Below are 115,343 nucleotides of genomic sequence, written 5' to 3'. Positions count from 1 at the left end.
AGCTCGCACGTATCGACCGTGCCCTGCAGCGCGTTGATGAGGGAACCTATGGCCTGTGCCTGCGCCGCGGGGAACCGATCGGCCGCGCACGCCTGGACGCCCAGCCCGCAACGGAGCTCTGCATTGATTGCGCACGCGAGCTTGAGGCCGAACGTCGGCGCTGACCGCGCACGGGCGGAACGGGCGGCTAACAGACCCCGATGAGGGACCGAAGTGCGAATTCCGACACCATGGGGATCCCGTAGTCCCGTGCTTTTCCGGCCTTGGGCGTAATCGCACTCGGGTTGGCGACGACGAGAAGCCGGGTGCGCATCGTGACGGCCGACGCCACGGTGAAGCCGCGCGCGCATAGCTCACGCTTCCAGTCGGACCGCGACCGGGCCAGGTCGCCACTGAGCACGACAATGTCGCCCCGATGCAACGGTGCCGCTCCGGGCCACGGCGGGTCGCACGGTTCCGCCTCTTCCGCCGGTGACGGCGGGTCGATCACTGCGGTGACGCGTTCCGCGGCAACGCCGAGCATGGCGGCGACGCCGAGCAGTTCTGCGCGCTCGCGTGCGCCGACGGTGCCCGCGAGCCGGGCGACGCGGGTCAGGTCGTCCACGTAGGCGTCGTTGAGCTCGGTGCACACGGTGCCGCTGATCCCGGTCATTTCGGCAATCTGCATGAGCACGCGCAGGTCCGGCTCGAGCTGATCGTTTCGCAGGCAGAGGTCCAGCAGGGCCAGGTAGTCGAGGTGGGCGTCCGGACCGGAATAGTCGGGCAGCCGGGCGGCCATTCGCTCAAGAAATCCGGGGGCCTCGGTCGCAGTTCCCGGCGGGCGGGGAACCCACTCGACCCCCGTCGGGACGAGCGGCGCCCAGGGTGTGTCGGCCGCGCGGTCCAGGGCCATCTGCCAGGCGGGGAGCCCCGGATCACTCTGAATGTAGGCGGCGAGGAGCTGCGCGGTCGCGAGGGCTTGAGGGAGGGCGCCGTGTCCCGATGCCACCTCGATGTCGAAAGCGGCGCAGCAGTCCGCGAGGGAACGCCCGGCGCCGGGCAGCAGGATTCGGGCGAGTTGCATGGTGCATACCGCTTCCATGCCCCGCCGGGGACGATACGCCATTCGTTCCAACTCGCTCATGAGAAAACTCGTGGCGTACTGGGCGTTGTGGCAGACGAGCACCCGGCCGGAGAGGAGCTCCACCAGCCGCGGCGCGATCTGCTCGAACGAGGGATGGTCCGGGGCGCCCACCATGCTGTGCCACCGTCCGGTGATGTTGCCGGCCGCATCGGCGTGCACCACAGCGACCTCAATGACGCGGTCTGTTCGGTACGGAAAGAGACCCGTCGTTTCGACATTCACGACGGCAAATCCACGCTGCGGCATCCTGTTCCTCACCTGTACCTGTTCTCAGGTGAAGGTATCCGCAATGCTCAACCGGCCGCGAGTTCCACTTCGGGTGGCCTTCGTTTGGGGGCGTCGGCACTCGCCGCTGCGTCACCGGCGCTCCAGAACATAAGTGAGCCACGTCGGGCGACGCAACCATGAAAATTCTTGCTATCTGTCGAAAAGTATATTTTACTGTTTGATATTCCTCACGAGAATTGTTTGAAACACAAAGGAGCTGGCACATGGCGGAGTCTTCCACCCGCACGGTCGAACGGGCGCTCAACCTGCTGGCGGTCATCTGCGACCAGAGCAAGCTGAACCTGTCCGAGGCCTCCCGGGCCGTTGACCTCTCCCCCAGCACCGCGCTGCGGCTGCTGCGCACGCTGGAGGCCAGCGGCTTTGTGCACAAGGACCCCGACGGCACGTATGGGCCCGGCAGTCGGCTCATCCAACTGGGCGCACAGTCGCTCAGCAACGAGTCGCTCATCACGCTCTGCCGCACCGAGATGGAAGAACTCGTCGAACAGACCGGAGAATCCGTGTACCTGAGCGTGCAGGCGCACCGCGCGACGGCGCTCTACATCGCCATCGTCGAGGGCACCCACTCGGTGCGCCACTCCAGCTGGGTCGGACGGGTCATCCCGATGGACAGCTCCGCATCCGGCCGCGTGCTCGCCGGCCAGACTCCTGCGGAAGGCTACGTCGCCCTCGAGCACGGCATCGAAGCCGATGTCACGGCGATCGCCGCGCCCATCTACTCGGAACACCGCGTTGTCGCGTCGATGAGCATCGTCGTACCCAGCTACCGAGTCCACGCCACCGATGTCGCGCGGTTCGGTGCGGCCCTGGTCGCCGCAACGAGCCGAGTGTCCGCCGGGCTCGGCCGACAGACAGACGTCACAATTGCAGGAGGATTCGCATGATCAGCTTTGACAAGGTCTCCACGACGCACCCGGACGGCACTGTTGCCGTCAAGGAACTCAGCCTGGTGGCGCCCAACTCCGTCGCCGGCCTCATCTAGTCCACCCTCCCCCCTCTCCCGCACAACACGAAGGATCACCGATGCAAGGCTCACGCCCCGTTCGCGCCGCCCGCGGCACCACCCTGACCGCGAAGAGCTGGCAGACCGAAGGCCCGCTGCGGATGCTCATGAACAACCTCGACCCCGAGGTCGCCGAGCATCCCGAGGACCTCGTCGTGTACGGCGGCACCGGAAAAGCCGCCCGCAACTGGGAGGCCTACGACGCGATCGTGCGCACGCTCACCACGCTGGAGAAGGACGAAACGCTGCTCGTGCAGTCCGGCAAGCCGGTGGGCGTCTTCCGAACCAACGAGTGGGCGCCGCGGGTGCTCATCGCCAACTCGAACCTCGTGGGCGATTGGGCCACCTGGCCCGAGTTCCGCAGGCTCGAGGCGCTCGGCCTGACCATGTACGGACAGATGACCGCTGGCTCCTGGATCTACATTGGAACCCAGGGCATCCTGCAAGGCACCTACGAAACCTTCGCGGCCGTGGCCGCGAAACGGTTTGAGGGCACCCTGGCCGGCACGCTGACCCTCACCGGCGGGGCCGGCGGCATGGGCGGCGCCCAGCCGCTCGCCGTCACCATGAACGACGGCGTCGTGCTGATCGTCGACGTCGACGAGACGCGTCTGCAGCGCCGCGTCGACCACGGTTACCTCGACCAACTCACGACCGACCTGGACGACGCGATCGCCCGCGTCCTCGCGGCGAAAGACGAGAAGCGCCCGCTGTCTGTCGGTCTCGTCGGCAACGCCGCGACGGTGTTCGCCGAGTTGCTGGCGCGCAAGGTGCCCATTGACATCGTCACCGACCAGACAAGCGCGCACGACCCGCTGGCGTATCTGCCCGAGGGCGTCACCGTGGCGGAATGGCACACGTACGCGGCCGAGAAGCCGGAAGAGTTCACCGAGCGCTCTCGCGCCGCGATGGCCAAGCAGGTCAAGGCCATGGTCGAATTCCAGGATGCCGGCGCCGAGGTCTTCGACTACGGCAACTCGATCCGCGCCGAAGCCGAACTCGGCGGTTACGACCGGGCATTCGAGTTTCCCGGTTTCGTGCCCGCGTACATCCGCCCGCTCTTCGCCGAGGGCAAGGGCCCGTTCCGCTGGGTGGCCCTCTCCGGCGACCCGGCCGACATCGCGGCCACCGACAAGGCCATCGTCGCACTGTTCCCGGAAGACGATCACCTGCGCCGGTGGATCACCAAGGCCCAGGACCTCGTGCACTTCGAAGGCCTGCCCGCCCGGATCTGCTGGCTCGGCTACAAGGAACGCCACCTCGCCGGGCTCAAATTCAACGAGATGGTCGCCTCGGGCGAGCTTTCCGCCCCGATCGTGATCGGCCGAGACCACCTCGACTCCGGCTCGGTCGCGTCGCCCTACCGGGAGACCGAGGATATGAAGGACGGCTCCGATGCGATCGCAGACTGGCCGCTCCTCAACGCCCTGCTGAACACGGCATCCGGTGCCACCTGGGTGTCGATCCACCACGGCGGCGGTGTCGGCATCGGACGCAGCATCCACGCCGGCCAGGTGATCGTCGCCGACGGCACCCCGCTCGCCGCTGAGAAAATCGAGCGTGTGCTCACGAACGACCCGGGCACCGGCGTGATGCGTCACGTCGACGCCGGCTACGAGCGGGCCGAAGAGGTGGCCAGGGAACGCGGCCTGCGCGTGCCGATGATGGAATCGGAGTGAGCGAACTCCTCGCCCACGGTGTTCTGGCCGGTCTCGACGAAATCGCGAGCATCGGCCGTGACTCCCAGCGCGGCGGATACTCCCGGCACGTCTGGCAGAGCGCCGACCATGAGTTGCGGGACTGGTTCGTCGAACGCGCAGAGCGCCTCGGGCTGGCCGTGGAAACCGATCGCAACGGCAACATCTGGGCCTGGTGGGGAACGCCGGGACCGAACGCCGTCGTCACCGGCAGCCACCTCGATTCCGTGCCCGGCGGCGGCGCCTACGACGGCCCGCTCGGCGTCGTCTCGGCGCTGGACGCCATTGCGCGGCTGCAGGCCAGTGGCGTCACACCGTCGCGCCCCTGCGCCATCCTCGTCTTCGCGGAGGAGGAAGGCTCCCGGTTCGGTATCGCCTGCCTCGGCTCGAGGCTGATGACCGGGGCGCTGGACGCCGACCAAGCCAGGGCCCTCGTCGACCCCGACGGCGTCACGCTGGCCGAGGCCGCGGCGCACGCCGGACTCGACCCGGCGCACCTCGGCAGCGACGGGGACGCACTGGCGCGGATCGGGCTGTTCATCGAGCTGCACGTCGAGCAGGGCCGCGGCCTGATCGACCTCGGGCACCCGGTGGCCGTCGCCTCCTCGATCCTGGCCCACGGGCGCTGGCGCCTCACCGTGGCGGGTCAGGGCAACCACGCCGGCGCCACCCTGATGACCGACCGCCGCGACCCGATGGTCGCGGCCGCACGTGCCGTGCTCGCCGTGCAGCAGGCGGCCTCGGCCAGGCCGGGGACCCGGGCCACCATCGGGCGGATGAACATCGTCCCCGGCGGCACGAATGTGATCCCCTCGCGCGTCGAGGCGTGGCTCGACGCCAGGGCGGAGACCGACGAGGAGACTCGCGCCCTGCTGGGCGAGATCACCGCCCAGGTCGACGAGGCCGTGGCCGAGAACGGATGCTCCGTCTCCGTCGCCCGGGAATCCTGGGCCACTGCCGTGCACTTCGACCCGGAGCTGCGAGACCGGTTCAGCGCGGCCCTCGACGGGGTTCCGGCCTTGCCGACGGGCGCCGGCCATGACGCGGGGGTGCTCGCGGCGAGCGTGCCGAGCGCGATGCTCTTCGTGCGCAACCCGACCGGCATCTCGCACTCGCCCGAGGAATTCGCCTCGGCCGATGACTGCGTGGCCGGCGTCGAGGCGCTGGAGAAGCTGCTGAGGACGCTGCTGTGAGCGCGAGACCAGGTGCCTACTGGTGCGAGACCCTGCTCATCGAAGGCGTGCCGACGCCCGGCGTTCGCGTCGAGGTGGGCGCGGACGGGCGGATCGCCCAGGTGACCCCCGCCAGCGAGCCGGCACCGACCGATGTACGTCTGGGCACGGTGCTTCCGGGCATGGCCAATGCGCACTCGCACGCGTTTCATCGGGCACTGCGCGGCCGCACCCACGCGGCGGGCGGCGACTTCTGGCAGTGGCGCGAGGCGATGTACCTCGCGGCGGGCCGGCTCGACCCCGACCGGTACTACGCCCTGGCCCGCGCCGTGTTCGCGGAGATGCTGGTCAGTGGCTGGACCGCCGTCGGCGAGTTCCACTACGTGCATCACCGCCCGGACGGCTCCCGGTACCCGCGCGAGCACGCCATGGAGCTCGCGCTGGCCGCGGCGGCACGCGATGTGGGCATCCGTCTCGTGCTGCTCGACACCGTCTATCTGGCCGGCGGCATCGGGCGCCCGCTCGCGCCGGAGCAGCGCGCCTTCAACGACGGCTCTGCCGCGGGCTGGCTGGAACGCTGGCAATCGCTGAACGAGACCCTCGGCGTGGATCCGGATGCCCTGGTCAGCCTCGGCGCCGCGATCCACTCGGTGCGCGCCGTGCCCCCCGCCGCCATGCGGGAGGTGCTCGCGGGACTGCCGACGGAAGCGCCCGTGCACATCCACCTTTCCGAGCAGCCGCAGGAGAACGCGGACTGCCTGGCCGAATACGGGGTGACGCCGACCGGCGTGCTCGCCGGCCTCGGCGCCCTCTCGCCGCGCCTGAGCCTCGTGCACGCCACCCACCTCACCGACGACGACATCGCGCTGATCGGAAACAGCGGCGCCGCCGTCGTGATGTGCCCGACGACGGAGGCCGACCTCGGCGACGGGATCGGCCCGGCCCGGCGTCTTGCCGCCGCCGGCGCCCGGATCGCGCTCGGCTCCGACCAGAACGCCGTCGTCGACCCGCTGCTCGAAATGCGCGGCCTCGAGGCCGGCGAACGCCTGACCTCCGGCGAGCGCGGACGGTTCGACCCGGCCCAGCTCCTGACCGCCGCGACGACCAACGGCTACGCCTCCCTCGGCCTCGGCGACAACCGGCTGCGCCGCGGCGGTCTCTGCGACCTCATCGAGGTGTCGGCGGAGAGCGTGCGCACGGTCGGGTCGGCACCGGCCCAGCTGCCGCTCACCGCAACGGCATCCGACGTGCTCCGGGTGATCGTGCACGGCGTGATTGTCGCCGACTCCGGACGGCTCGTCTCGCCCGGCGGCGCAAACCGGCTGCCCGGGGTGTTGCTGCGGGACGCCCTGGCCGCGCTCGACAACGCCCCGCCCACCCACGACGATACGTCCGGAGAAGACGCATGACCACCGCACGGAACACCGAACTCGTCACCGGCATCGGCGAACTGACCACGCAGGCCGACGACGGAGAGCGCCTGGTCGACGCCGCCCTCGTAATCGAGGACGGCCGAATCGCCTGGATCGGCGCTGCGGCCGATGCCCCGGCCGCCGATGTGCGCACGGACGTCGGCGGCCGCGCGGCGCTCCCCGGCTGGGTCGACACGCACACCCACCTCATCTTCGCGGGCGACCGCGCGGCCGAGTTCGAGGCCCGGATGGCCGGGCAGCGCTACGAGGCCGGCGGAATCAACACGACGGTGCGGGCGACGCGGGCGGCGACCGACGAGCAGCTCATCGGCAACGCAGCGCGGCTGCGCCGGGAGGCGGAGGCGCAGGGCACCACGTTCCTCGAAACCAAGACCGGCTACGGCCTCGACCTGGAGAGCGAGGTGCGCTCAGCCAGGGCGGCGGCGGCCGTCGCCGACGTCGTCACCTACCTCGGCGCCCACCTGGTGCCGCAGGGCATCGACCGGCGTGACTATCTCGACCTCGTCACCGGGCACATGCTCGCGGCCGTGGCGCCCTACGTGCAGTACATCGACGCCTTCTGCGAGGTGGGCGCCTTCGACGTGGAGGAGACCCGCGAGGTTCTGCTCGCCGGCCGCGCCGTCGGCCTCGGCCTGCGCCTGCACGGCAACCAGCTCGGCTTCAGCGGCGGGGTGCGGCTCGCCGTCGAGCTGGATGCAGCGAGCGTCGACCACTGCAACCACCTCGAGCCGGCGGACATCGACGCGCTCGCGTCCTCATCGACCGTCGCGACACTGCTGCCAGCCTGCGACCTGTCCACGCGTGAACCCTTCCCGCCGGCCCGGCGGCTGCTCGACGCCGGCGCGAGCATCGCCCTCGCCACCAACTGCAACCCCGGAACCTCGTACACGACGTCGATGCCCTACTGCGTGGCCACCGCGGTGCTGCAGATGGGCCTGACGATCGAGGAGGCCGTCTGGGCCGCGACGCGCGGTGCCGCCCGGGCCGTGGGCCGCGAGCAGGGACCGGATGCGGTCGGATCGCTCCGCGTGGGCGGCCTGGCCGACCTCCAGGTGCTCGACGCGCCATCCGTCGCCCACCTCGCATACCGCCCCGGCGTTCCGCTGGCGGCCATGGTGTGGCGCCGCGGAGTGCGGCACGCGCCCCCTTCTCCCCCATTCCAGGCATCGATCGCCACCTGATGGCCCTCTCGGCGCACGTTCTCATTGCGCGCGTCGCCATCGTCCGGGTGCTCCCCGCGTAGTAGCATGGCGTCCATGATGAACTTGATCGTTTTTCTCCTCGTCGTCTGGCTGGTTTTCGCGGTGCTCGGGTTCGTGATCAAGGGGCTGTTCTGGCTCGCCGTCCTCGGAATCGTGCTGTTCCTGGCAACCGCCGTTTTCGGCTGGGTGAAGCGCAAAACCGCGACGTAGCGACGATCAGCGCGGGCCGACCTGCGCTCTGCGGGCGTTCCTCGCGGCATTTTTCGGCGGCAGCAGTGTGTCCGCCTGCTCGAGCGACATGCCGTTGGTTTCCGGGATCTTCACAAGTACGAACCAGAACGACAGCCCGGCGAAGAGCGCGTACATTGCGTAGGTGAGGGGCAGCGACGCGTTCGCCATCGGGGGGAAGCTCACGGTGATCACGAAGTTCGCAATCCACTGCGCGGCGGCCGCGAGACCGAGCGCCTTGGCGCGAATCGAGTTCGGGAAGATTTCGCCGAGCAGCACCCAGACGACGGGACCCCAGGAAGCGCCGAACGAGATCACGAAGAGGTTCGCGGCCACGAGAGCGATCGGCGCCCAGGCCCCCGGCAGGCTCAGCACCCCGTCGACGGTCTGGGACCGGCTGAATGCCACGGCCATGGTGGCCAGTGACACGGTCATGCCGATCGAACCGGCCAGAAGGATGGGGCGCCGGCCGATCCGGTCCACGAGGGCGATCGCCACGAGGGTCACGAGGATGTTGGTCACCGACGTGATGACCGAAATGGTCAGTGAACTGCTCTCTTCGAAGCCCACGGCTTCCCACAGGGTGGTGGAGTAGTAGAAGATCACGTTGATGCCCACGAACTGCTGGAACACCGACAGGATGATGCCGACCCAGACGATGGGTTTGAGCCCGAACCTTTTGCCGCGCAGGGAGCCCGATCGCTGGGACAGGCGGTCGTTGCTGATGGAGTCGTTCATGTCGCGTAGTTCACGGTCGACGTCGCCGGTGGGCCACAGACGCAGGAACACGGCGCGAGCCTCGCTTTCTCGGCTCTTGAGTACCAGGAATCTCGGCGACTCCGGCAGCAGGTACGCGACGGCGCCGTAGACGATGGCCGGTGCGGCACCGGCCAGGAACATCCAGCGCCAGGCCTCGAGTCCGAGCCAGTACGTGCCACTCGCCCCGCCGGCGGCGTTGGCGAATACGGCGTCCGACAGAAGCGCCGTGAATATTCCCAGGGTGATGGCGAGCTGCTGCAACGATCCCAGGCGTCCGCGCAGGTGCCGTGGTGAGATTTCCGCGATGTAGGCGGGCGCCACGACCGATGCGAGTCCGATCCCGAGGCCACCGACAACCCGCCACACGATGAGGTCGACGACACCGAATGCGAAACCCGACCCGATGGAACTGGCGAGGAAGACGATGCCGCCGACGATCATCATCGGGATGCGCCCGTAGCGGTCGGCGAAGCGTCCACCGAAGAAGGCACCGGCCGCTGCCCCGAGGAGCGCGCACGCCACGGCGAAGCCGGTGAGGACCCCGCTCAGGGCGAATTCGTTCTGCACAGCGTTGACGGCACCGTTGATGACCGAGGAGTCGAAACCGAAGAGAAACCCGCCGAGCGCCCCGGCTGTGGCCAGGAGGATGACTTTTCGGTTGGTTCCCCGCTGGTCCGTACTGCTCAGCGTGTTCGTATCGGTCAAAGTGCCACTCTCCTACGTTCTTGACTCAGCGATGTGTTCAGAAAACATCGCCATTTTCGTGCAACTTAGCGAGACTACGCTGGGTTTCTCCCATCCGGTGTATCGACGGCCGGTCCACGCGCGGGAATGAGAAAGAGTCGGCTGCCTTCCAGCCGGCGCGGGTTAGGGTCTGCTCATGAGCAGGTTTGCGGACACGTGGCGTGCACGGTTGTTGACCACCTTGTCCGGCAATGACCATGGCCGACCCGCGTGGGTCGAGAAGATGGAACTCGGCGACGACATTGGCTTCTTCGGCCCGGGCTCGGCATCCTGGGCGGTGCACGGCGGCATGGCCACGATGGTGGCGGGCATCCGCGCCCTGCTCATGCAGACCCTGCATCCGGGAGCGATGGCGGGCGTGCACGACTGGTCTCGCTACAAAGAAGACCCGCTCGGCAGGCTCTCAGGCACGATTCAATGGCTGTTGACCGTGACCTTCGCCGGAACGGAGCAGGCCGTGCGCGAGTCAGGCCGGGTGGCCCACTTTCACGACCGCGTCGCCGGCACGTATCTCGACGCGCAGGAGGTGGAACGCCCCTACCGCGCGGTTGACCCCGAGCTGCTGTCGTGGGTTCACGTGGTTTTCACGGATGCCTTCCTCGCGACCGAAACGATGTGGGGCGGCCCCATACCCGGTGGCGCCGACCAGTATGTGCGCGAGTGGTCGAAGGCCGGCGAACTCGTGGGGGTCATCGATCCGCCGCTCTCGGAGAGCGAGCTGCGCGGTCGACTCGAGGCCTTTCGCGCCGCTGGAACACTCAAGAGCGACGAGCGGGTGGCCGAGGCGGTGCGCTTCATTCGCCACCCCCCGTTGCGGCCCTCCATGCTGCCGTTCTACCGCATCATGTTCGCAGGGGCTGTGGCCTCACTGCCGGTGGAATACCGGGAGATGCTCGGGCTGAAGCGGTCACGGCTGCCGGTGATCTGGGCAACCGGCGTGGTGCTCGGTCTCGTGCGCTCCCTGCTCGGCGCCTCGTCCTCGTCGGAGGACGCCGCCCGGGCGCGCATCGCCCGCCTCGACGCCGCGGCTGCGCACGAGCACGAGCACGATTGATGCCGCGGCACTGGCATACAGCGCGACCGAGACACCCACCGTCAGCGAGCCGGGCCGCACGATCGACTGGCCGGCGAGGGCCTGCACGGTGAGCACCACCACAACCCCGGCATACAGGACGACGACGATCCCCAGGATCTGGGCGCGCACGACCGCGGAGCGCAGCCGGGGAATCCGGCGCATGCCCGCCTCAAGCAGCAGGGCCGCGAGCGGGATGAGTTGCAGGGCATGCATGCCGACGAAGTGCGGAATGCGCAGGTCGCCGGCCACCGTGCTCCATCCGAGCACCGGCAGGCCGGGTCCGCCGTCGGCCAGTCCTACCGTGTGGGCGCCCGCCATGCCGTGGAAATCGTCGAGCTGGCTCGCCGTGGGCCCGGTCATCAGAAACGCCAGTCCCATGCCCACCACGGCGATGAGGACACCCGAACGGATGGCGAGGGTGCGCGCGGGGTCGCCCAGGTCGGCGCGGAACAGCAGCACGCCGATGAGCATCGCGGCGACCCAGACGATAACGATCGAAACGGCCATGATCGACCAGAGGGTGGTTGCCAGCGGGGTCGACACGTTGAAGTGGCTGGTGGTGCCGGTTGCGGCAGCGCCGACGATGACGAGCATTTCGACGAAAAGCAGCACGGCGCTGATCGTGCCGGCCCACCACGCGAGGCGGCGGCCGCGTTGCAGAAGGCCGACCAGCCACGACAGGGTCAGGGTGTAAATCACGATCGACAGCGCGAATTTGAGCGGTTTGGCCCAGACCGGCAGGTCGGTGACCTGGCGCGGGTCTATCAGGAGGCCGATGAGGCAGACCACGGCCAGGAGGGCCATGGCGGCGCCGAGCCAGAGCAGAGGGCGGTGCCAGCTGATGCGCCTGAGTACGGCGCCGGCCGGGGTGGGTGTAACGGTGCGGGTAGACGGGACTGACATGGTGACTCCTTCGGTCACGAGTTTGAGGTGCGGGAGGGCGATGTTCCAGGTGCGGCGGGGACTGCGGGAAGCGCCGGCGCCATCGCGGTAAAACGCAGCGCGGAGACGTGTTCTTGGGCGGCACGGCGCAGGCCCGAGAACAGGGCGTCGCCGAGCACGGTGCCCACGACCACGGTTTCGGCCTGGCTGGCACGGTCGGGCAGGGCGGCGATCTCGTCGAGGTCTGCCTCGGCGACCAGCAGCGCGGCGGCCGCATAGCGTTCCACCCAGCCGTGTCGGTCGAGGTGCTCCACGGCCTGCAAAGACTCCAGCACCCGCGCGGCGGCGAGGCGACCCGGGTTGAGGGGCGAGACACACCATCCGTCGGTAACCGTGTCGATCCGGTCGAGGGCCCGCGCTGTGAGCATCGCGGGATCGATGTGCTCCGAGACCGAGCGCTGCGCGAGGTCAAAGGTCTCTGGCAGCGGCAGGTCGGAATCGATGGCGTCGAGCACCCGGCGGGCGTCGGCGACCGCGAGCCCCCCGACGTCGATAAGACTGCGGATGAGCCGCAGCCGGCGCAGGTGCTCGTCGCCATAGTCGGCCTGGTTCGGGCCGCGCCGCTCCCCCGCGGGCAGCAGGCCTTCGCGCAGGTAGAATTTCACGGTGGCGACCGGAATGCCACTCGCCGCGCTCAACTTGGCCATCTTCATATGGATAGTGTAACTATCCGATAATCTTACTGTCTATAGCCGGGGCGCATTGGGCCACACGTTACCCGGGTCAGTGCTCGGGAGCGAAGAAGGCGCCGATCGCCAGCGAGAGCGCGGCCGGATCGTTCACGTGGCACAATTCCCGGGCCGAGTGCATCGACAGGAGCGGAACGCCCACGTCGACGGTGCGAATCCCGAGGCGGGTGGCGGTGAGCGGGCCGATGGTCGAGCCGCACGGCACGGTGTTGCTCGATACGAACTCCTGGTACTCGACGCCGGCCTGCGCGCAGGTGCGCGCCCACAGGGCAGCACCGACCGCATCCGTTGCGTAGCGTTGGTTCGCGTTGACTTTGAGCAGCGGACCGCCGCCGACGATGGGCGTGTTGGCCGGGTCATGCCGTTCGGGGTAGTTGGGGTGCACGGCGTGGCCCGTGTCGGCCGAGAGGCACCACGACTCGGCGTAGGCCTGCAACCGTTCGGAAACGGATGCGCCGAGACCCGACGCGATTCGGGTGAGGACGTCGTCGAGCAGAGGCCCGCTCGCACCCGACCGGGACATGGAGCCGAGTTCCTCGTGATCGAAGGCGGCGAGCACAGTGATGGACCCGTCGACGGGGTCGGCCGCCGCCTCGATGAGGGCGCGCAGGCCGGCGTGCACCGAGGAGAGGTTGTCCATTCGCCCCGCAGCGAAGAGCGAACCGTCCTGGCCGAACACCGCAGGGGCCTGCGTGTCGGCCGTGAGGATGTCATACCCGGCGACATCGGCGGCCGGAATCCCGGCGAGCGCAGCGAGGTGCGCCACGAGGTCGGAATCGGCCAGCTCTCCCACTCCGAAGATCGGCGTCATGTGACGCTGTCGGTCGAGCACGAGGCCGTTGTTCACCTCACGGTCGAGGTGCACGGCGAGCTGCGGGATCCGCAGGAAGGCGCCGGTGCGCACGAGATGCTCGGTACCGGCCGTGGTGACGAGGCGGCCGGCAAGTTCCAGTTCGCGGTCGAGCCACGAGTTGAGCAGCGGGCCGCCGTACACCTCGACACCGGCCTGAAGCCACCCGTGAGAGCCGATCGTCGGTTTGGGTTTGAGCTTGAACCCGGGAGAATCGGTGTGGGCGCCGAGCACCCGGAACGGGGTTGTCGGCAGCGCACCCACGGGTTGCACCCAGGCGATGATCGCGCCGTCGCGCAGCACGAAGCGGCCGCCAGCCGTTCCGGACCAGGCGTCGGATTCACTCAGCCGCGTGAAACCTGCGCCCTCCAGGCGTCGCGCCGCCTCGGCCGCCGCGTGGTACGACGACGGCGAAGCGGTGATGAAGCGAGCGAAGTCGTCGATGTAAGCGGGGGTGGCGTCCATCTGTCCATCCAACCACCCCTGGTCCGCGGTCCTAGACTGGCCGGAATCGTATCGGTGACTCGCGCCGGTGATGAGAGGGCCCCCGATGACGGATTTGAACGGCAACACAGCGCAACAGAAGGGGTGGTACCCGGATCCGTCCGGCGCGCCGGTGCAACGTTTCTGGAACGGAACCCAATGGACCGAGGATCGGTATGACCCTTCGCTCGCCGTCTATGGCACGACTCCCCCGCTCGTGCCCGGTCTGGGCACGGCGGTCAAGAACAGACTCCTCTGGGGCATCGTTCTGCTCCCTCTCGTCTCCGTCATCGGAACGGCGCAGTTCGACCTGACGGCCTATGTACGGGCATCCCTGTCGGCGACGGGCCCGGTCATGAGCCCCGGGTACGCGCTGCTGCAGTTCCTTGGTTTCGTCGTCTATGCGGCCACGATTGTGTTGGCCCTCCTGGACTACCGCGGCCTGTCCCGGCTCGGTGTGCCCCGGCCCTTCCACTGGGCGTGGACATTCCTCACGGGGGGCATCTACATCATCGGTCGCACGGTCATCGTGCGCCGACGCGTCGGCGGAAGCCTGGCTCCGATCTGGACGTGGGTTGCCATCTGGGCGTTGGCCGGGGTCGTGGCCTTCGTCAAGACGGCGGCGGCTCTCACCGTGCTGGCCCCGCTGCTCGAAAACACCATCGCGAGCTAGCGTCGGTTCAGCCGCGTGCCGGCGCCTCCGTCTGCAGTGCGGCCCGGGCGAAAGCGGCGCCGCCCACGCTCGGTGTCCACGAGTCGCCGAACCAGTCCGCGCTCGGCTCGAAGACGCCGAGCCGGTTGAGCAGCCGCCATTTCTCCATCAGGAGGCGGTGCACGCGTGAGGTGGTGACCCGGTCGCCGGTCGGTTCCGCCCAGCCGATGGTTTCCATGCCGCGGGCCACCGCCACGAGGTATTCGGCGGACTGGACGAGGGTGCGTGTCGCGACGAAGAGCAGGAGCAGACGCGTCGCGTCGCTCACTTCAGGGACCCGGCTCTTGTGCACCGTCGCCGCGAGATGCCACCAGAGCGTACGCGGCGAGTCCGTGAGCCTGCGGCCCCTGACCGTGCGCCGCAGAGTTCCGTTGCTGAGCCGGAGCAGGCCGACATTGCGCATGTGCAGGCGCATTTCCAGCAGTGGGCTGATGTGACTTTCCCGGTTCACGCTGACGGGCCATCCAAAGTCCAGCTCGGTGGTGGCTTCGATCACCACTGCGGGCGGCAAGTGCCCGGCCTTCGTCAGGCGGATGCCGTCGTCGCCGACGCGTCGCAGCATCCAGTTGATCTGCTCCACCATGCGCGTCATCGCTCGCGGGTTGAGCAGGACGGTGTCACTCACCCGAGCCTGCGCGATGAGCCGCCGAAAACCCGGCACGGAGTCTGCGTGCATTCGCGGCTCGAATTGCTGAATGACGTTCATACTTTGAGCCTAGCCACGCCCACCCCAACCGTTGGTCCCTGCGCCGGTGCGAGCGAAAGATGTCGCGTAGCCTTGGAAGTATGGCTCGAAGCATTGCAACCAATACCGTCGCTGAACTGGACGACCTCCTTGATTGGGTGCGCCCCCGGCATCACATGCTGCTCGCGACCACGCGCAGGGACGGCCGACCGCAGATTTCCCCGGTGTCCGGCGGTGTCGACGCTGCGGGCCGCATCGTGATCGCCACCTATCCGGGCCGCGCAAAGACCCGCAACGCCGAGCGGGACGCGCGTGCCTCCGTCGTCGTGTTGTCAAACGACTGGGACGGCGCGTGGGTACAGATCGACGGTGACGCCGAGGTACTGCACATGCCGGAGGCCGCCGACGGACTTGTCGACTATTTTCGGTGCATCGCCGGCGAGCATTCCGACTGGGACGAATTCCGCGCGGCCATGGCGCTGCAGGACAAGTCGCTCATCCGGGTGACGCCCACTCGGTGGGGCCCGATCGCGACGGGAGGCTTCCCCGCCGACGTCGCCACCCGCCTTGAGGCACGCTGACCGGTGTCTCCCACTGTCGGGCGGGTCTGACACGCTTGAGACATGACTGATACCCGGGCATCCGCTCTCGAAATTCTTCGCACCCTCGTGGGGCGGTCCGACGCGGATTTTCATGAGGGCCAGTACGAGGCCATCGAGACCCTCGTCGATCAGCGGCGCCGAGCCTTGGTGGTGCAGCGCACCGGTTGGGGCAAGTCGGCCGTGTACTTCGTCGCCACCCTGCTGCTGCGCCGGCAGGGAGCAGGGCCGACCATTCTGGTCTCCCCGTTGCTCGCGCTTATGCGCGATCAGGTCGCCGCGGCCGCCCGCGCCGGTGTTCGCGCGGTGTCGATCAATTCCTCGAACGCCCACGAGTGGGGCGAGGTGCTGCAGAAGCTGCAGCGCGACGAGGTGGATGTGCTCCTCGTGTCTCCGGAACGGTTGAACAATCCGTCGTTCCGTGACGAACAACTCCCGGCGTTGATTGCGCGGGTCGGCCTGCTTGTGGTCGACGAAGCGCACTGCATTTCCGACTGGGGCCACGACTTTCGTCCCGATTACCGGCGTCTGCGCGATCTCATTGCCCAAATGCCGGTCGGTGTTCCTGTGCTCGCCACGACGGCCACCGCCAACAGCAGGGTGGTGACGGACGTCGCGGAGCAGATTGCCCAGGCGACCACCGGCCTGGCTCCCGGCTCTGCTGTCAGCCCGGTGGTCACCATTCGTGGGCCGCTCGCCCGCACCTCGTTGCGCCTCGGGGTGCTGCGGCTGCCGGATTCCCGGGCCCGGTTGGCCTGGCTACTAAGCCACCTCGGCGAACTTCCCGGTAGCGGCATCATTTACACCCTCACGGTCTCCGCGGCCGAAGACACCGCCCGGTTGCTGCGGGACGCCGGCCATGTGGTGCGCTCGTACACCGGCCAGACGGACACCATGGAGCGGGAGGAGTCGGAGGGACTGCTCAAAAACAACGAGGTCAAGGCCCTCGTCGCCACGAGCGCCCTCGGTATGGGTTTTGACAAGCCGGACCTCGGGTTCGTGCTGCACCTCGGGGCGCCGTCGTCGCCGGTCGCGTACTACCAGCAGGTGGGCCGTGCGGGCCGTGCCACAGCAAACGCCGACGTTCTGCTGCTGCCCGGCACCGAAGACGAAGCCATCTGGCACTACTTCGCCACCGCATCGATGCCCAACCAGGCGAAGGCGGAAGCCGTGCTCGGCGCCCTCGTCGAGAACGGCCCGTCCCCTCTCTCGACGCCGGCGCTTGAGGCGCGCGTCGATCTGCGTCGCACTCCGCTGGAACTGCTGCTCAAGGTGCTCGATGTCGACGGTGCCGTGCGCCGCGTGAAGGGCGGCTGGGTGGCGACGGGCGAACCGTGGGTGTACGACCGGGATCGGTACGAGCGCATCGCCGCCGCGCGGCTCACCGAGCAACGCGCCATGCTCGAATTCGAAAGCACGACGGGTTGCCGCATGGAGTTCTTGCAGCGCGCACTCGACGATGTCACCGCGGTGCCCTGCGGGCGCTGCGACAACTGCGCCGCACCGTGGTATCCGCTGGATGTGCGCGAGGAAGCGGCGAGCACCGCGGCGGCGTCCCTCGACCGCGTTGGCGTCACCCTCGACGCCCGTGCCCAGTGGCCCACGGGAATGGCGAGCCTCGGCGTCACGGCCTCCGGCAAGATCGCTGTCGGTGAGCGTTTGTCGGAAGGCCGGGCGCTCGCGCGCCTCACCGACCTCGGTTGGGGCGGCGCCCTCCGCGAGATCTTCGAAGGCACCGGTGCGGATGCCCCGGCGACGACCGCAATGACGGCCGCATGCATCCGGGTGCTCGCCGAGTGGAACTGGCAGGAACGCCCCGTTGCCGTGGTGAGCATGCCGTCCCGGCGGCGGCCCCTGCTCATTGATTCGGTCGCGCGCACGTTGTCTGAGGTGGGCCGGTTGCCGTGGTTGGGCCGACTGGACGTGGCCAACGGCGGCCCGACCGGAACGCCCGGCGGCAACAGCGCGTATCGGCTGTCCAACGTGTGGGACCGTTTCGTGGTGGGTCCGGACCTGGCGGCGGCGCTCGAGCCGTTTGCCGGCCGTCCGATTCTGTTGGTCGATGATGTCGCCGACAGCCGCTGGACGTTGACGGTGGCGGGCCGCCGGTTGCGGCGAGCGGGGGCCTCCGCGGTGCTGCCGTTCACCCTCGCCCTGCGTTCGTAGCCGGGCGCGTCCGTTTCGCCGCCACACAAGGTAACCGGAATATTTCACGCTCCCGGTCGCTTGTTACGCTACGGATGCCGCCATTGCGGCTCAGCACACCCCTTGATTCCCGAAGGCCAGTACTTATGAAGCTCACGCTCCCCACTGCGGCACTCCTCACAGCGGTCGCCCTTACGCTCACCGGTTGCGCCGCATCGGGCGGCGATGCGACCTCCGAGTCCGGCGCGGACACGTCGCTCAGCGCCGTGCAGGACGCCGGCGTGCTGACCGTGGGCACCGAGGGAACGTACCGCCCGTTCTCGTTCCATGAAGACGGTTCGGGGCAGCTCACGGGTTACGACGTCGAGGTCGTCACGGCCGTCGCCGACGAACTCGGGGTGTCGGTCGCCTTCGAGGAGACCCAGTGGGACGCCATCTTCGCCGGCCTCACCGCCGGCCGGTTCGACGTGATCGCCAACCAGGTGTCCATCACGCCGGAACGCACGGAGGCCTACACGTTCTCGACGCCGTACACCTACTCGACCGGCGTGATCGTGGTCCCCAGCGACAACACCTCCATCACCTCCTTCGAGAGCCTGTCGGGTAAGAAGACGGCCCAGTCGCTCACCAGCAACTGGAACACTCTCGCAACCGAGAGCGGTGCCATCGTTGAAGGTGTTGAAGGGTGGGCGCAGTCCGTCGCGCTCGTCGAGCAGGGTCGGGTGGATGCCACGATCAACGACAAGCTCACGTTCCTCGATTACAAGAAGCAGAGCGGTGCAGACGGTCTGAAGATCGCCGCCGAGACGAGCGACCGTTCGGAGAGCGCGTTTGCAGTCGCCCAGGGCGGTACGGCGCTCGCGAGCGCCATTGACACCGCGCTGGCCACGTTGCAGGAGAATGGAACCCTGGCCACGATCTCCGACAAGTACTTCGGCGCGGACGTCAGCCAGTAACTCGCCCGCAGCCCTCGCGCTGCGAACCCCAACGCTGACCTACCTGCAGGAGCGGACCCCATGATCCAGCCCAATTGGGAGTTGTTCGCCAGCTCCTTCCTTCCTCTGCTGGACGGGGCGATTCGGGGAACGATTCCACTTGCCCTGATGTCCTTCGCGATCGGGTTGGTGCTTGCCCTTGCCCTCGCCCTGATGCGCCTCTCGACGCGACTGTGGGTCTCCGGGATCGCCCGGGTCTACATCTCCCTGGTGCGGGGGACTCCGCTGCTGGTACAGCTTTTCGTCATCTTCTACGGTCTTCCGTCGGTCGGCGTGCTCATCGATCCGTGGCCCAGCGCCGTTGTCGCCTTCTCCATCAACGTGGGCGGCTACGCCGCCGAAGTTATTCGAGCGGCGATCCTGTCGGTGCCGAAGGGGCAATGGGAGGCCGCATACATGATCGGCATGTCCCGTGCCCGTGCCCTGACCCGCATCATCCTCCCGCAGGCCGCACGCGTGTCGGTGCCCCCACTCTCCAACACGTTCATCAGCCTCGTGAAGGACACTTCCCTCGCCTCCCTGATTCTGGTCACCGAGCTGTTCCGGGAGGCGCAGCAGGTCGCCGCGTTCAGCCAGGAATTCATGCTCCTGTATCTGGAGGCCGCACTCATCTACTGGGTCATCTGCCTTGTGCTCTCCACTGGCCAGGGTTTCCTGGAAAAGCGATTGGACCGTTATGTCGCCCGTTGAACCGCCTCCGGCGCTGCTGACCGTGCGCGGCCTGCAAAAAAGCTTCGGCACGAACCACGTGTTGTCCTCGATCGACCTCGAGGTGCACCGCGGCCGTGTGCTGGCACTGATCGGGCCGTCGGGTTCGGGCAAGACCACCATTCTGCGCTGCCTCAATGGGCTCGAACTCGCCGACGGCGGCAGCATCGACGTTGCCGGGGAGCTCGCTCTCGACTTCGCCACGACGCCGTCGAAGAAGGCGCTCACCGCTCTCCGCGACCGGTCGGCGATGGTCTTTCAACATTACAACCTGTTCCCGCACAAGACGGTGCTGGAAAACGTGATGGAAGGACCGGTCGTCGTTCAACGGCGTCCCGTCGCCGAGGCACGAGATGAGGCTCTCGCACTCCTGGCCCGTGTCGGGCTCACGGACAAGCGGGACAGCTACCCCTTTGAACTTTCGGGTGGTCAACAGCAGCGGGTCGGAATCGTTCGTGCCCTCGCGCTGCGGCCCCAGCTTCTGCTCTTTGACGAGCCCACCTCCGCCCTGGATCCGGAGCTCGTCGGCGACGTGCTCCGTCTCATCAAGGAGCTCGCGGGTGAGGGCTGGACCATGGTCATTGTGACGCACGAACTCGAATTCGCCCGTGAGGTCGCTCACGAGGTCGCCTTCGTAGACGGCGGGCACATCGTGGAACGCGGCGACCCGAAGGAACTGCTGCGAAATCCGAAGAACGAGCGAACACAGCAGTTCCTGCACCGCCTGCTACATCCCTTCTAGACTCGCGTCGCTCCCCCGGCGACGCTCGTTTCCAGAGTTTCGCATTCATCTTCTCGGCCCCCGCCCTGCGAATTCACCCTCCAGCGGCCCCGTGCGGCGATGGCGCCCTTTCCCGGTGGCAACGCACCCCGCTTGCCGGCCGTCGCTCGTGCCCCGACAATGCCACGGGACCCCGCTCCTCCACACCGGCTCGCTTGCGCCCGGGTTACGCTGGCTCGGTGATCCCGCAATTGTCGACCGAAACCGTTCAGGCTCAGGAACAACAACCGAAGCGCGAAGGACCGACCGCGATGCGGCGCGGGAGCGGCGTGCTCCGGCTTTCGATGGGCCTGCTCCTGCTGGCCGCCGTCGCGACCCAGGTGATCGATGAGACGGTCCACAACGCCTTCGTTCCCGGTGAGTATTTCAGCTATTTCACCATCATCTCAGCGCTCGTGACGGGTGTCGTTTTGCTTCTTGCGGGCATGGCCGCGCTGGTTCGCGGCACGGATTCGACGACGTTCACCACGGTGCGCCTCGGGGTTCTCTCCTACATGGTGGTCACGGGCGTCGTCTACGCGGCACTGCTGCGGGGTGTGGCGACCGAGGGGTATGCCGGCATCTCCTGGCCCAATGAGGCTCTGCACGTGTGGGCGCCCATTTTCATCGTGATCGATTGGTTCTTCGCCCCCGGGCGCGTAGCGCTGGACTGGAGGGCCCTCGGGTTCGTGCTCCTGTACCCCGTTGCGTGGCTGGTGTTCACCCTCGCCCGCGGCGGTCTCACGGGCTGGTACCCGTACCCGTTTCTGGATCCCGCGCTGCCGTCCGGCTGGTTCGGGGTGGTCGCGTACATTGCGGGGATCGCGGTATTCATCGCGGCCGTGGCCGCGGGCGGGCTGGCTGCCGGCCGTCTGGCGGCCCGATTCACCCCTCACGCGTGATTCGGCCCTGAATGCACCGTCAGCGGCCGTCGGTGCACGATGAGGTGCTTAAAGCAGGGATCAGTCTGGCCGGTAGGGCGGCATCAGACTGATCCGAGAAAGACACGTTAGGCGTGTATGTCGGCCTTCCTGTCTCTCATCACCTGAAACCTACTGCGCTAAACCGCGCGGATCAAGGGCCTACCGTCATATTCATGAATATTCCTCAGAGCGAGCGCTGGTTGGTTTGTGCAATGACACTGGGGCCGGCGTCGGTCACCAGCACGTTCAGGGATGCCGGTATCTGTTCCTTCATCGATTCCACGTGGCTGATGAGACCGACGGTTCGCCCGCCGGCACGCAGCGCGTCGAGGGTGCCCATCGCCGTTTCCAGCGTTTCGGCATCCAGGGAGCCGAAGCCTTCGTCAACGAACAGCGTGTCCAGGCTGACTCCGCCGGCCTGGCCGGTCACAACTTCCGCGAGCCCGAGGGCGAGCGACAGCGACGCCAGGAACGTCTCTCCGCCGGAGAGCGAGTGAGTGGCGCGCGCCCGTCCGGTGTGCTCGTCGCGAATGGCCAGCCCCAGACCGGACTGCCCACCCCGGTATTCCGCGGAGTCGTCGTGCTCGAGTGTGTAACGGCCGCTCGTCATGGTGCGCAGCCGAGTGTTGGCGGCGGCCACGATCTGCTCGAGTTCGGCCGCGAGCACATAGGTTTCCAGCCGGATTCGCTTGGTGTTCGGCTCATCGCCGTGCACGACATCGGCCAGTTGCCGCACCTGGGCGTGGCGACTGATCAGATCGGCGGATGTCGCGAATTGAGCTGTGACCTCGGCCACGAGCCGACCCAGCTGTCCGACACGTTCGGCGAGGGAACTGTGCAGCGTGAACGCGGTGTCGCGGGCGGCATTGGCCCGGCTCAGCGCCAGCGTGAAGGACTCCCGGTCGACGGGCACTTTCGGCAGCCCCATGAGTTCGGGGTCGGTGGAGGCCCCCCGCGCGGCAGCCAGCGCATCGTCGAAGTCACGCACATGCGCTTCGGCCGCGCGAATTCCGGCGTCGTCGAGTCGCGCGTCAACGACATCGGCTTCGTCGGCGAACCCCTCCCGGTCGATCTCGGAACGGAGGGCCCAGAGCGCGGCATCGCGGTTGGTGTGTCGCTCCCGGGTCAGCGCGAGTGCATCGTGCAGCGCGCGAGCGGCATCGAGCTCCCGTTGGAGGTCATTCATTTGCGCGCCGATGCTGGCAAAACCGTCGTGGTGCGCCACCACCCGCGCCCGAAGAACATCTCGATTCGCGCTCCGTTCGCCGTGCTTTGTGGCCATGGTGTCTCGTGTGGCGCGGATTGCGACGAGCCCGGCCTGCTCGCTCGCGAGTTCCTCCCGATGCTGCGCGAGTTCGACCTCCAGGTGCCCCAGTTGCGCTGAGGCACCGCGGATGGCGCGGAGTCCCTCGTCCGCACGTTCGGCCTCGAGCCGCAGTTCCGTCGCGCCGCGGTTGGAGGCAAGGCCCTTCAGTTGAGCGAGCCGTACGGCGGCGGCGTTGACGATCTCCTGGGCCGCGCTCAGAGATTCCTGGCGCTTCCGCATCACCATGCGGGAGAGTTCGAGATCGGTTTCCGTCACGGGCTCCGTTGGGGCCGTCGCCGGCTGGGGATGTTCCGGTGAACCACAGACCGAGCACGGCGCCCCGTCGAGAAGCTGACCGGCCAGTTCCTGGGCATGGCCGGCGAAGCGACGGGTCAGGAGAGACTCGTAGGCGAGCGCGGCGGCGGCATTCTCTCGGCTGCGATCCAGGAGGTCGTCATTTGCGCGCTCCGCCGCGAGCTCGCATGCGACGACGTCTTCTGCCGCCTGGAGCGCCGCGCGAACACGGGTGCGGTCCGCAGCGGCTTCCGTCTCGCCGGCCGCGGCCACGGCGACCATCGAGTGGTCTGCGGCCAGCTGCTCGATCTTCGCCGGGAGCAGATCCAGGCGCGCCTGGGCGTTCGCGAGGGCGGTTGTGCTGTGTGCGAGCGACACGGCCAGGGCGCCGACCTCACTGTCGAGCCCGGGGAGTTGCTCCTCGTCGAGCAGCGCGGCACCGAGCGCCCCCAAGCGCCCCAGCAGGTGGTCAATCGACGTCTGCAGGATCACGCTTTCAGCGGCCCCAGACCCGTCGGCGCCCAAAGCGATCCCGTGCTCGCCCGTCGACCGACGGAGCTCCAGCCAGCGAGCACGCGCATCCGTTTCGCCCGCGAGCGCGGCGGCGGAATCGGTGTCGGCCGCCCGGAGGCTGCGCAGCTGCGGCCACACTCGGGCGGCCCGCACGGCTCGGGTCAGCTCGGCTCGACGCTGCGTCACCTGACCATGCTGTTCGTCAAGACTCCGGAGCTTCTCTGCCGCCGCGGCTCGTCGCTCCTGACGGCGAGCAGTCTCGGCGGCGTCGTGCTCATCTCTCGCCGCGCGGGTGAGCGCCTGAGTTAAGCCCTCGACGTCGGCCGCGGCCTGGTCCAGTTCTTCGCGAAGCCCGGAGTGGGCCGTGGTGAACCAGGCAAGATCGGGAGTGCTCACGTCGTGAGTCAGCCGCAGCTGGTGCGCGGCGGCCGCGGCGTGCTCCGTGATGGCGCGTTGCACCGCTCCCAACTCGTCGTCGAGGCCCTTGCGCCTGAGGATAAGTGCCGTCTCGAGCTGCGCGAACCGGCTGGAACCGCACAGGGTGCGCAGCACCTCGCGGCGCTCCTCGGTTTTGGCGAGCAGAAAGCGCTGGAATCGGTTCTGCGCGAGCAGGATCACCTGCAGGAACTGGTCCTGCTTGAGCGGAAGAATGGTGGCCAGCTCCACGCCGACCGCCCCCGGCTTGGCGGCGATTCCCCGCCACCCGTCACGGTCCCTGACCTGCAGCACCGCCGTGGGCGCGGCAGTGGTCATTCCGGAGCCGTTCTTCTTGGCCCGTTCATACTGGGGGCTGCGCAGCAGTCGATAGTCGGTGTCGTTGATGGCGAAGTCGAGCTCCACGTAGGTGGGGTCGGCCGCCGCACAATGATCGCTGCGCAGTTGCTGTTCACTGCCGGAGAAGCGGGGAACCTGGCCGTAGAGCGCAAAGCAGATCGCGTCGAGAATGCTGGACTTGCCGGCGCCGGTCTTGCCCGTGATCAGGAAGATCCCGTCGGAGTCGAAGGCCTCGAAGTCCACGCTCTGCTCGGTCTTGAACGGGCCGAAGCCGGCGAGCCTGAGCCTTTTGATTTTCATGAGTTGGCCTCTCGGGCGCCCTGTTCGGCGAGGAGCTCGGCAATCAACGCGCTTTCGAAGTCGCTGGGGCCCACCCCGTTGCGCACGAAGGACAGAAAGCCCGCGACGATGTCGGTGTCGGTGGGTGCCGAGCGTAACCGTTCGGCGTAGCTCGCGTGCTCGGTCGTTTCCATCAGGACCGGTCGGTGCTCGAGAGTGATGCAGTGCGGAAAGCGTTCCTGCAGGCTGCGCATGGCATCGAGGGGGCGTACCTGATCGGTGAGAATGGTCTTCACCCAGTCCGACTGCCTCGGCGTGTACTGCTCGTCGGTGAGCAACTCCTGCAGCGTGCCCTCAAGGATGGTGAGCCGGCGTGGGACGGGGAGATCGATCCACTCGACCGTCGACTGCGCCTCGTCTCCGGTGTTCTCCGCACCTGACAGTTCGACGAGCCAGGCGCCCCGGGGCTTGGCGGCCTCGGCGAAGGAATAGTGCAGGGGCGCACCGGAATACCGCACCCGATCGCTGAGCCGTGCCCGGCCGTGAATATGACCAAGGGCCACGTAGCTCGGACCGTCGAACACCTCGAGCGGCACGACATCGAGTCCGCCCACCGTGATATCCCGCTCCACCGTGCTCGCCTCCGCCGCGGCCGCGACCCCCGCCACGAAGCAGTGCGACAGCACAACGCTGCGCCCTCCCCTGGCCTGCAGGTCCAGCCGGATCCGGTCCATCGCGAAGCGGAGCGTCTGCTCGTGGGTTCGCAGTTCGACGTCGGGGTACACGTGCCGAATGAGCGCCGGTTCGAGATACGGAATGCCGTAGAAGTGCACGGGCCCAGTGTCGTCGTGAATGGTCACCGGCGAGAGGTATTCGTCGTGGCGCGTGACAACGTGGATGCCGGCCAGTCCGGCCCACTCCGATTGGAAGCCCAGGCGAGCGGCGGAATCGTGGTTTCCGCTGGTCATCACGACCGCGGCCCCGGCCTCCTTGATGTCGCGGAGCACTCCCGTGAGCACGGCATAGCTCTCTTTGGAGGGCATGGCGTTGTCGAAAATGTCCCCCGCGACGGCCACCACGTCGATTCCTCGGTCGCGCACCACCGCGACGAGGGCCGACAGCACGGTGGTGAGGTGATCGAGGGTGGAATGAGTATGAAAGGTTCGGCCGATGTGCCAGTCGGAGGTGTGCAGAATCTTCATGTTTCCCACGGTACCGGTGGCCGCCGACAGTGCCCGCCGCGGCCCGCGCCGGGCGTACACCCTAATTCTTCATTTCTCTGTGTTTCTCTTGACAACCAAATCAAACCACAGCTAAAGTCAGTGAAAACAACTTCCCGTGGCATCCGTCACTCATTGTCGAGGAGGCATCGTGTTCGCCGAAGAACGTCAGCTCCTGATCGCTGACCTGGTCACCGAGCGTGGTCGCGTCACCGTGAGCGACCTCGCCAACCGCTTCAACATCACGTCCGAAACGGTTCGTCGCGACCTGGACGCATTGGAGAAGGCCCGCCAGCTGCGTCGCGTCCACGGCGGCGCCGTCGCCATCGACCGGATGAGCCTGTCCGAGCCGAGTCTCCAGGAACGCCAGACTCAGCGACTCGACGAGAAAGCGCGCATCGCCCAGGCCGCCCTCGCGCTCATCCCGATCAGCCGCACCGGGTCGGTCATCCTCGACTCTGGAACCACGACGGAGCACCTCGCCGACCTGCTGGCGCAGTGGTCCCCACCGGCCGCCGGCGACCAGCTCCTCGTCATCACCAATGCCTTGCCGATTGCCTGGAAACTCTCCAACAACCTGGCGATTCACCTGCACGTGCTCGGCGGCCGTGTGCGCGGCCTCACGAGCGCCATCGTGGGCAGCGGCACGATTGAGCAGCTCGGCGCTCTGCGCCCCGACATCGCATTTGTCGGAGCCAACGGCGTCAATGCCACGTTCGGCCTGAGCACGCCCGACTCGGTCGAGGCGTCGGTGAAAGCGGCCATGGTGCGCTCGGCGCGCCGCGTGGTGGCGTTGGCCGATTCGTCCAAGCTCGACGAGGAAACTCTGGTCTGCTTCGCCGGGTTGGGCGACATCGACACCCTGATTACGGATGCCCCGCCATCCGCTGAACTCGCGGCCGCCCTGGCCGCCGCCGACGTAGAGGTTGTGATCGCATGATAGTGACTCTGACACCCAATCCGAGCCTGGATCGCACGATAGAACTGGCCGGGCCGCTGGCTCGGGGCGAGGTGCAGCGCGCCGTTCTGGCTCACCACGAACCAGGCGGAAAGGGCGTGAACATCTGCCGCGCCCTCGAGACGTCCGGGCTGAAGAGCCTCGCAATTCTCCCCGGAGACGAAGACGACCCTGTACTCGTCGCCCTGCGCAGTCAGGGCATTCCGCACGTCGGGCTGCCGATCGGTGCCGCGCTGCGCAGCAACGTCGCCATCACCGAACCCGACGGCACGACCACGAAGGTCAACGAGCCGGGACCGGTCCTCACCGAGGCGCAGCAGAGCGCTCTCATCGACCTGGTTCTCGACCGGGCCGAGGGAGCCAGCTGGCTGGTCCTCGCCGGGTCGCTCCCCCGCGGCGTGCCGGCCGATTTCTACGCGACACTCATCAGAAGGGTACGTGACCGCTTCGGCGCTGCGGCCCCCCGCGTGGCCGTGGATTCCTCGGGGGCGCCCCTGGCGGCCGCCGCGACAGAAGCACCTGACCTGCTCAAGCCCAACGCCGAGGAACTCGCCGAGCTCACCGGGCGTTTCGACGCCGACACCCTCGAAGCCGACCCGCAGCTCACCATCGAGGCCGCACGCACCCTCATCGCGGGCGGTACCGGCGCTGTACTGGCGACGCTCGGCTCGCAGGGCGCCGTGCTCGTCACCGCCGAGGGCAGCTGGCTCGCCCAGACTCCCCCCATGACCGCCGTCAGCACGGTCGGGGCCGGCGACTCCGCCCTGGCCGGCTTTCTCCTGAGCCGCGACGCCGGGGCAAGCCCCGCCGACTGTCTCCGCCAGGCCGCAGCGCACGGCGCCGCCGCAGCTTCACTTCCGGGTTCCACCGTTCCCGCCCTTGACCAGACCGACCCCGACGCCGTGCGTGTAACGGCATTCGACAACCACAGCAAGACCCTGAATCCAAAGGAGGATGACCAGTGAGTGCACTGATTACGCCGGAGCTTGTTGCTCTGGACACCAACCTCGGCACCGCGCCGGCGACTGTCATTCGGCACCTTGCCGAACTCATCGTCGCGGCAGGCCGAGCCACCGAAGTCGAGGGCCTGTACGCCGATGCCCTGGCCCGCGAGGAAAAAACGGCGACCGGAATTCCCGGCGGACTCGCCATCCCCCACTGCCGTTCCGCGGCCGTGCTCGAGCCGACACTGGCCCTGGCCCGCCTGTCGACACCCGTGGACTTCGGATCAAAGGACGGCCCCGCCGACCTCGTGTTCTTCATCGCCGCCCCGGACGGCGCCGATCAGGAGCACCTGAAGATCCTCGCGAAGCTCGCCCGTTCTCTGATGAAGAAGGACTTCACCACGGCTCTGCGCGCCGCATCGTCGGCACCGGCGATCGTGGAACTCGTGACCAACGTCGTCGCGCCCGCGACGGTACCCGCCGGAGCAGCGCACGCAGCCGAAAGCTCCAGCACCGGCACGTCATCGGCATCCGCCGCCTCGGGAACGAAACGCCTCGTCGCCGTCACCGCCTGCCCGACCGGGATCGCCCACACCTACATGGCAGCCGATGCCCTCGTCGCCGCCGCGAAGGATGCCGGGGTCGACCTGCAGGTCGAAACCCAGGGCTCGGCCGGACTCACCCCGCTCGACCCGGCCGTGATTGCAGGCGCATCCGCGGTGATCTTCGCCGTGGACGTTGATGTGCGCGGCCGAGAGCGTTTCTCCGGTCTTCCCGTGGTCAACGCTCCCGTCAAACGTGGAATCGACGAACCCGAGAAGCTGATTGCGGAGGCTTTGGCGGCCGCAGACAACCCCAACGCCCGACGGGTCACCGGCGGCCTCGCGGCGTCGGAGACGACGGAGGCGAACGAGCACCTGGGCCAGAAGGTCAAACGCGCCCTTCTCACCGGCGTGAGCTACATGATTCCGTTCGTGGCGGGCGGAGGACTGCTCATCGCCCTCGGGTTCCTGCTCGGCGGCTATGACGTCACGGATGTCGCCGACAACGTGGTGATCAACAACAGCCTGCTGAACCTCCCGGAGGGCGGCCTCGCCATCTATCTTGGTGCGGTGTTCTTCAAGATCGGCGCACTGTCGATGGGCTTCCTCGTACCGGCCCTCGCCGGGTACATCTCGTACGGCATCGCGGATCGCCCGGGTATCGCACCAGGCTTCGTCGCCGGTGCCGTTGCCGGATTCATGGGCGCCGGGTTCCTCGGCGGTATCGTCGGTGGTCTTCTCGCTGGTGTCGTTGCCGCGGGCATCGGTCGCATCGACGTGCCCCGCTGGCTCCGCAGCCTCATGCCCGTCGTGATCATCCCGCTCGTCGCGTCGATCGCCGCCTCCGGCATCATGTTCATCCTTCTGGGCGGCCCGATCGCCGCTCTGACCGAGGCTCTGAACAGCTGGCTCGGCGGTATGACCGGTGCGTCCGCGATCATCCTCGGCATGATCCTCGGCCTCATGATGGCGTTCGACCTCGGCGGCCCGGTCAACAAGGTGGCCTACGCCTTTGCTGTGGCCGGTCTCGGCGCGGCGACCGTCGCCAACCAGGCACCGTGGCAGGTCATGGCCGCGGTCATGGCCGCCGGCATGGTGCCCCCGCTCGCGATGGCCCTGGCCACCGTGCTGGACCGCAAGCTGTTCAGCCTCGCTGAGCGCGAGAACGGCAAGGCGGCCTGGCTGCTCGGGGCATCGTTCATCTCCGAAGGCGCCATCCCGTTCGCCGCCGCCGACGTGTTCCGCGTCATCCCGGCCAGCATGCTCGGTGCGGCCGTCACCGGCGCCCTCTCCATGGCATGGGGCGTGACCAGCAAGGCACCGCACGGTGGAATCTTCGTCTTCTTCGCGATCGACAACTTCCTGCTGTTCGTGGTGGCCATCCTGATCGGTACCGTCATTGCCGCCTTCGCGGTCGTCGGCCTGAAGCGCTACGCCGTGCGCAAGCCCGCGGCCGAGGACGCCGCCATGGCAGCGGTGTGAGTCAGTCGCAGTAGACTCACCAACACTGATTCACCAGTTTCCAATTCGACCCGCACCCCCGCACGCGGGGTGCGGGTCGAACGCCACCATAACCAAGGGAGTCTCGTGGAGACGCTGTCAGACAACACCTTCAACGGGGTAGGGGTCAGCCCAGGCCGGATCATCGGATCCGTACGACAGATGCCCAAACCCGTGTCCGAGCCCCCCGTCGGGGAACGGCTCACCCACGACACCCCCGAGGCGGCGGTCGAAGCCCTCCGGGCGGCAGCGAAGTCCGTGCAGGCGTCACTCAACGATCGAGCGGCCGGCGCCAGCGGCGCGGGCCGTGAGGTGCTCGAAGCCACCGCGCTGATGGCCGCAGACCCCATGCTCATCAAGGCCGCGGTGAAGCTGATCAACGGCGGAGCCTCGGCCGAGCGGGCGATCTGGGACGCCGCGGCATCCGTCGCCGAAATGCTGTTCAACCTCGGCGGGTACATGGCCGAACGCGCCACGGATATCTTCGACGTTCGATCTCGAGTCGTCGCCGAGTTGCGGGGAGTGCCGGCACCCGGAATTCCCCTCAGCGACACCCCGTTCGTGCTGGTGGCGGAGGACCTCGCGCCGGCCGACACGGCCACTCTCGATCCGGCCAGCGTCATCGCCCTCGTCACCTCAAGCGGTGGGCCGCAGTCGCACACCGCGATCATCGCCCGGGCTCTGGGGCTTCCCGCGGTCGTCGCCGCGGTGGGCGTGACCGAGCTCGAGGAAGGGACACTCGTCTACGTCGACGGCGCCGCCGGAACCATCACGGTCGATCCCGGTGCGGCCGAGACCGAGGCCGCAGAGGCCTGGCTTCGGACCGCTGCCGCACTGGCCGATTTCGACGGCAACGGCCGTACCCTTGACGGTCACCTCGTGCCGCTGCTCTCCAACGTGGGCGGCGCGGCCGACGCGGTGAAGGCCGCAGCGGCCGGCGCGCAGGGCGTCGGGCTGCTCCGCACCGAATTCTGCTTTCTTGACCGCGACGCCGAACCCACGGTCGACGAGCAGGTTGCCGCGTACCGGGGCGTCTTCGACGCTTTCCCGGGCAAGAAGGTTGTGTTGCGCACCCTCGACGCGGGTGCCGACAAGCCCCTCCCCTTCCTCACGGACGCCTCCGAGCCCAACCCCGCTCTCGGCGTGCGCGGCTATCGCACGGACTTCACCTCACCCGGAGTGTTGGAACGCCAACTGAGCGCCGTCGCTCTCGCGGCGGAAGGATCGGAGGCCGACGTCTGGGTGATGGCCCCGATGATCGCCACGGCCGAGGAGGCCGGTGACTTCGCGGCGCTCTGTGCGACCGCCGGCCTGAAAACGCCGGGCGTCATGGTGGAGGTCCCCTCCGCCGCACTCACGAGCGCGGCGATCCTCAGGCGCGTCGCCTTCGTCAGCCTCGGAACAAACGACCTGACCCAGTACGCGATGGCCGCCGACCGCCAGCTCGGCCCGCTCGCCGCCCTCAACACCCCCTGGCAGCCGGCCGTTCTGCAGTTGGTGCGGATCACCGTCGCCGGATCTGTTGCGGAGGGAAACAACAAGCCGGTCGGCGTCTGCGGCGAAGCCGCGGCCGATCCGGCTCTCGCCGTGGTGCTCGTCGGCCTCGGAGTGTCAACGCTGTCCATGACCGCGCGGGCGCTGTCCGCCGTGGGCGCCGTGCTCGCGAGCGTCACCCTGGAGCAGGCGCAGGACCTCGCCGCCGTGGCTCTCTCCGCCTCAAGCGCCACGGAGGCCCGTGCCGCCGTGCGCGCGGGGCTGCCCATCCTCGACGAACTGGGCCTGTAACATTTTCATCCACCGCACCTACTCCGACAACCCCGTTTCCCAGGAGGAACAATATGTCTGAACGCACCGCCGTCATCGCCAGCCGCGTTGGCCTGCACGCTCGTCCCGCGGGGATTTTCGTCGCCGCCGTGAGCGCGCTTCCGATCGAGGTGACCATTGCCATGCAGGGCGAGCCCGCCGACGATGCCATGGACGCCTCGAGCATCCTGTCGATCATGAGCCTCGGCGCCGGCAACGGAGACACCGTCGTGTTGCGAGCCGAGGGCGACGGCGCGGACGATGCCCTCGACGCACTCGTCACCCTGCTCGAAACGGACCTCGACGCCGAGTAGCAGGGCACGCCAAAACCGGTGAACTCGCGACACACCGTCCCGGATGTCCGTCTGGCCCGGCGTGTCGCCATTTCTCCGGTTTTGTGTGGATCTGAGGGTGACTGCGCGATCACTCCCCGCTGATCGCCAGATCATCCTGCCGGGGCTCCACGAGAGTGATGAATGCACTCAACTGGGCCAGCGCCGCCGCGTTTCTGGGCAGGTAGTCGGTCAGGGTCGGCGAATACACCAGGTAGGCCGCCCATTGCGCCCGGGAGATGGCCACATTGAGCCGGTTGGCCAGCAGCAGGAATTCCAGCCCCCGCGGCACTTCCTCCGCCGAGGACGCCGCAAGGGACACGATCGCGACCGCGGCCTCCCGCCCCTGAAATTTGTCGACCGTGCCGACGGCCACGGAGTCGAAGCCGGCGTCGGACAGCGAGACGCGCAAGAGTTCGACCTGCGCGTTGTACGGCGCGACGACGATGATGTTCGGCTGCTCGAGCGGACCGGTGTGCCCACCGGATGACCAGGCGCGACCGAGCACCTTCCTCACGAGTCCCACGACAACGGCGACCTCCTCCGGTGAGGAAGTGGAGTTGGATCGGTGGTCGACGGGCACCGGATGCAGTCCGGGCGCGACCCCGGAAAGGGTGCGATCCGAGCCGTGCGACCGAAGCTTGCCCTCGTAGGACAGCACCGAAACGGGCGCGCACACTGCCGGGTGCATCCGCCAACTCGTCGCCAGGAAGTAGCCGAACGGACTTGGCAGCACGTTGTGCCCGTCCGACAGCCAGCCCAGCGCAGACGTGTCGACCGGTTCCGGGTGGGTTCCCTGGCTCACCTGCGGCAGCTGCTGAGGATCACCGAGCAGCAGCAGGCGCTGCGCCGACACCGCTGCGGCGATGGTGCTCGCCAGCGAGTACTGACCGGCCTCGTCGATCACGAGCAGGTCGAGCGAGCCGCGCGGAATGCGGCCGGCGTTGCTGAAGTCCCACGCCGTACCCCCGACGACGAATCCTCCGTGCTGCCCGGTGAAGCGGGCGAAGGAGCCGGCGTCGAGCGCTGTCCACGGCACGGGAAGTTTTTCCTCGCCCTTGCGGGATTTCTTGCCGACGCGGTCCGCTCCGAGCCCCGCGGCGAGAACGGCCCGCAGCATGTTCTCGACCGTGGCGTGCGACTGGGCGACGACGCCCACCGTCCAGCCGTGGTTGAGCACGAGGTCGGCGACCACCCGCGAACCCACGTAGGTCTTTCCGGTTCCGGGGGGTCCCTGCACGGCCAGGTACGAGCGATCGAGGGACAGCAGACTGTCCCGGATGGCGGTTCGCACGTCGCCGTCGATGACCGGCGCAAGACCGGTCCCACCCGTTCGGCGGGGCTCCGACCGACGAAGTATGTCGAAGGCGGCGTCGGCGACGGGCTCGGGGTGGGCCTCCAAAACCGTGCGGCCCCAGTCCGCGATGGCATCCACCTGGGTGCCCGCCGGCGGTGGGGTTCCGGGGGTCAGCGCAAGCGGCAGCTCGTCGTGATGCGGGGCATCCGCCTGCAGGATCTCTTCGATGACGTACTCGACGGTGTCGGCGACCTCCACGATGGTGGTCTTGTTGTGCGCGGCGCGTGCGCCAGGGTCTGTGCCGCGATTGATCGGTGGGTACGGCGGGCCGTACACCAGAAACGGCTGGTCGCCGGGTTTGAGCGAGCTGCCGGGGGCGAGCGTTCCGGAGACGCGAAGCAGCCGGCGGTCAAGTTTCTGCCGCCCCCCGCGGTGCCAGTCGACGTCGACGGACGCCGCCTCGATCACGAGCACGCCCCGGGTGTCTGCCCAGTCGTCGACGGGCGTGCTCAACCGGGCGTAGTGATCCCACCAGAACGACTTCTGCTCCCGGCGGTGATAGTCAATGGCCGCGGACGCCAGGGCCAGGGCAGTCTGATCGGCCGTGCGTTCGTGGGGTGGCACGTCCGCGAGCAGCGCCACGAGTTCCAGGTACACCGGGTCGGGTTCGCGCAGGACGACGTCGAGGGTGAGGTCGAGGGCCGTCGCCAGCGGCACCTGGTTCTCGCGAGCTCGCTCCAGCAACCAGTCGCGCAACCGCAGGGTCGATCGGCAGTCGTAGGCGTTGTACCGCGCGATGTCCGCGAGGACGGAGGCCGCGACGGCTGTTTCGCCCGCGGCCAGCAGCGCTCGAAAGCGCACGTATTCGGCGATCGAGTCGGCGGCGTTGGCGACGCCCTCGCGTTCGTCGTCACCCATGTACAGGGGCTCCAGCTTTTTGAGCGAGTAGCTGCGACTGCCGATGCGCAATCCCTGGCGTACCACGGGGTACAGATCGATGAGCACCCGGCTGCGCAGTAGATCGTCGACGATCTGCTCGCCGACCCCGTGACGAGCGGCGAGGGTGAGCAGGTGTGTGCGTTCGTAGGGCGCGTAGTGGTAGATGTGCATGTTCGGGTGCCGCGTGCGTCGCTCCTGCACCCAGTCGAGGAAGTCGATGAGCGCCGTGCGCTCCTCGGCGTAGGAATGCGCCCAGAAGGCGTGGAAGGTGTCGTCGGGTTCGACGAGTCCGAACAGGTAATCGAGGCCCCAGACCGTCGTCTCCGCCGCGGCCGCCGCGGTCTCGCTGCTCGGGGCGCCAGGCTCCGAGTACAGCGGGTCCCCCTCGAAATCGAAGAAGACGTCCCCGGCATCGGGTTCTGGCAGCGCCGCGAGGGCCACGGGGTTCACGACCTCCCAGGTGATCGGCTGCCCGCCGGCGGGGCTCGTGGTCTGTACCCGGGCCTGCTCGCGCAGCGTGGTCAGCGCCGCGTCGGACAGCCCGTCGACGGGGCCCGTGCGGAGGGCCAGCTGCTCGATGCTGGTGACACCGGCCGCGCGAAGGTGCGCGCGTTGACCGAGCCGCAGGTTGGCAACGAGCAACACGTCGCGGTGCTCCTGCACCTGCTCATCGCAGGCCGCACAGCGTCCGCACGCGGCGTACCTCGGGTCGTTCCATTCGGTGGGTGCCCCGGCGGCGACGCGCTCATCGATCAGGCGTTCGAGCCGGGCGCGGCGTTGTCGATACACCGGGAGGATGTCCTGCAGGCGATGCGAGCTTGTGCGCCCGTCACCGAGCACGACGTGCACCAGGTCGCCTACCGGTATTCCCTCACGCATCAGCTGGTCGCTGTACGCGGCAAGCTGCAGCAGCGCTGTGACCTTCGCGGTTCGGGCAAGCTTGGTGTCGTAGACCTCGTACGTTGACGTGTTGGTATCCCGGATGATGAAGTCCGCGTAGCCGAGAAACCGCCCATCGAAGAAGGCGGCCTGGTACACGACCTCGGCACCGGCGCGGAGTGCCGACTCGCTCTGCTGCACCGCGAGCAGTGGGTCATCACCATAGGAGGGCCGCGCGATTTCAACGATCGTGTGCGTGGCGCGCAGCCGCTCCAACATCCGCAGCTCGTGCTCGTCGCCGAGCACCGCCGTGCGGCGGAGCATCGCGTCTTCGCGTTCGATGACCCGATTGATGCGCCCCAATCTGCCGTCCAACGTACGCATGAGCGCCCACTCGCACTGCGCGGCGGCGCTCAGATCACTTGCCGAGTAGATGACCGTCGTCGAATCGAGCACGTACACGCAAACTCCTCGCTCACGCGAGGGAGGGAACCTCGCGTGCTTTGAGGCTACCGAACGCCACCGACATGCGGTTATCTCAAGGACCGTCGTTGCCGAAAACTAGCATCCGCGGAACGCTGAGCTCGGCCAGGACCGGTCAGGCGTTCGTCGTCTCCGCGAGAATATCGCGGCTGAGCAGGGCAGCCCCGGCGACCGCCGCGGGCATCACGATGACGGCCGCCCCCGGGATCAGGAACAGCACGTACGTGAGCACGCCGAATCCGAGGCTGCGCGCTCGTCGAGAGCCCAGCATCCGTCGCCGCTCGGTGAGGGTGAAGCCGCGCGCGTCGAAGGCGAAGCCGGTGAGTTCGAGGGTGAGGATCCATCCGCCGAAGAGCGCCCCGAGCACGAGCGCGCCCAGCTGCCCAAGCACGGGAACGAGCCCGCAGAGCAGCAGCACGACAGCGACCAGAACGGCGAGGGTGATCAACCGCAGGGCGTCGGTCACGGAACGCAGAATGCTGCGCAGCAGTCCGCGCTTCGGTTCGACCGGCTCGTCGCCGAGGGTGGTTTCAACCGCGCGCCAGATGCGCGCATAGAAGGGGTCGCCGACCAGCAGCGCCACCGCCACAAAGGTGTACGCCACCAGCAGGATGCCGGCGGCCGCGATCGCCGCGCCGACGACGACTCGCACGACCGTGCGCCAGGGCTCGTCCCAGCCACTGGCGAACGGACTGATGGCGGCTGCACTGGTCTCGAGGTTGACGAGCAGCACCACGAAACCGGCGACGTACACAATGCCGACGATGAGGGCGGGCAGGGCGCCGAGCAGCATGAGGCGCGGCGACGTGATCCACATTCTGAGGCCGCGGACCAGGAACCCGGCCCCGGCGAAGAACTCGCGGGCGGGAGTGGGTCGGGCGGGAGTCGAGTCGGGCGGCACCCCAACACCCTAGCTCGGCGGCTGAAACTCGAACGCAGGCCCTGCGCCATTCGGAGACCCGCGTCGGTGCGGCCCGGGCCCTCTGCGAGTGAACCGACATCGACCTCGGAGGCGGCGGGGTCGGGCGAAGCTGAAACGGCCGGGCATGTGGTTGACGGCGCTGTTCTCGGCCGGCGATATTGCAGCTATTGGCGGTCGGCTCGAGCCACTATGATTCCACTACAAACCCCACACCCCTGCCCGCAATCGAGTAAGGACAAACCGTGACCGAACGCCAGAATTACCTGGGAAATGTCGAAAGCACCGATGAACCACGTGAGCACACGATTTCGGACTGGACCGATCTCGGCGAGGAGATGTGGTCCTATCTCACCGGCAAGGGAGCGGCGATCAATTACACCTTCGTCGACATGACGGTCGAGGTTCCCCGCGATATCGGCCCGGATGCCCCGCGCGCCATCTGGAAGGTCGACGGGACGCTTCGAGTCACCACGAGCGATGCCCTCACTCCGGGCTCCGACCCGCACCGCAAATAGTCGTGAACGCCCCCGTGCACTTGCACGTCGACCTCACGTTCTCCCTCGCGGAGGAGGACGATGGCGCATCCGTTGACCGGCTGCACGGCACGATCACGGCCGACGGCGAAGAGGTGACGGTCTATGCGAGCGATCCGTCGGTTCTCGTGCAGGGACGCACCCTGAACCTGAGCAGTATTCGGGAACTCGCCGCACAATTGGCTGCACGGGGACTCACCGTGTCCCTCGCCGGACCGGACGGGATCATCGCCCGAATCGGTGATGTCGACGCGCCGTTGGTTCAGCGACTGGTCACCAAGTCGCCCCACATCACCCTCGGAAGCCGCGTCGCCCTGGCGCCGCTGCTGCACAGCGGAGCCAAAAGCGCGCTGACCTCTGCCCCAGCGATGGTGCCGCTGCCCCCGTCGACGCTCTTCCCCCTCGTGCCGACATTCGAGCGCAAGCTGCGTCGACGCGTCACGACGACGCATTATGCGAGCGGCGGCGGTCGGCCGCGCCTGATATTCGTCGTGGGTTCGCAGAATTGGAACGGACAGAAGCCGCGGGAATTCGACCTCCTGCCCACGACGACGAGGATCGGATCGTCGCCGGAATCCGACCTGGTCCTGGCCGACTTGGACCCCGTACATGCCGAGATCCGCCACGACGAGAATGATGAGTACGTTCTTTACCCGCTTGGGGAGGTGAGTGGCAGTGTCCGCCCGGTGGATGATGTCGCCTCCACTCGAGGTGGCGGCATCATCCTGCGCACGGGTTCACGGGTAGAGATGGGCAAGTGGCGCATGGCGTTCTTCCGCGAGGAATTCGCCGATCATGGGCGCCCCTTCGGCGGTCGGGTCGGCGGCGAGTTCGCGGTGCAGAAGCCGCAGGCGCCGCGGCCACGCCCCGCCCGTCAATAGGTCTTCACGACCGGCCGAACGGATGCCTCCTCGATGGTCGGCTGGTCGGCATCCGCTGCCGAGCAGCGGTCCGGGCGACTACGGTCGCGGCGACGATCGCCACCACGCACACGACGGCGGTGATCCCGGCCGGCACGGAGAGAGGTTCGCCGCCCAGCCTGGCGATGGCCACCCACGCAAATCCCCAGCCGAGCGCGAGGGTGGGCGCCCAACGCCCACGGTCGTACAGGGCGAGGAGTACACCGACGAGCCCCGCCACGCCGATCACGCCGACGGCCCACACGTCCGGGGACAGACCGAACCCGGTGAAGCCGGCGGCCACGAGCACCGCGGCCACGTTCGCGGCGGTGGCCACGCAGACCCAGCCGAGATAGAGGCCCATGGTTGCGTCCACGAGCAGCAGCTCAAGCGTGCTCTGGGGTCGGGTGTCCAGCATCGTGCGCATCGTCCAGACGAGCACGACCAGCAGCAGCACGATGATGGGGACGCTGAGCGGAAGCAGATCAAACTGGACGCTCAGGATCCACGCGGCGTTGAGCAGCAGCGACAGCGCAATCGGGTAGCCGAGGCGCCGTTGACGAGGGTCGCCTTTCTGGGCCGGGAACAACTGCCACACGGCGTAGGCGAGGAGGCCGGCGTAGATCGGAGTCCAGATCGCGAAGGCCGGGCCACCGGGGGCGATGAGTGTGGCGTCCGCGGCGAGAGCGCCGCCGGAGACCTCCGGCATGGGCGTCCCGCCGGCGGCACCCGAACCGATGAAGGCCCCGACGATACCGAGAACGGCGCTGGTGAGCACCGTTCCCTGCCGTAGTGCATCACGGTGTTCCATGAGACCTCCCCTGGCCATACGTCACAACCGCCGACACCGACCGAGGGCCGGGGTGTAAGAAGGGCACCGTAGCACTGCGAGCGGCGCTGCGCTATCCCCCTAGAGGGACGAGCCGTTGCGACCGGCACCGTCGTAGGGTGGAATGGTCGATCCGATACAGAAAATCGGCGACGGGAAGGATTCTTGTGAAGATGCTACAGATTGAGTGCCCTGAGTGCAATCAATTGGTCTGGATCACCTCCGATACGCGCTTCGCGACGTATCACTCAAAGGAGAACTCCACCGAGGATTGCCCCGGTTCCCGCACCATCATTCCGTTGCCCCCGAAGACGTCCGCGCGGCGCAGAAGTGTCACCACAACGAGGTAGCGACACCGCCCAACCGGACACGAGCCGGCATCCACCGTCGACACGGGGTGCCGGCTCCTTGCATGTCCGGTCGGGGTGCTGCGGCAGACCCGAACTGGGCGCGGAGGCGCCACCGACGTACCCTTGATTATGAGCACTCCTCCCCTGGCGGCGCAGAAGCCGCAGCAGCGAATTCATCACAGCGACGTGTACGTGGACAACTACGAGTGGCTGCGCGACAAGGAGAGCCCGGAGGTGATCGGCCATCTCGAGGCCGAGAACGCGTATACACAGGCCCGCACGGGTCACCTGGAATTGCTGCAGGAGCAGCTCTTCGAGGAGATCAAGGGCCGCACCCAGGAGACCGATCTGAGCGTACCGGTGCGCCGCGGCGATTGGTGGTACTACACCCGCACCAGTGAAGGCCGGGAATACGGCATCCACTGCCGCGCGCCGATAGCCGCCCCGGACGACTGGGTACCCCCCATCGTGACCGTCGTGGACGGAGTCGGGCTGCCCGGCGAGCAGATCCTGCTCGACGACAATGTCGAGGCGGCCGACCATGATTTCTACTCCCTCGGCAGCTTCGACGTCAGCACGGACGGCAGCATGCTTCTCTACGCAACGGATGTGGAGGGCGACGAACGATACACGGTTCGAGTGCGTGTCCTCGCCACCGGTGAAAACCTCCCCGACGAAATCTCGAACACGAGCGCGGGTGCGGTCTTCGACCCGAGCGGCCGCTACCTCTTCTACACGACCGTTGACGAGGCCTGGCGCCCCGACACGGTGTGGCGTCACCTGCTCGGCACCGCGGCATCCGCCGACGCCAGCATCTTCACCGAGCCCGATGAACGGTTCTGGGTGGGTGTCGGCCTCACCCGCAGCCACCAGTACCTGATGATCGAGGCCGGCTCGAGCATTACGACCGAGACACACCTGCTCGACGCTTCCGACCCGACCGGCGATTTCACGGTGGTCTGGCCTCGCCGCGAGGGGGTGGAATACGACGTGGAGCATGCGGTCATCGATGGAGAGGACTGCCTCCTGATCGTGCACAACCACCACGCGATCAACTTCGAACTCGTGAGCGTCGCGGCCGCCGACCCCCACGGCGAGAGCCGGGTATTGCTTGCGCACAACCCGGAAATCCGACTGGAGAGCGTGGATGCGTTCCGTGACTTCATCGTCGTCGAGTACCGCAAGGACGGCCTCACCCGGATCGCCGTCGATCGTCCGGGCGGCGTGCTCACGGAGATCGCCTTCGACGAGAAACTCTTCACCGTGGGAACCTCAGGCAACCCGGACTGGACCCAGCCCACCGTTCGCCTGGGGTACACGAGCTTTGTCACGCCCAGCACGGTCTATGACTATGTCGTGGCCACCGGCGAGCTGCGCATGCTCAAGCAGCAGCCGGTACTCGGCGGGTACGACCCGACGCTCTTCGAGCAACGGCGCGAGTGGGCCACGGCGGCGGACGGCACCCGGATTCCCATTTCGCTCGTCTTTCGGCGCGACCTGGTCACCCCGGGACAACCCGCGCCGACGGTGCTTTACGGCTACGGTTCCTACGAGCACAGCGTCGACCCCGGATTCGGTATCTCTCGGCTCAGCCTGCTCGATCGCGGCATGATCTTCGCCATCGCGCACGTGCGCGGCGGCGGGGAGCTCGGCCGTTCCTGGTACGAGCAGGGCAAGACACACCAGAAACGCAACACGTTCACCGATTTCATCGCCTGTGCCGAGCATCTCATCGACGAGGACTACACCGCGCCGGACCGGCTGGTCGCCGAGGGCGGCAGCGCCGGCGGCCTGCTCGTGGGCGCGGTGGCGAATATGGCGCCGCAGCTCTTCTCCGGCATCCTCGCGGTCGTGCCGTTCGTGGATGCGCTCACCTCGATTCTCGACCCTTCCCTCCCACTCACCGTCATCGAATGGGACGAATGGGGAGACCCCCTGCACAATCCGGAGGTGTACGCCTACATGAAGTCCTACTCCCCCGTGGAAAACGTGCACGACACGCACTACCCCCGCATCCTCGCGGTCACGAGCCTCAACGACACGAGGGTGCTTTATGTCGAGTCGGCCAAGTGGGTGGCCCGACTGCGTGAGGTGGGAGCGGATGTGCTGCTCAAGACCGAGATGTCTGCCGGTCACGGCGGCGTCTCCGGCCGGTACAGCGCGTGGCGGGAGCGCGCGTTCAACTATGCGTGGGTGGTGGACGCGGCGCGGGCTCATCCCTCGGGCGAGGAACCTCCCGTGATGGACTGACTGGGCCAAGCACCGGAATCATCATTTCCTTCCCGTCGACCGCGCACGGTCGTATCCTGTAGGTGCGCCGTCAACGCAGGCCAGGAGGGCCGGTCGATCATGCGAAAGCGGGGCGTTCTATCGAACGCAGGTTCCGACGGTGCGGTGTGCGCGGACTTTGTCGCGGCGCTGCCGATCACCGGCGCCGCCGTGTCCGCGTTCGGAAGTTCGGTCCCCGAAACCTTCGTCTGTGCCACGGATGGTCTCGCCGCGCACCTCGACGAACTTCAGTTCGATCTGGGGGAAGGCCCCCGCTGGGAGGCCGTGCGAACGCGACGGCCCGTTCTGCTGCCCTTCGTGCGCAGCCAAACGCATACGAAATGGCCCGTCTATGGGAAGGCCCTTCTGCTGCTCGACGTGCAGGCGGTGTTCGTGTTTCCGCTCACGATCGGGGCCATTGACGTTGGCGTCGTGGAGCTGTACAGCACGGCTCCCGATCCGCTGCAACCGAGCGATCTCCACCAGGCAATAGCCCTGGCCGATCGGTCGGCGTGGACGCTGTTGCACAACGTCCTCACCTGGAACGAGCAGCCTGATACGGCACCCCCGGCCCCCTCACCGCTCAGCCGACGCGAGATCCACCAGGCCACCGGCATGGTGCTCGTACAGCTTGAAACGACCGCCACGGATGCCCTCCAGCGACTGCGCGCACACGCGTTTCTCCATGACCAGTCGGTGCGGGACGTTGCCAGGGAGGTGGTGGACCGCACTCTGGTATTCACACCGGATTAAGTGTTTCCCGATGACGGCTTTGGTTTTACACTGAAGGGATGAGCACGGTGACTCGCGCGTGGCAGGTGAGCAGCGCCTTCGTCAAGCTGGCGGACGCGCTGGTGGGCGAGTACGACGTGCTGGATGTTTTGCACACGCTCGTGGAGGAATCGGTCGCCCTGCTCGACGCGCAGGCGGCGGGACTGCTGCTGGCTGATGCGACCGGCCAGCTGCAGGTGCTCGCGTCCACGAGCGAGGAGAGCCAGCTGGTGGAGATCCTGCAGAGCGAGGCCGGCATCGGGCCGTGTGTCGACGCGTTCCGCACGGGTCAGGTCGTCACGCTCAACGACATCGCGGCGGACGGCGGCAAGTATCCGGCATTCCAGAAAGCCGCCCTCTCCCAGGGCTTCCTGTCTGTACATGCGATCCCGATGCGTTTTCGTCCCAAGACCATCGGGGCGCTCAATCTGTTCCGCAGCGAGACGGGCAGCCTCACCGAAGAGGATGCGGCGATCGGTCAGGCCCTTGCGGACGTGGCGACAATCAGCATCCTGCAGGAGCGCACCGTACGAGAAAACACGGCCGTGAACGAACAGCTTCAACGGGCGCTCAACAGCCGCATTCTCATTGAGCAGGCCAAGGGAGTGATCGCCCAACGCAGTCAGGTGAACATGACTGAGGCGTTCAACCGCCTTCGCGCCCATGCTCGCTCACACAACGAGCTCATGCACGAGAGCGCGGAAAAGGTGATCAGCAGCGCCGTACAGCTGTGACCAGGGCGTTTGGCACGATCCGGTGCTACCCGACCAGACCCTCCCGCTCCGCGACGGAACGAGCGGGCCTCGGCTCGAACACGTCGAGGAGGAAATCCTTTTCACGATGTTGAACCGTGCGTTGCAGCCCGGACAGCCGGGCCAGTTCGGTGTGCACGTGCTCCGCGCTCAACGGGTAATCGCGGACGGGATGCCGCCAGTGGCAGGCGAGGAGAACGCCGTCCGGGGTGAGACGCGACCGGCATTTCGCCAGTAATCGCCCCAGTTCCACGGCCGAATAACAGTACGCCACCTCAGACAGCACGATGAGGTCGAAGGCCCCGTCGGGCCATTCCGTGGGCAGATACCGCCTCTCGGCGCTCACCGGCGATTCCCCGGCCGGTCCCGGCCGCACGCTCTCGGGTGCACTCCCACCACCGCGGAGGGCAAGCACACGGGTGCAGCGCCCCGCCAACGCCGAGGTGAGCCCGCTGGCACTGCCGATTTCGAGCGCGGCGGCGAAGTGCGCGCGCGGCAGCACCGCCAGCATGAGGGCGCTCTTGCGCCGCTCGTACCAGCCCGTGTCACCGCCGAAGGGGCCGCCGCCGGGCTGCTCCCGTCGCTCCGTGCCACGACCCGGCCGATTCTCGACCAGTCCCGCCTCGATGAAGGTCTCAAACCCGCGCGTGAAGTGTTCGGTGAACTGCGGCTTCACAATCGGTTCGTCACCGGGCGCTTCGTCCCACTCGTGCCCCGGGGTGCGACGCCGGCCCAGTGCCTTCGCCTTCGCCTCGCGCTCGGCCGCGGTGAGATCCAGCGCACACATGGCATCATGCGGCCATACGTCGTCGGTCGGGGCCGACCAATGCCACGCCCAGATCGGGTATTCGAACAACCGGGCACCGGTGGCCTGCACCGCGCCGGCCGCGGCCTCACCGGCTGCCGTATGGTCCGGGTGCCCGTCGGCACGCCACGGAGCGACAACCCAGGTTCCGGTTCCAGTCCCCTCGAGCCCCTCGATCTCGGCGGCGATGGCGCGCGAGACCTCCTCGATGTGGGCGGAGAGCAGTCCGTCCGGCAACTCCAGCAATCGCAGCGTCGCCTCCGGCGCTAGCGCCGCGACGGTGTCCATGACATCGATCCGCCGGATCGCGGCGAGCCGCTCGGGCGTCACGGTGGACGATCGCCTCCGCGAAACGTCGCCGTTGCTGAGCACCAACACCGAAATGGGCAGCCCGAGAGACGCCGCCCGGGCGATCAGCCCGCCGGCGCCGAGTGCTTCATCGTCGGGATGCGCCGCCACGACGACAAGGCGTCGCAGGTCGGGCAGGGAGATATCGGGGAGGGCGGCGCGCCACTCGGGGGCGGCCCATACCCGCTCGAAGGTGCCGTCGTCTCCGTGGCCGAAGGTCAGCATGGCGGGGTTCCCGTCGGCGGAGCTGTCGCTGGGGGCATGGTGTCCTTCCCGTTCGTCGTCGCGAGCGTCGAGACCCTATCACCGCCTGCTCCGTTGGGCCACTGCTGTCCGGGGAGCGTGAGATTATTGACGCATGGCCCTCTTCGCTGCATCCCTCGTGGGCATGTCGTGGTGACCGGGCCGGTGTCGTCCGCGTCGGGCTCATCCGAGAAGATCCCCGCGTGGCGGGCGCTGCTGGCCGCGCCGATCGAAGCGGCCGAGGCCTCCGTTCAACGTCACTCCGGTCGCATCGGCGAGCGGTCCCGGGCCGCCGATCGACCCGTAACCCGCATGGGCCTGCAGTTCGAACTGCGCGAGCAGACGCCGCGCACGAGCGAACGCTGGCGCGGTCCCACAGCACAGCCGGTGAAGACCCTCCGGCCCGGCCACGGCGACTTTCGCCTCGGAGTTCGACCCGTCGTACAGAACGACAACGGCAACTGGGTGCGCGCGAACCTGGCCTGGAACAACCTCACCTTTCAGGTGCGGGAACTCAACCTCGATCCCCGGCAACATCGATGGTTCTCCGAGCTCATTGCGCTGTACCGGGCTGTCCGCATGGTCTATTCCAGTCAGGAGGCCGACTGGATCTACCTGGACGATTTCAGCAGCCCGCTACTCTGGCACTATTTCGAGCAGGCGAGCGCGCTCGAAATCGCCCTCGTGGGAACGAAGAAGAACGCTGTCGTGGCGGTGGCGGCCGCCGCCCGCGTGAGCCTCGACGTTCGGCGGGTCGACGGCACGCTGCGACTCGACACAGTGCTGACCCTCGACGACAGCCCGCACCCGGCCGAGCAGGCCGGCGTCATCGGCACCCACGGCATCTACACGTATTCGCTGGACCCGCACACCGTCTTCACTCTCGCTCCGACGCCCGAGCCGCTCACGACCGCGCAGCGGGCACTCATCGGCAAGCCGGCCGCGGCGGTCGTGCCGGAGGCCGACGTGGCCGAATTCCTCACCGAGTATTACCCGGCCCTGCGCCGCACCCTGCCCACGACGAGCACGGATGCCTCGGTGCTGTTTGCCGCGCCGGATCCACCGACGCTCGTGGTCACCGCGCGGTTCGAGGCCGGGCCGGTCCTGCGCCTCGACGGCGAATTCGAATACCGGGAGGGCAGCGTCGTGGCTCGACTGCCGCTCGAACCGCGGTACGGCGAAGCCGATGCCCGCGACGCCGACACGGAGGCCGAGCTGCGTGAACGCGCCACCCGGGTGCTGTCCCCCGGTGCGGTGGTCTGCGCGCCCTCCGACGCGACTCCAGACCCGGCACCGGGAGCATCGGGACCGATCATGGCGTTCGGCGACACTCTCCGTGGCGTTGATGCGGCGGAATTCGCCGACAAGGTGCTGCGCAGGCTGCGCGCCCTGGTCGGCGTGCGAGTGGACGTGATCGGCGAAGAGCCGGACTATCGCGAGCTGACCGCCCCGCCCCGGCTCACGTTCACCACCGTGGAGAGCACCCAGCGCGACTGGTTCGACCTCGGCGTTCTCGTGCGGGTCGACGGTCGCAGTGTTCCCTTCGCCCCGCTGTTCACGGCACTCTCGAAGGGTCACACCCGCCTGCTGCTCGTCGACAACAGTTACCTTTCGCTGCGGCAGCCCGTGTTCGATCGTCTGCGCGAGCTGATCGAGGAGGCCGGCGAGCTGTCCGAATGGGAGACGGGCCTGCGCATCAGCCGGCACCAGGCGAGCCTCTGGGCCGATTTCGAAGACCTCGCCGACGAGACCGAGCAGGCGGTGACCTGGCGGGCCGCCGTCGCCGGGCTGCTGGATCTGACCGCGATCGACCCCGCTCCGCTCCCCTCCGGCGTGCACGCGACATTGCGCCCGTATCAACGTCAGGGGTTTCACTGGCTCGCTTTCCTGTGGCAACACGGTCTGGGCGGAATCCTCGCGGACGACATGGGACTCGGCAAGACTCTGCAGGCCCTCGCGCTCATCGAGCATGCCACCCGGTCAGGAGAAGGCGGCACCGGCCCCGTGAGCGACCGGCGGCCGTTCCTGGTCGTGGCGCCGACATCCGTCGTGTCGAACTGGGTGAGCGAAGCCGCACGGTTCACCCCGGGGCTGCGGGTGCGTGCCGTCACCAGCACCGAGGGATCCGGCCGCACATCCGTGGCGGATGCCGCAGCCGGCGTCGACGTGATCGTCACGTCGTACGCGCTGTTCCGCCTCGACTTCGACGCCTACCAGGCGCACGGCTGGGCGGGACTCCTGCTCGACGAGGCGCAGTTCGTGAAGAACCGAACCTCGCAAGCGTATGTGTGCGCGAAAGAGCTGCGTACCCCGTTCAAGCTCGCCATCACGGGAACGCCGATGGAGAACAACCTGCTCGATCTGTGGTCGCTGCTCAGTATCGTGGCACCCGGGCTCTTCGCCTCGGCGCGGCAGTTCACCGAGACGTACGTGCGCCCGTTGGAGCTGGCGGCCGACACGGCCCTGTACGCGAAGCTGCGCCGACGCATCCGCCCGGTCTTGATGCGGCGCACCAAGGAGGTCGTGGCGCCGGAGTTGCCGGCCAAGCAGGAGCAGGTGCTGACGGTCGAGCTGGGCCCGCAGCACCGCACCATTTACGACACGTTCCTGCAACGCGAGCGACAGAAGTTGCTCGGGCTCATCGACGACATGGACAAGAACCGGTTCATCATCTTCCGTTCGATCACCCTGCTGCGCATGCTCAGCCTCGACGCCTCACTCGTCGACGAGGCGTACCGGGGCGTGCCGTCGAGCAAGCTCGACGTGCTCTTCGAACAGTTGGAGGGCGTGGTCGCCGAGGGGCACCGGGCGCTGATCTTCAGCCAGTTCACGTCCTTCCTGAAGCTTGCCGCCGCCCGGCTCGACGCGCTCGGCACACCGTACTGCTACCTCGACGGGTCGACCCTCGCCCGCTCGGAGGTGGTCGACCGGTTCAAGACGGGTCTCGCGCCCGTGTTCCTGATCAGCCTCAAGGCGGGTGGTTTCGGGCTCAATCTCACCGAGGCGGACTACGTGTTCCTGCTCGACCCGTGGTGGAATCCGGCGAGCGAGGCGCAGGCGATTGACCGTACGCACCGCATCGGCCAGACCCGCAACGTGATGGTCTACCGCCTGGTGGCGACCGGCACGATCGAAGACAAGGTGATGGCGCTCAAACAGCGCAAGGCCGCGCTCTTTGAGGCGATGCTCGGCGACGAGGCGGGGTTCAGCGCGTCGCTCACCGCCGAGGACGTCCGATCCCTCTTCGAGTGACAGGCCGGCCGTCCCCGTCGGCGGCGCGTTCTTCGGGTCTCGGTCAGATCGCGCTCGATCCCGCCCACAGGTTGATGCCCATGTCGGTCGCGTGCTCGTCGATTGCGGCGAGCTCGTCGACGCCGAACGAGAGATTGTCGAGTGCGGCAACGTTCGTCTCCAGCTGCGCGACCGAGGAGGCGCCGACGAGCGCCGACGTGACCGCCGTGTTGCGCAGCACCCACGCGAGAGCCATTTGGGCGAGCGACTGGCCGCGGCCCTCGGCAATGTCGGTGAGCGCGCGGATGCTCGCGAGCGTCGCCTCATTCACCATGCCCTTGTTCGCGGAGCCGTCCCTCGCCACGCGTGAATCCGAGGGGATCCCGCCAAGATAGCGGTCGGTGAGCAGTCCCTGCGCGAGCGGCGAGAACGCGATGCAGCCGGCGCCGATGTCGTCCAGGGTGTCGAGCAGGTCGTCTTCGACCCAACGGTTGAACATCGAGTACGAGGGCTGGTGGATGAGCAGGGGGGTGCCCATCTCGGCGAGAATCGCGGCCGCCTCACGGGTGCGGGTCGGCGAGTACGAGGAAATCCCGGCGTAGAGCGCCCGGCCGCTCGTGACGGCGGTGTGCAGGGCGCCCATGGTCTCCTCGAGCGGGGTGTCGGGGTCGGCGCGGTGCGAGTAGAACACGTCGACATAGTCGACACCCATGCGGCCGAGGGACTGGTCCAGGCTTGCAAGCAGGTACTTGCGCGACCCGAAGTTCCCGTACGGTCCCGGCCACATGTCATAGCCGGCCTTGCTGGAGATGACCATTTCGGCGCGGTGCGCCACGAAGTCCTCACGGAAGACCTTGCCGAAGTTTGTCTCGGCGCTGCCGTACGGCGGACCGTAGTTGTTGGCGAGGTCGAAGTGCGTGATGCCGAGGTCGAACGCCCGGCGCAGGATGGCGCGTTGGGTGTCAATCGGCGTGTCGTCGCCGAAGTTCTGCCAGAGTCCGAGCGAGATTGCGGGCAGTTTGAGACCGCTCCGACCCGTGCGTCGGTACGGCATGGATTCATAACGGTCTTCTGCGGGAATGTAGGTCACCTGATGATGATGCCACGGCATCCGCCCGTCTCGCAGTTGATCCGGCCAGACGAGTCACCGGAGCGCACCGCATACCCATCATCGCGCCCGACCATGAGTGTCCACGCGCGACACCGACGGCCTGCCGCTCGAAATCCACGAACACTGATGCGCGTGGATGGCACAATGGCCCCATGAATACCGTCCTTGCGCCGGCCACCGTCGTCTCGGTCAGCCGTGACGACCGGCACCGCTTCAGCAAACCCACCGTGCCGGAGATCGTGCTGCTCGCCGGTTTCGGCATCGAGGGCGACGCCCACGCCGGCGTGACCACGCAGCACCGGTACCTGCTGAAGAAGGACCCGACCCGGCCGAACCTCACGCAGGTGCACCTGATCCCGTCGGAGCTGTTCGGCGAGCTGGCGCGCGACGGCTTCAGCGTGGCGCCCGGCGAGCTCGGCGAGAACGTCGCGACGGCGGGGCTTGATCTACTGAGCCTGCCCGACGGCGCGCTGCTGCATCTCGGCGCCACGGCGACCGTGCGCGTCACGGGATTGCGCAGCCCCTGCTCGCTCATCAATGGGTACCGGAGCGGGCTCCTGAAGGCACTCATCAGCACGGATGCCGCGGGCCGGCCGGTGCGCCGGTCCGGTGTGATGGGTGTGGTGGCGCACGGCGGCACGGTCCGGCCGGGCGACAGCATCCGAGTGCAGCTGCCCGAGGGCGAACAGCTCCCTCTCGGCGTCGTCTGACCGACGCGCCTTGATGCCCTAGTCGGCCGACTGAACCTCTTCGGTAGGCTGGAACCACGGCGGGTACACGGCGACCTTGGGGCGGTACGACGACTGCTTGAGAATGTCGCGCACCGTGTCGCGCACCCGGTCGTTCGCGACGCCGAGCAGGGTGACCAGCTCAAGCGGAAAAGAGTCCATCACGAGCAGTTCCGCGCGCAGCAGAACATCGGCGTCGGGATCGGAACGCAGACGAACGAGCATCCGCTCGACGCCGTCGGCCGTGGCCACGATGCGGGAGCCGGCCAACGCCGCATCTCCATCGGCGAGAGCCACCCCGGCGGGGAAGTCGTCGTTGGTGGCCTCATGCGCCTCGACGACCGTCTTCACGGTGCTGACCAGGATCACGAAGTCGTAGGCATCGGAGCCGTGGGCGTTGAGCTCGAGCCGCGGGTCACCATTGTTGGCCCGAATCCCATCCCACACCGTGGCGTGCGGCGAGAGGAAGAACGGCACGTAGTTCGCCACGGTGAGGTCGTCCTCGCCGGGGAGAAGCGCCGCGCGGCGCGCGTCGCGCACGGCGGTCGCGGAAACATCGACGGTGGGTCGGGTCTCGAGCGACTCGCTCGCGTCGGCCAGCAGGCACCCGCTCTCGAGGATGGCAGCGAGGTTGCTGATGTGGGTCACGTGGTAGAGCCGCTGCTCACCCACATTGTCGACGGCGCGCTTCGCCGCAGCCGTCCTGCGGGGCGCCGCCACCGGGGCCACCCGACGTGGGCCGGTAAGGGACGGCGGCTTCGCGGCGCTGGACCTCTTGCGTACGGTGGCCACGGGTACGACCTCCGGTGCAGCCTTGGGAAAGCAGATGGCGCACAGTTCGCCGTCTAGCCCGTGAATGCATTCGTCGCTCAAGTCAAAACCTTTCGTGGGTGTGGAGAAAACCACCACCAATCAACGTTACGTTCATTTGGCGCGACGCGCTGACATTCGTCGTGATTGTTTGCCGCCCAATGCCGACGGCCCACCGCGACGCGTGCCCGGTCAGGGGCGCAGGCCGAAGATCACGCCGTCGGCGGTGACGGTCACCTTCAATCGGTCGAGGCTCGGCACGACCAGATCGGCCTCGAGCTCGGCGGCCGTATGCGTTCCGACGACGGCGATGGTCGCGCATCCGGCCGCACGCGCGGCAGTGAGGCCGGCCGGCGCGTCTTCGAACACGACGCACTCGCGCGGGTCGACGCCGAGCCGGGCGGCCCCCTCGTGAAACGGTTCCGGGTTGGGTTTACCCCGGCCGGTGTCGTCGATGGTCACGATGACGCTCGGCGCCGCGAGTCCCGACGCGGCAATGCGGGCGGCGGCCAGCGTGCGCGCGCAGGACGTGACGATGGCGCGTCGGGCGTCGGGAATGCCGAGCAGCAGCTCGGCCGCGCCCGGCAGCACGGTGATGTCCTGGGTGTCATCGGTTTCCAGGGCCAGTACGCGAGCGAGGGCCACGTCCACGTCGCAGGCCGGCACAAGGGATTCGACGATTTGTCGAGCGGGCATGCCGTGGTTGCCCGGGCGGAAGGCGTCATTCAGACCACGTTCGCTCGCCCAGCTCAGCCACGACCGGTTGACGGCCGGCGTCGAGTCGATGAGCGTGCCGTCCATGTCGAACAACACGCCCCGAAAGGCCCGTCCGAGCACGGATTCGGTGGCGGGTGGCATGGTGGACGTGGCATCGGTGATGAGCATCAGGTTCCCTTCGAGCTGTCCTTTCAGGTTAGGGGACAGATGCGGAGCGCCCATGGCTCACACACACGGGGCTCGGGTACCGTGAGGTATGCAGACTTCTGAAACGAACCCCGTGACCCCCGACGACGCCGCGACTCCCAGCGCACACCGGTTGATCGCCGTCATCCGGCAGCTGGCCGAATTCGACGTGGCCCGGTCCACGGAGGAAGACCAGCTTGCCGTACAGGAGGCCGTCGCCCTCACCTCGCCCGAGCACCAGCGTGCCCTGCTGATCGCTCTTCTGCTCGAACGCGTTCGCACCGAGCAGTAGCTCGGTCTGCTCGCCTTTCCGCGAGCGCGCTGCCGCCCCGGGGCGGATTGTCACCGGGCCGGCAGCGTCACGCTCAGATCGTGAAATCCGTTTCCGGGATGGCGACCGCGGAATCCAGCGGGCGCATCGCCTTGTGGACGCTGTACGACGACGTCACGAGGATGGGCATGTGATCTGAGGTGCCACTCGGGAGGGTCTCGACGTTGTCGATGCTCAGTCCCACCGATGTGGCGAGGTCGAAGTGGCCCTGGAAGAACTTGTACCGCGTGTACGTGATGGTGTCGCTGAGGGTCAGATCGTAACCCGACTCGTTGACGCGGGCGCTCAGCTTCCGCTTGAAGATCGGATAGTTGTAGTCGCCGACCATGAGCGTGGGCAGGCCTGGACCGAGTTCGTGGAGCTCATCGTGCGCTGTCCGAATCTGGTTGCGGCGGAGAGAATTCCGCGCCGTGAGCGGTGCGGCGTGGAACGACGCCACGACAATCTCCCGCTGCTCGGCGAGATCGACCAGTCGCGTGCCGATCAGGCGCTCGTGAGCGGGCGTCAGCAACTTGTCGTGCAGGGACTTCTTCAGCGCGAACGCCTGCGTCTTCACCGCGGTGAAGCGGTCACGGCGGTAGTAAATGGCCAGACCCAGCCGGTTGCGTATGGTCGAGTCCGCGAGGTGCAGCAGGCCGACCTCGGCGGGCAACTCGACCGTGTCGCACTCCTGCAGACACAGGATGTCGGGGTCGTATCGCTCCGCCAAGGCGATGAGTTCACCGCTGGCCCGATTCTTGCGGAGATTGTAACTAATGACCTTCATGGAAGACCTGCCTCAAACTCAATAGGGATGCTCCCAGCCTACGGTTCTCCAGCCGTGAGTTTGCACTGTAGGAGACTTATCCGGCGCCGACGATCAGCAACGTGGCACAAAAGACCAGTCCCGCCGCGAGGAAGGTGATCGTCGTGTACCCGAGAATGTCCCGCATCTTGAGCCCTGCGATGGCCAGCAGCGGCAGCGCCCAGAACGGTTGAATCATGTTCGTCCACTGGTCCCCGTAGGTGACGGCCATGATCGCCACCGACGGGTCGACGCCAAGTCGTTCGGCGGCATCGAGCATGATCGGGCCCTGCACGGCGAACTGACCGCCGCCGGAGGGAACGAAGAAGTTCACGAGCCCGGCCGACAGCAGGGCCATGATTCCGAACGTCTGGGGGGTGGCGATATTCACGAAGAAGTCCGAGAACACCCCGATGAGTCCCGAGGCCACCATCATGCCCAGGATCCCGGCGTAGAGCGGGAACTGCAGCAGGATGTCACCCACGTTGGACGCGGCGTTGCGCACGAGGCGAATAAGTTCGAACGGGTTGCGCACGAGCAGGAAGATGAGCGCCAGAAAGGACCAGTTGACGATGTCAAGGGTGAGCGTTCCGCCCTCGATGAAGTGCACGGCAAGGTAGGCCACGAGGGCCAGCCCCACGAGAAGGGTGAGGATACGGCTCGCATCCAGACGGTCCGCGGGAGTGACGACCGGCTCCTCGGCGACCTGCGTGTCCCGGGCATCGAACTCAAGCTCGAAGATCGGCGCGTTGCGCTTGGGCGCCACCACAGCGAGGGCGAGCGCCACCACAACGATCGTCGCACCGGCGGCGGCGATGTTCCACGGGGAGAACATGGTGTCGCCGAGCGGAATCGTGCGGCCGAGCTGTTCCGTCAGGAAGGAGCCCTCGGTTGCGGCGGCGAGCGGTCCGGAACCGGAATAGCCCATATGCCAGACGACGAACCCGCTGTAGCCGGCGGCCACGAGCAGTGGGAAATGCAGCTTCACACCCCGGGCGCGGGCCTGAGCCGCAACCTCCTTGGCGAGCAGGCCGCCGACCACGAGGCCGAGGCCCCAGGTGATGAGGCAGGCGAGGGCGGCAACCACGAACACGAACGAGTACGCCTGCACGGGTGTACGGGGAATGCCGCCGAGCGTCGTGAGGAGGCGGTGAACCGGGCTCGTATTGGCAAGAGCGTGCCCGAGCAGCAGCACGAGTGCCATCTGCGTCATGAAGGCGAGCAGACCGCCGAGGCCGTCGCCCCAGCTGCGTATCACGTCTACCGGTCCGGAATCCGTGAGGACGAGCGCCAGAATGGCGACAACAACCGTGAGCACGATCACGAACACGAGCGCGCTCGGAATGTACCGCTCGACGAGCGAATTGATGGGCCTCATGAACGCGGCGACCGGTCCGGTGGCTCGCTTGTCATTCGCTATGGACATGGGACATCCCCCTGATTGGCAACGATGCTGGTGGTTCAGGGCGTCTGCACTGACCTGATCACCATACAGGTGATCCTTTTCGGGTCGTTGCCCGGCTCGTAGACTGGGGCGGACGTGTGTTCACCGTCACGACGCAGGGATACGACTATGAGGCAGAACGACATCGTTTTGATCCGGCACGGACAAACCGAATGGAGCATCACCGGCCAGCACACAGGCCGTACCGATGTGCCGCTCACGGATTTCGGACGCCAGCAGGCTGATGCCCTGGGGAGCATGCTGGACGGCGAACACTTCGACCTGGTGCTCGCCAGCCCGCTCGTTCGAGCCTGGGAAACGATGGAACGTGCCGGGTACCGCGGGCAGGGCGTCGAGACCGACAATGCACTGGAATGGGACTACGGCGTGTACGAGGGACGACGCACCGACGACGTCCGCACGGAGATACCGGGCTGGTCGGTGTGGACGCATCCCATTCCCGGTGGCGAGTCCGCCGAAGAGGTGGGCGCCCGCGCCGATCTCGCGATCGAACAGTGCCTCGCCGCGGAGGGCCGGGTCGCGCTGTTCGCGCACGGTCATTTCCTGCGCATCATGACGGCCCGGTGGATGGGGTTGCCGGCCGTCGCCGGCAAGAACCTGAGCCTCGGTACCGCGACGGTGTCAACGCTCGGCTGGGAGCGGGAGAACCGCGTCTTGCAGGGCTGGAACGATGCGTGCCATCTCAGCTCGATGGACCCGTTCCTCTAGACCGGCCGTCTTCCCCCGCAAAACCGGTGTTTGTGCGACACGCCGCGCCGAGGCGCCACCGTGCCCGCCGTGTCGGGATATTCCCCGGTTTTGCGGCACTCAGGGTCGGCGGATGTTCCGCCTCTACTGTTGACAGATGACAGACTCCGCAGCACCCACCGTCCAGAGCCCGCGCATCACGATGTTCGGGGCTCAGTGGTGCGGCGACTGCCGTCGATCCAAGAAGCTGCTCGACGTTCTCAACATCGACTACGACTACGTCGACCTGGAGACCGTCGAAGACGGCGCCGACCGGGCCAAGGCCATCAGCGGCCTTTCCAAGATCCCGGTCATCGTCTTCCCTGACGACACGCACGTCGTCGAGCCCACGGATTCGGCCCTGCACGCCAAGCTCACCGCGCTCGGCGCGATCTCCTAACCCCGGCATCCGCAAGAACGGTCCGCAAAACCGGTGCTCGCGCGACACGCCGTGGTGAGGCGCCGCCCCACCCGGCGTGTCCGAGATTTCACCGGTTTTCGTGCACCCCTCATGCCCTGACGGAACGCAGCGATTCCTGCAGGGCCTCGGCCGAGCGGTGCAGCAGGGCCAGTTCTACGTCATCCATCGGCACGTCGACGACACGCTGTACCCCACCGGCGCCCACGATTGACGGCACGCTCAGCGCGATCCCGTCGATGCCGCGATAGCCGCGCAGCACACTGGACACCGGCAGGATGGCGCGTTCATTGCGCAGAACGGCCTCCACGATGCGCGCCGCGCTCAGCCCGATCGCGTAGTTCGTCGCGCCCTTGCCCGCGATGATGCGGTAGGCCGAGCGCACGACGTCCCGGGTGAGGGCCGCCAGCCGGTCCCGCGGAAAAAGCCGGGCCCCCGCGTCATCATTCCAGTCGGACAGCGGCGTCTGGCCGATCGAGGCGTCCGACCACAGGGCGAACTCACTGTCGCCGTGCTCGCCGACGATCAACGCGTGCACGTTCTGCGCCGCGATGCCGGCTGCCTCCGCGATCAGCCAGCGCAGCCGGGCCGAGTCGAGCAGCGTTCCCGAGGAGAACAACCGCCCCGGCGGCAGATCCACGCAGTCTGCGGCCACCACCGTGAGCACGTCGCACGGGTTTGTCACCAAAACGAAGACCGCGTTCGGGGCCAGGGCCACGAGCTGAGGCATCAGCTGCGCCAGGATGCCGGCGTTCACCCCGGCGAGTTCGAGTCGCGTCTGGCCGGGTGCCTGCTTCGCGCCCGCTGTCACGACGATGACGTCCGAATCGGCCACGACGGCCAGGTCGCTGCCGCCGCTGATCCGCGACGCGCCGGTGAACGGCGTACCGTGTGCCAGATCGAGCACCTCCGCGTCGACCTTGGCCCGGTTGATGTCATAGAGCACCACCTGCAGCGCGGAGTTGCGGATCAGGGCGGCATAGGCGACGGATGTCCCCACACTGCCGGCTCCGATGATCGACAATGTGCTTTCCCTGGCCGGATTCATGCCTCCCAGTGTGGCGTGTTCTCGAGAAACTCGAAAGGACCGGCACGCGCGCCCGTGCCTGTCACCGGACCTCAGCAACTCGGCACCGGCCGTTGGGTAGGGTGAAGGGACCGCCCGCCACTCTCCGAGGAGCTTCATGCCCATCACCGTTCACGGCGTCATCGTTCGTTCGAAGGGCGCACCGGTGGAACTCACCGATATTGTCATTCCCGACCCGGGCCCCGGCGAAGTCGTCGTCGACATCGACACCTGCGGCGTCTGTCACACGGACTTCCACTACAAGGAGGGCAGGATCAGCGATGACTTTCCGTTCCTGCTCGGGCACGAGGCCGCGGGACGCGTAAGCATCATTGGCGCGGGCGTCACCCACGTCGCTGTCGGCGACTTCGTCGTCCTCAACTGGCGCGCCGTCTGCGGCGACTGCCGTGCCTGCAAACGCGCCGAGCCCTGGTACTGCTTCAACACCTTCAACGCCGCGCAGAAGATGACCCTGCCGGACGGCACCGAGCTGAGCCCCGCGCTCGGAATCGGCGCCTTCGCCGACAAAACCCTTGTGCACGAGAAACAGTGCACCAAGGTGAACCCGGATGCCGACCCCGCGGCGGTCGGGCTGCTCGGCTGCGGCATCATGGCCGGCATCGGCGCCGCCATGAACACCGGTAATGTGACCCGCGGCGACTCGGTCGCCGTCATCGGCTGCGGCGGCGTGGGCAATGCGGCGGTCGTGGGCTCGAAGCTCGCCGGCGCATCCGTGATCATCGCCATTGACCGGGACCCGAAGAAGCTCAGCAAGGCGCGCGAGCTCGGCGCGACGCACGAGATCGACTCCTCCGCCCTCGACGAGGCCGGAGTGGTCGCCGCCGTGCAGGCGCTGACCGACGGCTTCGGCGCCGACGTCGTGATCGACGCGGTCGGCCGCCCCGAAACGTGGCGGCAGGCATTCTACGCCCGTGACCTGGCCGGAACGGTCGTTCTGGTCGGCGTACCGACGCCCGAGATGATGCTCGAGGTCCCGTTGCTCGACGTCTTCGGTCGCGGCGGCTCGCTCAAGTCCTCCTGGTACGGCGATTGCCTGCCGGAGCGGGATTTCCCGATGCTCACGGACCTGTACCTGCAGGGTCGGCTGCCGCTCGACGAGTTCGTCAGCGAGCGGATCGGGATCGACGGTATCGACGCGGCCTTCGACAAGATGGCCCGTGGCGACGTGCTGCGTTCGGTCGTGGTGCTCTGATGGCCGCCCGCATCGAAAACCTCGTTACGGCCGGCAGTTTCAGCCTGGACGGCGGCACCTGGGAGCTTGAGAACAACGTCTGGATCGTCGGCGACGACACCGAGTGCATCGTGATCGACGCCGCCCACGACGCCGAGGCCATTCTCACGGCCGTCGGAGGCCGTACTCTGCTCGGCATCTACTGCACCCACGCGCACAACGACCACATCGGCGCGGTCCTCGGTGTGCAGTCGAGCACGCCGGTGGCCGCGCACCTGCACCCGGCCGACGACATGCTCTGGCGCGCCGTCTATCCACATGCCGCGTATCTGCCCCTTGAGAACGGGCAGCGTATCGTCGTGGCCGGCACCGAACTGGAGGTGATTCATACGCCGGGGCACTCCCCGGGTGCGGTCTGTTTCTACGCCGCGGAGCTCGGCACCCTCTTCAGCGGGGACACCCTGTTCCACGGCGGCCCGGGCGCGACCGGGCGCTCCTACAGCGACTTCCCGACCATCATCGACTCGATCACCACGCGGTTGCTCACCCTGCCGGCCGAGACCGTGGTGCTCACCGGACATGGTGAGTCGACCACGATCGGCGACGAGGCCCCCAACCGGGAGGCGTGGATCGCCCGCGGGCACTAGTCCGACCGGCGATCCACTCCTCGGCGTTCCGCCCGTGCGGCGGCGTTAATCGCGCTCCTCGTGGTGGTCACCGTGCCCGTTGTCTCGGCAGTCGCCGCGTTGGCCGTGGTCGTGGCCGGATACCCCGGCCACCGTCCACACCTCACCGCCCAGCGTCACGATGTATGCCGTGTCCGTCACGAAATCGACCGAGGTCGGCAGGTTGAGGGCATCCGCAACGACAGAGAACGTGCCGTTGGCGTTGACACGCAGCAGCTCGCCGCTGTCGGGTAGACCCGGGGAGCCGGCAGGCACGTCGCCGGGCGAATCGCCCTGCGACAGGGCATACACCGTGCCACACCGGCCGACCTCGACGTCCACGAGCAGGCTGTAGCCGGACGCGACATGTTTCGCCACCGGATGCTTCGCCCCGAAGGAGACCACCTTGCCTGTCGCCGGAAGGTGCGGCACCGGTCCGGCCTCGGCCATGTAGATGGTCTTGCCTGACACGGCCAGGCCGGTCGGCACGATGTCGGGGAAGGCGATCAGCTCGGTCACGGTTCCAGCCAGCGTCACGTTGAGGACCCGGTTGTGATGCCCGTCGGTCACGAGGAAGCCGCCGCGGAAGGGCTGGAGCGAGAACTGGACGCCATCAGCGAGGAAATAGTCCGTGTCCGGCGGATGCGTGCGGGAGAATTCCCCGAGGTCCGCGATCACCGTGAACGTCGTGGGACTGTCGATCCGATAGATGCCGTTGATATTGGTGCCACCGACCTCAGGACCCACCACGGAGACCAGGACGTAGGCCGTGTTGCCGATGAAGGCGACATCGACCGGGCCCTCGATGCCGATCACTGTCGTCGGCAGTCCGCTGGCGAATGTTGAGGTGGCACCCGTCTTCGGATCGATGCGGGTCACGATACCGAGCACATTTTCAGTGACGTAGAGCGCCCCGTCGGGGCCGATCGTGCCGCCGGTCGTTCCTTGGAGGCCCGACACCAGGAGTGTTGCTGGCGGATGATGCGGTGTCGTCGTCGCTCCTGCTGCGGCCGGCAGCACGAGCGACGGTGCCACGAGCGCCGCCGCGAGCGCGGCGAAAGTGATGATTCGTTTGATGCCCACGATCTTCCCTCCGTTGGGATAAAGCGCGGCCGGATTTCCACGGCGCCGCTGCGCTGCATGGCCGTCGATTCACCGCTAAGTCCGCTCGAAGGTCCACAAGATGAGTGCAGAGCTGTTGCTGGGCTGTTTCACAGACATTTTGGCCCCGGCTCATCGGACAGTCAAGGCAAATGCCAAGGCTGATCGGTGCTCATCGGGTCTCGCCGGCAGCGTTCGGCTGTGGACACGGCCGCGCCACCACGCGCGCACGGCTACGACAAACCTGCGGCCCCGACCGGCTCGTGGGTGACACGTACGCGCGCACGGCGGTAACCTTTAGAGCGGGTCGGTGTTGACCTGGTCTCGTCCGCCGCGCTTGGATGCGTACAGCGCGGAGTCGGCCCGCGCGAGCCAGTGAGACGTGGTCTCCCCCGGTCGCCATTGGGCAACGCCGGCACTTACGGTGCAGGCGAGGTCCACGCCGAGGGTATCCCAGGGGTAGCTACGCACGGCATCGAGCAGTCGTTCACACGCCTGCGCAGCGCGGTCACGCCGGGTATCAGCGAAGACGAGCAGGAACTCCTCGCCGCCCATGCGCACGGCCAGGTCGGATTCACGGGTGACCTCGCGCAGCAACGCCGACATGGCGATCAACACCTGGTCGCCGACGCCGTGGCCGAAAGAGTCGTTGACGAGCTTGAAGTGGTCGAAGTCGATCATGGCGGCGCACAGGGGCTCATCCGTGTCGCGCGCATGGGCGATCATGGCCGGTAGTGCACCGTCGAGGGCGCGACGGTTGGGCAACAGCGTGAGCGGGTCGGTCTTGGCCTCTGTACTGTATTCTTCGGCTCGGACGCGTTCCATCTGCGCTTCGAAACGGGCACGCTCGGCCTCGTGACGCGCCTGTTCAATTTCGATGGTGTTGATGAGCATCCTGGCCTGCAGCCCGGCGGTCTGCAGCGTCATCCGAAACGTGAGTTCGTGGAGTGCCTCGTAGTGTTGCAGCGCCTGCTCGAACCGGCCGCTGGCCTTGTGCATCTCGAAGAGTGCCCGGTGCAAGGTGGCGAGCAATTCAAGATCGCCCTCCGAGGACGGATCCTTGAGTTGAGCGTCCATCATGGCGGTCGCTTCGTCCAGGTTTCCTTCCGCTCGCACGATGACGGCCAGCTGCGCATCGTTATTGATCTCCACGTTGCGGTAGCCGTTGTCGCTCGCCAGTTTCCTGGCCCGCGCGGCTTGTTCCCGTGCCTCGGTGTACTGCCCGAGTTCGGTCAGGAGGCTGACGAGATTTGTTCGAGCGAGCGATTCGTAGAAGGAATGCCCCTGCGCCTGCGCGAGGGATACGGCTTCCCGCACGTGGGAGAGCCCCGCGGTCAGCGCGGGGCCGGGGTCGACTCCGGCGATCCGTTGGCCTCTCGCCACTTCGAGATAGGTATCCCCCAGGTTGTTGCTTGCCGCGAAGGCGATCTCCGGATCGTCGAGGCCGCGCGCAAGCTCGAATGCCTTGCGTCCCAGCTCGACGCCACGCTCGGGGTCCCCCATCGCCTCGTGGACCATAGCCGAGCGGCTCAGCGCCCAGAACTCTGCCGACGCGCTTCCGCCCGCGCGCGCTGCCTCAAGCGCGGCGAGCACGTGCCGCAGCGCCGGTTCGTTGAGCGCCGTCTCGTGGTAGGCGAGGGCGAGGGTGCAGTGCAGCTTGGACTGCCGCGGCAGGTCACCGGACTTCGCCAGAAATTCCAGCGCCAGCAGACCGTTGTGGACGGATGCCGCGAAGTCACCGAGTCGGAGTCGGTGCAGGGCGAGCAGTTCCCGGGCGCGAGCCTGCTGCGCCAGGGTGATGTTCGCTCCCGCCAGCACGGCATCGGCTAGTTCCGCCCCATCGCGGTGGCGTCCTTCCGCCCCGAACTGCTCGGACGTGGCGAGTGTCTCATCGATGGATCTGTGCGCCCGCCTGAGAAGACTCGACGGCTCGGGCAGGGGGGCATCGACGTTAATCAGGAGAGTGGACGCGCCGGCGGGCCCGTCGCTCGACGGCGACATTTCTCGCACGCAATTGTCTAAAGTCACGCGTCCACCCCCCAACATTTTCCAGGTTTGTTTCCGAACCTAGCAGGTGATTTCCCATTGTCTTCACACGATCGGGAGGCTCGGGGACGCGCACGAGCGTCGGGAGGACAGACAGAGAGTTGTCCCCATGCATGAACATCGCTCACCTCCGTCATTAATCGACCAAAAGGCGGGGTGCGACGTCCCGCACATCGACGTCTCACCGGACCGACTATTCGCCTGACATCCCCCCGACGGCGACCCTGCCGGCGCGCTCCGGAGGCATCGAATGGCCGAGCTCAACACCCTCGGTCCCACACTCAAGCCGAACGTAAAGGGCCCTTGATCAGGGACTTTCATGGCAAATGGTGTGGCGTGATCCGCGGGGCGCGCGGGTGAAGGGCCCGGGCGCTCGGGTCGCCGCCCTCACGCTCGAGTGCGTTCTGCGCGTCGTGCCACCGGCGCTGCGGGGGCCGGTGCGCGCCTGCTCGCCGCGACCCGGGGCAACGGCGCATTCAGGGATGTGGTGCCCTTGCGGCACCGAGTTCAGGGCCGCAAAAATAATTGCCGAATCGGGCAAAGTTTCCTGACTCAGGAGGCTCTGCCCGATTCGGCAACGGTGCCGGCGCTCGTACCGGTGCTAGCGCCGCACGATCGATCGGAGGAGGCGCAGGGCGACGGAGAGCGACGCCATGTCGTCCTGGCCGAGCGCATTGACCTCCTCGAACACGCTGCGTGCCCGCTCCAGTTTCTCGACGTTCAGGGCCTCCCAGGCGAGGAGCCGTTCTTCGGCCGTCCCGTTCTCCGTGGCCTCCAGAATGGCCTTGGCCATGTCGGCGACGGTCGAGTAGAGATCGTCACGCAGGGCGGCGCGGGCAAGTGACTGCCAGCGGTCCTTGCGTGGGAGCGCGGTGATCCGCACCAGAATGTCGTCGACACGGAACCGGTCGTAAACCAGGTAGTACACCGCCGCGACGACCTCGACCGGCTCCTGCGTGCGCGCCGCGACCCGGGCGACGTCGAGCAGCGCGAACGCTTCGAACAGCTCGGCCCACTGGTGACCGAGCGCCTCCGGGACGCCCCACTCCTCCGCCTGCTGCATCTGCGCCTGCAAGCGTTTGAGATCGGCGCCCTGCAGGTACTGGGTGAGGTTGGAGCGAAGGCGATGCACCTGCGGCTTGTACTTCTCGACAACCTCGGCCACCGTGTGGGTGTCGCCCTGGTTCACTTGCCAGCGCACCGCCCGGTCGAGCAGACGGCGAATATCGAGGTGTATCGCCGTCCACTGCCCGGTGGGGAACGAGGACGGCAGAGCGTTGAGCGCATCGGTCATGCCGTCGAGGTCGAAGACCTCGCGCAGGGCCACGAACGCGCGTGCCACCGTGGCCGGGCTTGCCGAGGTCTCCTCCATGGTGCGGAATGCGAATGTGATCCCGCCGAGATTGATCATGTCGTTCGCGACGACCGTTGCGATGATTTCACGACGCAGCGGATGCGTATCGAGTTCTGCATCGAAACGCTCGGCGAGCTGAGCCGGGAAGTAGCGCCGCAGTGTGCCGCCGAACCACGGGTCATCCGCCAGGTCGCTGTCGCGCAGCGCGGTCGCGAGCTCGATCTTCGCGTATGCGGCCAGCACCGATAACTCGGGCGAGGTCAGGCCCTGCCCCTGGTCGAGTCGTTCACGCAGTGTCGCCGTGGTGGGCAGCGCTTCCAGGTCGCGTTGCAGATCACCGGCGGACTCGAGCCAGTTCATGAGGCGCTCGTAGCTGGGACTCCAGTTGTTCACGAGCACCCGGTCGTTGAGCAGGAGGATGTTCTGGTCGACGTTGTCCTGCAAGACCAGGCGCCCCACCTCATCCGTCATCTCCGCGAGGAATTCGGAACGTTCGGCCGCGTCGAGCTTGCCCTCGGCGACCATACGGTCCACGAAAATCTTGATGTTGACTTCGTGGTCGGAACAATCGACGCCGGCGGAGTTGTCGATGGCGTCGGTGTTGAGGATGACGCCGTTCCGCGCCGCCTCAATGCGACCGAGCTGGGTGAGGCCGAGGTTTCCGCCCTCCCCGACGACCTTCACGCGCAGGTCCTTGCCGTCGACCCGGATGCCGTCGTTGGCTTTGTCGCCGACCTGGGCGGCTGTTTCGGTGCTCGCCTTCACGTACGTGCCGATGCCGCCGTTGTACAGCAGATCGGCGGGCGCCGTCAGAATCGCGCGGAGCAATTCGGGCGGGCTCAGCCGAGTCGTGCCTTCGGCAAGCCCGAGCACGACGCGCACCTCGGCGGAGATCGGCACGGACTTGGCCTGACGCGGATACACGCCGCCGCCGCCGCTGATCAGCTCGGCGGAATAGTCCATCCACGACGAACGCGGCAGCGCGAATAGGCGCGCGCGTTCCTCGAACGAGATCGCCGCGTCGGGATTGGGGTCGAGAAAGATGTGCCGGTGGTCGAACGCGGCGATGAGCCTGATGTGCCGGGAGAGCAGCATGCCGTTGCCGAAGACGTCGCCCGACATGTCCCCGACGCCGACGACGGTGAAGTCTTCGTTCTGCGAGTCGACGTCGAGCTCGCTGAAGTGGCGCTTCACCGATTCCCAGGCGCCGCGCGCGGTGATTCCCATTTCCTTGTGGTCATAGCCGACCGATCCGCCGGACGCGAAGGCGTCCCCGAGCCAGAAGCCGTACTCGGCGGCGAGGCCGTTGGCAATGTCGGAGAAGGAGGCCGTTCCCTTGTCGGCGGCCACCACCAGATAGGTGTCCGCGTCGTCATGGCTGACCACACGGGGCGGCGGGACCATGCGCTCCCCCTCGTCAGGCGTGGTCACGAGGTTGTCGGTCAGGTCAAGCAGCCCGCGAATGAAGGTCTTGTAGCTGTCCACGCCCTCGGCCATCCACGCGGCCCGGTCGACCGCGGGGTTGGGCAGCTTCTTGGCGAAGAATCCGCCCTTGGCGCCCGTCGGAACGATCACGGCGTTCTTCACCGTCTGCGCCTTCACGAGACCGAGCACTTCCGTGCGGAAGTCCTCCTTGCGGTCAGACCAGCGCAGGCCGCCGCGAGCCACCTTGCCGAAGCGGAGGTGCACGCCCTCGACGCGGGGCGAGTACACCCAGATCTCGTACTTCGGCCGGGGGAATGGCAGGAGTGCGATCTCGGTCGGATCGAGCTTGATGCTCAGGTAGGGCTTGGTTTGGAAGAAGTTCGTGCGGAGGGAGGCTTCGATGAGGTTGATGAACGTGCGCAGCACGCGGTCCGCGTCGAGCGTTGCCACCTCCTCCATGGCAGCGGTGAGCTGGGCACGCACGTCAGCGACCCGCGGCGTCCGTTCGTCATCGCTCAGGTCGGGGTCGAAGCGCGCCTCGAAGAGCGCCACGAGACCGCTTGCGACAACCGGATTGGCGAGCAGGGTGTTCGCGACGAACTCGTAGGAGTTGGTGTTGCCCATCTGGCGCAGGTACTTGGCGTAGCTGCGCAGAATGACTACGCGTTGCCAGGCCATGCCCTCGCGCAAGACCAGGCGGTCGAGGCCGTCGGATTCGATGGCCCCGCTCACCGCGGCGCCGAACGAGTCCGCGAGCAGCTCGCCGGTTGCCAGGGGGTCGACGCCGTCCGGATAGACGAGTCCCAGGTCGTAGAGGAAGAATTCACGGCCGTCGGAGGTCTCAATGCCGAAGGGGACCTCGTCGAGAACTTCGATGCCGAGGTTCTGGAAGTACGGCAGAATCTGGCTGAGGCTCTGCGACTCCATCATGTACAGCTTCACGCGCACCGGGGCCGAATCACTGGCCTCGGGAATGTACACATGGAGTCCGGGGCGCACCGGCGCCGCGCCGGACGCTTCGGCCCGAACGGCTGCCAGTGCGCACGCCTCAAACCGGACGATGTCTTCCAGGGCATCTTCGACTTCGTAGTCCACGCGGTAGCTGTCCGGGAAGGCCTCGGCCCACACCGCGGCGAGGCGATCGGCTTCCTCGAGCGGATGCATTCCGCGTAGTTCGTCGAGAATTCCCTCCGGCCAGGACCGCACCGCCATGGCGAGTCGGCGCTCCAGGGCGAGGGCATCGATCTCGTCCACGGCGTTGGGCTGCGGCAAGCGAATGCGGTAGAACAGGCGGGCGAGCGCGGACTCGGTCATGCGGGCCTCGAAGTCAAGAGAATCCGCGTCGAAGGTGTCGCGCAGTTCCTTTTCGATGCGCAGCCGAACGGCCGTATTGTAGCGATCACGCGGAAGATATACCAGGGCGGACATGAAACGTCCGTACACGTCGGGGCGCAGAAAAAGTCGGGTGCGGCGTCGCTCCTGCAGTCGCTGGATGGCGAGGGCCGCCACGACGAGCGCGGGCACTTCGATCTGGAAGAGCTCGTCGCGAGGGTAGGTCTCCATAATGCCGAGGAGGTCCTTGCCGCTGTGGGATCCAGGCGGGAAACCGACCTCCCTCAGCACGGCCGCGACCTTTTCGCGCAGCACGGGCACGACCTCCACGGAGCTGGTGTACGCGCTGGCCGCGAAGAGCCCGATGAAGCGCTGCTCGCCGCTCACGAGTCCGTTTTCGTCGAAGCTCTTGATGCCGATGTAGTCGAAGAAGGCGGGCCGATGCACGGTCGACCGGGAATTGGCCTTGGTGATCACGAGGGCGGTGCGTTCCCTGGCCTTGGTGCGTCCGGCCTCGGTGAGGTGCTGGATCTGATGACGGTCCTCCGCGGAGCGCAAGAGCCCCAGGCCACTTCCGTCGCGGACCGTCAGCACGTCTTCACCCTCAAGGGCTTCGAGGTCGTACTCGCGGTAGCCGAGGAAGGTGAAGTTGTCGCTCTCAAGCCAGCGCAGCAGGTCTTGTGTCTGCCTGAGGTCATGAATCTGTTCGCCATGCGCCACGCGACTGAGGTTGTCGGCGATCTCGATCGCCTTCCTGCGCATGAGGGACCAGTCCTCCACGGCGGCACGCACGTCGTCCAGCACGGCGGTCAGCCCGGCAATGAGCTGTTGCCGGGCCGCCTCGCCGGCCGCGTCGATTTCGATGGCGATCCAGGACTCGAGGTGAGAGGCCTTGCCGCCCGTGGCGATCAGGTGCGAAATGCTCGGCATCGCGGAGGTGTCGCCGCTGGCCACGCCGACGTTGGCGGGCATCCTCGCGATGCTGACGAGTTCATTTGACTCCCGGTTTCGCGCCACGATCAGGAGCGGGTGCACGACCAGGTGGATGGCGGACTGCTGGCGCACGAGTTCGGCGATGACGGAGTCCACCAGGAAGGGCATGTCATCGGTGACGATGAACACCACGCTGCGACCCTTTTCGGTGCGAACGTCCACGTTCGCCGTTTTGGGTGTGCGTATGCGCGCAACCTGCCAGTGTGCGAGAGCTCGTTCCAGCAGGACGTCGTCCGTGTAGTTCTGCGCATCATCGTCGATCAGATGCTCGTAGTAGTCCGCAAGGAAGGTGCGTTCCACCGTGGATTGATCGATCGCAGCGGGCTCAGACATCATTGTAGAAACTCCTCCATCACATTCTGGAACGGTGCCACGCAATCCACGGAGATTTCCCCGGCATACACCGATCGGGCCCTGCAAAACGTGCAGGACTCCTCTAGGCTAGCCAACTTCTGGCGATAAAGCGGATGTGACCGGCCGAGTCGGAGCAGAACGGCATAATCCGACGGTTACGCTCGGAATATGGGTTCTCCAGTGAGGCGCGGCAGGGGCACATCACCCTCGCGTCCAACACCAAACCGGCGTTCCGGTCGGGCCGGGTATCTCCTTATCGCCGCGTTCCTTATCTCTTATGCCGTTATCGGCATATGGAGACCGGTTCCGCTCTGGGTTGCCGCGATGTATTCCCTGGCGAGCATTGCCGCCTTCGTTCTGTATGCCGTCGACAAGTCGGCGGCGCGGGCGCACCGTCGGCGGGTTTCTGAGCGCACGCTACTTCTGCTGGGCCTGCTCGGCGGCTGGCCCGGCGCGATTGTGGCCCAACAGACGTTGCGCCACAAGACCCAGAAGGTGACCTTTCGGCGGGCCTTCTGGGTCTCCGTGGTGCTGAACCTTGCGGTGTTCGCCGCGGGCACGACAGGGGTGCGGGAAGCCCTCCTCGATGTCGCGACCGGGGCGGCGTACTGACTAGTACCAGTTGTTGGCCTGCGAGTGAGCCCACGCCGCGCACGGGGTTCCGTAGCGCGATGAGCTGATGTATTCGAGCCCCCACGCGACCTGCGTGCTCGCGTTGGTGGCCCAGTCGGATCCGGCCGAGGCCATCTTGCTTCCCGGCAACGCCTGCGGGATGCCGGTTGCACCGCTGGGATTATAGGCCTGGTAGTCCCAGCCGGATTCCTTTTCCCACAGCTGGTTCAGGCAGGAGAACTGGTCGCTGCCCCAGCCGTACTTCGAGGAGGCGAGGGACTGCGCCGCGGCCTTCGCGCCGGCGGGCGTGTTCGTGGTGGCGAGGGCGGCCATGCGAGCGGCCTCGGCGGCGGCGGCAGCAGCGGCCTCGGCCTCGGCGGCTTCAGCAGCGACCCGGTCGGCTTCGGCTGCCGCAGCGCTCAACGCGGCCGTTTCGGCCTGCGTCTCCGCGGTCAGAGAAACGACGAGGTCGATCGGCATGCTCTCAAAGCTGGCGAGCGAACTGCTGACGGCGGTGAGCGCGGAGGCGTCCGCTTTGCCCTGGGTACTCGCGAGAACCTGATTGGCCTCATCGAGGGTGACCGACGCGGTCTTGTCGGTGTGGGCCTCGGCGATGGTGCTGTAGGCCTGCAGCTGATCGTGCTGGCGGCCCGTGGTGTCGCTCAGGGCGCTGGTGGCGGCGACACTTTCACGGCTGTCGGCGGCAGATTGCCCGGCATAGACGCTGACCGTGGCGAGTCCGGCGATCGCCAACACGGCGACGCTACCAAGCGTGAAACGCTTCAAGCGCTGAGTGGTCTTGTGGGGAGTGGAATTGACTGAGGTGGAAACGGATGATTTGTGGCGCATAACCTACCAAGCCGTGGGCCTCACGCCCAAGAGCGTCGGCTCACTGAGCGTCGGGCCCGCGCACTCCAGTGCGGCGCAGGCGAAAGCATAAACATTCCATAGGTTTCTGGACAGATCCTCAGTAAAACCTACAAATTTCGTGTGGTTTCAGGTTCCCTGGAACCGGGGCGGGACGAGTTCTCGTTCCTGGTGTGTTGGTCACACGAGTCGTCGGCCCGCCGCGAATACCGCGTCGACCTCGAATTCGTCGTTCAGCAACACGGCATCGGCCGCGTAGCCGACGGCGATCCGCCCCAGGTCGTGACCGCGACCGATGGCCCGGGCGGGCGTCTGCGTGACGGCCGCGACGGCGGTTTCGAGGGGGATACCGACGTCGCGCACCGCACGACGCAGCGCTGCATTGAGTGTCAGCGTTGAGCCGGCGATCGCCCCGCCGTCCACCAGCCGCGCCACGGCGTTCTCCACCCTGACGTAGAGATTTCCCAGCCGGTAACGTCCATCCGATGACCCGGCGGCTGCCATGGCATCGCTCACCAGCGCGATGCGATCCGGAGCCCCCATGAAGGCCAGTCGAACCATTTCGGGGTGCACATGCACGCCGTCATTGATGATTTCGAGGGTGACCCCCGCGACGCGCATCGCGGCCGCCACCGGGCCCGGCTCCCGGTGGTGGAGCCCCGGCATGCCGTTGAACGCGTGCGTCAGGACGGTCGCCCCTGCCCGGAAGGCCGAGAGCGCGGTGTCGTAGTCGGCGGCGGTGTGGCCGACCGCGACGACAATTCCCGCCTGGGCCAGAACAGGGATTGCAGCAAAGGCTCCCGGCAGCTCGGGGGCGAGGGTGACCTGTCTCAGGTGTCCCCGGCCAGCCGCGACCAGCCGGCCCACAGACGCCGGATCCGGGGCCCGCAGCAGCGCCGGATCATGGGCGCCACGGAAGGCCTGATCGAGGAAGGGGCCCTCAAGATGGGCGCCGAGAATGAGCGGATTCGTGTCGGCCGCGCCGGCCACGGCCCCGAGTCGCGCCTCCAGATGACTCTGGCCGGCCGTCACCAGAGACAGCATGATGCGAGTGGTTCCGTGACGATGGTGCACGTCCAGTGCCGTGTCGATGGCGGCGGCGCCGTCGTCGAATGCGGCTCCCCCGGCGCCGTGGCAGTGGATGTCGACGAAGCCGGGGGTGAGCACCCGGCCGGCCGCGTCCACGACATGTCGCGCGTACGGTGCCGCGCGGCGCCAGGTGTCGCCGACCCCGCGCCGACGGATGACGTCTCCCTCGAAAACCACCCAGGCATCCGGTGTGACGATTCCCCCGGACACGAGCCTGGCCGAGTGGATCACGGTGCGCTCCGCGGTCACGGGGCACCCGTGTCGGCCGGAACGAAGACGGCGGGAGTGCGGAGACGGTGAAACGTTGGCATGCTGTGAATCTATCGCCGCACCGGGACGAACCGACAAGTGCGGGTGCGTTCGGCGGGGCGGGGCTATCGTATGGGTATGGAAACCAGCGCTGGTCCGACCACCTTCATTGCCGACATCATTGATGGAACGCTTGTGGAGCCGGGGCGAATACATCATGCCAAGGTGCTCAGCTCTCCCGGAGTTCGCGTCGTCGTACTCACGTTTGAGGCCGGGCATGTTCTCACGGAGCACATCAGTCCGAAGGTGCTGCTGATGCAGGCGTTGGTCGGGCGGCTGCGCGTCACCGCGAACGGGGTCGTGCACGAGCTGCCACCGGGCGCACTGCTGCGGCTGGACGCGAGCGTGCCTCACTCCGTGGAGGCACTCGAGGAGTCCCGCCTGATGCTCACGATGATCGGGTAGCCGACCACCGCCGCCGGGTCTGCGGCAGACTGGGGGTGACGAAGGAGGCGGCGTGGTTCATTTCATCGACCCGCTCGAGGACGGCCCGTCCCCGGCACCCCGTTCGGTTCCGCACCGCGACAGCCGAACGCTGATCGTTGGACGGGTGCTCAGCGGTGTCGGTTCGGCTGCGAGGACGACGCTGTTGAGACCCGGTCGCGGCCGGCGCGCTTCGCCTCGTACAGGGCGGCATCCGCTCTGGCCAGCCAATCGGTGATGCTTTCGTTGTCGTCGAGCCGCGCCAGACCGGCGGTGACGGTGCAGGTGAGTCCCGGGGCCAGCGTGTCCCAGGCGTAGTTGCGCACCGAAGTGAGCAACCGTCCGCAGGCGCGCATGGCCTCGTTGAGGTCGGTTTCGGCGAAGACCAGCAGAAACTCCTCACCGCCCACACGCACGGCCAGGTCGGCGTCACGCGTGATCGCGCGCAACATCGCGGCCATCACGGTCAGCACGCGGTCCCCCGTCGCGTGGCCGTACTCGTCGTTGACCCGTTTGAAGTGGTCGAAGTCGATCATGGCGGCGCAGAGCGGCTGCATTCTCTTCTGCGCACGGCCGATCATCCACGGCAGTTCCCGCTCGAGCGCTCGTCGGTTGGGCAGCCGTGTCAGTGGGTCGGTGTGCGCCTGATCGTCCAGTTCCTCGGCCCGGAGGCGTTCCACCCGCAACTCGAGTTGGGATTTCTCCACCTCGTGCCGGGCTTGTTCAATCTCGATGGTGTTGATGAGCATCTGCGACTGCAATCCGGCCGTCTGCACGGTCATGCGCAGGATCGCGGCGTGCAGCTTCTCGTGATGCTGTAACGCCTGCTCGAAACGCCCACCGGCCTTGTGCATTTCAAACAGCGAGCGGTGCAGTTTGACCAGCAGCTTCAGTTCATCGGCGACGTCCGGGTCGGCGAGCTGTAGCTCCATCATGGCCGTGGCTTCGTCGAAGCGACCGGCCGCGCGCGCCAACTCCGCCAGCTGCGCGTCGATGTCGATCTCCAGGCCACGGTATCCGTGGGCGTTGGCGATTGCCCGGCCGAGCCGAGCCTGCTCCCTCGCCTCGTCATGCTCCCCGAGACCCACGAGGATGCCGACCATGTTCGTGCGCGCCAGCGCCTCGTTGAAGGGGTTCTCCCGCGACTCGGCCAGGTCAACCGCGTCCCGCATCAGCGCCAGGGCTTCGGTGAAGGGTTGCGTGGGGTCGTCGCCGCGGGTGACGGCGTCCCTGGCCATGACGAGGTAGGTGTCACCCAGGTTGTTGACGGCAACGAAACTGGTCTCCGGGTCCTGCAGCGTTTGCGCCACGGCGACAGCCTGCCGTCCGAGATCAATCGCCCGCGCGTCCTCCCCCATCGCTCCCTGAACGAGAGAGAACCGGCTGAGGGCCCAGAATTCCGCCGTCGGGTTGCCGCAGGCGCGCGCCGCGCCGAGTGCCCCGAGCACGTGTCGCAGCGCCGTCTCGTTCAGCGCCGTGTCGGTGAAGGCCAGCGCGAGCGTGCAGTGCACCCTCGACTGGGCGAGCAGGTTTCCGCTGGCCGTGAAGTACTCGAGCGCCTGCAACCCGTGCTGCACAGCACTTTGATAGTCGCCGAGGCGAAGCCGGTGGAGGGCGAGCAGTTCGCGAGCCTCACCCTGGTCGTGCGGCGACGCATTCGTGTGGATGAACGCCGCTTCGGCCAGCTCGGCGCCCTGACGGTGTTCGCCGGATTCCGTCGCGCTCCGACTCTGCGAGAGCAGGTCGGGAACTGACATCGAATCGCGCTCTCGACGTCGAGTATCCGCTGCAACCAACATGCAGCCCACCCCCAGCTATGTGAACGTTCTGAGCGAATCTGAGACGAGGGCAAGACTATCCGCCGCCTCAATGCTTACCGTAGTGAAATCATAATCACCGTCGAGTCCCGCGGGCGCCATTCGGGCGCCATTCTCGCCAAAGATCTCAATTGCTGTAATGCTCGGAAGTTCCCCCGGCCGCTCGGCCCCGGCCTGAACCGGCGCCCCGCACGCCCAAACCGGTGCGCCGCTTCACCATGGGGCGCACGCTCAAATATGTGCTCCTGGTCGTCTTCGTTTTCGTCGTGCTCATTCCCGTCTACGTGCTCATCGTGACAAGCTTCAAACCCCCCGCAGACGTCACGGCCTCCACATCCTGGGGCCTGCCGGTGCGGTGGCCGTGGGAGAGCGTGGCCCCGGGCGGACCGACCGGCTTCGACAACTGGACGGGCGCCTGGACGGCCCTCGCCCCGGCGCTGGGCCGAACATTGGGCAAGGCCGGCGTCAGGAGAACGCCGGGGCCGTCGGGACCGCAGTCCCGGCGAGCGCGACTTGATCCCGGCCGGAGTTCTTGGCCTCGTACAGCGCGGCATCCGCCCGGGCCAGCCACGCCGACACCGTTTCGTTGGGCTCGAGCTCGGCCACTCCCACGCTGACCGTGCAGGCAAGGCCAGGGGCCACGGCGTCCCACGCATAGCCGCGCACGGAGGTGAGCAGTCGCTCGCAGGCTTGCATCGCCGAGTCGAGTGTGGTGTCGGAGAAGACGAGGAGAAATTCCTCCCCTCCTACCCGCACGGCAAGGTCAGTGCCGCGGGTGATCGTGCGCAGCATCGACGCCGTGATGGTGAGCACCTCGTCGCCCGTACCGTGACCGAACCGGTCGTTCACCTGCTTGAAGTGGTCGAAATCGATCATGGCCGCGCATAGCGGCTGCACGCTGTTCTGGGCGAGTCCCATCATCCAGGGCAATTCGCGGTCGAGCGCGCGGCGATTCGACAGGCGCGTGAGCGGATCGGTGTGCGCCTGGTCGTCGAGTTCATCGGCCCGGAGGCGCGCCATCTTGGCCTCCAGTTGGGAGCGCTCGAGTTCGTGGCGGGCGTGTTCCATCTCGATCGTGTTGATCAGCATCTGGGACTGCAGCCCGGCCGTCTGTACCGTCATGCGCAGCATGACGGCATGCAGCTTCTCGTGATGCTCGAGCGCCTGCTGGAACCGTCCGCCGGCCCTGTGCATCTCGAACAGGGATCGATGCAGTTTCGCGAGCAGCTTCGGTTCCTCGTCGATATCGGGGTCGCTGAGCTGGGTTTCCATCATGGACGTGGCTTCATCGAAACGGCCGGATGCCCGCACGAGTTCGGCCAGCTGGGTATCGATGTCAATCTCGAGGCTGCGGTAGCCGTGCGCCCGGCTGAGCATCTTGCCCTGGTGTCCGTGCGTGCGCGCCTCGTCGTGCTGGCCCAATTTGATGAGGATGCTGACGAGGTTGGTGAGCGCCAGAGCCTGATTGAACGGGTTGCCCTGTGTCCGCGCCAGCCCTTCTGCCTCTCGCATCAGTGTCAGGGACTTGTTCAGGGGCTGAGTGGCGTCTTCGTCGCTTGCCATCAACGTGCGCGCCAGCACCAGGTACGTGTCGCCCAGGTTGTTGAGCGCGACGAAACTGGTCTCGTGATTGTCCAGCGTCTGCGCCAGGGCGAGAGCCTGTGTGCCCAGCTCCACCGCACGCGGGGCGTCGCCCATCGCCCCGTGCACCATGGATGAGCGGCTGAGGGCCCAGAACTCTGCGATCGGGTCTCCGCACGCTCGCGCCGCCCCGAGAGCCCCGAGCACGTGACGAAGCGCCGTCTCGTTGAGTGACGTGTCGGTGAAGGCCAGCGCGAGGGTGCAGTGCACCCGCGACTGGGCCAGCAGGTCGCCGACCTCGGTGAAATACTCCAGGGCGAGCAGTCCCTGCCGGACACACGCCTGGTAGTCACCGAGACGCAGCCGGTGAAGAGTCAGGAGCTCACGAGCCTGAGCCTGCTGCAGTGCAGTCGCGTCTCCCCCGGCCAAGGCGTCTTCGGCCTGTTCCGCACCGAGCCGATGCTGTCCATCCCTGCTCGATCGCCCGCTGCGCTCCAGCAACGCGTCGATGGTCAATGTGTCCGCGTCGACGACTGCGTCAAATCCCATCACTGCGCCCCCAGCTGTTTTCGGCTCAAACAGAACCCGTAGCGGGACGCGTGCCTGCGATCCGCTACGACCAGCCCAAGCATTCAGGCCGTAGTGACAGCATAGGGAGTCCGGGGGGCTAGAACGGTCGTTCTGTCGGGTTTCTTTTGAGATTGCCAGAATCATCACCCCCACAAGGAGTGCCATGGCGCCGTGCCGCACGGCGCGCGTAGGCTGCGGGCATGCGCGCAATCACGGTAACTTCACCTGGCGGACCCGAAACACTCACACTTACCGACGTGCACGACCTGGTCATCGGGCCCCGCGACATCCGGATCAAGGTCGCTGCCGCCGGCGTCAACCGAGCCGATATCGCCCAGCGCCAGGGCTCCTACCCCCCACCCGCCGGCGCCCCGTCGTGGCCGGGACTCGAGGTGTCGGGCGTGATCACGGAAGTGGGACAAGAAGTAACCCGGTTCGACGTGCACGACCGTGTCTGCGCTCTGCTGGCCGGTGGTGGGTATGCCACGCAGGCTGTGGTGCACGAAGACCTCGTGCTGCTGGTTCCCCTGACCATGGACCTCGTTGACGCTGCAGCGCTGCCCGAGGCGCTCGCGACGGTGTGGTCGAACGTGATCATGAGTGCCGACCTGATGCCCGGCGAGACTCTGCTCGTGCACGGCGGCGCAAGCGGCATCGGCACGACCGCCATTCAGCTCGCCCGGATGATCGGCGCTCGCGTGGCCGTTACGGCCGGTTCGACTGAGAAGCTCGCCGTCTGCGAAAGTCTCGGCGCGGAGATTCTCATCAATTATCGCCAGCAGGACTTCGTGGCCGAGGTGCTGTCCGCCACCGATGGCCGCGGCGCCGACGTGATCCTCGACATCATGGGCGGCTCCTACGCCGCGCGCAACATAGCGGCTCTCGCCACCAACGGGCGCATCATGGTTATCGCCAACCAGAGCGGTGAACCGGCCACGTTCAACCCCTTCCACCTCATGCAGAAGCGCGGGCGCTACTGGGGCACCACCCTCCGCTCGCGCCCGCTGGCGGAGAAGGCGGAGATCATTCGGGCCCTGCACGCTGCCGTCTCGCCCTGGATCGAATCCGGTAGGTTTCGCCCGGTCATTGACAGCGTCTATTCGTTCGAGAACGCGGCGGATGCTCACCGGAGGCTCGAGGCATCTGCCCATGTGGGCAAGATCGTTCTCGTGCCCTGAGGCCCGTCCCGCGACCTTGACCGGTGCGGCGCCCGGGCCTACGATTCCAGCACCAGCCCTGACCGGCTGCGTCGGTATTGGAGTGAGATCCCGTGGCTGCCTCCCTGACCCTCGCAGGTCTGATCGCGGCCGCCGGACACCGGCCGGCGCCCGAGATCGCCGGCTTCGAGCACCGGGCGGCCTCGGCCCAACACCACCGGATGACGGCGGGGGCGAGTAACCGGCCCGAGATCACCCGTTCGACCGCCCTCGTTACTCTGGCCGCCATCGACGGCACGATCGCCGGCGCGCTGCGCCGGGCAGGGCTCGACCTCGCGGCCCTCGCCGCCATGCTGGGGATGCCGGAAGCTCCAGCCGTTCTTGACGTGGCCTACGCCGGCATCAGCCCTCAATTCGACGGCGCCCTGCGCCTGTACCTGGAATCGAGCCGAAGCGTCGACGTCGGACTGGCGGATCTCGCGTTGTCGATTCTTCACTCCACCCGAAACGGACGGGAGGGACGTCTCCCCGACCGCCTCCGCAAGCTCGGACTCGACCACGCGCTGGCGATCTCGACTCTGGAGCACGAGGCCGGGACCGGCGCGGGACCGCCGCCGGGAGACACCGCCAGTGAAGTGCCAGCCGAAGACGCTCTCCCGGCCGGCAACGTGCCCTCGGAACCCGCCGGACCCTCGTCGAGCAATTCCACAAAACAGCGCCGGTCCGCCTCCTCGCGACGCTGGGATCCACGCATCAGCGGACTCGCCTCACGCAAGCCCGCCAAAGGCGACAGAGCTGATCCGTCAGCCACGCCCGCTGCGACACGTTTAAGGGACGACGCAGCGCCCCGCGCCGAGGCTTTTTCCGGCGATGTGCGGCGCGCCCGCGACAGGCTCGGGTCCACCAGCCCTGTGACGGCGGCCGAGCTGGCCGTCGAGATCCAGCGCGCACACACCGAGTTTGTTCACGGACGATTCGGGCAGGTGACGTTGCGGGCACGGGCGGGGCCGACGGCATCCGTTGACAGCTGGCTCGACCGCGTGGCCGAGCTCTACAACGCGGTCGAGATTGACGTGATCGACGGGCAGTTGCTCGTTCTCGGGCTCGCGGAGCTGGACGCGGCCCTCGAAGACGACCTGATCGCGGGCGGCCTGCTGGGAACCTGGCGGGGAATGGTCGGGGTACTCCCCCGCAACACCCGGGTCGACCGCACGAAATGGGCCTCAGACACGCCTGCGTCGAATGACCTGCTGGGCCGCCGCTTTCTGGCTCGGGCCCTCGCGACACGACTTCGGAACATGGCCGACACCGACAGCAACTCATTCCTGGTGCACATCGACGGAGCCTGGGGCTCCGGGAAGAGCTCGCTGTTTCAATTTCTGGAGACCGAGTTGCAGGGCGACTTCCTCATCGTGAAGGTGAACGCCTGGCGCGAACAACAGGTGGGAGTGCAATGGTGGACCCTGCACAATGCCCTGCGGCAGGCGATCGAAGCGGATGCCGCGCACGGCTTCCTCGCCAGGGCACGGAGCCGCGTGGACGTGATCCGCACCCGACTCGTGGCGTTCGTGGCCGCCGTGGCAGCGCTCATCGCCGTGTTGCTGTTCCTTCTCGTGTTCAACTTCAACCTCACGGCCAGCGGGGAGATCGCCAGTGCCATCGGAACGGTCATCGGCCTTGTCACATTGGGATGGGCCGGTGTGACGGCCGCCTACGGCTTCATCGTGCCGGAATCGCGCCGCACAGCGGAGGCGTTCGTGGCGAAAAGCACCAACCCGATGTGTGAGGTGCAGCAGCTCTTCGCCCGGACGCTGCTGCGCACGAGGAAATCTGTGGTGTTCCTCATCGACGATCTCGACCGCTGCGAAGAGCAATACATCATCGACTTTCTGGAGGCCTTGCAGACTCTCGTGCGGGAACCTCCCGAACCGCGCGGCCGTAAGTCGAAGCCCCGATCCCGACGTCGGCCGCCGGGACCTTACGCCTTCGTGGCGGCCGACGGGCAGTGGATCCGTTCGAGCTACCAGAGCCACTTTGGCTCGGTCAAGATCACCGACGTTCCGGGCCGCCCGCTCGGCTACCTCTTTCTCGAGAAGATATTCCAGTTGCAGGTGCGCCTGCCGTCGATCACCGAAGAAGCCAAACGCGCATTCTTCGACTCGCTGCTCACCGGCGGCGCCGCCGAGGCGGCATCCGCTGCGCAGAAGACGCTGGAAAAGGAGATCACCGAGGAGGTCAACAACGCCACCACCGCGCCCGAAATCTCCCAGGCAGCAGAGAAGGCGAGCACACTCACCAACTCCGCTACCCGTATGAAGGTACTCGGCGCAGCGGCCGTGAAATTCTCTGACGCCGCCCTGCAGGCGGGCACCCGCCACGAACTCGGCCGGTACTGGAAGCTGCTCGAACCCAATCCGCGCAGCATCAAGCTGTTCGTGCACACCTACGGAACCCTGCAGTCCCTGCGCACCCTGGAGGGCATCCCCCTGCACACCACGCCGCTGGCTCTCTGGACGATCGTCGAGATCCGCTGGCCGATGCTCGCCGACCACCTGCGCGCACACCCCGACGACATCGACCCCGAGCAGCGAGAGAGGGTCCCGGAGCCGATCCGGGCGCTGCTCGCCTCCCCGGACGTGAGTGGTGTCGTTTCGAGCCCGGACTGGGGCGCTCTCACCCCGGCCCAGGTGCGCGAGTGCACGGGAATCCGGGTCGGCGCCAGCTCAGACATCGACTGACACCCCGCCCGGCGCACAGCCCCACGGTGGCACTCGTCTGTGAGTACTAGGCTGCTCCGTGTGAAACCTGCTGTCGTCTCCGCCCCCACCGAACGGCTGCCCGAGCGCGCGGCGGTGATCGATCTCGAGGCGATCAGGCACAACGTTCGCCACCTCGCAGGCCTCGCCGCCCCGGCCCGACTGATGGCGGTCGTCAAGGCGGATGCCTACGGTCACGGCGTCGTGCCGGTCGCCCGCGCGGCGCTCGAGGCCGGAGCGGAATGGCTCGGCGTGGCTCACATTTCGGAGGCGCTCGACCTGCGCGCGGCGGGCATCCACGTGCCCGTCCTCGCCTGGCTGCACACCACGGACAGTGACTTTCATGCCGCTGTCGCCTCCGACATCGACCTCGGATGCTCCGGCTGGGAGCTCGCCCCCATCCTCGCGGCCGCGCAGCAGCTGCGAAAAACCGCACGCATCCACCTGAAGATCGACACCGGTCTCGGCCGGAACGGCAGCACCCCGGAGGACTGGCCGGCCCTGGTGGCGGTTGCCCGGCAGGCGGAGCTCACCGGCGAGGTTACCGTTGTGGGGGTCTTCTCGCACCTCGCGGTGGCCGACGAGCCCTCGCGTGGCGAGACCGACGATCAGCTCGAGGTGTTCCAGACGGCCGTCGCGCAAGCGCGGGCCGCCGGACTCACCCCTACGGTGCGGCACCTTGCCAACAGCGCCGGCGCGCTGTCCCGCCCCGACACGCACTTCGACCTCGTCCGCACGGGCCTGGCCGTCTACGGGCTCTCGCCCTTCGCCGACCAGACCTCGGCCGACCTCGGACTGCGGCCGGCCATGACGCTGCGCACGCTCGTGTCGGTGTGCAAAGACGTGCCCGCCGCGCAGGGCGTCTCCTACGGGCTGAATTACCGCACCACGGCGGCCACGACGCTCGCGCTCATCCCGCTGGGCTACGCCGACGGCGTTCCGCGCATCGCCACCGGCGGCCCGGTGCGCGTCAACGGCGTGACGTATCCGGTGGTCGGACGCATCGCCATGGACCAGATGGTCATCGACCTCGGCGAGGCCGCGCTCGTGGCGTCCGGCGCGTCGGTGATCGGCACCGAAGCGGTGCTGTTCGGCCCGGGCGACGACGGTGAGGCATCCGTTGACGCGTGGGCGACCGCAGCCGGCACGATCAACTACGAGGTGGTCACCCGCATCAGCCCGCGGGTTCCCCGCGTCTACCGCAACGCCTGAGCGCTTTCGACAGCGAGACCGCTACAGCCGGGGGCGGCCGGCCCATCTCTCGGCCTTCAGGGCGAGGTGTAGTTCGAGGCGGACCTGGCCGCCGAGCGGGTCGACACCGATGAGAGAGCGGATGCGCCCGAGCCGGTTGTAGATACTGGTGCGGTGCAGGTGCAGCTGCTCGGCGACCTCGGCCACGGACCCGTCCTTGTCGTAGAGCAGCTCGAGCACCGGGAGCAACTCCGCGTTCCGGTCGAGTTCTCGCAGCTCAGAGTAGAGGGTGGACTCCCCCGGCGACACGTCCCGTCCCTCGACGGCGAGGAACTGGTATACCCCGATGGCGCGGAACGACACGAGCGCGCCCAGCTGGGCATCCACCCAGGCGGCTTGCACGGCGCTGCGCGCCTCGGCGTAAGCGCCGGGCAGTCGGCGCAGGTCGGCGAAGGGCTCGCTCAGGCCCAGAAGTGCCGGTGCGGCCGGCTGGCCGCCACGGCGTGAGACCTCGAGCCCGAAGCGGCGCAGAATCTCGGATTCGTCGATGCCGTCGATCATGTCTTGCAGCAGCAAAACAGCGTGTGTTTCGGTGCCGGCGGAGAACAGCACGGCGTTGATGCCGAGGGTGGCATGCAGCGCGGAGAGTCGTTGCAGCAGGCCGTTCTCCGCGGGGTTGCGTTCGGCGTTCTCCCCGCGTTCGAGCAGTGTGGCGAGGCGCCAGGGTCCGCGCCCGTGCACGCCCGGCCAGCCGCCGACCGACACGACGGCCTCACGATCGCCGGAGCACGCGGCGAGAAACTGTGCCTCGCGGGCGCGGCGGCCGTCGGAATCCGCGCTCGTTCGATTGAGCAGCATCTCGGCAAGGGTGTCCATCTCGGGACGGATGATGCGCAGCTCCCGCAGAATAGCGTCGGGTTCACATTCGTCGTCAAGCTGCAGCACCCAGAGATACCCCACGCGGAAGCCACGCGCGAGCAGCGGAACGCACACCCGGCCCAACATGCCCAGGTCGACATTGGCCGGAACCGGCACCGGTTTCACCGCTGCGGCGATGCCGTGGCTGAGCTGCCAGGCGCTGACATCGGGCGGAACGAGCTTGCTCAGCAGGAAGTTGGTCCGCACCCGGTCGGCCGTGGCCTGGTGCGCGCTGTAGGCGAGCAGCCCGCCGTCGAGGTCTTCCAGCGAGAGTGCGCGGCCGAGGTGCGCGGCGATGATGGCTACCGCCTGGTCGATATCGGCCGCTTTCATAACTTCAATCCTACGGAGCCGTGTGGACGCCAGGCGACAATCGACGCACCTTGCCGCTACAAATGTCGAGCAGGCGCGAACCGGCGATCCACGGCGATCGGCAGGCGCCACGATGGAAAACTCCCGGAAAGGGGGCGATTCCGGGTCTTTCGGGCGCGCGGCGCCCCGGGCGGAGCCGCCCGGGGCATCCGTTGGTTTCCGCCCGGAGGCAGGACGGCCACACAAGTCCGGGCCTATCGTTTCTACGCTGAACAAAGTCGATCGGCGACGCGCCCACAACGAGCAGGAGTTCCCCATGATCATTGGTGTTCCGACAGAAGTTAAGAACAACGAATTCCGCGTGGCCATCACCGCCGCCGGGGCACACGAAGCCAAACTCCACGGCCACAGCGTGCTCGTTCAGGCCGGAGCCGGAGCCGCCTCCGGCTTCTCCGACGCCGACTACGAGGCCGCCGGCGCCGCGATCACCGAGACCGCCGCCGAGGTGTGGGCGAGCGCCGACATGATCCTCAAGGTCAAAGAGCCGATCACCGCCGAGTACGCGCACTTCCGTAAGGGCCTGATCCTCTTCACCTACCTGCACCTCGCCGCGGAGCCCGAGCTCGCCACCGCCCTCCTCGAGGCCGGCGTCACCGCCATCGCCTACGAAACCGTGCAGAAGGCCGACCGCTCGCTGCCGCTCCTCGCCCCGATGAGCGAGGTCGCCGGACGCCTCGCCGTTCAGGTCGGCGCCCAGTCGATGACCCGCCCCGGCGGCGGCCCCGGCATCCTGATGGGCGGCGTCCCCGGAGTGCGCGCCGCCAAGGTGACAGTGATCGGCGCCGGCGTCGCAGGCTCCAACTCTGCCGCCATGGCCATCGGCATGGGCGCCGACGTCACCATCCTCGACATCAACATCGACCGCCTGCGCGAACTGGACGCCCAGTACGCCGGCCGTCTCAAGACGATCGCCTCCAACGCCTACGAGATCGACCGCGCCGTGACCGAGGCCGACCTCGTGATCGGCTCCGTGCTGATCCCGGGCGCGAAGGCGCCCAAGCTCGTCACGAACGAGCTCGTGTCGCGCATGAAGCCGGGCTCCGTGCTTGTGGACATCGCGGTCGACCAGGGGGGCTGCTTCGCGGACACCCACGCCACCACGCACGAAGACCCCACCTTCCCCGTACACGGCTCAATCTTCTACTGCGTCGCCAACATGCCCGGCGCCGTGCCGCAGACGTCGACCCTCGCGCTGACGAACGTCACCCTGCCCTACGCCCTGTCGATCGCCGACCGGGGCGTGCGCGCCGCGTTCGGGCGTGACGCCGCCCTCGCCGGCGGACTGAACATTGCCGCCGGCCAGATCGCGAACCGCTCGGTTAGCGTCGCCCTCGACCTGCCGCTCGCGGAGTGGACCGACCTCGTCGCAGAAATTGAGCTCGAACTCGTCTAGCCACACCGAGTAACGGGTGCCGGGGTCGGCCGAATTCACCGGTCCCGGCATCCGTTCTCGAATTCTCGGGCTCTGAGCCTCTCGCGGACACCTACACAGCCGGCTTCGCGAACCGGCCTCCCCGCTTCATCAATCGCCCTGGACTACAAGGAAGTAAATCCGATGTCGCAATTGAAATCCGGCACTCGACCGGTTACCGGGCAGCAGCCACATCTGGCGCGCTCGCTCTCCAACCGTCATATCCAGCTCATCGCGATCGGCGGCGCAATCGGAACCGGGCTCTTCATGGGTTCCGGCAAGACCATCTCACTCGCCGGGCCGTCCGTGATCTTCGTGTACATGATCATCGGCTTCATGCTGTTCTTTGTGATGCGGGCCATGGGCGAGTTGCTGCTCTCCAACCTGGAATACAAATCGTTCAGCGACTTCGCCGGCGATCTGCTCGGGCCATGGGCCGGCTTCTTCACAAGCTGGACATATTGGCTGTGCTGGATCGTCACCGGCATCGCTGAACTGATCGCGATCGCGCTCTACACGAGCTTCTGGTGGCCGGACCTGCCGCTGTGGATTCCCGCGCTGGTCGCCGTGCTCATCCTGCTCGCCCTCAACCTGACGAGCGTGAAGGCGTTCGGCGAGACCGAATTCTGGTTCGCGCTGATCAAGATCGTCGCCATTGTCACCCTCATCGTCGTTGGACTGGTCATGGTCATCACCAAGTTCCAGTCACCGGGCGGAACCCCGGCGAGCTTCGGCAATCTCTGGAATGACGGCGGCATGTTCCCGACCGGGCCGATGGGATTCATCGCCGGGTTCCAGATCGCGGTGTTCGCGTTCGTGGGGCTCGAGCTCGTCGGCACCACGGCCGCCGAAGCGAAAGACCCGGAGAAGAACCTTCCCAAGGCCATCAATTCCATCCCCATCCGCATCATGCTGTTCTACGTACTCGCGCTGATCATGATCATGACGGTGACGCCGTGGCGCGAGGTCACCGCCGACGTCAGCCCGTTCGTGGCCATGTTCTCGCTCGCAGGCCTGGGTGCGGCGGCGGCCGTGATCAACTTCGTCGTCTTGACGAGCGCCACGTCCTCGGCCAACTCCGGGCTCTATTCCACCTCCAGAATGCTTTTCGGCCTATCCGTCGAGGGCACTGCACCGGGACGGTTCGAACGCCTGAGTCGACACAAGGTGCCGGCCAATGCGCTGCTGTTCTCGTGCGCGTTCCTGGTCGCATCCGCTGTGCTGCTGTACGCGAACCCGTCGATCATTGCGGTATTCACCGTGGTGACGACCATGTCGGCCGTGCTGTTCCTCTTCGTCTGGACCATCATCCTCGTGAGCTACATTGTGTACCGCAAGCGTCGCCCGGCGCTGCACGCGGCGTCGACGTTCAAGATGCCCGGCGGCGTGTACATGTGTTACGCAGTTCTGGCGTTTTTCGCGTTCCTCATCTGGGCGCTCACCCAGAAGGCCGACACCCTCCAGGCGCTGCTCGTGACACCGGTATGGTTTGTCGGACTCGGAGCCGTGTGGATGTTCCTCCGTCGCCGGCCCGAACAGGTCGCCCATCACGAGCTGTACCGCGCCAATGTGCAGGCCGACCGGGAGGCAGCGCTCGCCTTCCACGCCTGATCCCGAGACGACGGAGACCGGTTCGGGGGCGGCTCGGTAGCGGCGCCGGGCGCCGTAGAGCACTTGGTTTGGCGGCCTGACCCCACAGGCAGAGTGTCGGTGGCTGCTGTCACACTTATCTCATGACAACCACCATTGACGGTGTTTTCGTTGATCTGACCGTGGCCTTGGCCCGGTCGGGTATATCCGCGGCGTCGTTCGCGGAGCTCTCCGATGATCAGTCGGAGAACACCCACCGGGCCATCGCCCGACACATGCGGGAGGTCGGAAAGTATTACGCGTTGTCGGCGGCGAACGTCGCCGCCCGCTCCGACTGGCAGCTCGGCCGGGAAGGCCTCGCCAGAAAGAAGGGCTACGCCTCCGCAGAGGACTATGTGCAGTCATTGGGCGGTGGCGGCGGCACCAGGGCCGACACCCGCCGCCTGATCGAGGCTGGCACCATGGCCACCGAGGCCGAAACCGCCCGGGATCGGCAGGAGCAGGCCGACGAGCTGGCGCGGGAGTTCCCGGAGGCCCCGCCGGTCGAGGTGCACGTGCCGTGGTTCGCTCCGCTCGGTGCCGCCGTCACCAATGGAACCCTCAGCACCGAATCCGCGACCGCCATCCGTCGAGGCCTCGGAGAACCCGCCATCGGGGTGACGGAGGCGATGCTCGCCGACGCGGTCATCGCCCTCATCGCCCAGTGCCGCACCGGGAACGCCGACCAGGCCGCGAAGGCGGCCCGGCAGTGCCGGGACTCCATCGATGCCGCCGGTGTCGCGTCCCGGGCCGACGCCATGCGCGCCCGACAGTACCTGCGGGTGTGGGACAAGCCGGACGGTATGTTGCACGGCGCCTTCGAGCTGGACCCGGAGAACGGTGCCTACTTCACGGACTTCCTGCTGCAGATCATCGGACCCCGCACCGGCGGCCCCCGGTTTGTGGAGAAGGGCGAGAAGGAACGCGCCAGGCGCATCATCGACGACCCACGCTCCACGGACCAGATCGCCGCCGAGGCACTGATCGAGGTGATCAAGGTCGCCGCGGCCGCCGACCCCGGCACCCTGTTCGGCCGCATTCGCCCATCGGTCAAGTTAGTCGTAACTGCAACAGATACTCCGGCACCGACATCCTCGCTTGGCGCCTCGGGCGAACTGGTTCTGACAAGCGGGTTCCTCGAGGGAGCACCGGGAGCGGTACCGATCACCACGATCGACCGGTCGATCTGCAACGCCGGCTTCATCCCCGTGTTGTTCAGGAGAGACGGCAGCGTGCTGGATGTGGGCAGGGAACAGCGACTCTTTTCAGCTGAGCAACGCGCGGCCCTGGCGCTTCGGGACGGCGGCTGCAGGTGGCCGGACTGCCACCGACCACCCAGCTATACGGAAGCCCACCACATCAACGGCTGGAACGCCGACGGAGGCCTCACGAATCTCGACGACGGCATCCTGCTCTGCGCTCGAGATCATCTCCGGTTGCACAACGACGGTTGGGAGATCGCCCGAACCGGCGCCGACTTCTGGCTGATCCCGCCGTTGACTGCCGACCCGACCCGCACGCCGATTCTGCTGGCCGAAGGGTCTCCGATGAGTCCTCTGTCGCCACTGCGATCACGCGTCTGAAGACGCGTGACAACGCCCGGGTCGGCGGTTTAACCAACGCCGGGGTCAGGCCTGCCGGAACCGTACGCAGACCCCAGCCGCGTGAACCCCACGAGGTCAGTCGGTTAAACAGTTCAGGCTCTGTTGTTCGTCACCCCGGTGAAGCACCGCGTCGAACGACTCTGGTCGTCGATACGCTGGCGTCATGGGAATCCCGGAAAAGTCACGGTCACGCCGCCCGGTCGTTGCCGCCACCTGGGGCCTGGCCGCCGTGGCCGCGTACGCGGTCGCCGGGGTGTTGCAGATATTGGTGTGGAATCCCCTCGCCGCGGTTCCCGGCGCGACGCTCGGGGAAATTCGTGCGGACATGGCGCGAGCCCAGGAACCGCTCGCCGCGAGTTGGGTTATCGGTTGGGCCGGGATCGGGCTGTTGCTGGCAGCTCTCGTTCTCGTTGTCACCGTTGTTCGACGCACCATACGAGTGAACCTGGTGGTTGCGATGTACCTGGTGCTGGTGGTGTTCGCGGCCCCCGGCCACATCTTCGTGGCTTTCGGTCCGGGCATGTCGCTCGCCGACACGTTCATGATCTCGGGCGGCGATCACGCCCCGTGGGGTGGGGCGCTCTATCTGTTCAGCGCCGCGGCTCTCGTGACATTGATTGTGCTGATCATTCGCACGGGCCGTGCCGCCGCGGCCGATTTGGCAGCGGCCTATGCCCGCGCAGAGGGCGAGCGTGGGCCCGTCGCCTAAGCCCGGGCCCGCACTTCAGTCGACGAATTCGGTCTGAGTGAGAATGTAGGATTTCTCCTGCTCGGTCAGCGTGACGCTGCCTGTCGCGGCCGGTTCGCCGCAGAGCCTGGACAGCTGAGCGAGGGCGGACTCGCTCAATGGGGTATCCAGATCAGCCAGGATCTCGTGCTTGAACTCGATGTCGATATACGGCCACCAGCGTTCAACGGGTGGCAAAACGCCTTCACTCATCAGGTCCTCATTTCTCCGGTCGGCCCGACTCGCGCCAGCGCGGGATTCCATGATGCGCCCAGTTCGGCCACCGCGCTAGAGGCGGGCTGGACTAGCGTTGAGCGCATGGAATGGTGGCAGGTGCTGGTCAGCGTGCTCGGCGGCCTCATGCTGCTGTGGCTGGCAATGATCGGCGTGTTGTTCTGGAGCTCACGCGGTCAGGCGGACAAGATCAAACTGGTCGAAGCTCTCCGGCTTGGTCCCGACGTCGTGAGGCTCACCCGCCGACTGTCCCTCGACCCGGCCCTGCCCCGAGGGGTTCGAATTTGGCTCATCCTGCTGCTGGTGTACCTGCTGCTGCCGATCGATCTGGTGCCCGATTTCATCCCGGTGATTGGATTCGCGGACGATGCGATCGTCGTGGCGCTGGTTTTGAGATTCGCTACTCGGCACGCCGGGGCGGACGCATTGGACCGGCACTGGCCCGGTACGCCGCAAGGGCTCAAGGCTCTGCGCACCCTCGTCGGTCTCGGCTGAGCACAACCTCTGCCCACGTCGATTAGATTCGAGATACCGCATCCGCGGGCCGAAGGAGCACCATGACCCGCCGAGCACGATCGCGCCGTACGCGGATTTCTGTGCGCATGAGGGTGACCGTGTCGTCGTTGTCACTCGTCGGTATCGTGCTTGTGGCACCCCTGACGCCGACCCTCTTGTCCGATCCGGCGCCGGCGGATGCCGCTTTCCCCGAAGCATCAACCTTCGCCGCCGAGGGCACCGCTCTCGCGCTTCTGGCGACGCTCCCGATCAAGGGGCGCGCGGCCAAGACCGGTTACGATCGCACCGGGGACTTCGGCTCCGCCTGGCTCGACGTCGACCGCAACGGCTGTGACACCCGCAACGATATTCTGGCTCGCGATCTCACCCACATCGTGACGTCCGAAACCTGCCATGTGCAGAGCGGCACACTCACCGGCCCCTACACCGGCGAGACCATCGGTTTCGTGCGCGGCACGTCCACGTCGTCCCTTGTTCAGATCGACCACGTCGTCGCCCTTTCCAATGCATGGCAAACGGGTGCACAGCAGCTCACCCAGGTTCAGCGTGAGTCCCTGGCCAACGACCCACTCAACCTCCTGGCCGTTGATGGAGCGACGAACTCGAGCAAGGGCGCCGGGGACACCGCAACGTGGTTGCCACCACGGAAGTCATACCGTTGCGCCTATGTGGCGAGGCAAATTTCGGTCAAGGCCACGTATGGGCTGTGGGTGACCGCCGCCGAGCACGCGGCGATGATCCGCGTACTCTCGGATTGCCCGAGCGAACGAGCGATGACGTCTGCCGTCGCAGCCGTCGAATAGCCGAACCGCGGTCGGATGTCGCCCGGCGGATGCCGGTTCAGGCGGCCGTCGGATCGCCGAAGTGCCGCATGGAGGGGCGAGTGCCCCACGTGACGGGATTGTCGATCACAGCGGCCAGTTCCATGCGTTCGATCGGACGCAGCACGGATGGCAGCTCCTGGAGCCAGGACTGCAGGTCGCGAGCGTCGACGACCTTCATATCCGGGGACTTGCCCCGCGCCACCAGAAACCGCGCGCCGCAGAGCACGATCACGGGCCGTACGGGCGTGCGCAGCGGAATACGAGCGCGCAGCAGGCCGGTCACCAGGTCTGCCTCGGTGATCGCATCGCGACCGGCGGACCGGCGGCGACCGGACACGCGCACGACCCCCCGGTCAACCCACACCCACTCGCCGGCGGAATGCCATGTGTGCAGGGTGAAGATTCCGCCCGGGCCGACCACCAGATGCTCGGAGACGGGGCTCGCGGAATCCGAGCCGAAGACGGCCCAGTCGGTCGGCGGCTCGTCCAGAAGGGCCGCGAGCGCCAGCTCACCCTGTGCGGTGACGTAGCGCGACGAGCGTGACGGAGGTTGCGGCTCTGACACGGGTGACGTGCGTGGGCGCTGCTCGGTTGTGATGTTCAACGCCGGGTGACGGCGCCTTACGGAGGGTATGTGAGTCATGGTGTACTCCTCGCCGGGTTTCATATCCTGCCATTTCGCGCGCGAAAAGCAATACCCCCTACGGGAGTAGATTCGGTGAACACCAATATTTTCCAGTCACCAGCGTCATGTGGCCCCGGGCTCGTCGCGACGCAGACCGGGCATATCCCCCCTGTATGGGGGTAGATGCTATATTCCGATTGGTCCCCAAGCACCTCTCAGGTCTGTCACAGTATATTTATGCCTGATTCACAGCCAACTCAAAGCACTGCGCCTATTGCCGACCCGCAGCCTCCGTCCGAAACACCCATCCTGCCCGCGAAGAACGGACTCGGACTCGCCGCATTCATCATCGGGATCCTCTCCTTTGTTGGCGCGTTCATTCCATTCGTCAACTACGGCTCGGGTCTCTTGGCGGTGGTCGGCCTGGTTCTCGGAATCATTGCTCTCGTCCGCAAGGGAAAGACCAAGCGCGCTGCCACGGCTGGCGTTGTGGTATCGGTCATCGCGCTCGTTCTGTCGATTGTTCTGTCCATTGCCTACACCGCAGGATTCGTTGCCGCTGTCGACGACAGCCTGGGTACGGCCGCAACACAGGAGTCCGCCGACGCGGGCACGGATGCCTCGGCAGAGGCTTCCACCGACGCCTCCACAGTTGGCACTCGCGGCGACCCCGCACCACTTGACTCGGTTGTCGAGCTGTCCACGGCCGGTGCCGTGCAGTACGAAGTCACCCTGGGCGCCTCCACATTGTTGGCCAACGACGTCGTCGCTGCCGCAAACTCGTTCAACGATGCCCCCGCGGCCGGCTTCCAGTACGCACTGGTCCCCGTGACACTCGTCTACAAGGGTACGGAGACGGGCACCCCGTGGATTGACGTGACCATCGAATTCGTTTCGGCGGCAGGAACCACGCATACGACCTCCGACACGATGGCCGTAGGCCCCTCTCCCAGCATGATGGACCTGAACGACCTGTACCCCGATGCCACGGGAACCGGCAACATCGTCATCTCAATCCCGACCGCAGACGCGGCCCTGGGCACATGGACCGTTTCCACGATGTTCGGCGACCCCTACTTCTACGCGGCCCAGTAACTCAAACCTCCATGCGGGAGACCTCAGGCCGATGGCCTCAGGTCTCCCGCTTCACATTCCCCCGGGAACGCCACTCGTGCGTGACGTTCGGCCTCGTGCAGCGCGAATACCGGCGTCGCCGTGCGGCCCAGGCACGCCTTGATCCGCAGCGCGGGGTAGTTGCAGCGTCACACGTGGCCGACGCCTGAGCGGTACTGCCGGACCCGGCATCGACGGGCAGCACATGCAGGCGCAACCCGACCTCTGGCGAGTCACCGCCGCGCTAAGCAGGCGAGGCCGCAACCCAGGCGTAACGACGCTGGGGGCGCCCGGTCTGGCCGTAGCGCAGTGTCACGGAGGCCTGACCGGTATCCACGAAATACTCAAGGTATTTGCGCGCCACGACCCGGGAAATGCCGAGGGCTTCTCCGCACTCCGAGGCGGCGACATCACGTTCGCTTGCGCGCAGCGCCGCTTCGATGAGCGCGCCGGTCTCCTTGCTCAGACCCTTCGGCAGTGGCGCCACGCGACCGGATGCCGCCCCCGCCGTCGACCCGAGCGCCCGATCGAGGTCTGCCTGGCTCAACACCCCCGGCCGAGCCAATAGCTCCCGGCGTTGGGCGTAGCCGACAAGCCGGCTCTGCAATTCACTGATCTTGAACGGCTTGAGCAGGTAGCTCACGATCCCGCCCTGCAGCGCCGCGGTCACGATGTCCGCCTCCCGCGCGGCGCTCAGCACGAGGAAGTCCACGGCGACCCCCGTCGACCGCGCCCGACGGATCACGTCGAGCCCGGTCATGTCGGGCAGGTACATGTCGAGCAGGACGAGCTGCGGCGCAAGCTTTTCGATGAGGTCGAGCGCTTGCTCGCCGGAATGCGCCACGCCCACGACGCGGTACGCGGGTAGTTGCTGCACGATGCGTTCGTGCGCCCGCGCCACCATGAAGTCGTCGTCGACAACGAGTACGTCACACACGTGCGCTCTCCTTAGCAGCCGTGACCGGCAGCACCGCTTCGAACACGGCACCGGAACCCGCGTCGTTGCGGTAGGTCACGTCTCCCCCGCGCCGGGTGGCCACCAGCCGCACGATGGTGAGCCCGTAACCATGGCTTGAGCCGCTCGCCGACGGCGCCTTCGACGTGACCCCGACCTCGAACACTCGCTCAAGCAGGACCTCGTCGATGCCGGGTCCGGAATCACTCACGGTCACCCACACCGCCGACAGGCTCTCGGCGCCGACGCGCGCATGGTCTATGCCGGTTTTGGCATATGGCACCGTGGTGGCGGCATCCGGTGGTGAGGAGACCGCCCGCACGTCGATCTGCACCACGCGCTCGGCCGCCCCCGTCACGGCGTCGAGCGCGTTGTCCACGAGGTTTCCGATCACGGTCACCAGGTCCAGAGACAGGTCCGGGTCGACGCGGGGCAGCGCGGACTCCGCGCTGAGCCGCAGTTCGGCGCCCCGCTCCCGCGCCAGAGACGTCTTGGCGATCAGCAGCGCGGCGACGGCCGGCTCCTCCAACCGCGCGAGCACCTCACTGTCCAGTTGCGAGCGGTCTCGGCTCACCGAGTCAATGTAGTCCACGGCCGCCTCCGTGTCGCCGAGCTGCATGAGCATCGAGATGGTGTGCAGTCGGTTGGCGAATTCGTGCGTCTGCGCGCGCAGCGTATCGGTGGCCTGACGACTGCTGCCGAGGTCATTCTGCAGGGTCACGAGTTCGGTGCGGTCGCGGAGCGTGGTGACGACCTCCGGCCGGGCGCGCGGCGGATGAATCGTGGTTTGGTTGAGCACGAGCAGCACGCCGTTGTTCACGAGCACCGTATCGGCGTCCCGCGTCTCAGATGAGCGCAGGGTCCGCACGGCCTCAGGGTCGAGGCCCACAGCGTCGATCGGCATTCCCTCCGCACCGGCCGGAAGCGCAAGCAACGCCCGGGCGCTGTCGTTGGCGAGCGTGATAATGCCGTCGGCGTCGACGGCGATCATCCCCTCACGGATACCGTGGATCATCGCCTCCCGATGCTCGACGAGTCGTCCGATCTGTTCCGGTTCCAGGCCGAGCGTCTGGCGTTTCACCCGCGCGGCGAGCAGCACCGACCCCAGGGTTCCCAGCACGCCGGCGACGCCGAGGTATGTCAGCAGGTTCGGCGCTGCGGATGCGAGCAGCCCCGCAAACGATGGCACCTTTCGGCCGGTGATGATCGTTCCCACCAGCACGCCGTCGTCGGACAGGACCGGGACCTGCCCCACGATGTGGTCGACACCGCCGAGCGGGAACTCACCGGTCCAGGCGCCGTCGAAGGTCGTGGTGTCCGGCGTGAGGGTGGTGCGAAGCAGCCGCGGATCGGCGGGCGAGGCGAGAACGCGTCCGGCGGGATCCGTCACGATGAGTTCATCGACACCCGTGGTCGTGCGCAACGCCTCCACCGGTCCCACGAGGCTCTGCGGAACGGCCTCCCCCGTGAGCATGCTGCGGAGCAGGGGGTTCGCAGCGGTGTACTCGGCGACCGCGAGCATGCGGCGCGAGACCTGGCTCGTGAAGGTGCTGCGCGACTGCTCGAGGGAGATGGCGGTCACGGCCACGAGGACCATGGCGATGAGCACGAGTTGGAACACGAGCAGCTGGCGGGTGAGGCTCAGCCGAGCTCGTGTTGGCGCTTTGGGTTGCACACGCCCTCCCGATGGCCGTCGCTGGTCTGAAAAAAGTGTGCCTCACAATTGGTCAGGAGGGAAACCGAACACAAGCTACACAACGTTCCCTATGACCACAAGTTGTTTCGAACGCTCCCCCGGGTCGAGCATAAACGTGGGCAGCGACGAGGCTGTCCCACCGATCAAAGAGGATTGCAATGAGCACACCCACAGCAAAGCGGCGCCTCCTCGGCACCACCCTTCTGGCCTCCACGCTCGTTCTGGCGCTCAGCGCCTGCGGCGTGACGAGCGCCGCGAACACGGCCGCGACCGACAATGGTCCGCTCGAGAACCTGCAACTCATGGTGCCCAATGCGCCGGGCAGCGGCTACGACGTCACCGGCCGCGCGGCCGTGAAGGTCATGGATGAGATCGGCGTGGCGTCCGGAACCGACGTCACCAACCTGGCCGGTGCCGGCGGCACGGTGGGCCTCGCCCGCACCCTGACCGAAACCGGAAACGCCAACTTCATGCTGATGATGGGACTCGGCGTCGTCGGCGCCGCGTACACGAACGAGGGTGATGCGAAGGTGGCCGATGCCACGCCGATCGCCCGCCTCATCGAGGAGGCCGGGGCAATCTTTGTTCCCGCCTCATCTCCATACCTCACGCTCGACGATATGGTCTCCGCATGGAAGGCCGACCCGGCCGGCTTCGCCGTTGGCGGCGGTTCCTCGCCCGGCGGCCCGGACCATCTGCTGCCGATGCAGCTCGCGGAAGCCGTGGGCATCGACCCGACCAGCGTCAACTTCATCTCCTACGACGGCGGCGGCGAACTTCTCCCCGCCGTTCTCGGCGGCAAGCTCGAATTCGCGGCCTCCGGTTACGGTGAATTCCTCGAGCAGGTGAAGTCCGGCGACCTGCGCGTGCTCGCCGTCACCAGCGAAGACCGCGTTCCCGTGATCGACGCCCCCACCCTCACCGAAGAAGGCGTTGACCTGGTCTTTACCAACTGGCGCGGCATTCTCGCCGCACCGGGACTCACCGATGCGGAAACCGCTCGCCTCGTGGACGCCGTCACGGCCATGCACGACAGCGCCGAATGGCGGGACGTGCTCGAGACCAACGCCTGGACCGATTCCTTCCTCACCGGAGACGAGTTCGGCACGTTCCTCCACGAGCAGGACACCCGCGTCGCAACGGTCCTGAAGCGCCTGGGCCTGATATGAATTCCAGCACCGTGGACACTCCAATCTCCGTGAGCCGAGTGCCCGCGGTGCTGCGAGGTCGCTCCGAGCTGGGCGTCGCCGCCCTCCTCGCGGTGATGGCCATCGTTGTCGGCGTCGACACCGCGAACATCCGGGACACCGCCGTCAACGCCGGCGTGATGGGGCCGCAGGTCGTGCCCACCCTCATCGCGATCAGCCTCGGCCTGTGCGCCATCGCCCTCACCGTGAGCGTGCTCCGGGGCGGACATGCCGAGGCCGAAGACGGCGAAGACATCGACCTGACCCTGCCCGCACACTGGCCCACCGTGTTCGGCCTCGGCGGCGTCATCGCCGCCTACGCCCTCACGCTCGACTTTCTCGGCTTCGTCGTGGCGAGCGCCCTGCTCTTCTTCGGCTCCGCGGTGCTACTCGGCGCGAAGCGGTACATCTGGACCCTGGTCATTGGCGTTCTCCTCTCCGTCGGGGTGTTCTACGGCTTCATACTCGGGCTCGGCATTCCCCTGCCGGCCGGCCTGTTGACAGGAATTCTCTAATGGACAACATCTCCCTTTTGATGGACGGGTTCGCCAACGCGCTCACCCTGCAAAACCTGCTCTTCGCCCTCATCGGTGTGCTGCTGGGCACCGCCGTCGGCGTGCTGCCCGGCATCGGTCCGGCGATGACCGTGGCGCTGCTGCTGCCGCTCACCTACGCACTCGATGTGACCGGCTCGCTGATCATGTTCGCCGGCATCTACTACGGCGGCATGTACGGCGGCTCGACAACCTCGATTCTGCTCAACACCCCCGGGGAGTCCTCGTCGGTCGTCACGGCCCTCGAGGGCAACAAAATGGCCAAGGCCGGGCGGGGCGCCCAGGCGCTGGCGACCGCGGCAATCGGCTCGTTCGTGGCCGGCACACTCGCCACCGGCGGCATCGTGCTGGTGGCCCCATTCGTCGTGGCGATCGCCATCAGCCTGGGCGCACCCTCCTACTTCGCCATGATGGTCTTCGCATTCGTGGCCGTGAGCACGGTACTGGGCGCGAGCCGCATCCGCGGGCTCTCGTCCCTGTTCATCGGACTGACCATCGGGCTGGTCGGGATGGATGCCACCACCGGCCAGCCACGTCTCACGTTCGGGCAGCCGCTGCTGTCCGGCGGCATCGACGTGGTGGTCATCGCTGTTGCTCTCTTCGCCGTGGGCGAAGCGCTCTGGATCGCCGCACACCTGCGGCACGGCAAGCAGGCCACGATTCCCGTGGGTGTGCCGTGGATGGGCAGGGACGATTGGAAGCGCAGCTGGAAGCCGTGGCTGCGCGGCGCCGTGATCGGGTTCCCGTTCGGCGCGATCCCGGCCGGAGGCGCGGAGATTCCGACATTCCTCTCCTACGTCGCCGAGAAGAAGCTCTCCAAGCATCCGGAGGAGTTCGGGCACGGCGCCATCGAGGGCGTGGCCGGACCGGAAGCGGCGAACAACGCCTCGGCCGCCGGCACGCTCGTTCCCCTGCTCACCCTCGGGCTGCCCACCACGGCGACCGCTGCTGTGATGATCGCCGCGTTCAACCAGTACGGCATCCACCCCGGCCCGCTGCTCTTCACGACCGAGCCGCTGCTCGTGTGGACCCTCATCGCGAGCCTGTTCATCGGGAACACCCTGCTGCTCGCGCTCAACCTGCCGCTCGCTCCCATGTGGGCGAAGCTGCTGCGCATTCCGCGGCCGTACCTGTATGCAGGCATTCTGTTCTTCGCCACCCTTGGCGCGTATGCGGCGGGCCTGCAGGCGTTCAACATTCTGATCCTGCTCCTGGTCGGCGCGCTCGGCTACATGGCGCGGCGCTTCGGGTTCCCGGTGCTGCCCATCATCGTGGGTGCCATCCTCGGCCCGGAGATGGAACGTCAGCTGCGTCGTTCGCTGCAGATCAGCGCCGGCGACCCCGCCGCCCTCGTGAGCGAACCGCTCGCCATCGTCGTCTACTCCGTGATAGTGATGTATCTCGTGGTGCCGCCGCTGGTGAAGCGGATGCGCCGTGGTCGCTCCGGGAGCGGGCCCACCACGCCCGCCACGCCGGTCGCGGCGTCCCACAGCGGCCGTTGACGAACAGGTGGGTGAGGCCGGGCCGCAGAGGCACCACAATGGTCAAGACAGGTCCTCACCCACGCCCACCACACAAGGAGCATCACGATGAACCCCGAAGGAACTCTCGGTAACCCTGATCCTGCAGCCCCGCCGGCCGCCGTTCCCGCCGGCAGCATCGTCGTCGGCCACGACGGCTCCAGCTGCTCGGATCGCGCACTGACAGAGGCCCTCGAACTGGCCGTGCAGCTCACGGCCCCCCTGGTCGTCGTGCGCACCTGGACCATTGACACGGCGCCGCGCCCCGCCGACTGGGAATTCGGCTACGTGTCGTCCTTTGCCGAGTACTCCGCCGCCGTGCGCGACAGTCTCGTGCGCGACGTCGAGACGCAGGTGACAAAGTTCTCCGACGTCGCGGTCGACTACCGGGTTCTTCACTCCGGCGCGGCCAAGGGTCTCATCGACATTTCGCGCACCGCACGGATGCTGGTGGTCGGATCCCGCGGCCACGGCGGCTTCGCGGGGATGCTGCTCGGTTCCGTCAGCGACCAGTGCGTGCGCCATGCGGCGTGCCCGGTGCTCGTGGTTCGTCCCCGCGGCTGACCGGTCGCCGCCGCCCGAGAGGGCGCAGCTTCGCCGCACGCAGAGCGTGACGATCGGTCGGGGGCGTCGGCGGTGGCCTTTACAGTGGTGAGCGGTCGGGATTGTCCCGGCTCTCGCTCAACCGGAGGCCTCGCTCATGATGGGTGCACATCACGCCATGACCGGCGCCGCCGCCTGGATCGCCGTGACCGCGACCGCGGGGCACGGACTGGGCCTGTTCCCGGTGACCCCGACCGGCACGCTCGCCGGCGCGCTCCTCTGCGCGGGTGCGGCTCTGCTGCCCGATGCCGATCACGGCTCGGCCACAATCTCCAATTCGGTTCCGGTGCTCGGAAAATTCGTCACGTCCGGCATTTCGCGTGCCTCCGGCGGGCATCGCCACGGATTGCACAGCCTCCTCGCCGTCGCCTGCATCTGGATCCTCGCAACCGGACTCGGTCTTCTCGTGTGGCGACCGGCCGGCTGGGCCGAGCCGATCAGCGTGGGTCCTGCAGTCCTGACGGCCGTGACCGTGGCGTTCGCCGCGAAGGCGCTGCGCCTCGCCAAGTGGTGGGGCCTGGCCTGGCTTATCGGACTCGCCGTGGCCGCGTTCATCGCCCTCTTCGCTCCCGAGCAGCAGGAGTGGTTCGTGATCTGTGTCGCCCTCGGCTACGCCGTTCACCTCCTCGGCGATTTTCTGACCACCGGCGGGCTTCCCCTGCTGTGGCCCTGGCGGCCCAAGCCGCCTCGACTGTGGCAGAAAACTCCCCTGCGGCATATCTGGACCTCCGGCGGCTACATGGCCTTCCCCGTTCTCGGCAATGCCGGCTCGTTTCGGGAGTGGATGGTTCTTCTCCCGCTGACGCTCTACGTCGTCTACGGTGGGCTGTTCGCCGTGGCGACCGCAGCCGGGATCAGCGCCGGATCACTGGCGTTCCTCGGACTGTAACCGCGCCCGGAAGGGCTCGCGTCACGGGCCGACGGACCGCGACAGGTCGAGATCGGCCAGCATCGACGTCACCACGTTCAGCACGATCACAGCTTCGACGCCCACGACCCCGATGACCAGGGCACTGATCCCCGAGATCATCCAGAGTCGCCGGCGGTGCGAGAGACTCACGACGCGCTCGAGGGAGCCAAAACGCGTCATCACCTCGTGCGCAGTGACCTGGCGAGCGGCTCCCCACGCCTTCGGGTCGTCAACGATGGTCATGATCCGGTGCAGTTCCCGGTCGCTGAGCGTGGGCGGCTGTCGCAGCAGCCACGCCGTCACGTGGCGGGCGTTGATCACCTTCACCTCGGCCGGCTTCTCTCGGATGACGACCTCGCGCGGGTTCGCCAGGGCGATGACCGGCCGCACGGCGCCGAGCTCCGGCATCCGTTTTCGAAGTACTCGGGTCGCCCGCTCCGCCTCGGCTTCGGCATCGCGCAGGTAGGACGCGCTCGTGCCCGCCACGAGCAGCAACCGCTTGAAGACCCAGATGTTCTGTCCACGGGCGTCTCTCATGGTTATTGTGAACACTCCATTGGGTCCGACCACGAGGTGCCCGATCTCCGATCGCGACCTGCCGACGGGAAGCGAGTGGAACACTCTCCAATCGGCGGGAAGCTTGGCGAGCGCAGCGCCCAGGGAGATGTCGCCCCTGGCAGCCCCGGCGACACGCACCAGGTGCGACGGCGCGCCGCTCAGCAGGCGGGCGAGGCGCGATCGGGTGGAAACGTCATGCTGGTCCGAGAAATCCTCGATGACTGCGTGGGCCGCGAGTGGAGCACGCATGGGGGGTGGGTCGACAGTCACGGAAATTCCTCCTCGACACAAGGTACCGAGGTCAGCCCCGTCCCAAGAGCCCCCAAAGTGGCGCTGGAACGATCAATGCGCGCCGATGAGGCCGATCAGCGCGGTCACAAGGTGGGGAATCCCGGCGACGAAAACGACAACGGCGGCCGAGCCGAACGGCACCCAGAAGAGCCGCCGGGTGCGGGCGGAGCGCACGGAATTGTCCAGTTCGGCGAACCGGGACGTGAGCACGGCCGGTTCGAGGCCGGTGACCGCGTTCCACGTTTCGGGGCAGTCGATGATCTCGGCCGCTTCCCTGCGGTCGGCGGGGTCCAGCAGGTGCGGCCGCGTGAGCAGCCACGGCCGCAGGTCCCCGGCACTGATGACCTTCACGTGGGCGGGTTTCTGCACCACCGTGACGCGCTTGGCGTCGACGACGGCGACCACCGGGCGTACCGAAGCGCGCAACAGCATCCGTTCGCGCAGCAGAGACGTGACACGTGACGCCTCTACCTCGGCCCGGCGAATGTGCGGCAGACGCTCACCGTCAACGACCACCGTGCGACCGGCCACCCGCACAGCCTTGCCGCGGTGGCGTCTGGTCTGGATGGCGAAGATCCCGCCGGGGCCGACAACGAGATGGTCGATTTCGGTTCCCTGGTCGCCGGTCGGCAGCGCGTGAAAAATCGTCCATTCCACCGGGAGCTCGGCGAGGATCGTGCCGACGGCGATCTCGGCCATGGCGCCGCGATACCAGGCCACGCTTGCGGCACCCAGCGGCGACCGCCCGATCAACCGGCCGATCGGGGATCGGGGCGGAACAAGGCTCTGCTCCAACAGCAGCAATTCGATGGCGGATTGCGCCGCAAGGCGTTCGCGCATGGCCGGAGCGTTGGGCAACGGGTCTCCTCAGGTATCCCCCGAATGTAGCCAGTGCCGACATCGTCCTGTAGCCCCACTACTGGGCATCGCCGTCACGCTCCAGGGGCGACAGCTGCCCGCCGAACGCGATCTCAGCGCTCGACGAGGATGCCGTCCTCGTCGCAGTAGATGGTGCGGCCGGGCGTGAATGTCACCCCGGCGAAACTGACGACCCCATCCGCTTCACCGCTTCCCGTCTTCGAGCTTTTGCGCGGGTTGCTGCCGAGGGCCTTGATGCCGAGGTTGAGGCCCGACAGGGCCACGCGATCGCGTACGGCGCCGTTGATGACGACACCGGCCCAGCCGTTGGCCACGGCGGATTCGGCGATCATGTCACCCATCAGCGCGGAATTGAGCGACCCTGCCCCGTCAACCACGAGCACGGCGCCTTCGCCGGGGCCGGCCAGAATCGATTTAATCAGAGCATTGTCCTCGAAGCACGACACGGTGCGAAGAGGGCCGTTGAACCGGGCGCGGCCCCCGAGCGTTTGAAATTGCAGTGGAACGGACTGAAGAACATCCTCGTACTCGTCGTAAAGATCAGCAGTCAACAGCGTCATGAGTGTCCTCCGAAAGGTGTGGCACGTGCTCGATTCCTCCAGAGTACGGCTACCAGTAGCGCGCGTGATCGCGGTGCGGCACACTGAACTCGTGATTCGACGACGCGTGACGGTGAGTGGGCAGGTCCAGGGTGTCGGTTTTCGCTACCACACCGCCCAGCAGGCGCGGGCACTGGGCGTGCACGGCACCGTTCGAAACCTCGCTGATGGGCACGTGGAGGCCGAGATTGAGGGCTCCCGGGCGGCCGTCGATGCCATGATCGCATGGTTGCATGCCGGTCCGAGCTGGGCGGTGGTTGAAAATGTGGCCGTTGTCGACGTGCCGGCGACGGGCGAGAAGACCTTTCGCGTGGTGCGCTGAGCCCCAACACGGCACGGCACGCACGGTGCCAGAAGCGCAAAGCTGGCGTAGCGTTATCACGTCGCCATCGGCGAGCACACACGCTTACTTGTCGAGGGGAGATGCGGTGCGCAGAACGTTCGGCGTTGCCCGACTTCTTCTGGCGACCCTCGAATTGGTATCGCTGACGGGTTACTTCATCTACACGCTGGGCGTGGCCAGCTTTGCGATCGGCAATTTCTTTGCGTATTTCACGGTGTTGAGCGCGATGGCCACCGTGCTGGTTGTGGCCACCGCCGCGGGCATTGCGCTGCGCCGGCCGCGGGACCCGGCATGGCTGGACATGGCCCGCGTCATGATCACAACCTACATCCTCGTGTCGGGAATCGTCTACGCCATCATTGTGATGCAGGCGGCCGGAGTCAACTACTCAATCGCGGTCCCCTGGTCGAGCCAGATCCTGCACTTCTGGATTCCGGCATTCGTTCTTCTGGACTGGATCGTAGATCCGTACAAGGCGCGGGTCCCCTGGCGTTATCTGGCGTGGGTGATCGTGTTTCCCATCCTCTGGCTCGTGGTCACCCTCATTCGTGGCGATCTTCTGGGCTGGTACCCGTACTTCTTCCTCGACGCCCGTCAGGTGAGCGGGCCCACGGAGACGGTTCTCTACTGCGCCCTGATCGTGGTCATCATCACGGGAATCGCCGCCGTCCTCGTCACCGCTACTCGCATCACCTGGAAGCCGCGGAACGCCACCACGTCGATGACTGTGCTGCACACGCAGCCCAACACGCATCCGGCGACGTCCGGCCCGCCCCACGCCGCAGACGGGCAGCATCCCCGCCAGCTGAAGCGGAGCCGCACCAGGGTCTGAACGATCCGGCGCATCAACGAGGCTCGCTGTTCGTCGCGGGCACGCGGCTCGTCCGCGGGCACCCAGACGTCAGGTCGTGGCGCGGAACGGCTCGAGCGAGTGCCTCGCCGCAGCGAGGAATACCTCGTCGCTCGCCTCGGCGAGGCGCAGGGCGTTTTCCGCGGCGACCATCCCCATCAACACGGGTTCACCCGTGATCGGCATCATGTTCACCCACACCGGGAAGTCGGCATCCGTACCCACCACGGTCCACAACGGCGCCTCGGTATCCCAGAACGGCTCCTCGAAGCGCAGCCACACCTTGTCCAGCACGCCGACGCCGATCGCCGCAATGGCACCGCGGTGCGCGAACGGCAGCTCCGGTGAAAACTCGACGGCGCCATCCTTCAGCACACCCAGCGGAACGGTGATGATCACGCGGTCGGCAGAAAGCGCCTCGCCGGCACCGAGGCGCAGGCTCACGCCGTTCTCGTCGTAGGCGATGCGCGTCACGACACTCGCCATCGTCACGTCGAGGGCGGCAGCGTCGGCGGCGAGCAGGCTGGCGTAGCCGCCGACGACGATGTGGTCGTCCGTGGCCGCAGGGGCAACGGAGGTATACCAGGCGGACTGCTCGCTCGGCAGGGCACCGGAGCTGATTTTGAGCCGCGTGCTGACCTCGTATTCGAGCCAATCGGCATCCGAGAGGCCTTCCGCGTTGAGGCTGTCCGACAACGCGGACGCCCCCGAGTCCACGAGTGCGCGCTCCACCGATTCGTCCTGCGGCTGCGTCGCGGCGAACGCCAGCGCTTCGGCCACGGCCTCGGCGCCGATCGGTGACATCGGCACGATCTCGCGAGACCGGGTGTGTACCTCTGGCACGCGCGAGAAGGGCAGGGTGCTCACTCCGAGGGCCGCGAACTCCTCGTCGAGGGTGCTCTCCGTGCTGCCCAGCACGAACGAGGGCCCGAGTTCAATCGGGTCGGGCCAGCCTTCCGTGATTGTTTCGATGCGCCCACCGACTCGTTCGCGCGCCTCCACGATCGTGATGTCGTAGCCCGCCTCGCGCAGCTGGGTGGCGGCAGCGAGACCCGCGATACCGGCACCGACAACGACGATGCGCTCGCTCGGGTCGCTGACCTGCTGCAGCTGGGTGGCGGCTCGGAGCCCCGATTCCCGGGCGCCCTGCACGGTGCCCGGTTGGGTGAGGGCCGTGGCTTCCCCGGCAAAGAACATCCTACCCAACACCGGTTTGGCCAGTGCCGCGCGATGCTCAGGCGATGCTCCCACAGCGGGAAACGTGAATGAGCCGCGCGCGAAAGGATCGATCGACCAGGAGGAGCGTTGCATGGCCGACGGCTTCGGCACAACTGACGGCGCTCCGGTCGGCACCGGCGATGTCGTGGGCTGCGGTGTTGGCGCGCCGCACGCCGCGAGCACCAGAACAGAAAGCCCCGATGCCGTGCCGATCAAGAATTGGCGACGCTTCATCACCGCTGGTACGTCTCGATTGAGAGAACCCTGTACCTTGCCGACCCTGCGCCATTCATGTAACCAAACTACCGCAGTGTGTCCGTTTCGCGGGGTCTGGCCGGGCGGCGGGAATCCGTTCTTGACAAACTCGCGCCTTCATAGTTAGTTAGTTACACAACCAACTAACCAACTAACCAACTGTGAGGCGGGCATTCGTGATCGAGGAGGGCAAACCGATTTTCGTCCAGATCGCGGAGCAGATCGAGAACGATATCCTCGCCGGCACCATCGCCGAGGACTCCATGGTCCCCTCCACGAACGAATTCGCGGCGTTCTATCGCATCAACCCGGCCACGGCCGGCAAGGGCGTGAACCAGCTCGTTGATGACGGCATCCTGTACAAGAAGCGCGGGATCGGCATGTTCGTCGCCCCCGGCGCCCGCCAACGGATCATCGATCAGCGCACGACGGAATTCACGGCGAACTACCTGCATCCGCTGCTGTCCGAGGCGGCCAAGCTCGGCATGACACCGGAACAGGTGGCCGGCCTCATTCACAACGAGACAACAAGCTACGAGAGGAAATGATCCAATGACAACCCAAGACCCCGTTGTACGCGTAGAGAGCCTGACGAAGAGCTTCGGGCGCTTCACTGCCGTCGACGACGTGAGTTTCACCGTGGAGGCCAACAAGATCTACGGGCTGCTCGGACGCAACGGCGCCGGCAAGACCACCATTATGCAGCTGCTCACCGGCCAACAGTTCGCCACCTCCGGCGACATCCGCGTGTTCGGCCAGTCGCCGGTGGAAAACGCCCATGTGTTGCAGCAGATGTGCTTCGTGAAGGAGACGCAGAAGTATCCCGACAGCTTCGAACCTCGCCACGTGCTCGCGAGCGCGCCGTGGTTCTTCGAAAATTGGGATTCCGATTTCGCGGAACGGCTCGTCGACGACTTTCGGCTGCCGGTACGTCGCCGCATCAAGAAGCTCTCCCGCGGTCAACTCTCCGCGGTGGGCGTGATCGTTGGCCTGGCCTCCCGCGCCCCGCTGACCTTCTTCGACGAACCGTACCTCGGCCTCGACGCCGTCGCGCGGCAGATCTTTTATGATCGTCTGCTCGAGGACTACTCGGATCATCCACGCACGGTGATCCTCTCCACCCACCTGATCGACGAGGTCAGCAATCTGCTCGAGCATGTGCTCGTCATCGACGAGGGCCGCATGCTGATGGACCAGGATGCCGAGAAACTCCGCGGCAGCGCGAGCACGGTCGTGGGCAAGGCATCGGATGTCGACGCTTTCGTCGCCGGCCGCGACGTGATTTCCCGAGAAGGCATCGGCGGCCTCGCCTCCGCGACCCTCGGCGGCCTCACCGCCGCTGAGCGTGCGGCCGCGGCGGCTGCGGGACTCGAGCTCTCGCCCGTCTCGTTGCAGCAACTCATTGTGCAGAAGACCTCGAGCCATACCGGCTCGCCCGAACAGGATTGGAAGGTACGAGCATGACCGCCCCCGCAACCGTTGGCGCAACGTCGGCCGTCGCGCCCCTCCCGGAACGCCCCGCCGCCACCCGGATTTGGAACGTCGTGCGCCTGCACCTCGTCGACAGTCGGACGTACATCGGCATCCCCTGGCTGATCGTCGGCATCGCCTTCGTCATCACCGTCTTCATTTCCCAGATCATCGGCTTCACCACCGGGGAAATGGGAAGCCCCGACGCCATTGCCGGCATGCGTTACAGCTGGGCCGTGCTCTCGCCGCAGTGGTACCTCATGGTTGTCGCCGTGCAGGCAGTGGCCTTCGGCTTTCCGTTCGCACTCGGTTTCGGTGTCACGCGGCGGGACTTCTACCTCGGCACGTGGCTATTGTTCGTTCTCATTTCGGCAGCCAATGGCCTGGCATTCACCGTGCTCACCCAGGTGGAAAAGATCACCGACGGATGGTGGATTCACGCCTACATGTTCAATGCGCTGTGGCTGGGCATCGACGGCTGGCTGGTGGACTTCTTCTCCTTCTTCGTGATGCAGCTCCTGGTGCTCTCCCTCGGCGCATCCGTCGCCACCGTGTACATGCGGTGGCGGATGCCCGGCATGGTCGTGTTCTGGAGTTCCTTCGCGCTGCTGATCGTCGGTTCGATCGCGCTGATCACGTTCACGAGCAGCTGGCCGGCCGTGTCGGTGTGGTTCGCCTCCCAGGGCATCGCAGGGATCTTCGGGTGGCTGCTCGTGCCCGCTGTCGTCTCGGGCCTCGGCGGATACCTGGCCCTGCGCCGGTCCACGCCCACCAACTAGCGCCGCACCATCCGAACCGCCCGCCCTCCGCAAAACCGGAGTTTCTACGACACGCCGTGTCGGACAGCCGCCCGACACGGCGTGTCGTGAACATGACCGGTTTTACTGCTCGAGGAACCCGTCGGAGACGAGCTCACGCAGCTGCGGAAGCATCTCGTCCCGGAGCGCAGCCTCGTCGGCGCTCAACAGCTGTGCGAGCGCCCCCACGATGGCGCCGGCGCTCAGCTCGCCGTCACACGCACCCACCAGCCCGGCGAGCGCCGTGCTGAGCGGCACGGAACGGCCGAACCCGCCGCCTTGATGCAACGTCAACAGGGTCGGGTCGTCCTGACCGGGCCAGTAGTGACGTTCCTCGGTCACATCGGATGCCACGGTGAGCGTCGCTCCCAACAGCGCGGCATCATCCGTCGCCGCCAGCCAGTCGTGCGCGGCGAGGCAGTCGGCCAGATGCACGCCGATTCCGGCGGCGTTGTGACCGAGGGCCTCCGGCAGACGCTCGAGCCGACGCAGGGTGGGGGCGCCGGTTGCCGGTCGGCGCAGCATCAGGTACCCGAAACCCACCCGGCTCACACCGCGCGCCTCGAAGTCGTCCAACCACGCCTCATACAGCCGGTCGAACTCGGGGGTGTAGGGCCTGGTCCCGCCATCGCGAATCCACGTTTCGGCGTATTCCGTGGGCTGCTGCACTTCCCGCTCGATGATCCAGCAATCCAATTCGGGCGCTTCGCCCTCGGGGCCGGAGGCGGACGCGGTAAGCCAGGACGCCAGTCGATCGAAGGCGTCCTCCTCGCCGCGATACTCCCAGTTGCCGAGCAACTGCGCCACTCCGCCGGGTGTGAGGTGATCCACGACGCCCCGAACCACGGCCTCCACCAGCGCGTCGCCGACCATGCCCCCATCGCGGTACTCATAGCTCGGGACGCCGGGCGTTCGGGGCGTGATCACGAACGGTGGGTTGGAGATGATGTGATCGAAGCGTTCACCGTCGACGGGCTCGAAGAGGCTCCCCAGCCGAAACTCGATGTTGGTGACGCCGTTGAGCCGAGCGTTGAGCGCGGCGAGTTCGAGGGCACGCGCGGAGATGTCGGTCGCCACGACCCGTGCCGCATGGCGCGCGGCGTGCAGCGCCTGGATTCCGCAGCCGGTTCCGAGGTCGAGCACTGACTCCACCTCGATCGGCATGATGAGCGAACTGAGTGTCCGCGAGGCCCCTCCCACCCCGAGCACGTGATTTTCGCCGAGCGGGCGGCCGAGCGTGAGCTCGCCCAGGTCGGAGACGATCCACCAGCTGCCGGCACCGGAAGCGTCCAGGAACGAGTACGGCCGCAGCTCCACGAGGGGGTGCAGCCCGGTGTCCCGCTCCGCCACGAGCCCGAGCTCCGCCGCTCCGACGACGCCGAGCGACGGCAGGGCGGCCCGCAGCTCCTCGGCCGAGACGGGCAGACCCAGTACGAACAGTCGCGCGAGCACCGCGTTGGGTTCCGGGCGCGCGAGACGTTCGCGCAGGGCGTCGAGGGCCCGACGGGCCGGTACCCGCTGGTTGCGGCGCAGCGCGGCATCCGCTTGGATGCCCCACAGCCCCGTGAGCGCACTCACCGAATAGTGGGCGGCGGTCAGGTCGGCACGAAGCAGGTCAATCAGAGCAGAAGTCACTGGTCCATTAAACCCGACTACAGCCACCGCATGGTGAAGGCCCGCGCCAGCAGCGCATCGGCGGGCGGGCATGCCAGGGCCCGCACGAGCGTGTTGCGTGCGCGGAGCCGCAACCCGGTGGCCGGGCGACCCATGGTCATGTTGAACGCTGCCTGCCGTGCGGCCATCACCGCGGCCCGACGCCGCCGCCGGCCGTACGCCGCGAGAACGGATGCCGCCTGCCGAGGCTCGGCAAGCCCGTGGTCGATGGCCGGCGCGAGCACTGCGGCATCCAGCCAGCCCAGGTTCATGCCCTGCCCACCGATGGGGCTGATCTGATGACCGGCGTCGCCCACCAGCGCGACCCGCCCGGCGGACAGACGAGCGGCCAGGTGCTGCTGCACGGCGAAGGCGCTGGCCGCGCTACGCGGATCACCGACGGCGGCTCCCGTGCGGTGTCGGATGATCTCGGCCAGGTCGCCGCTGGTGGCCTCGCCGGCGAGAAAATCGGTCATCGCCACCCAACGGCGGAGCCGGTCCGGCAGCGGGAACGATTCCACCACTCCCCCGCGTTCGAAGTAGAGCATGGCCGTGTCGCCTGCGGTCCCGGTGTCGACATAGTCACCCATGAGGTACGTCTCGGGACGGCCGAGGGCCGTCCAGCCGATGCGCATCACGTCTCGAACCCTGCTCTGTGCGCCGTCGGCCGCCACCACGAATCGTGCCGGCACGGTCTCGCCTGTGTCGCTCAGCACCTCCACGTGCTCGGGGTGTTCACGAATCCCGGTCACCGTCACGCCACCTCTCAGGCAACCGGGCCGCAGCTGCTCCAGGCGACTCCGCAGCAGAGACTCGGTGACGTGCTGCGGGAGCGTGACGATGAACGGATACCGGGCGGGCAGCTCCGCAAACGACAGGGTGCCCAGGTCGCGACCGTCACAGTGAACGCTGCCCTCCTGTACATGTGTGCCGCGTTGCACAATTTCTCGTCCCACGCCGATCTCGTCGAGCACGCCCAGCAGCGGCGGGTGGATGCCGATGGCGCGCGAGCGCATCGACGGTTCGGTGCGCTGCTCCAGAACCTGAACATCGAGTCCGCGCATCGCGAGCATACAGGCCAGCACCGTGCCCACCGGGCCGCCACCCACGATCACGACATCACGCACGCGAACGGCCCGGTTGTCGCCGTGCGGCGAACGTCGGCGTCTCGTGCCGGACGCCGCCTGGGGCGGGCGCCTCCCATTCGAGCAGAAGCCGGGAGGGGCGTCCCCGACGCACCCGCCAGCCGGGAGGCGAGGCCGCGGTCAACTCACCCGCGGTGAAGCTGCGCCGAATGGAGGTGAGCCCGTCCGCGCGGATGTAGGAGTGCCAAAAGAACGGCCGCGTTCCCACGGAGAAGCCCAGATACGCCAGGCCGCTGCGCTCGATATCGGCGTGCAGCACGCGCCGGGTGGCGAGTCTCTCCGAGTCGACGAGCAGGCCGCCCAGCTGGGCCGCGTCCAGATGGTGCAGCAGGTGATTGGACACGACGAAGTCGAACCGTGCGCCCTCCGCCACCAGTTCTGAGCTGTAGGCCCTCCGGAAGATGAGCCCATGCCTCTCCGGCTGAGTACGGCTGAAGGCGTGCGCCCGGGCATCCGGGTCGATGCCGGTTACGTCGAGGCGGAGCCCGTCCCGTGCCGCCCAGCCCGCAAGCGCCCGCGACACATCCCCGCCGCCGGAGCCGATGTCGAGCAGTGTCGTGAGCCGCGTGGTCGACAGGAACGGTCGGATGTCGCGGCGGTATATCGTGCCCCAGCCCGACACCACGGCATTGACGAGCCGAAAGTCTGCGTAGGTTTGGGTCAGCATTTCGGGGTCGCAGGGACCGTCCATGATCTCCACGGCGTCATCTGCTCGTTCACGCAGCGACGGCACGAACACTCTCACCCCACGCTGACGGTCATGAGCGCCGACTCGACCGTGAGCCCCGGCCCGAACGCCATGGCGCAGAGCCGTTCACCGTCTGCGCTCGTCGGTTCGTCGAGAATGGCCCTCATCACGAACAACACGGTGGCGCTGCTCATGTTCCCGTGCACCCGGAGCGTCTCGCGGGACGCGCGCAGCTGCGCCTCACTCAGGCCGAGTTTTGCCTGGGTCTTGTCCAGGATGCTGCGCCCTCCCGGGTGAATGGCCCAGTGCGCGATGGCGTCGCTCGGGGACGGTGCCACGAGGGTGGCCACGCCGCCGGCGGCGGGCTCCCACGCTTCGGACTCCGCCGCGCCGTCGGGCCTGATCGCCGCGGAGAGTGCGGTGAAACCGAGACCGTCGTCGGTGACCAGCGAGCCGAGAGCCGCGTCACGCGCGATGAGCGGCGCGAGCGCGCTTTCGATGTGCTCGTCGATGATGTGCGGCACGTAGGTGCTGAGCACCATTTCGAAGCCTTCGTCACCGATCTTCCATGCCATATCGCTCTCCCCCACCGGGGTGATCACCGTCTCGAACAGGTCGAGGTTGAGCGCCTTCTCTCCCGGCTGGGGCGCGCGAGCGCTCACGATTCCCGCGGCCGCGCCGTCGGAGAAGAGCGAGGAGGCCACGATCGTATCCGGGTCGTTGGATGTGCGCAGGTGCAGAGAACACAGCTCGGCGCTCACGACAAGCACGACCGCGTCGGGATCGGCCTCCACGAATTGCTTCGCCGTGCGCAGCGCCGGCATTGCGGCGTAGCAGCCCATGAATCCCAGGTGGTACCGCTGCGTGGCCGGACTCAGACCGAGTTCACGCACCAGCATGTAGTCGGGCCCCGGTGCGAAGAATCCGGTGCAGGAGACCGTGACGACGTGGGTGATATCGGCGGCTTCCACCCCGGGACAGGCCTGAAGAGCCTTTCGTCCCGCTTCCACGAACAGTTTGGTGGCCTCAACGATATAGAGCTCGTTGCGCACCCGCGTGCCCGGAATGAGCAGTCGTTGCTCCTCCGGATCGAAAAACTGTGGGCTGGGACCGTCGGCGTCGAGGGTGAGCTCCTCAATGACCGTATGGCGGGTGTCGATTCCCGAGACGTTGAACGACGTGGTGACGAGACGTTGCCCGAGCCGGCTGAGCCCGGGTTGTGCCGCGAACACGTCGCGAACCTGCTGTTGATACAGCACGGTGGGCGGAACTGCAGTCTGTAGCGATCTCAGCGTGACGGCCATACGACAGTGTTGCACGCAGACCCGATTTTCGCCCCACGTTTTTTGCGACGCGTGTCCCGGGTTCAGGGCAGGCGGGAGAACATCCGAATTCCGGTCAGCGCCAGCGTGAGGCCCGCCGTCACAATCGCGGTGACGCCGCCGAGGTAGGCCACGAACAGGTCGGCGGACTCCCCGAACTCAAACAGGAACGTCGCGGCGAGCGCGAGTCCCGCCAGGGTGGCGAATGGCACGAGCAACACGCGCAGCAGGCGCGTGAACGTGGCCGCCCGCGGCAGGGCCAGGCGGGTACGCTGCGTGTTGGCCGGGGCATCCGTCCCTGCTCCGTTTCGGGGCCACGCGAGCACCACCCCGCCCACGCAGCCCCAGAATGCCACCACAAGCAGCGACGCGATGACATCGCTGGGCCGATGCCACTGGTTGGCGAGAGTTGCGACGCCGGCGAGCACCGCGAAGGCGGTACCGGCAACGGCCAGGATGGGCCGCAGCCGTGGTCCCGCCACGAGGAAGACCACCAGTGCGGATGCGGCGGCCACGGTGGTGTGTCCGGACGGGAACGAGTTGCCCGCGTAGCCGGGCACGCCGAGGTACGGTCGGTCGAGGACACCGTACTTGAGCAGTTGAGCCGACAGCACGGCAACGGCCGCCACGACGAGCGCAACGACGAGGGTGCGCCAGTTGCGGCGCAGCACCGCTATCACGCCCGTGACCAGCAGCGCGAGGACCACCGCCACCGAGGGCACGGAGTCGAGCACACCGCGGGTGAACGGCGTCACGCTGCGCCGACCGAATTGTGCGCCGTCGTATGCGAGCTGATCGGCGCTCTGCCCGGCGTGCGAGGTGACGAAGAAGAGGTAGAGGCCGATAAACGCCACTATGACGAGCGCCGCTCCACCCAGATATCGAGCCGACTCGGAGGGAAGGGGGGTGCGCACGATCCAGCATGCCACAATCACCGCCCCGGATACATCACCGAGCCGTTGCAATAGATGTCAACCGCTTGACTTCGGTCGTGTCCGGCGTAATTTTTGAAGTATGTTCAAGATTCATTGGCGCAACAGGACGCCAGAGCAGCCACGGTCGGCCCGCCGGCCCGTGGCCAGCGACGGCCGCTTCACCGAGTTGGAGGGCGACTTCGAGTCTGAACGTCGCCGCGCGGAGTCGAGCGAGGTGAATCATCCGGACCCGTATGAGCACGACGAGAACCCTCACCTGCCGGGAGGCTGGTCGGCCGTGACCCACCCCTAGCCGCCCGCCCACGCGAACCGATACCAAAAAGTTGCGTGGCGTACACCCAACATTCAACTGTGTCTGGTCGAATGGAGTTAGTACCGTGAGTGCGCGCGTGCAGAGTGCGTACCTCAGAACGAATGGAAGCTTCGTGAACATTCGAACGGCCGAATACCCTCGGCCGGACCATTTCCTGTTACATCTGAGTGATACCCACCTGTTGGCGGGGGGTGGTCGCCTGTATGGAAGTGTCGATGTCGAAGCGCATCTCGCCGAGCTGTTCCGCGAGGTCGAAGCCTCCGGTGCCCGTCCGGAGGCCATCGTTTTCACGGGAGATCTCGCCGACAAGGGCGAGCCCGGTGCCTACGCCCGCCTCCGTGAGATCGTCGAACCGGTTGCCGAGCGCATGGGCGCTCGTGTCATCTGGGTGATGGGAAACCACGACGACCGCGCTGCCTTCCGAGAAGGACTCTTTGACACGTCACCGAGCGGCAGCGAGTTCGAGGGTCCCATCGACCGGGTCTACGAGCTCAATGGGCTGCGGCTGATCACCCTCGACACGACCGTCCCCGGCCACCATTACGGCGAGATTTCACCTGAGCAGCTGGATTGGCTGGCCCACGAGCTGAGCGTCCCCGCGCCGGACGGCACGATCCTGGCGATGCATCATCCGCCGGTGCCGAGCGTGCTCGACCTCGCGGTGGCCGTTGAGCTGCGTGACCAGCCGCCGCTGGCCCAGGTGCTGCGCGGCACCGACGTGCGCAGCATCATCGCCGGTCACCTGCACTACTCGTCGACGGCTACATTCGCGGGAATCCCCGTTTCCGTGGCGTCCGCGACCTGCTACACGCAGGATCTGAATGTTCCCGTGGGCGGCACCCTCGGTCGAGACGGTGCCCGGGCCTTCAATCTGGTGCATGTCTTCCCGGACACCGTTCTTCACTCGGTGGTCCCCCTCGGCACCTTCCCCACCCTCGAACACGTCGACGCGGCCGAGACCGCCCGGCGGTTGGAGGCCTCCGAGATCGTGATCAGCCCGTCGGGAACTTTGCCTGCATGGCGCGAGCCGCCAATGACCACGCCGATCCCGGTTCTGAGCTCGTAAACGACGTCGAACGTTCCCACGGAGCCACGATCGGAAAGTACCGGTCCAGGAACAGCGTCACGGCGGCGCGGCGCACGTCCGGGGTGATCTCGGGGTTACTGCCGTCGTTGAGGCAGAACATGTCCTGGTCGCGGCGTTTGCGCAAGCGGTTCATCTGGCGCAGGGCCACGCGCAGGGTCGTCTCGACATAGAGCGACCGCGCCTGCGTCTGTTCCACGGCACGACCGGTCATGAGCGCATAGTAGTGGTACAACGAGTTGGTCACCGAGATGTCCGTGGCCGAGCGGAAGCGGCTCGCCGCCGTGCGGGCGAAGTCTTCCGGAAACTCCTTCTCCAGCTCAAGCAGCACGCTCTTGCGCAGCGGCGCCGGAGTGTGCTCCAGGTGACGAGTAGTGACCTTGCCGAAGCGCTTGTGCAGCAGCGCACGGTTGACCCGGGCCGCATTCTCGAATCCGCTGCGGGTCGGGTCGTTTTCTCCGAGCCCGATGCGTGTTGACGCCTCCACGAACTTGGTGATTCCGCCCGGGGAGAAGAACATCTCCGGCCCCACCGGCCGACCGAAGAACATGTCGTCGTTGGAGTACAGGAAATGTTCGGCCAGACCGGGGATGTGGTGCAGCTGGCTCTCGACCGCATGTGAATTGTGGATGGGCAGCACGCTCGTGTCAACGAAGAAGTCTTCGCTTCGCATGATCGTGACCCGGGGGTGATCGGCCAGCCACACGGGTGCCGGCGAGTCCGTGGCAATGAAGATGCGCCGGACCCAGGGTGCGAACATGTAGACGCTGCGCAGCGCATACTTGAGCTCGTCGATCTGGCGGAACCGGGCGTCGGAGTCGTCGCCCTCTCCCACCACGTACGACTGCATGCGCTTGGCACGCTCGCGCTGGAATTCGTCGGAGGACCCGTCAACCCACGAGAAAACGAGGTCGATGTCGAAACTGACGTCGCTCGCCAGGTCATCGAACATGTTCTGCAGCGTCAGCCAGGTGCGTCCGTAGAGCTCGATGGTGGTCTCACGTGCCTCCGAGCGCAACAGCCGCTGACGCATGAGCGCGTTTTCAACCGGCGCAAGGATCTCCTCCTCGCCGAACCGCCACAGCTCCAGCTGAAAGGCCGTCTCCGCGCCATAGCGCAAGCGACCGATCGGCTCAATCCGGGGACGGTACACCCGAAACACGGTGGACTTGCGCATCGTCGACAGCACGCCGTCGGCGAGCAGCAGCGGCATCGTCTGGTTTCCGTTCAGGGGCTTCGCGTAGAACGGTTCGTTGGCGAAGGCGGCAGCCAACACGCCGGTGATTTCCTTGCGGCGCTTGCGGTCCACCGCAATCACCGGACGATCGTGGTCCCCGCGCACCAGCAGAAAATCGATGCCGGCGGTCTTCAGTGCGTCATGTACGGCGACGAGGTCCTTCACCATGGACTCGTGCGGGGTGAAGTGACCGTTGATCAGGGCAATTTCACCCTTGCGCACGACCAGGTCGTCACGGTCGAACCGGCGGGTGCGGGCATCCGGGGTCACCAGCACGAGTTCCGGTTCGGTGCTGAGTACCGGGGCCGGGATGAGACCGGAGTCCGTATTTGTGAAGTCTTTGTTCGGAACGTCAGCGTGCTGTGCGTCCGGAAAGTCGATTGTCGCCATGTTCCTCCTCGAAAAGTGGACGGCTTCGCCCGAGGCGACCACGTACTGGCCTCAGGGAGTGCGTCCGATATAGCGGCCCGCTCAGCGGCCCGGTGAGAGATCGAGTACGAAGCGGCGGGTCAAAACGCGGTGGCGCTGCCTCAATTCTACGCTGTGCGGGTGGGCAGCGCCTGTGCCACCCGTCTCCGGACGCCGCCCCTCAGGCGGCGTTGATGCCAACGAGTCCGATGATGAGCGCCATCACCATGAGAGTGACGAGTTCGTGGGCCAGGTTGAGCACGGTCAGTCCGGCCGGGCGACGGTCGAAGGCGTCGTGGGTCACCATGCGAGACGCGGTCAAGCCGGCCCAGAGAATCAGGGTGCTCAGGAGCGTGTTGGCGAGGAAATTTCCCCCATAGAAGTGCTGCGCGATGGCAGCCGCGCCGGCGAGCACGGATGCGGTGATGAAGCTCACAATCAGGGTGATGATGATGGGCGCGACGGCGCCCTTCTTCATGCTCTCGTCGTCGTGGCCGACGGCCTTCATCCAATATGCGCCGAAGACCCGCCGGGAATACCAGAGCGACCCGACCACCATGCTGGACAGGGTGGCGAGGAGAACGGCCCAAATGTTGATTTCGGGAACCATGTGGCGAGTCCTTTCCGGAACGTCCCCTGATGGTACTCGTGGCAAGGAGTCAGCCGGTCGCCGCCCCGCCGAGCGCCGCCGCGTCGGTGACCGGAAGCAGGCACACGAAATCGAGGCACAGGTATGCCCTCGGCTGCGTTCCCAGGGCCGTCCGCTCGGCGAAAAGTTCAAACCCGGCGGCGGCGAAAGCCTCCGCCTGCTGCTCGGTGACGGCGGCGACGAGTGCGGCCGGGTGCCGCCGTGCCGCGTCGACCAGCTCCGTCGCTCCCATAGGTGCGTTCTCCGTGGGAGAGACGACGACGAGCTGTTCGGTCGCCTCGGTGAGGGTATTGAACAGGCACAGCGTGGCACCGAAGGCGAGCGGCCGGTCCGGCGCGAGCGTCGCCACGTGGCTCATGGCCGCTTCGGCACTCGCCCGGTACCGCGGTTCGGCGGTCAGCAGATACAACAGGTTGGCCGCTCCGGACGTGGCGGTGAGTCCGGACGGGTAGGCGCCCTCTGACGGGTCCAGAGCGATCGCGAGCCCCTGGGCGGCGAGCACGGGGTCGGCACCGTTGGGCGCACGAAAGACCTCACCGTTGTCACTATCACCATGTGCATCACCGTTGTGCGCATCCACGTTCGAGTCCCGGGGTACCCGGAGCGTGCTGTCCAGCAGGCTGCGCGCGGTCACGGCGTAGCTGACGTCTCCGGTTGACAGCGCAAGCTCGAGCAGGCCTCGGGAATACATTCCGTAATCCTCCAGAGTGGCCTCCGCCGTCGAGCTGCGGTCACCGATCGACGCCCGCACCAGGGTCCCATCGGCTCGCAGGTGACGCTCCTGCAGGTAACCCGCGGCGCGCCGGGCGGCGTCGACCAGCTCCGTCCCGCCCTCGCCGAAGGCGAAGCCGGCCCGCGCGAGCGCACCGATCGCGAGGCCGTTCCAACCGGTGAGCACCTTCTCGTCGAGGGCGGGCGGGGTCTCACCCCGGCGCTCGTCCACGTCGAGGGCGTAGTACCCGCCCTCGACCCGCCGACCGGCGACGGTGCTCTCGGAATCCTGGGCGCTCGCGAAGCCGCCGCCGGGCAACTGCATAACCTGCACGAGAAAGCGGCCCACTCCTTCGGCCACGAGGCGCGCCCAGGGTTCTCCGGTCAGCTTCCAGGCCTGGGTGTAGTGATCCAACAGTTGGGCGTTGTCGTAGAGCATCCGTTCGTAGTGCGGTTCGCTCCAGTCCCGGTTCACGGCGTACCGGAAGAATCCGCCCTCGATCGGATCGCGCAGGGGGGAGGCGCCCATGCGTTTGAGGGTGCGCAGGGCGAGCTCCTGGCCGTCGACGCGGTCCAGGAGAAAGCCGAGCGCGGGCGCGACCGGAAATTTGGGGGCACCGCCGAACCCGCCGAACACCGGGTCTTCCATGGCACTGATCTCGGCGACGAGAGCCTCAAGCGCACCGGCATCGAGCAGGTCGCTCGGCCCGCGCAGCTGAACCGACGACTCAGCGAGGGCCTCCGCCACCCGCGACGCGCCCGCTTCGACCTCACGCCGACGCGTCGTCCAGGCATCCGTCACGGCTTCCAACACCTGCCGAAAGGAGGGATTGCCGACCATGGGCCGCGGAGGAAAGTACGTTCCGGCGTGAAAGGCCCTACCGTCGGGGGTGACGAACACGTTGAGCGGCCAACCGAGGCCCTGCACGAATGCGCTCGCGGCGGCGAGGTAGCTCGCGTCAACGTCGGGGTGCTCCTCACGGTCGACCTTGATGCTCACAAAATTGTCGTTGAGGTAACCCGCGAGTTCGGGGTCGCTGAAGCTCTCCCGCGCCATGACATGACACCAGTGACAGGTGGAGTAGCCGATGGATACGAGCACCGGCAGGTCGCGGAGGCGAGCCTCGGTGAAGGCCTCCGCGCCCCAGCCGTGCCAGTCCACCGGGTTCTCGGCATGGGAGCGCAAGTAGGGACTGATGGCGTCAACGAGTCGGTTCGGCATACTCCATTGTGCTCGCCAGGGCGGAATCGGGCTACGTTGTGCCGCGGACAGCCGTGCGTCGCTGCTGCACCCGCACCCACACGATGAACCCGATGATCGTGAATGCGCCGTAGAACAGGTAGAGAACAGCGGATGCGTAGTAGCCCGCGCTGATCAGCAGCGGCACTCCCACAATGTCGACGGCCACCCAGATCAGCCAGAACTCGGTCCAGCCCTTGGCCATCCCGTAGGTGGCAAGCAGCGAGCCGGTGAAGATCCACGCATCCGCCCAGACCGGTTCGAAGGAGCCCATCGCCCGAAAGATCGGCGTCAGCACGAGGGTTCCGGCGATGAGCCCCAGTCCCAGCAGAATGCGGGTGCGGTTGTCGGCCCAGTGCGGCACGACGGCCGTGTGCGTGGTGGAATTGCGGCTGCGTCGCCACTGCACCCAGCCGAAGACCGACACGACGATGAACATGATCTGACGCCCGGCCTGACCGAGCAGGTTCACCGGGTTCGGGGTGCCGAAGACAGCCCCGAGGAACACCGTGAAGAGCAGGACGTTGCCCACGATTCCCACCGGCCACGCCCAGACCTTGCGGCGCATGCCGCCGATCGCACTGGCAATGCCGAAGCCGTTGCCGACGACCTCTCGCCACAAAATGGTCTGGCTGCCGATGTGGAGCTGCGCGTCGAACAGCCACTCGATCAGATTCATTGTGCTCCCTGGGCCTGCGAAATGACATGCGCCCCTCGCTCCGCGCGCCCGAAAGCGGCTCGGGCGGCCGGTATCGCGGGCGCACGAGCCGGTTTCGGGCGCGCGAGATGCGCGCGCGTGCTAGTTGACGTCGTTCGGGTGTGACGACACGCGGCCCGCACGCTCCAGCGCGGAAATCATGGAGATCTCAGTGGGCGTGAGTTCAAAGTCGAACAC

General features: G+C 67.0%; 99 protein-coding genes (2 of these 99 cut by a window edge). 56 read left to right on the top strand and 43 right to left on the bottom strand.

Annotation, left to right across the window (positions count from 1 at the left end; translation table 11 throughout):
* A protein-coding gene (locus AC1MB9_RS02920; protein ID WP_479963549.1) for a TraR/DksA family transcriptional regulator crosses the window boundary here: on the top strand, positions 1 to 164 show its 3' end. Its footprint begins 217 nt before the window's first position; only the last 164 of its 381 coding nucleotides appear in the window; the start codon falls outside the window, past its left edge; the stop codon is at positions 162 to 164.
* A gap of 23 nt (positions 165 to 187) precedes the next feature.
* On the opposite strand, the gene AC1MB9_RS02915 is transcribed toward AC1MB9_RS02920, so the two are convergent.
* Positions 188 to 1,369 carry an exonuclease domain-containing protein gene (locus tag AC1MB9_RS02915; protein WP_479963548.1) on the bottom strand — a complete coding sequence of 394 codons (1,182 nt, stop codon included), beginning with the start codon at positions 1,367 to 1,369 and terminating at the stop codon, positions 188 to 190.
* A gap of 245 nt (positions 1,370 to 1,614) precedes the next feature.
* On the opposite strand from AC1MB9_RS02915, the gene AC1MB9_RS02910 reads away from it, so the two are divergent.
* The 6 genes from AC1MB9_RS02910 to AC1MB9_RS02885 all read left to right on the top strand — a co-directional run bounded on the left by AC1MB9_RS02910 (position 1,615) and on the right by AC1MB9_RS02885 (position 8,128).
* A complete protein-coding gene (locus AC1MB9_RS02910) occupies positions 1,615 to 2,295 on the top strand; it encodes an IclR family transcriptional regulator (RefSeq protein ID WP_479963547.1) in 681 nt (226 codons plus the stop codon).
* A 139-nt stretch (positions 2,296 to 2,434) separates the two neighbouring features.
* Entirely contained in the window at positions 2,435 to 4,093 is a 1,659-nt protein-coding gene (gene hutU / locus AC1MB9_RS02905; protein WP_479963546.1) for a urocanate hydratase, read from the top strand.
* Entirely contained in the window at positions 4,090 to 5,304 is a 1,215-nt protein-coding gene (locus tag AC1MB9_RS02900; protein ID WP_479963545.1) for an allantoate amidohydrolase, read from the top strand. Before hutU ends, AC1MB9_RS02900 begins: the two co-directional genes overlap by 4 nt.
* Positions 5,301 to 6,692 carry a formimidoylglutamate deiminase gene (locus AC1MB9_RS02895; RefSeq protein ID WP_479963544.1) on the top strand — a complete coding sequence of 464 codons (1,392 nt, stop codon included), beginning with the start codon at positions 5,301 to 5,303 and terminating at the stop codon, positions 6,690 to 6,692. Before AC1MB9_RS02900 ends, AC1MB9_RS02895 begins: the two co-directional genes overlap by 4 nt.
* Positions 6,689 to 7,897, top strand: coding sequence for an imidazolonepropionase (gene hutI, locus AC1MB9_RS02890; protein WP_479963543.1), 1,209 nt, complete (start codon positions 6,689 to 6,691; stop codon positions 7,895 to 7,897). The genes AC1MB9_RS02895 and hutI overlap by 4 nt, the downstream gene beginning before the upstream one ends.
* Positions 7,898 to 7,972: 75 nt before the next feature.
* Positions 7,973 to 8,128, top strand: a complete 156-nt coding sequence (locus AC1MB9_RS02885) for a hypothetical protein (protein WP_479964679.1) — start codon at positions 7,973 to 7,975, stop codon at positions 8,126 to 8,128.
* A gap of 6 nt (positions 8,129 to 8,134) precedes the next feature.
* Here AC1MB9_RS02885 and AC1MB9_RS02880 read toward each other — a convergent pair whose 3' ends face one another.
* Positions 8,135 to 9,592: a sugar porter family MFS transporter gene (locus AC1MB9_RS02880; protein ID WP_479964567.1), complete on the bottom strand. Its 1,458-nt coding sequence runs from the start codon at positions 9,590 to 9,592 to the stop codon at positions 8,135 to 8,137.
* 193 nt (positions 9,593 to 9,785) lie between these two features.
* On the opposite strand from AC1MB9_RS02880, the gene AC1MB9_RS02875 reads away from it, so the two are divergent.
* Complete coding sequence (locus AC1MB9_RS02875) at positions 9,786 to 10,703, top strand: oxygenase MpaB family protein (protein ID WP_479963542.1); 918 nt, start codon at positions 9,786 to 9,788, stop codon at positions 10,701 to 10,703.
* Between the two features lie 938 nt (positions 10,704 to 11,641).
* Here AC1MB9_RS02875 and AC1MB9_RS02870 read toward each other — a convergent pair.
* Together AC1MB9_RS02870 and AC1MB9_RS02865 are read right to left on the bottom strand one after the other, a co-directional pair.
* On the bottom strand, positions 11,642 to 12,319 hold the full coding sequence (locus tag AC1MB9_RS02870) for a MerR family transcriptional regulator (RefSeq protein ID WP_479963541.1): 678 nt from the start codon (positions 12,317 to 12,319) through the stop codon (positions 11,642 to 11,644).
* A 70-nt stretch (positions 12,320 to 12,389) separates the two neighbouring features.
* A complete protein-coding gene (locus AC1MB9_RS02865; RefSeq protein ID WP_479963540.1) occupies positions 12,390 to 13,670 on the bottom strand; it encodes a M18 family aminopeptidase in 1,281 nt (426 codons plus the stop codon).
* A gap of 85 nt (positions 13,671 to 13,755) precedes the next feature.
* On the opposite strand from AC1MB9_RS02865, the gene AC1MB9_RS02860 reads away from it, so the two are divergent.
* Positions 13,756 to 14,361: a DUF2510 domain-containing protein gene (locus AC1MB9_RS02860; protein ID WP_479963539.1), complete on the top strand. Its 606-nt coding sequence runs from the start codon at positions 13,756 to 13,758 to the stop codon at positions 14,359 to 14,361.
* Between the two features lie 7 nt (positions 14,362 to 14,368).
* On the opposite strand, the gene AC1MB9_RS02855 is transcribed toward AC1MB9_RS02860, so the two are convergent.
* Positions 14,369 to 15,106, bottom strand: coding sequence for a hypothetical protein (locus tag AC1MB9_RS02855; protein WP_479963538.1), 738 nt, complete (start codon positions 15,104 to 15,106; stop codon positions 14,369 to 14,371).
* 80 nt (positions 15,107 to 15,186) lie between these two features.
* Between AC1MB9_RS02855 and AC1MB9_RS02850 the strand changes: the two genes are divergently transcribed.
* From AC1MB9_RS02850 to AC1MB9_RS02825, 6 genes are all read left to right on the top strand, one after another.
* Entirely contained in the window at positions 15,187 to 15,666 is a 480-nt protein-coding gene (locus tag AC1MB9_RS02850; RefSeq protein ID WP_479963537.1) for a PPOX class F420-dependent oxidoreductase, read from the top strand.
* A gap of 42 nt (positions 15,667 to 15,708) precedes the next feature.
* The gene (locus AC1MB9_RS02845) at positions 15,709 to 17,850 is read left to right on the top strand and encodes a DEAD/DEAH box helicase (RefSeq protein ID WP_479963536.1); all 2,142 of its coding nucleotides are present in this window, start codon (positions 15,709 to 15,711) and stop codon (positions 17,848 to 17,850) included.
* Between the two features lie 125 nt (positions 17,851 to 17,975).
* Positions 17,976 to 18,785, top strand: coding sequence for an amino acid ABC transporter substrate-binding protein (locus tag AC1MB9_RS02840; RefSeq protein ID WP_479963535.1), 810 nt, complete (start codon positions 17,976 to 17,978; stop codon positions 18,783 to 18,785).
* Between the two features lie 60 nt (positions 18,786 to 18,845).
* Positions 18,846 to 19,514, top strand: a complete 669-nt coding sequence (locus AC1MB9_RS02835) for an amino acid ABC transporter permease (protein WP_479963534.1) — start codon at positions 18,846 to 18,848, stop codon at positions 19,512 to 19,514.
* Complete coding sequence (locus AC1MB9_RS02830) at positions 19,501 to 20,274, top strand: amino acid ABC transporter ATP-binding protein (protein ID WP_479963533.1); 774 nt, start codon at positions 19,501 to 19,503, stop codon at positions 20,272 to 20,274. The genes AC1MB9_RS02835 and AC1MB9_RS02830 overlap by 14 nt, the downstream gene beginning before the upstream one ends.
* A gap of 218 nt (positions 20,275 to 20,492) precedes the next feature.
* Complete coding sequence (locus tag AC1MB9_RS02825) at positions 20,493 to 21,194, top strand: Pr6Pr family membrane protein (RefSeq protein ID WP_479963532.1); 702 nt, start codon at positions 20,493 to 20,495, stop codon at positions 21,192 to 21,194.
* 205 nt (positions 21,195 to 21,399) lie between these two features.
* Here the strand turns inward: AC1MB9_RS02825 and AC1MB9_RS02820 are convergent, their stop codons facing one another.
* Together AC1MB9_RS02820 and AC1MB9_RS02815 are read right to left on the bottom strand one after the other, a co-directional pair.
* Positions 21,400 to 24,402, bottom strand: coding sequence for an AAA family ATPase (locus tag AC1MB9_RS02820; RefSeq protein WP_479963531.1), 3,003 nt, complete (start codon positions 24,400 to 24,402; stop codon positions 21,400 to 21,402).
* Positions 24,399 to 25,583: an exonuclease SbcCD subunit D gene (locus AC1MB9_RS02815; RefSeq protein WP_479963530.1), complete on the bottom strand. Its 1,185-nt coding sequence runs from the start codon at positions 25,581 to 25,583 to the stop codon at positions 24,399 to 24,401. Before AC1MB9_RS02815 ends, AC1MB9_RS02820 begins: the two co-directional genes overlap by 4 nt.
* Before the next feature lie 169 nt (positions 25,584 to 25,752).
* On the opposite strand from AC1MB9_RS02815, the gene AC1MB9_RS02810 reads away from it, so the two are divergent.
* The 5 genes from AC1MB9_RS02810 to AC1MB9_RS02790 all read left to right on the top strand — a co-directional run bounded on the left by AC1MB9_RS02810 (position 25,753) and on the right by AC1MB9_RS02790 (position 31,662).
* Complete coding sequence (locus AC1MB9_RS02810) at positions 25,753 to 26,541, top strand: DeoR/GlpR family DNA-binding transcription regulator (protein WP_479963529.1); 789 nt, start codon at positions 25,753 to 25,755, stop codon at positions 26,539 to 26,541.
* Positions 26,538 to 27,524: a 1-phosphofructokinase family hexose kinase gene (locus AC1MB9_RS02805; RefSeq protein ID WP_479963528.1), complete on the top strand. Its 987-nt coding sequence runs from the start codon at positions 26,538 to 26,540 to the stop codon at positions 27,522 to 27,524. The genes AC1MB9_RS02810 and AC1MB9_RS02805 overlap by 4 nt, the downstream gene beginning before the upstream one ends.
* Entirely contained in the window at positions 27,521 to 29,527 is a 2,007-nt protein-coding gene (locus AC1MB9_RS02800) for a PTS fructose transporter subunit IIABC (RefSeq protein ID WP_479963527.1), read from the top strand. Before AC1MB9_RS02805 ends, AC1MB9_RS02800 begins: the two co-directional genes overlap by 4 nt.
* Before the next feature lie 105 nt (positions 29,528 to 29,632).
* Complete coding sequence (gene ptsP, locus AC1MB9_RS02795) at positions 29,633 to 31,330, top strand: phosphoenolpyruvate--protein phosphotransferase (RefSeq protein WP_479963526.1); 1,698 nt, start codon at positions 29,633 to 29,635, stop codon at positions 31,328 to 31,330.
* A 53-nt stretch (positions 31,331 to 31,383) separates the two neighbouring features.
* Entirely contained in the window at positions 31,384 to 31,662 is a 279-nt protein-coding gene (locus tag AC1MB9_RS02790; protein ID WP_479963525.1) for an HPr family phosphocarrier protein, read from the top strand.
* Between the two features lie 109 nt (positions 31,663 to 31,771).
* Here the strand turns inward: AC1MB9_RS02790 and AC1MB9_RS02785 are convergent, their stop codons facing one another.
* Positions 31,772 to 35,257 (bottom strand): TM0106 family RecB-like putative nuclease, encoded by a 3,486-nt coding sequence (locus tag AC1MB9_RS02785; RefSeq protein WP_479963524.1) that lies wholly within the window; start codon positions 35,255 to 35,257, stop codon positions 31,772 to 31,774.
* 136 nt (positions 35,258 to 35,393) lie between these two features.
* Positions 35,394 to 36,179, bottom strand: a complete 786-nt coding sequence (locus AC1MB9_RS02780) for an EI24 domain-containing protein (RefSeq protein ID WP_479963523.1) — start codon at positions 36,177 to 36,179, stop codon at positions 35,394 to 35,396.
* 263 nt (positions 36,180 to 36,442) lie between these two features.
* On the opposite strand from AC1MB9_RS02780, the gene AC1MB9_RS02775 reads away from it, so the two are divergent.
* Entirely contained in the window at positions 36,443 to 36,715 is a 273-nt protein-coding gene (locus AC1MB9_RS02775) for a hypothetical protein (protein ID WP_479963522.1), read from the top strand.
* A gap of 2 nt (positions 36,716 to 36,717) precedes the next feature.
* A complete protein-coding gene (locus AC1MB9_RS02770) occupies positions 36,718 to 37,614 on the top strand; it encodes an FHA domain-containing protein (protein ID WP_479963521.1) in 897 nt (298 codons plus the stop codon).
* Positions 37,615 to 37,618: 4 nt separating this feature from the next.
* Here AC1MB9_RS02770 and AC1MB9_RS02765 read toward each other — a convergent pair whose 3' ends face one another.
* Complete coding sequence (locus tag AC1MB9_RS02765) at positions 37,619 to 38,443, bottom strand: tryptophan-rich sensory protein (protein ID WP_479963520.1); 825 nt, start codon at positions 38,441 to 38,443, stop codon at positions 37,619 to 37,621.
* Positions 38,444 to 38,940: 497 nt separating this feature from the next.
* Between AC1MB9_RS02765 and AC1MB9_RS02760 the strand changes: the two genes are divergently transcribed.
* From AC1MB9_RS02760 to AC1MB9_RS02750, 3 genes are all read left to right on the top strand, one after another.
* Positions 38,941 to 41,061: a S9 family peptidase gene (locus AC1MB9_RS02760; RefSeq protein WP_479963519.1), complete on the top strand. Its 2,121-nt coding sequence runs from the start codon at positions 38,941 to 38,943 to the stop codon at positions 41,059 to 41,061.
* Between the two features lie 144 nt (positions 41,062 to 41,205).
* The gene (locus AC1MB9_RS02755; protein WP_479963518.1) at positions 41,206 to 41,832 is read left to right on the top strand and encodes a GAF and ANTAR domain-containing protein; all 627 of its coding nucleotides are present in this window, start codon (positions 41,206 to 41,208) and stop codon (positions 41,830 to 41,832) included.
* Between the two features lie 38 nt (positions 41,833 to 41,870).
* Positions 41,871 to 42,584 (top strand): GAF and ANTAR domain-containing protein, encoded by a 714-nt coding sequence (locus AC1MB9_RS02750; RefSeq protein WP_479963517.1) that lies wholly within the window; start codon positions 41,871 to 41,873, stop codon positions 42,582 to 42,584.
* Between the two features lie 25 nt (positions 42,585 to 42,609).
* On the opposite strand, the gene AC1MB9_RS02745 is transcribed toward AC1MB9_RS02750, so the two are convergent.
* On the bottom strand, positions 42,610 to 43,980 hold the full coding sequence (locus AC1MB9_RS02745; RefSeq protein ID WP_479963516.1) for a PIG-L family deacetylase: 1,371 nt from the start codon (positions 43,978 to 43,980) through the stop codon (positions 42,610 to 42,612).
* Positions 43,981 to 44,163: 183 nt separating this feature from the next.
* Between AC1MB9_RS02745 and AC1MB9_RS02740 the strand changes: the two genes are divergently transcribed.
* On the top strand, positions 44,164 to 47,250 hold the full coding sequence (locus tag AC1MB9_RS02740; protein WP_479963515.1) for a DEAD/DEAH box helicase: 3,087 nt from the start codon (positions 44,164 to 44,166) through the stop codon (positions 47,248 to 47,250).
* 43 nt (positions 47,251 to 47,293) lie between these two features.
* Here the strand turns inward: AC1MB9_RS02740 and mgrA are convergent, their stop codons facing one another.
* Entirely contained in the window at positions 47,294 to 48,319 is a 1,026-nt protein-coding gene (mgrA, locus tag AC1MB9_RS02735; RefSeq protein WP_479963514.1) for an L-glyceraldehyde 3-phosphate reductase, read from the bottom strand.
* Positions 48,320 to 48,492: 173 nt separating this feature from the next.
* Here mgrA and AC1MB9_RS02730 point away from each other — a divergent pair, with 173 nt between their 5' ends.
* Complete coding sequence (locus tag AC1MB9_RS02730) at positions 48,493 to 49,050, top strand: MOSC domain-containing protein (RefSeq protein ID WP_479963513.1); 558 nt, start codon at positions 48,493 to 48,495, stop codon at positions 49,048 to 49,050.
* A gap of 18 nt (positions 49,051 to 49,068) precedes the next feature.
* On the opposite strand, the gene AC1MB9_RS02725 is transcribed toward AC1MB9_RS02730, so the two are convergent.
* The gene (locus tag AC1MB9_RS02725) at positions 49,069 to 49,941 is read right to left on the bottom strand and encodes a DarT ssDNA thymidine ADP-ribosyltransferase family protein (protein ID WP_479963512.1); all 873 of its coding nucleotides are present in this window, start codon (positions 49,939 to 49,941) and stop codon (positions 49,069 to 49,071) included.
* 129 nt (positions 49,942 to 50,070) lie between these two features.
* A complete protein-coding gene (locus AC1MB9_RS02720) occupies positions 50,071 to 50,763 on the bottom strand; it encodes an HAD family hydrolase (protein ID WP_479963511.1) in 693 nt (230 codons plus the stop codon).
* An 88-nt stretch (positions 50,764 to 50,851) separates the two neighbouring features.
* On the opposite strand from AC1MB9_RS02720, the gene AC1MB9_RS02715 reads away from it, so the two are divergent.
* A complete protein-coding gene (locus tag AC1MB9_RS02715) occupies positions 50,852 to 51,073 on the top strand; it encodes a hypothetical protein (RefSeq protein WP_479963510.1) in 222 nt (73 codons plus the stop codon).
* Positions 51,074 to 51,146: 73 nt separating this feature from the next.
* On the opposite strand, the gene AC1MB9_RS02710 is transcribed toward AC1MB9_RS02715, so the two are convergent.
* Together AC1MB9_RS02710 and AC1MB9_RS02705 are read right to left on the bottom strand one after the other, a co-directional pair.
* Positions 51,147 to 51,878 carry an endonuclease/exonuclease/phosphatase family protein gene (locus tag AC1MB9_RS02710; protein WP_479963509.1) on the bottom strand — a complete coding sequence of 244 codons (732 nt, stop codon included), beginning with the start codon at positions 51,876 to 51,878 and terminating at the stop codon, positions 51,147 to 51,149.
* 76 nt (positions 51,879 to 51,954) lie between these two features.
* A complete protein-coding gene (locus tag AC1MB9_RS02705; RefSeq protein ID WP_479963508.1) occupies positions 51,955 to 53,322 on the bottom strand; it encodes a short-chain fatty acid transporter in 1,368 nt (455 codons plus the stop codon).
* Between the two features lie 147 nt (positions 53,323 to 53,469).
* Here AC1MB9_RS02705 and AC1MB9_RS02700 point away from each other — a divergent pair, with 147 nt between their 5' ends.
* Complete coding sequence (locus tag AC1MB9_RS02700) at positions 53,470 to 54,069, top strand: histidine phosphatase family protein (RefSeq protein WP_479963507.1); 600 nt, start codon at positions 53,470 to 53,472, stop codon at positions 54,067 to 54,069.
* Positions 54,070 to 54,205: 136 nt separating this feature from the next.
* Complete coding sequence (locus tag AC1MB9_RS02695) at positions 54,206 to 54,487, top strand: glutaredoxin family protein (protein WP_479963506.1); 282 nt, start codon at positions 54,206 to 54,208, stop codon at positions 54,485 to 54,487.
* 109 nt (positions 54,488 to 54,596) lie between these two features.
* Here the strand turns inward: AC1MB9_RS02695 and AC1MB9_RS02690 are convergent, their stop codons facing one another.
* Positions 54,597 to 55,553 (bottom strand): L-lactate dehydrogenase, encoded by a 957-nt coding sequence (locus AC1MB9_RS02690; protein ID WP_479963505.1) that lies wholly within the window; start codon positions 55,551 to 55,553, stop codon positions 54,597 to 54,599.
* A 136-nt stretch (positions 55,554 to 55,689) separates the two neighbouring features.
* Here AC1MB9_RS02690 and AC1MB9_RS02685 point away from each other — a divergent pair, with 136 nt between their 5' ends.
* Positions 55,690 to 56,784: an S-(hydroxymethyl)mycothiol dehydrogenase gene (locus AC1MB9_RS02685; protein WP_479963504.1), complete on the top strand. Its 1,095-nt coding sequence runs from the start codon at positions 55,690 to 55,692 to the stop codon at positions 56,782 to 56,784.
* A complete protein-coding gene (locus tag AC1MB9_RS02680; RefSeq protein WP_479963503.1) occupies positions 56,784 to 57,410 on the top strand; it encodes an MBL fold metallo-hydrolase in 627 nt (208 codons plus the stop codon). The genes AC1MB9_RS02685 and AC1MB9_RS02680 overlap by 1 nt, the downstream gene beginning before the upstream one ends.
* Positions 57,411 to 57,455: 45 nt before the next feature.
* Here the strand turns inward: AC1MB9_RS02680 and AC1MB9_RS02675 are convergent, their stop codons facing one another.
* The 3 genes from AC1MB9_RS02675 to AC1MB9_RS02665 form a co-directional block, all read right to left on the bottom strand.
* Positions 57,456 to 58,511: a ScyD/ScyE family protein gene (locus AC1MB9_RS02675; RefSeq protein WP_479963502.1), complete on the bottom strand. Its 1,056-nt coding sequence runs from the start codon at positions 58,509 to 58,511 to the stop codon at positions 57,456 to 57,458.
* Between the two features lie 315 nt (positions 58,512 to 58,826).
* The gene (locus AC1MB9_RS02670) at positions 58,827 to 60,557 is read right to left on the bottom strand and encodes a GGDEF domain-containing protein (protein ID WP_479963501.1); all 1,731 of its coding nucleotides are present in this window, start codon (positions 60,555 to 60,557) and stop codon (positions 58,827 to 58,829) included.
* A 619-nt stretch (positions 60,558 to 61,176) separates the two neighbouring features.
* Complete coding sequence (locus AC1MB9_RS02665; RefSeq protein WP_479963500.1) at positions 61,177 to 66,015, bottom strand: NAD-glutamate dehydrogenase; 4,839 nt, start codon at positions 66,013 to 66,015, stop codon at positions 61,177 to 61,179.
* Positions 66,016 to 66,357: 342 nt separating this feature from the next.
* On the opposite strand from AC1MB9_RS02665, the gene AC1MB9_RS02660 reads away from it, so the two are divergent.
* Positions 66,358 to 66,645 carry a DUF1294 domain-containing protein gene (locus AC1MB9_RS02660; protein WP_479963499.1) on the top strand — a complete coding sequence of 96 codons (288 nt, stop codon included), beginning with the start codon at positions 66,358 to 66,360 and terminating at the stop codon, positions 66,643 to 66,645.
* Here AC1MB9_RS02660 and AC1MB9_RS02655 read toward each other — a convergent pair whose 3' ends face one another.
* Entirely contained in the window at positions 66,646 to 67,431 is a 786-nt protein-coding gene (locus tag AC1MB9_RS02655) for an aggregation-promoting factor C-terminal-like domain-containing protein (RefSeq protein WP_479963498.1), read from the bottom strand.
* Positions 67,432 to 67,692: 261 nt separating this feature from the next.
* The gene (gene nagA, locus AC1MB9_RS02650) at positions 67,693 to 68,850 is read right to left on the bottom strand and encodes an N-acetylglucosamine-6-phosphate deacetylase (RefSeq protein ID WP_479963497.1); all 1,158 of its coding nucleotides are present in this window, start codon (positions 68,848 to 68,850) and stop codon (positions 67,693 to 67,695) included.
* Between the two features lie 138 nt (positions 68,851 to 68,988).
* Between nagA and AC1MB9_RS02645 the strand changes: the two genes are divergently transcribed.
* A complete protein-coding gene (locus tag AC1MB9_RS02645) occupies positions 68,989 to 69,315 on the top strand; it encodes a cupin domain-containing protein (protein WP_479963496.1) in 327 nt (108 codons plus the stop codon).
* A gap of 149 nt (positions 69,316 to 69,464) precedes the next feature.
* Here AC1MB9_RS02645 and AC1MB9_RS02640 read toward each other — a convergent pair whose 3' ends face one another.
* Complete coding sequence (locus tag AC1MB9_RS02640; protein ID WP_479963495.1) at positions 69,465 to 71,090, bottom strand: tetratricopeptide repeat-containing diguanylate cyclase; 1,626 nt, start codon at positions 71,088 to 71,090, stop codon at positions 69,465 to 69,467.
* Between the two features lie 525 nt (positions 71,091 to 71,615).
* Positions 71,616 to 73,280 carry a tetratricopeptide repeat-containing diguanylate cyclase gene (locus AC1MB9_RS02635; RefSeq protein WP_479963494.1) on the bottom strand — a complete coding sequence of 555 codons (1,665 nt, stop codon included), beginning with the start codon at positions 73,278 to 73,280 and terminating at the stop codon, positions 71,616 to 71,618.
* Between the two features lie 221 nt (positions 73,281 to 73,501).
* Here AC1MB9_RS02635 and AC1MB9_RS02630 point away from each other — a divergent pair, with 221 nt between their 5' ends.
* From AC1MB9_RS02630 to alr, 3 genes are all read left to right on the top strand, one after another.
* Entirely contained in the window at positions 73,502 to 74,479 is a 978-nt protein-coding gene (locus AC1MB9_RS02630) for an NAD(P)H-quinone oxidoreductase (protein WP_479963493.1), read from the top strand.
* A 92-nt stretch (positions 74,480 to 74,571) separates the two neighbouring features.
* Positions 74,572 to 77,196, top strand: coding sequence for a P-loop NTPase fold protein (locus tag AC1MB9_RS02625; protein WP_479963492.1), 2,625 nt, complete (start codon positions 74,572 to 74,574; stop codon positions 77,194 to 77,196).
* A 60-nt stretch (positions 77,197 to 77,256) separates the two neighbouring features.
* A complete protein-coding gene (gene alr, locus AC1MB9_RS02620) occupies positions 77,257 to 78,426 on the top strand; it encodes an alanine racemase (protein WP_479963491.1) in 1,170 nt (389 codons plus the stop codon).
* A 21-nt stretch (positions 78,427 to 78,447) separates the two neighbouring features.
* Here alr and AC1MB9_RS02615 read toward each other — a convergent pair whose 3' ends face one another.
* Positions 78,448 to 79,656, bottom strand: coding sequence for a PucR family transcriptional regulator (locus AC1MB9_RS02615; protein WP_479963490.1), 1,209 nt, complete (start codon positions 79,654 to 79,656; stop codon positions 78,448 to 78,450).
* A 295-nt stretch (positions 79,657 to 79,951) separates the two neighbouring features.
* Here AC1MB9_RS02615 and ald point away from each other — a divergent pair, with 295 nt between their 5' ends.
* The 4 genes from ald to AC1MB9_RS02595 all read left to right on the top strand — a co-directional run bounded on the left by ald (position 79,952) and on the right by AC1MB9_RS02595 (position 85,048).
* The gene (gene ald / locus AC1MB9_RS02610) at positions 79,952 to 81,088 is read left to right on the top strand and encodes an alanine dehydrogenase (protein ID WP_479963489.1); all 1,137 of its coding nucleotides are present in this window, start codon (positions 79,952 to 79,954) and stop codon (positions 81,086 to 81,088) included.
* Positions 81,089 to 81,250: 162 nt separating this feature from the next.
* The gene (cycA, locus tag AC1MB9_RS02605; RefSeq protein WP_479963488.1) at positions 81,251 to 82,717 is read left to right on the top strand and encodes a D-serine/D-alanine/glycine transporter; all 1,467 of its coding nucleotides are present in this window, start codon (positions 81,251 to 81,253) and stop codon (positions 82,715 to 82,717) included.
* Positions 82,718 to 82,839: 122 nt separating this feature from the next.
* Entirely contained in the window at positions 82,840 to 84,318 is a 1,479-nt protein-coding gene (locus AC1MB9_RS02600) for an HNH endonuclease signature motif containing protein (RefSeq protein WP_479963487.1), read from the top strand.
* A gap of 184 nt (positions 84,319 to 84,502) precedes the next feature.
* A complete protein-coding gene (locus tag AC1MB9_RS02595) occupies positions 84,503 to 85,048 on the top strand; it encodes a hypothetical protein (protein ID WP_479963486.1) in 546 nt (181 codons plus the stop codon).
* 15 nt (positions 85,049 to 85,063) lie between these two features.
* Here the strand turns inward: AC1MB9_RS02595 and AC1MB9_RS02590 are convergent, their stop codons facing one another.
* Positions 85,064 to 85,279, bottom strand: coding sequence for a hypothetical protein (locus tag AC1MB9_RS02590; RefSeq protein ID WP_479963485.1), 216 nt, complete (start codon positions 85,277 to 85,279; stop codon positions 85,064 to 85,066).
* A 105-nt stretch (positions 85,280 to 85,384) separates the two neighbouring features.
* On the opposite strand from AC1MB9_RS02590, the gene AC1MB9_RS02585 reads away from it, so the two are divergent.
* Positions 85,385 to 85,795, top strand: coding sequence for a YkvA family protein (locus AC1MB9_RS02585; RefSeq protein ID WP_479963484.1), 411 nt, complete (start codon positions 85,385 to 85,387; stop codon positions 85,793 to 85,795).
* Between the two features lie 119 nt (positions 85,796 to 85,914).
* Entirely contained in the window at positions 85,915 to 86,619 is a 705-nt protein-coding gene (locus AC1MB9_RS02580; protein ID WP_479963483.1) for an HNH endonuclease family protein, read from the top strand.
* 37 nt (positions 86,620 to 86,656) lie between these two features.
* On the opposite strand, the gene AC1MB9_RS02575 is transcribed toward AC1MB9_RS02580, so the two are convergent.
* Positions 86,657 to 87,283: a hypothetical protein gene (locus AC1MB9_RS02575; protein ID WP_479963482.1), complete on the bottom strand. Its 627-nt coding sequence runs from the start codon at positions 87,281 to 87,283 to the stop codon at positions 86,657 to 86,659.
* Positions 87,284 to 87,502: 219 nt separating this feature from the next.
* Between AC1MB9_RS02575 and AC1MB9_RS02570 the strand changes: the two genes are divergently transcribed.
* The gene (locus tag AC1MB9_RS02570) at positions 87,503 to 88,360 is read left to right on the top strand and encodes a DUF4190 domain-containing protein (RefSeq protein ID WP_479963481.1); all 858 of its coding nucleotides are present in this window, start codon (positions 87,503 to 87,505) and stop codon (positions 88,358 to 88,360) included.
* Positions 88,361 to 88,622: 262 nt separating this feature from the next.
* Here the strand turns inward: AC1MB9_RS02570 and AC1MB9_RS02565 are convergent, their stop codons facing one another.
* Entirely contained in the window at positions 88,623 to 89,315 is a 693-nt protein-coding gene (locus tag AC1MB9_RS02565) for a response regulator (protein WP_479963480.1), read from the bottom strand.
* Positions 89,308 to 91,008 carry a sensor histidine kinase gene (locus tag AC1MB9_RS02560; protein ID WP_479963479.1) on the bottom strand — a complete coding sequence of 567 codons (1,701 nt, stop codon included), beginning with the start codon at positions 91,006 to 91,008 and terminating at the stop codon, positions 89,308 to 89,310. Before AC1MB9_RS02560 ends, AC1MB9_RS02565 begins: the two co-directional genes overlap by 8 nt.
* Positions 91,009 to 91,187: 179 nt before the next feature.
* On the opposite strand from AC1MB9_RS02560, the gene AC1MB9_RS02555 reads away from it, so the two are divergent.
* The 5 genes from AC1MB9_RS02555 (at position 91,188) to AC1MB9_RS02535 (ending at position 95,782) form a co-directional block, all read left to right on the top strand.
* On the top strand, positions 91,188 to 92,198 hold the full coding sequence (locus AC1MB9_RS02555; RefSeq protein WP_479963478.1) for a Bug family tripartite tricarboxylate transporter substrate binding protein: 1,011 nt from the start codon (positions 91,188 to 91,190) through the stop codon (positions 92,196 to 92,198).
* Between the two features lie 11 nt (positions 92,199 to 92,209).
* Complete coding sequence (locus tag AC1MB9_RS02550; RefSeq protein ID WP_479963477.1) at positions 92,210 to 92,731, top strand: tripartite tricarboxylate transporter TctB family protein; 522 nt, start codon at positions 92,210 to 92,212, stop codon at positions 92,729 to 92,731.
* The gene (locus AC1MB9_RS02545; protein ID WP_479963476.1) at positions 92,731 to 94,272 is read left to right on the top strand and encodes a tripartite tricarboxylate transporter permease; all 1,542 of its coding nucleotides are present in this window, start codon (positions 92,731 to 92,733) and stop codon (positions 94,270 to 94,272) included. Before AC1MB9_RS02550 ends, AC1MB9_RS02545 begins: the two co-directional genes overlap by 1 nt.
* An 87-nt stretch (positions 94,273 to 94,359) precedes the next feature.
* Positions 94,360 to 94,854, top strand: a complete 495-nt coding sequence (locus AC1MB9_RS02540) for a universal stress protein (RefSeq protein ID WP_479963475.1) — start codon at positions 94,360 to 94,362, stop codon at positions 94,852 to 94,854.
* A 136-nt stretch (positions 94,855 to 94,990) separates the two neighbouring features.
* Positions 94,991 to 95,782 (top strand): metal-dependent hydrolase, encoded by a 792-nt coding sequence (locus AC1MB9_RS02535; RefSeq protein ID WP_479963474.1) that lies wholly within the window; start codon positions 94,991 to 94,993, stop codon positions 95,780 to 95,782.
* A gap of 21 nt (positions 95,783 to 95,803) precedes the next feature.
* Here AC1MB9_RS02535 and AC1MB9_RS02530 read toward each other — a convergent pair whose 3' ends face one another.
* The 3 genes from AC1MB9_RS02530 to rraA all read right to left on the bottom strand — a co-directional run bounded on the left by AC1MB9_RS02530 (position 95,804) and on the right by rraA (position 98,091).
* Positions 95,804 to 96,631, bottom strand: a complete 828-nt coding sequence (locus tag AC1MB9_RS02530) for a nuclease-related domain-containing protein (RefSeq protein WP_479963473.1) — start codon at positions 96,629 to 96,631, stop codon at positions 95,804 to 95,806.
* A 72-nt stretch (positions 96,632 to 96,703) separates the two neighbouring features.
* On the bottom strand, positions 96,704 to 97,492 hold the full coding sequence (locus AC1MB9_RS02525) for a nuclease-related domain-containing protein (RefSeq protein ID WP_479963472.1): 789 nt from the start codon (positions 97,490 to 97,492) through the stop codon (positions 96,704 to 96,706).
* Positions 97,493 to 97,623: 131 nt separating this feature from the next.
* Positions 97,624 to 98,091: a ribonuclease E activity regulator RraA gene (gene rraA, locus AC1MB9_RS02520; RefSeq protein ID WP_479963471.1), complete on the bottom strand. Its 468-nt coding sequence runs from the start codon at positions 98,089 to 98,091 to the stop codon at positions 97,624 to 97,626.
* 91 nt (positions 98,092 to 98,182) lie between these two features.
* On the opposite strand from rraA, the gene AC1MB9_RS02515 reads away from it, so the two are divergent.
* Both AC1MB9_RS02515 and AC1MB9_RS02510 read left to right on the top strand, forming a co-directional pair.
* Positions 98,183 to 98,452: an acylphosphatase gene (locus AC1MB9_RS02515; RefSeq protein WP_479963470.1), complete on the top strand. Its 270-nt coding sequence runs from the start codon at positions 98,183 to 98,185 to the stop codon at positions 98,450 to 98,452.
* Positions 98,453 to 98,558: 106 nt separating this feature from the next.
* The gene (locus AC1MB9_RS02510) at positions 98,559 to 99,305 is read left to right on the top strand and encodes a Pr6Pr family membrane protein (protein ID WP_479963469.1); all 747 of its coding nucleotides are present in this window, start codon (positions 98,559 to 98,561) and stop codon (positions 99,303 to 99,305) included.
* Between the two features lie 69 nt (positions 99,306 to 99,374).
* Here AC1MB9_RS02510 and AC1MB9_RS02505 read toward each other — a convergent pair whose 3' ends face one another.
* Complete coding sequence (locus tag AC1MB9_RS02505) at positions 99,375 to 100,775, bottom strand: flavin monoamine oxidase family protein (protein WP_479964566.1); 1,401 nt, start codon at positions 100,773 to 100,775, stop codon at positions 99,375 to 99,377.
* 197 nt (positions 100,776 to 100,972) lie between these two features.
* Here AC1MB9_RS02505 and AC1MB9_RS02500 point away from each other — a divergent pair, with 197 nt between their 5' ends.
* Genes AC1MB9_RS02500 through AC1MB9_RS02490 form a run of 3 tightly spaced genes read left to right on the top strand, consistent with a single transcriptional unit; the run spans position 100,973 to position 103,045 of the window.
* Positions 100,973 to 101,344: a GntR family transcriptional regulator gene (locus AC1MB9_RS02500; protein ID WP_479964565.1), complete on the top strand. Its 372-nt coding sequence runs from the start codon at positions 100,973 to 100,975 to the stop codon at positions 101,342 to 101,344.
* 4 nt (positions 101,345 to 101,348) lie between these two features.
* Complete coding sequence (locus AC1MB9_RS02495) at positions 101,349 to 102,260, top strand: ABC transporter ATP-binding protein (RefSeq protein WP_479963468.1); 912 nt, start codon at positions 101,349 to 101,351, stop codon at positions 102,258 to 102,260.
* Positions 102,257 to 103,045, top strand: a complete 789-nt coding sequence (locus AC1MB9_RS02490) for a hypothetical protein (RefSeq protein WP_479963467.1) — start codon at positions 102,257 to 102,259, stop codon at positions 103,043 to 103,045. The genes AC1MB9_RS02495 and AC1MB9_RS02490 overlap by 4 nt, the downstream gene beginning before the upstream one ends.
* 102 nt (positions 103,046 to 103,147) lie before the next feature.
* Here the strand turns inward: AC1MB9_RS02490 and AC1MB9_RS02485 are convergent, their stop codons facing one another.
* The 5 genes from AC1MB9_RS02485 to AC1MB9_RS02465 all read right to left on the bottom strand — a co-directional run bounded on the left by AC1MB9_RS02485 (position 103,148) and on the right by AC1MB9_RS02465 (position 108,785).
* Positions 103,148 to 104,698: a DUF7059 domain-containing protein gene (locus tag AC1MB9_RS02485; RefSeq protein ID WP_479963466.1), complete on the bottom strand. Its 1,551-nt coding sequence runs from the start codon at positions 104,696 to 104,698 to the stop codon at positions 103,148 to 103,150.
* Between the two features lie 17 nt (positions 104,699 to 104,715).
* Complete coding sequence (locus AC1MB9_RS02480) at positions 104,716 to 105,843, bottom strand: FAD-dependent oxidoreductase (RefSeq protein WP_479963465.1); 1,128 nt, start codon at positions 105,841 to 105,843, stop codon at positions 104,716 to 104,718.
* Positions 105,836 to 106,600 (bottom strand): class I SAM-dependent methyltransferase, encoded by a 765-nt coding sequence (locus tag AC1MB9_RS02475; RefSeq protein WP_479963464.1) that lies wholly within the window; start codon positions 106,598 to 106,600, stop codon positions 105,836 to 105,838. Before AC1MB9_RS02475 ends, AC1MB9_RS02480 begins: the two co-directional genes overlap by 8 nt.
* A 2-nt stretch (positions 106,601 to 106,602) precedes the next feature.
* Positions 106,603 to 107,853 carry a type III polyketide synthase gene (locus AC1MB9_RS02470; RefSeq protein ID WP_479963463.1) on the bottom strand — a complete coding sequence of 417 codons (1,251 nt, stop codon included), beginning with the start codon at positions 107,851 to 107,853 and terminating at the stop codon, positions 106,603 to 106,605.
* A gap of 62 nt (positions 107,854 to 107,915) precedes the next feature.
* On the bottom strand, positions 107,916 to 108,785 hold the full coding sequence (locus AC1MB9_RS02465) for a phosphatase PAP2 family protein (RefSeq protein WP_479963462.1): 870 nt from the start codon (positions 108,783 to 108,785) through the stop codon (positions 107,916 to 107,918).
* Between the two features lie 100 nt (positions 108,786 to 108,885).
* On the opposite strand from AC1MB9_RS02465, the gene AC1MB9_RS02460 reads away from it, so the two are divergent.
* On the top strand, positions 108,886 to 109,098 hold the full coding sequence (locus tag AC1MB9_RS02460; protein ID WP_479963461.1) for a hypothetical protein: 213 nt from the start codon (positions 108,886 to 108,888) through the stop codon (positions 109,096 to 109,098).
* Positions 109,099 to 109,231: 133 nt separating this feature from the next.
* Entirely contained in the window at positions 109,232 to 110,185 is a 954-nt protein-coding gene (locus AC1MB9_RS02455; protein ID WP_479963460.1) for a phosphodiesterase, read from the top strand.
* Here the strand turns inward: AC1MB9_RS02455 and AC1MB9_RS02450 are convergent.
* From AC1MB9_RS02450 to AC1MB9_RS02430, 5 genes are all read right to left on the bottom strand, one after another.
* Positions 110,112 to 111,830 (bottom strand): stealth family protein, encoded by a 1,719-nt coding sequence (locus AC1MB9_RS02450; RefSeq protein ID WP_479963459.1) that lies wholly within the window; start codon positions 111,828 to 111,830, stop codon positions 110,112 to 110,114. The two genes, AC1MB9_RS02455 and AC1MB9_RS02450, sit on opposite strands and share 74 nt — an antisense overlap.
* A 199-nt stretch (positions 111,831 to 112,029) precedes the next feature.
* Entirely contained in the window at positions 112,030 to 112,458 is a 429-nt protein-coding gene (locus AC1MB9_RS02445) for a DUF1761 domain-containing protein (RefSeq protein WP_479963458.1), read from the bottom strand.
* A gap of 49 nt (positions 112,459 to 112,507) precedes the next feature.
* Positions 112,508 to 114,430 (bottom strand): thioredoxin domain-containing protein, encoded by a 1,923-nt coding sequence (locus AC1MB9_RS02440; protein WP_479963457.1) that lies wholly within the window; start codon positions 114,428 to 114,430, stop codon positions 112,508 to 112,510.
* Between the two features lie 31 nt (positions 114,431 to 114,461).
* Positions 114,462 to 115,127, bottom strand: a complete 666-nt coding sequence (gene pnuC / locus AC1MB9_RS02435; RefSeq protein WP_479963456.1) for a nicotinamide riboside transporter PnuC — start codon at positions 115,125 to 115,127, stop codon at positions 114,462 to 114,464.
* Between the two features lie 120 nt (positions 115,128 to 115,247).
* Positions 115,248 to 115,343, bottom strand: the end of a protein-coding gene (locus AC1MB9_RS02430; RefSeq protein ID WP_479963455.1) for an aldo/keto reductase. It continues 738 nt past the right edge of the window; the window shows 96 of its 834 coding nt (coding positions 739–834); the start codon falls outside the window, past its right edge; its stop codon occupies positions 115,248 to 115,250.

This window comes from Cryobacterium sp. AP27 (assembly GCF_056680495.1).
This window is presented reverse-complemented; position numbering and strand designations above follow the sequence as displayed.

Excerpts from the sequence above, each read along its gene's own strand:
- AC1MB9_RS02875 (WP_479963542.1), top strand. The coding sequence starts at position 9,786 with ATGAGCAGGTTTGCGGACACGTGGCGTGCACGGTTGTTGACCACCTTG.
- AC1MB9_RS02535 (WP_479963474.1), top strand. The coding sequence starts at position 94,991 with ATGATGGGTGCACATCACGCCATGACCGGCGCCGCCGCCTGGATCGCC.
- AC1MB9_RS02585 (WP_479963484.1), top strand. The coding sequence starts at position 85,385 with ATGGAATGGTGGCAGGTGCTGGTCAGCGTGCTCGGCGGCCTCATGCTG.
- AC1MB9_RS02440 (WP_479963457.1), bottom strand. The coding sequence starts at position 114,430 with ATGCCGAACCGACTCGTTGACGCCATCAGTCCCTACTTGCGCTCCCAT.
- AC1MB9_RS02700 (WP_479963507.1), top strand. The coding sequence starts at position 53,470 with ATGAGGCAGAACGACATCGTTTTGATCCGGCACGGACAAACCGAATGG.
- AC1MB9_RS02680 (WP_479963503.1), top strand. The coding sequence starts at position 56,784 with ATGGCCGCCCGCATCGAAAACCTCGTTACGGCCGGCAGTTTCAGCCTG.
- AC1MB9_RS02545 (WP_479963476.1), top strand. The coding sequence starts at position 92,731 with ATGGACAACATCTCCCTTTTGATGGACGGGTTCGCCAACGCGCTCACC.
- rraA (WP_479963471.1), bottom strand. The coding sequence starts at position 98,091 with ATGACGCTGTTGACTGCTGATCTTTACGACGAGTACGAGGATGTTCTT.
- AC1MB9_RS02860 (WP_479963539.1), top strand. The coding sequence starts at position 13,756 with ATGACGGATTTGAACGGCAACACAGCGCAACAGAAGGGGTGGTACCCG.
- AC1MB9_RS02685 (WP_479963504.1), top strand. The coding sequence starts at position 55,690 with ATGCCCATCACCGTTCACGGCGTCATCGTTCGTTCGAAGGGCGCACCG.
- AC1MB9_RS02710 (WP_479963509.1), bottom strand. The coding sequence starts at position 51,878 with ATGAAGGTCATTAGTTACAATCTCCGCAAGAATCGGGCCAGCGGTGAA.
- AC1MB9_RS02695 (WP_479963506.1), top strand. The coding sequence starts at position 54,206 with ATGACAGACTCCGCAGCACCCACCGTCCAGAGCCCGCGCATCACGATG.
- AC1MB9_RS02640 (WP_479963495.1), bottom strand. The coding sequence starts at position 71,090 with ATGTCAGTTCCCGACCTGCTCTCGCAGAGTCGGAGCGCGACGGAATCC.
- AC1MB9_RS02595 (WP_479963486.1), top strand. The coding sequence starts at position 84,503 with ATGGGAATCCCGGAAAAGTCACGGTCACGCCGCCCGGTCGTTGCCGCC.
- AC1MB9_RS02470 (WP_479963463.1), bottom strand. The coding sequence starts at position 107,853 with ATGGCCGTCACGCTGAGATCGCTACAGACTGCAGTTCCGCCCACCGTG.
- AC1MB9_RS02745 (WP_479963516.1), bottom strand. The coding sequence starts at position 43,980 with ATGCTGACCTTCGGCCACGGAGACGACGGCACCTTCGAGCGGGTATGG.
- AC1MB9_RS02600 (WP_479963487.1), top strand. The coding sequence starts at position 82,840 with ATGACAACCACCATTGACGGTGTTTTCGTTGATCTGACCGTGGCCTTG.
- ald (WP_479963489.1), top strand. The coding sequence starts at position 79,952 with ATGATCATTGGTGTTCCGACAGAAGTTAAGAACAACGAATTCCGCGTG.
- AC1MB9_RS02540 (WP_479963475.1), top strand. The coding sequence starts at position 94,360 with ATGAACCCCGAAGGAACTCTCGGTAACCCTGATCCTGCAGCCCCGCCG.
- AC1MB9_RS02495 (WP_479963468.1), top strand. The coding sequence starts at position 101,349 with ATGACAACCCAAGACCCCGTTGTACGCGTAGAGAGCCTGACGAAGAGC.
- AC1MB9_RS02835 (WP_479963534.1), top strand. The coding sequence starts at position 18,846 with ATGATCCAGCCCAATTGGGAGTTGTTCGCCAGCTCCTTCCTTCCTCTG.
- AC1MB9_RS02765 (WP_479963520.1), bottom strand. The coding sequence starts at position 38,443 with ATGGAACACCGTGATGCACTACGGCAGGGAACGGTGCTCACCAGCGCC.
- AC1MB9_RS02570 (WP_479963481.1), top strand. The coding sequence starts at position 87,503 with ATGCCTGATTCACAGCCAACTCAAAGCACTGCGCCTATTGCCGACCCG.
- AC1MB9_RS02705 (WP_479963508.1), bottom strand. The coding sequence starts at position 53,322 with ATGTCCATAGCGAATGACAAGCGAGCCACCGGACCGGTCGCCGCGTTC.
- AC1MB9_RS02460 (WP_479963461.1), top strand. The coding sequence starts at position 108,886 with ATGTTCAAGATTCATTGGCGCAACAGGACGCCAGAGCAGCCACGGTCG.
- AC1MB9_RS02590 (WP_479963485.1), bottom strand. The coding sequence starts at position 85,279 with ATGAGTGAAGGCGTTTTGCCACCCGTTGAACGCTGGTGGCCGTATATC.
- AC1MB9_RS02665 (WP_479963500.1), bottom strand. The coding sequence starts at position 66,015 with ATGATGTCTGAGCCCGCTGCGATCGATCAATCCACGGTGGAACGCACC.
- AC1MB9_RS02450 (WP_479963459.1), bottom strand. The coding sequence starts at position 111,830 with ATGGCGACAATCGACTTTCCGGACGCACAGCACGCTGACGTTCCGAAC.
- AC1MB9_RS02525 (WP_479963472.1), bottom strand. The coding sequence starts at position 97,492 with ATGCGCGAACGCCTTGCGGCGCAATCCGCCATCGAATTGCTGCTGTTG.
- AC1MB9_RS02645 (WP_479963496.1), top strand. The coding sequence starts at position 68,989 with ATGGAAACCAGCGCTGGTCCGACCACCTTCATTGCCGACATCATTGAT.
- AC1MB9_RS02615 (WP_479963490.1), bottom strand. The coding sequence starts at position 79,656 with ATGAAAGCGGCCGATATCGACCAGGCGGTAGCCATCATCGCCGCGCAC.
- AC1MB9_RS02630 (WP_479963493.1), top strand. The coding sequence starts at position 73,502 with ATGCGCGCAATCACGGTAACTTCACCTGGCGGACCCGAAACACTCACA.
- AC1MB9_RS02760 (WP_479963519.1), top strand. The coding sequence starts at position 38,941 with ATGAGCACTCCTCCCCTGGCGGCGCAGAAGCCGCAGCAGCGAATTCAT.
- hutU (WP_479963546.1), top strand. The coding sequence starts at position 2,435 with ATGCAAGGCTCACGCCCCGTTCGCGCCGCCCGCGGCACCACCCTGACC.
- AC1MB9_RS02830 (WP_479963533.1), top strand. The coding sequence starts at position 19,501 with ATGTCGCCCGTTGAACCGCCTCCGGCGCTGCTGACCGTGCGCGGCCTG.
- AC1MB9_RS02505 (WP_479964566.1), bottom strand. The coding sequence starts at position 100,775 with ATGAAGCGTCGCCAATTCTTGATCGGCACGGCATCGGGGCTTTCTGTT.
- AC1MB9_RS02490 (WP_479963467.1), top strand. The coding sequence starts at position 102,257 with ATGACCGCCCCCGCAACCGTTGGCGCAACGTCGGCCGTCGCGCCCCTC.
- AC1MB9_RS02915 (WP_479963548.1), bottom strand. The coding sequence starts at position 1,369 with ATGCCGCAGCGTGGATTTGCCGTCGTGAATGTCGAAACGACGGGTCTC.
- hutI (WP_479963543.1), top strand. The coding sequence starts at position 6,689 with ATGACCACCGCACGGAACACCGAACTCGTCACCGGCATCGGCGAACTG.
- AC1MB9_RS02850 (WP_479963537.1), top strand. The coding sequence starts at position 15,187 with ATGGCTCGAAGCATTGCAACCAATACCGTCGCTGAACTGGACGACCTC.
- AC1MB9_RS02790 (WP_479963525.1), top strand. The coding sequence starts at position 31,384 with ATGTCTGAACGCACCGCCGTCATCGCCAGCCGCGTTGGCCTGCACGCT.
- AC1MB9_RS02870 (WP_479963541.1), bottom strand. The coding sequence starts at position 12,319 with ATGAAGATGGCCAAGTTGAGCGCGGCGAGTGGCATTCCGGTCGCCACC.
- AC1MB9_RS02910 (WP_479963547.1), top strand. The coding sequence starts at position 1,615 with ATGGCGGAGTCTTCCACCCGCACGGTCGAACGGGCGCTCAACCTGCTG.
- cycA (WP_479963488.1), top strand. The coding sequence starts at position 81,251 with ATGTCGCAATTGAAATCCGGCACTCGACCGGTTACCGGGCAGCAGCCA.
- AC1MB9_RS02660 (WP_479963499.1), top strand. The coding sequence starts at position 66,358 with ATGTATTCCCTGGCGAGCATTGCCGCCTTCGTTCTGTATGCCGTCGAC.
- pnuC (WP_479963456.1), bottom strand. The coding sequence starts at position 115,127 with ATGAATCTGATCGAGTGGCTGTTCGACGCGCAGCTCCACATCGGCAGC.
- AC1MB9_RS02845 (WP_479963536.1), top strand. The coding sequence starts at position 15,709 with ATGACTGATACCCGGGCATCCGCTCTCGAAATTCTTCGCACCCTCGTG.
- AC1MB9_RS02575 (WP_479963482.1), bottom strand. The coding sequence starts at position 87,283 with ATGACTCACATACCCTCCGTAAGGCGCCGTCACCCGGCGTTGAACATC.
- AC1MB9_RS02720 (WP_479963511.1), bottom strand. The coding sequence starts at position 50,763 with ATGCTCATCACCGATGCCACGTCCACCATGCCACCCGCCACCGAATCC.
- AC1MB9_RS02445 (WP_479963458.1), bottom strand. The coding sequence starts at position 112,458 with ATGGTTCCCGAAATCAACATTTGGGCCGTTCTCCTCGCCACCCTGTCC.
- AC1MB9_RS02885 (WP_479964679.1), top strand. The coding sequence starts at position 7,973 with ATGATGAACTTGATCGTTTTTCTCCTCGTCGTCTGGCTGGTTTTCGCG.
- AC1MB9_RS02690 (WP_479963505.1), bottom strand. The coding sequence starts at position 55,553 with ATGAATCCGGCCAGGGAAAGCACATTGTCGATCATCGGAGCCGGCAGT.
- AC1MB9_RS02750 (WP_479963517.1), top strand. The coding sequence starts at position 41,871 with ATGAGCACGGTGACTCGCGCGTGGCAGGTGAGCAGCGCCTTCGTCAAG.
- AC1MB9_RS02855 (WP_479963538.1), bottom strand. The coding sequence starts at position 15,106 with ATGAACGTCATTCAGCAATTCGAGCCGCGAATGCACGCAGACTCCGTG.
- AC1MB9_RS02820 (WP_479963531.1), bottom strand. The coding sequence starts at position 24,402 with ATGAAAATCAAAAGGCTCAGGCTCGCCGGCTTCGGCCCGTTCAAGACC.
- AC1MB9_RS02635 (WP_479963494.1), bottom strand. The coding sequence starts at position 73,280 with ATGGGATTTGACGCAGTCGTCGACGCGGACACATTGACCATCGACGCG.
- AC1MB9_RS02555 (WP_479963478.1), top strand. The coding sequence starts at position 91,188 with ATGAGCACACCCACAGCAAAGCGGCGCCTCCTCGGCACCACCCTTCTG.
- AC1MB9_RS02840 (WP_479963535.1), top strand. The coding sequence starts at position 17,976 with ATGAAGCTCACGCTCCCCACTGCGGCACTCCTCACAGCGGTCGCCCTT.
- AC1MB9_RS02805 (WP_479963528.1), top strand. The coding sequence starts at position 26,538 with ATGATAGTGACTCTGACACCCAATCCGAGCCTGGATCGCACGATAGAA.
- AC1MB9_RS02715 (WP_479963510.1), top strand. The coding sequence starts at position 50,852 with ATGCAGACTTCTGAAACGAACCCCGTGACCCCCGACGACGCCGCGACT.
- AC1MB9_RS02815 (WP_479963530.1), bottom strand. The coding sequence starts at position 25,583 with ATGAAGATTCTGCACACCTCCGACTGGCACATCGGCCGAACCTTTCAT.
- AC1MB9_RS02865 (WP_479963540.1), bottom strand. The coding sequence starts at position 13,670 with ATGGACGCCACCCCCGCTTACATCGACGACTTCGCTCGCTTCATCACC.
- AC1MB9_RS02730 (WP_479963513.1), top strand. The coding sequence starts at position 48,493 with ATGAATACCGTCCTTGCGCCGGCCACCGTCGTCTCGGTCAGCCGTGAC.